77 protein-coding genes and 1 riboswitch (1 of these 78 cut by a window edge) are annotated in these 115,343 nt (G+C 55.9%); of the genes, 31 read left to right on the top strand and 46 right to left on the bottom strand.

The features are described 5' to 3' along the window. The 3 genes from ACGY09_RS25235 to ACGY09_RS25225 all read left to right on the top strand — a co-directional run. Positions 1-352, top strand: partial view of a thioredoxin family protein gene (locus ACGY09_RS25235; RefSeq protein WP_397569933.1) — the 3' end only. Its footprint begins 599 nt before the window's first position; the window shows 352 of its 951 coding nt (coding positions 600-951); the start codon falls outside the window, past its left edge; its stop codon occupies positions 350-352. Positions 353-904: 552 nt separating this feature from the next. Then, entirely contained in the window at positions 905-2,053 is a 1,149-nt protein-coding gene (locus ACGY09_RS25230) for a M20 family metallopeptidase (protein WP_397569932.1), read from the top strand. Next, positions 2,050-4,128 carry a hypothetical protein gene (locus tag ACGY09_RS25225; RefSeq protein ID WP_397569931.1) on the top strand — a complete coding sequence of 693 codons (2,079 nt, stop codon included), beginning with the start codon at positions 2,050-2,052 and terminating at the stop codon, positions 4,126-4,128. The genes ACGY09_RS25230 and ACGY09_RS25225 overlap by 4 nt, the downstream gene beginning before the upstream one ends. 187 nt (positions 4,129-4,315) lie before the next feature. Here the strand turns inward: ACGY09_RS25225 and ACGY09_RS25220 are convergent, their stop codons facing one another. The 7 genes from ACGY09_RS25220 to ACGY09_RS25190 form a co-directional block, all read right to left on the bottom strand. Further along, positions 4,316-4,777 (bottom strand): peroxiredoxin, encoded by a 462-nt coding sequence (locus tag ACGY09_RS25220; protein WP_397569930.1) that lies wholly within the window; start codon positions 4,775-4,777, stop codon positions 4,316-4,318. A 22-nt stretch (positions 4,778-4,799) separates the two neighbouring features. Then, positions 4,800-5,180: a DUF4404 family protein gene (locus ACGY09_RS25215; RefSeq protein WP_373652207.1), complete on the bottom strand. Its 381-nt coding sequence runs from the start codon at positions 5,178-5,180 to the stop codon at positions 4,800-4,802. A 252-nt stretch (positions 5,181-5,432) separates the two neighbouring features. Beyond that, the gene (locus ACGY09_RS25210; RefSeq protein ID WP_397569929.1) at positions 5,433-8,777 is read right to left on the bottom strand and encodes an SNF2-related protein; all 3,345 of its coding nucleotides are present in this window, start codon (positions 8,775-8,777) and stop codon (positions 5,433-5,435) included. A 374-nt stretch (positions 8,778-9,151) separates the two neighbouring features. Continuing rightward, positions 9,152-10,762, bottom strand: coding sequence for a DHA2 family efflux MFS transporter permease subunit (locus ACGY09_RS25205; RefSeq protein ID WP_397569928.1), 1,611 nt, complete (start codon positions 10,760-10,762; stop codon positions 9,152-9,154). Positions 10,763-10,802: 40 nt separating this feature from the next. Next, the gene (locus tag ACGY09_RS25200) at positions 10,803-12,380 is read right to left on the bottom strand and encodes an efflux RND transporter periplasmic adaptor subunit (RefSeq protein WP_397569927.1); all 1,578 of its coding nucleotides are present in this window, start codon (positions 12,378-12,380) and stop codon (positions 10,803-10,805) included. A 576-nt stretch (positions 12,381-12,956) separates the two neighbouring features. Beyond that, a complete protein-coding gene (locus ACGY09_RS25195; RefSeq protein ID WP_373652211.1) occupies positions 12,957-14,123 on the bottom strand; it encodes a cupin domain-containing protein in 1,167 nt (388 codons plus the stop codon). A 350-nt stretch (positions 14,124-14,473) separates the two neighbouring features. Next, positions 14,474-15,952, bottom strand: coding sequence for a sigma-54-dependent transcriptional regulator (locus ACGY09_RS25190; protein WP_397569926.1), 1,479 nt, complete (start codon positions 15,950-15,952; stop codon positions 14,474-14,476). 154 nt (positions 15,953-16,106) lie between these two features. Here ACGY09_RS25190 and ACGY09_RS25185 point away from each other — a divergent pair, with 154 nt between their 5' ends. Next, on the top strand, positions 16,107-19,805 hold the full coding sequence (locus tag ACGY09_RS25185) for a PAS domain S-box protein (RefSeq protein WP_397569925.1): 3,699 nt from the start codon (positions 16,107-16,109) through the stop codon (positions 19,803-19,805). A gap of 130 nt (positions 19,806-19,935) precedes the next feature. Here ACGY09_RS25185 and ACGY09_RS25180 read toward each other — a convergent pair whose 3' ends face one another. Both ACGY09_RS25180 and queC read right to left on the bottom strand, forming a co-directional pair. Beyond that, on the bottom strand, positions 19,936-21,012 hold the full coding sequence (locus ACGY09_RS25180) for a cytochrome-c peroxidase (protein ID WP_397569924.1): 1,077 nt from the start codon (positions 21,010-21,012) through the stop codon (positions 19,936-19,938). Positions 21,013-21,412: 400 nt separating this feature from the next. Further along, positions 21,413-22,108 carry a 7-cyano-7-deazaguanine synthase QueC gene (gene queC / locus ACGY09_RS25175; protein WP_373652215.1) on the bottom strand — a complete coding sequence of 232 codons (696 nt, stop codon included), beginning with the start codon at positions 22,106-22,108 and terminating at the stop codon, positions 21,413-21,415. 428 nt (positions 22,109-22,536) lie between these two features. Between queC and ACGY09_RS25170 the strand changes: the two genes are divergently transcribed. Next, a complete protein-coding gene (locus tag ACGY09_RS25170; RefSeq protein WP_373652216.1) occupies positions 22,537-23,718 on the top strand; it encodes an LptF/LptG family permease in 1,182 nt (393 codons plus the stop codon). A 97-nt stretch (positions 23,719-23,815) separates the two neighbouring features. On the opposite strand, the gene ACGY09_RS25165 is transcribed toward ACGY09_RS25170, so the two are convergent. The 6 genes from ACGY09_RS25165 to ACGY09_RS25140 all read right to left on the bottom strand — a co-directional run bounded on the left by ACGY09_RS25165 (position 23,816) and on the right by ACGY09_RS25140 (position 32,541). After that, complete coding sequence (locus ACGY09_RS25165) at positions 23,816-24,871, bottom strand: IS630 family transposase (RefSeq protein WP_397569923.1); 1,056 nt, start codon at positions 24,869-24,871, stop codon at positions 23,816-23,818. 182 nt (positions 24,872-25,053) lie between these two features. Continuing rightward, the gene (gene ald, locus ACGY09_RS25160) at positions 25,054-26,160 is read right to left on the bottom strand and encodes an alanine dehydrogenase (RefSeq protein ID WP_397569922.1); all 1,107 of its coding nucleotides are present in this window, start codon (positions 26,158-26,160) and stop codon (positions 25,054-25,056) included. A gap of 14 nt (positions 26,161-26,174) precedes the next feature. Next, entirely contained in the window at positions 26,175-28,541 is a 2,367-nt protein-coding gene (locus ACGY09_RS25155; RefSeq protein ID WP_397569921.1) for a hypothetical protein, read from the bottom strand. Positions 28,542-29,010: 469 nt separating this feature from the next. Then, complete coding sequence (gene hisD / locus ACGY09_RS25150) at positions 29,011-30,375, bottom strand: histidinol dehydrogenase (protein ID WP_373652219.1); 1,365 nt, start codon at positions 30,373-30,375, stop codon at positions 29,011-29,013. Between the two features lie 23 nt (positions 30,376-30,398). Beyond that, positions 30,399-30,956, bottom strand: coding sequence for a TlpA family protein disulfide reductase (locus ACGY09_RS25145; protein ID WP_373652220.1), 558 nt, complete (start codon positions 30,954-30,956; stop codon positions 30,399-30,401). 166 nt (positions 30,957-31,122) lie between these two features. Further along, complete coding sequence (locus ACGY09_RS25140; RefSeq protein WP_397569920.1) at positions 31,123-32,541, bottom strand: Gfo/Idh/MocA family protein; 1,419 nt, start codon at positions 32,539-32,541, stop codon at positions 31,123-31,125. Between the two features lie 248 nt (positions 32,542-32,789). Here ACGY09_RS25140 and ACGY09_RS25135 point away from each other — a divergent pair, with 248 nt between their 5' ends. Further along, positions 32,790-34,820: a serine/threonine-protein kinase gene (locus ACGY09_RS25135; RefSeq protein ID WP_397569919.1), complete on the top strand. Its 2,031-nt coding sequence runs from the start codon at positions 32,790-32,792 to the stop codon at positions 34,818-34,820. Positions 34,821-34,911: 91 nt separating this feature from the next. Here the strand turns inward: ACGY09_RS25135 and ACGY09_RS25130 are convergent, their stop codons facing one another. Next, positions 34,912-36,015, bottom strand: a complete 1,104-nt coding sequence (locus tag ACGY09_RS25130) for an HD domain-containing protein (RefSeq protein ID WP_397569918.1) — start codon at positions 36,013-36,015, stop codon at positions 34,912-34,914. A 456-nt stretch (positions 36,016-36,471) separates the two neighbouring features. Here ACGY09_RS25130 and ACGY09_RS25125 point away from each other — a divergent pair, with 456 nt between their 5' ends. The 5 genes from ACGY09_RS25125 to ACGY09_RS25105 all read left to right on the top strand — a co-directional run bounded on the left by ACGY09_RS25125 (position 36,472) and on the right by ACGY09_RS25105 (position 43,571). Then, positions 36,472-37,287 carry a DUF1573 domain-containing protein gene (locus tag ACGY09_RS25125; protein ID WP_373652224.1) on the top strand — a complete coding sequence of 272 codons (816 nt, stop codon included), beginning with the start codon at positions 36,472-36,474 and terminating at the stop codon, positions 37,285-37,287. 501 nt (positions 37,288-37,788) lie between these two features. Further along, a complete protein-coding gene (locus ACGY09_RS25120) occupies positions 37,789-38,445 on the top strand; it encodes a MotA/TolQ/ExbB proton channel family protein (RefSeq protein WP_373652225.1) in 657 nt (218 codons plus the stop codon). Between the two features lie 121 nt (positions 38,446-38,566). After that, positions 38,567-39,028, top strand: coding sequence for an ExbD/TolR family protein (locus ACGY09_RS25115; RefSeq protein WP_373652226.1), 462 nt, complete (start codon positions 38,567-38,569; stop codon positions 39,026-39,028). A gap of 182 nt (positions 39,029-39,210) precedes the next feature. Then, positions 39,211-40,065, top strand: a complete 855-nt coding sequence (locus tag ACGY09_RS25110) for an ExbD/TolR family protein (RefSeq protein ID WP_397569917.1) — start codon at positions 39,211-39,213, stop codon at positions 40,063-40,065. Between the two features lie 65 nt (positions 40,066-40,130). After that, positions 40,131-43,571 (top strand): PQQ-binding-like beta-propeller repeat protein, encoded by a 3,441-nt coding sequence (locus ACGY09_RS25105; RefSeq protein ID WP_397569916.1) that lies wholly within the window; start codon positions 40,131-40,133, stop codon positions 43,569-43,571. A gap of 45 nt (positions 43,572-43,616) precedes the next feature. On the opposite strand, the gene ACGY09_RS25100 is transcribed toward ACGY09_RS25105, so the two are convergent. Continuing rightward, positions 43,617-45,068, bottom strand: a complete 1,452-nt coding sequence (locus ACGY09_RS25100; RefSeq protein WP_397569915.1) for a DUF1501 domain-containing protein — start codon at positions 45,066-45,068, stop codon at positions 43,617-43,619. Between the two features lie 93 nt (positions 45,069-45,161). Between ACGY09_RS25100 and ACGY09_RS25095 the strand changes: the two genes are divergently transcribed. Further along, complete coding sequence (locus ACGY09_RS25095; protein ID WP_397569914.1) at positions 45,162-45,524, top strand: 4a-hydroxytetrahydrobiopterin dehydratase; 363 nt, start codon at positions 45,162-45,164, stop codon at positions 45,522-45,524. 136 nt (positions 45,525-45,660) lie between these two features. On the opposite strand, the gene ACGY09_RS25090 is transcribed toward ACGY09_RS25095, so the two are convergent. Continuing rightward, a complete protein-coding gene (locus tag ACGY09_RS25090; RefSeq protein WP_397569913.1) occupies positions 45,661-46,572 on the bottom strand; it encodes a helix-turn-helix domain-containing protein in 912 nt (303 codons plus the stop codon). Positions 46,573-46,655: 83 nt separating this feature from the next. On the opposite strand from ACGY09_RS25090, the gene ACGY09_RS25085 reads away from it, so the two are divergent. Together ACGY09_RS25085 and ACGY09_RS25080 are read left to right on the top strand one after the other, a co-directional pair. Continuing rightward, complete coding sequence (locus ACGY09_RS25085; RefSeq protein ID WP_397569912.1) at positions 46,656-49,643, top strand: DUF1549 domain-containing protein; 2,988 nt, start codon at positions 46,656-46,658, stop codon at positions 49,641-49,643. Positions 49,644-49,747: 104 nt separating this feature from the next. Beyond that, a complete protein-coding gene (locus ACGY09_RS25080) occupies positions 49,748-51,202 on the top strand; it encodes a DUF1501 domain-containing protein (RefSeq protein WP_397569911.1) in 1,455 nt (484 codons plus the stop codon). Between the two features lie 121 nt (positions 51,203-51,323). Here the strand turns inward: ACGY09_RS25080 and ACGY09_RS25075 are convergent, their stop codons facing one another. Then, positions 51,324-51,887, bottom strand: a complete 564-nt coding sequence (locus ACGY09_RS25075) for an FHA domain-containing protein (RefSeq protein ID WP_373652234.1) — start codon at positions 51,885-51,887, stop codon at positions 51,324-51,326. Positions 51,888-53,153: 1,266 nt separating this feature from the next. On the opposite strand from ACGY09_RS25075, the gene ACGY09_RS25070 reads away from it, so the two are divergent. Next, positions 53,154-53,975, top strand: coding sequence for a dimethylarginine dimethylaminohydrolase family protein (locus tag ACGY09_RS25070; RefSeq protein WP_397569910.1), 822 nt, complete (start codon positions 53,154-53,156; stop codon positions 53,973-53,975). A gap of 38 nt (positions 53,976-54,013) precedes the next feature. Here ACGY09_RS25070 and ACGY09_RS25065 read toward each other — a convergent pair whose 3' ends face one another. The 13 genes from ACGY09_RS25065 to ACGY09_RS25005 all read right to left on the bottom strand — a co-directional run bounded on the left by ACGY09_RS25065 (position 54,014) and on the right by ACGY09_RS25005 (position 70,361). Beyond that, positions 54,014-55,477 (bottom strand): cryptochrome/photolyase family protein, encoded by a 1,464-nt coding sequence (locus tag ACGY09_RS25065; protein WP_397569909.1) that lies wholly within the window; start codon positions 55,475-55,477, stop codon positions 54,014-54,016. After that, positions 55,474-56,373, bottom strand: coding sequence for a B12-binding domain-containing protein (locus ACGY09_RS25060; protein ID WP_373652237.1), 900 nt, complete (start codon positions 56,371-56,373; stop codon positions 55,474-55,476). The genes ACGY09_RS25065 and ACGY09_RS25060 overlap by 4 nt, the downstream gene beginning before the upstream one ends. Before the next feature lie 354 nt (positions 56,374-56,727). Continuing rightward, the gene (gene mgtE / locus ACGY09_RS25055) at positions 56,728-58,113 is read right to left on the bottom strand and encodes a magnesium transporter (protein ID WP_397569908.1); all 1,386 of its coding nucleotides are present in this window, start codon (positions 58,111-58,113) and stop codon (positions 56,728-56,730) included. Between the two features lie 147 nt (positions 58,114-58,260). Further along, on the bottom strand, positions 58,261-59,493 hold the full coding sequence (gene glp, locus ACGY09_RS25050) for a gephyrin-like molybdotransferase Glp (RefSeq protein WP_397569907.1): 1,233 nt from the start codon (positions 59,491-59,493) through the stop codon (positions 58,261-58,263). A gap of 204 nt (positions 59,494-59,697) precedes the next feature. Beyond that, entirely contained in the window at positions 59,698-61,446 is a 1,749-nt protein-coding gene (locus tag ACGY09_RS25045) for a hypothetical protein (RefSeq protein WP_397569906.1), read from the bottom strand. A gap of 446 nt (positions 61,447-61,892) precedes the next feature. After that, positions 61,893-63,167 carry a glycosyltransferase family 4 protein gene (locus tag ACGY09_RS25040; protein WP_397569905.1) on the bottom strand — a complete coding sequence of 425 codons (1,275 nt, stop codon included), beginning with the start codon at positions 63,165-63,167 and terminating at the stop codon, positions 61,893-61,895. Between the two features lie 335 nt (positions 63,168-63,502). Beyond that, positions 63,503-64,594, bottom strand: a complete 1,092-nt coding sequence (locus tag ACGY09_RS25035; RefSeq protein WP_397569904.1) for a DUF1559 domain-containing protein — start codon at positions 64,592-64,594, stop codon at positions 63,503-63,505. Positions 64,595-64,648: 54 nt separating this feature from the next. Then, positions 64,649-65,068: a hypothetical protein gene (locus ACGY09_RS25030; RefSeq protein ID WP_373652243.1), complete on the bottom strand. Its 420-nt coding sequence runs from the start codon at positions 65,066-65,068 to the stop codon at positions 64,649-64,651. Continuing rightward, entirely contained in the window at positions 65,065-65,658 is a 594-nt protein-coding gene (locus ACGY09_RS25025; RefSeq protein ID WP_373652244.1) for a hypothetical protein, read from the bottom strand. The genes ACGY09_RS25030 and ACGY09_RS25025 overlap by 4 nt, the downstream gene beginning before the upstream one ends. A 185-nt stretch (positions 65,659-65,843) precedes the next feature. Beyond that, positions 65,844-66,248, bottom strand: coding sequence for a hypothetical protein (locus ACGY09_RS25020; RefSeq protein WP_397569903.1), 405 nt, complete (start codon positions 66,246-66,248; stop codon positions 65,844-65,846). Between the two features lie 112 nt (positions 66,249-66,360). Beyond that, positions 66,361-67,665 carry a type II secretion system F family protein gene (locus ACGY09_RS25015; protein ID WP_373652246.1) on the bottom strand — a complete coding sequence of 435 codons (1,305 nt, stop codon included), beginning with the start codon at positions 67,663-67,665 and terminating at the stop codon, positions 66,361-66,363. Positions 67,666-67,677: 12 nt separating this feature from the next. Beyond that, positions 67,678-68,736 carry a type II secretion system F family protein gene (locus ACGY09_RS25010; RefSeq protein WP_397569902.1) on the bottom strand — a complete coding sequence of 353 codons (1,059 nt, stop codon included), beginning with the start codon at positions 68,734-68,736 and terminating at the stop codon, positions 67,678-67,680. Positions 68,737-68,873: 137 nt separating this feature from the next. Then, positions 68,874-70,361: a M81 family metallopeptidase gene (locus ACGY09_RS25005; protein ID WP_397569901.1), complete on the bottom strand. Its 1,488-nt coding sequence runs from the start codon at positions 70,359-70,361 to the stop codon at positions 68,874-68,876. A gap of 343 nt (positions 70,362-70,704) precedes the next feature. Here ACGY09_RS25005 and budA point away from each other — a divergent pair, with 343 nt between their 5' ends. Next, entirely contained in the window at positions 70,705-71,667 is a 963-nt protein-coding gene (gene budA / locus ACGY09_RS25000) for an acetolactate decarboxylase (protein WP_397569900.1), read from the top strand. A 15-nt stretch (positions 71,668-71,682) separates the two neighbouring features. Here budA and ACGY09_RS24995 read toward each other — a convergent pair whose 3' ends face one another. Both ACGY09_RS24995 and ACGY09_RS24990 read right to left on the bottom strand, forming a co-directional pair. Further along, on the bottom strand, positions 71,683-72,615 hold the full coding sequence (locus ACGY09_RS24995; RefSeq protein ID WP_397569899.1) for an SMC-Scp complex subunit ScpB: 933 nt from the start codon (positions 72,613-72,615) through the stop codon (positions 71,683-71,685). Positions 72,616-72,723: 108 nt separating this feature from the next. After that, entirely contained in the window at positions 72,724-73,854 is a 1,131-nt protein-coding gene (locus tag ACGY09_RS24990; protein WP_375314918.1) for a S1/P1 nuclease, read from the bottom strand. 672 nt (positions 73,855-74,526) lie between these two features. Here ACGY09_RS24990 and hisF point away from each other — a divergent pair. From hisF to ACGY09_RS24965, 5 genes are all read left to right on the top strand, one after another. Beyond that, positions 74,527-75,321, top strand: coding sequence for an imidazole glycerol phosphate synthase subunit HisF (gene hisF / locus ACGY09_RS24985; RefSeq protein WP_397569898.1), 795 nt, complete (start codon positions 74,527-74,529; stop codon positions 75,319-75,321). Between the two features lie 339 nt (positions 75,322-75,660). Then, positions 75,661-76,926, top strand: a complete 1,266-nt coding sequence (locus ACGY09_RS24980) for a PQQ-binding-like beta-propeller repeat protein (RefSeq protein WP_397569897.1) — start codon at positions 75,661-75,663, stop codon at positions 76,924-76,926. A 671-nt stretch (positions 76,927-77,597) separates the two neighbouring features. Next, a complete protein-coding gene (locus ACGY09_RS24975; RefSeq protein WP_397569896.1) occupies positions 77,598-79,202 on the top strand; it encodes a DUF1549 domain-containing protein in 1,605 nt (534 codons plus the stop codon). A gap of 11 nt (positions 79,203-79,213) precedes the next feature. Further along, the gene (locus tag ACGY09_RS24970; protein WP_397569895.1) at positions 79,214-80,476 is read left to right on the top strand and encodes a DUF1501 domain-containing protein; all 1,263 of its coding nucleotides are present in this window, start codon (positions 79,214-79,216) and stop codon (positions 80,474-80,476) included. Positions 80,477-80,725: 249 nt separating this feature from the next. Then, positions 80,726-81,481: a hypothetical protein gene (locus ACGY09_RS24965; protein ID WP_397569894.1), complete on the top strand. Its 756-nt coding sequence runs from the start codon at positions 80,726-80,728 to the stop codon at positions 81,479-81,481. 253 nt (positions 81,482-81,734) lie between these two features. Here ACGY09_RS24965 and ACGY09_RS24960 read toward each other — a convergent pair whose 3' ends face one another. The 6 genes from ACGY09_RS24960 to ACGY09_RS24935 form a co-directional block, all read right to left on the bottom strand. Then, positions 81,735-82,577, bottom strand: a complete 843-nt coding sequence (locus ACGY09_RS24960; protein WP_397569893.1) for a sugar phosphate isomerase/epimerase family protein — start codon at positions 82,575-82,577, stop codon at positions 81,735-81,737. A gap of 42 nt (positions 82,578-82,619) precedes the next feature. After that, positions 82,620-83,282, bottom strand: coding sequence for a hypothetical protein (locus ACGY09_RS24955; protein WP_373652258.1), 663 nt, complete (start codon positions 83,280-83,282; stop codon positions 82,620-82,622). A gap of 269 nt (positions 83,283-83,551) precedes the next feature. Continuing rightward, positions 83,552-84,535 carry a DUF4465 domain-containing protein gene (locus ACGY09_RS24950; RefSeq protein ID WP_397569892.1) on the bottom strand — a complete coding sequence of 328 codons (984 nt, stop codon included), beginning with the start codon at positions 84,533-84,535 and terminating at the stop codon, positions 83,552-83,554. Between the two features lie 367 nt (positions 84,536-84,902). After that, positions 84,903-85,889, bottom strand: coding sequence for a DUF1559 domain-containing protein (locus ACGY09_RS24945; RefSeq protein WP_397569891.1), 987 nt, complete (start codon positions 85,887-85,889; stop codon positions 84,903-84,905). A gap of 101 nt (positions 85,890-85,990) precedes the next feature. Further along, positions 85,991-86,183, bottom strand: a riboswitch (cobalamin riboswitch). 291 nt (positions 86,184-86,474) lie between these two features. Beyond that, positions 86,475-87,995 carry a threonine ammonia-lyase, biosynthetic gene (gene ilvA, locus ACGY09_RS24940; RefSeq protein WP_397569890.1) on the bottom strand — a complete coding sequence of 507 codons (1,521 nt, stop codon included), beginning with the start codon at positions 87,993-87,995 and terminating at the stop codon, positions 86,475-86,477. Positions 87,996-88,216: 221 nt separating this feature from the next. After that, entirely contained in the window at positions 88,217-89,812 is a 1,596-nt protein-coding gene (locus tag ACGY09_RS24935; protein ID WP_397569889.1) for a porin, read from the bottom strand. Positions 89,813-90,563: 751 nt separating this feature from the next. Here ACGY09_RS24935 and ACGY09_RS24930 point away from each other — a divergent pair. The 3 genes from ACGY09_RS24930 (at position 90,564) to ACGY09_RS24920 (ending at position 95,337) form a co-directional block, all read left to right on the top strand. Further along, entirely contained in the window at positions 90,564-92,924 is a 2,361-nt protein-coding gene (locus tag ACGY09_RS24930; RefSeq protein ID WP_397569888.1) for a PSD1 and planctomycete cytochrome C domain-containing protein, read from the top strand. Between the two features lie 47 nt (positions 92,925-92,971). Next, the gene (locus tag ACGY09_RS24925; protein WP_397569887.1) at positions 92,972-94,405 is read left to right on the top strand and encodes a DUF1501 domain-containing protein; all 1,434 of its coding nucleotides are present in this window, start codon (positions 92,972-92,974) and stop codon (positions 94,403-94,405) included. Positions 94,406-94,650: 245 nt separating this feature from the next. Continuing rightward, a complete protein-coding gene (locus ACGY09_RS24920) occupies positions 94,651-95,337 on the top strand; it encodes a class I SAM-dependent methyltransferase (RefSeq protein WP_397569886.1) in 687 nt (228 codons plus the stop codon). 16 nt (positions 95,338-95,353) lie between these two features. Here the strand turns inward: ACGY09_RS24920 and ACGY09_RS24915 are convergent, their stop codons facing one another. From ACGY09_RS24915 to ACGY09_RS24900, 4 genes are read right to left on the bottom strand one after another with little or no spacing between them, the layout of a single operon-like run. Next, entirely contained in the window at positions 95,354-96,109 is a 756-nt protein-coding gene (locus ACGY09_RS24915; RefSeq protein WP_397569885.1) for an SDR family NAD(P)-dependent oxidoreductase, read from the bottom strand. Next, positions 96,106-97,290: a methyltransferase domain-containing protein gene (locus tag ACGY09_RS24910; protein WP_397569884.1), complete on the bottom strand. Its 1,185-nt coding sequence runs from the start codon at positions 97,288-97,290 to the stop codon at positions 96,106-96,108. The genes ACGY09_RS24915 and ACGY09_RS24910 overlap by 4 nt, the downstream gene beginning before the upstream one ends. A 56-nt stretch (positions 97,291-97,346) precedes the next feature. After that, complete coding sequence (locus tag ACGY09_RS24905; protein ID WP_397569883.1) at positions 97,347-98,009, bottom strand: class I SAM-dependent methyltransferase; 663 nt, start codon at positions 98,007-98,009, stop codon at positions 97,347-97,349. A 24-nt stretch (positions 98,010-98,033) separates the two neighbouring features. Further along, positions 98,034-99,065: a GDP-mannose 4,6-dehydratase gene (locus tag ACGY09_RS24900; RefSeq protein ID WP_397569882.1), complete on the bottom strand. Its 1,032-nt coding sequence runs from the start codon at positions 99,063-99,065 to the stop codon at positions 98,034-98,036. Positions 99,066-99,235: 170 nt separating this feature from the next. Here ACGY09_RS24900 and kdpF point away from each other — a divergent pair, with 170 nt between their 5' ends. From kdpF to ACGY09_RS24870, 6 genes are all read left to right on the top strand, one after another. Continuing rightward, positions 99,236-99,466: a K(+)-transporting ATPase subunit F gene (kdpF, locus tag ACGY09_RS24895; protein WP_397569881.1), complete on the top strand. Its 231-nt coding sequence runs from the start codon at positions 99,236-99,238 to the stop codon at positions 99,464-99,466. Beyond that, positions 99,463-101,208, top strand: coding sequence for a potassium-transporting ATPase subunit KdpA (kdpA, locus tag ACGY09_RS24890; RefSeq protein ID WP_397569880.1), 1,746 nt, complete (start codon positions 99,463-99,465; stop codon positions 101,206-101,208). The genes kdpF and kdpA overlap by 4 nt, the downstream gene beginning before the upstream one ends. 53 nt (positions 101,209-101,261) lie before the next feature. Further along, positions 101,262-103,322, top strand: a complete 2,061-nt coding sequence (gene kdpB, locus ACGY09_RS24885; protein WP_397569879.1) for a potassium-transporting ATPase subunit KdpB — start codon at positions 101,262-101,264, stop codon at positions 103,320-103,322. A gap of 13 nt (positions 103,323-103,335) precedes the next feature. Further along, positions 103,336-104,016 (top strand): potassium-transporting ATPase subunit KdpC, encoded by a 681-nt coding sequence (kdpC, locus tag ACGY09_RS24880; RefSeq protein WP_397569878.1) that lies wholly within the window; start codon positions 103,336-103,338, stop codon positions 104,014-104,016. A 124-nt stretch (positions 104,017-104,140) separates the two neighbouring features. Beyond that, positions 104,141-106,822 (top strand): DUF4118 domain-containing protein, encoded by a 2,682-nt coding sequence (locus ACGY09_RS24875; RefSeq protein ID WP_397569877.1) that lies wholly within the window; start codon positions 104,141-104,143, stop codon positions 106,820-106,822. A 253-nt stretch (positions 106,823-107,075) separates the two neighbouring features. Continuing rightward, entirely contained in the window at positions 107,076-107,777 is a 702-nt protein-coding gene (locus ACGY09_RS24870) for a response regulator (RefSeq protein WP_397569876.1), read from the top strand. Positions 107,778-107,900: 123 nt separating this feature from the next. Here ACGY09_RS24870 and ACGY09_RS24865 read toward each other — a convergent pair whose 3' ends face one another. Then, complete coding sequence (locus ACGY09_RS24865; RefSeq protein ID WP_397569875.1) at positions 107,901-109,085, bottom strand: DUF1080 domain-containing protein; 1,185 nt, start codon at positions 109,083-109,085, stop codon at positions 107,901-107,903. A 398-nt stretch (positions 109,086-109,483) separates the two neighbouring features. Continuing rightward, positions 109,484-112,120, bottom strand: coding sequence for a type I DNA topoisomerase (gene topA / locus ACGY09_RS24860; protein ID WP_397569874.1), 2,637 nt, complete (start codon positions 112,118-112,120; stop codon positions 109,484-109,486). 427 nt (positions 112,121-112,547) lie between these two features. On the opposite strand from topA, the gene ACGY09_RS24855 reads away from it, so the two are divergent. Then, positions 112,548-115,175 (top strand): hypothetical protein, encoded by a 2,628-nt coding sequence (locus tag ACGY09_RS24855; protein ID WP_397569873.1) that lies wholly within the window; start codon positions 112,548-112,550, stop codon positions 115,173-115,175. Positions 115,176-115,343: the final 168 nt, after the last annotated feature.

Below are 115,343 nucleotides of genomic sequence, written 5' to 3'. Positions count from 1 at the left end.
TTTCAGTCCGGTGGCGATTGCCAAGAACCGCCAATGGAACCGCGGATCTCCCAAATTCGCCTGGGACTACAAAGAGGTGACGTACTATCTCTGCTCGCGGGAAGAACTCGTGGAATTCCGCAACGATCCAGAGGCCTTCGCACCAAAACTGTTGGGATGCGATCCTGTGATCCTGTGGGAATCAGATAAGGCTGTTTCCGGGGACATTAAGTACGCTGCCTTTTTTGATGATGAACTGTTTCTCTTCAAATCCGAAGAGCGACGACGCCAATTCAAGGCCAACCCGGAAAAGTACATCCGACTCCAGCACGCTTTGAAAGTCGACCAGATCGAACAAACGGTCGTCCGCTAAGCCTCTTGAATGGGCCGACACAACCGTCGGCCCATTCGTTTTTTCTCGCGAGCGACGAAGCTCCCAAGCGTTAGTTCGGTCAGTGTCATCTTACATCTGTGGGTATCCAGGCCACCTAAAGCCACCCGGTCTGATGCACGACGATTTTCTCAACGTTTCCAGATCAATGAGCAGTAACCATCGGCTACCGAACGGTTTCTTGCCATCGCGCTTTCACCCCGCGTTCCCCTCGACGTCTCAAGGCCCTGATTGAGATCGTAAAACCACGAGGCTGATTGCACGCCACGGTCCATCGACACTAGAATTCGACCCGCGTATCCGCTTAACAGAGAGCGTTGACAGGGGTTCGGCTCATCAATTGACCGCGACATGAAATGAGGCGATTCCCGCGCTGGGCTGTTCGCACACGAAGCGTCAGTTTCCGGGAATTCCCTCTGGTGTTTCTCCCTTGTGCGGTCAGTGAGCACCAATGAAAAGATCTCGAGTTTCTATGGCTCGATGTCCGCTCGCAGGAACTTGTTGCCTTATTCATTAGACAGAAATGAATTGCCAATGCTCAGTGCGTTGATGTCCGATCCCACCGAAAACGCCAGCCGCCTGGTTGCTGTTCCCTCTGTCAGTTCTCAATCGAATCTGCCCGTGAGCGACGTCGTGGAGTCGATGCTCAGTGAACTGGGCTTCACGGTTGAGCGGCAAGAATTCCTCGATCCGCATGGAGTCCGCAAGGCCAACGTGATTGGCAAGATCGGCCCCGGAACAGGGGGCGTTGCCTACTTTTCTCACACGGATGTCGTCCCGGTCGATTCATGGTCAGTGGCCCAGCATGGTCCTTTCGAACCCCGCGTGCGAGATGGCCGGCTGTATGGACGCGGAAGCTGCGATATGAAAGGTTCCATCGCCACCGCGATGGCCGCCGTGAGTCGCCTCGATCCGGATCAACTCGTCCAGCCCATCTACATCGTCTGCACCGCCGACGAAGAGGTGGGTTTTCACGGTGCCCGTCATATGGTGGAGAATTCCACCTTCTACCGGGAAATGGTTGCGAGCCAAAGCCGCGCCATCATCGGCGAGCCAACGGAACTCAATGTCGTTCACGCTCACAAGGGAATCTACGGGATTCGGGTCACCTCACATGGCAAGGCGGCCCATTCCAGTACACGGGACGGCGTCAATGCTAACCTCGCCATGATTCCTTTCCTGGCTGAGATGAAAGCAATTCACGACGAAACGCGAAACGAACCACGGTGGCAGAACGACCAGTTTGATCCCCCCTGGATTAATTGGAATATCGGTATTAACGACCTCAACTGTGCGGTTAACATCACCCCCCCGATCAGCATCTGCACCGTCTACTTCCGACCCATGCCGGGGCAGAACACGGAAGAACTCATTTCCCGCTGTCGCGCCGCGGCCGACAAACAGGGACTCGAATTCAAGCTGGAATGCGCGGGGGCTCCTCTCTCAGGCGATGCAAACTCCGAATTCGTCCGGGAAACTCTGAAGTTGTCCGGTGCGACTCGCTCGAAGACTGTCTGCTACGGTACGGATGGGGTGATGTTCGGTGAATTGAAACAGATCCTGGTCCTGGGTCCCGGCAGTATTGAGCAAGCTCACAGGGACGATGAATGGATTTCACTGGAGCAACTCAAAAAAGGAGCGAACATGTACGAACAGTTGTTCCGGCACTGGTGTGTCCAATGAGTGGTTTTCCTGCACCGAGCGAGAATATTTCGGACCAGCCGCAGACCCCCGGGGATGTTTCCCGCATCGCCCAGGTTCTGATCATCCTGCTGGCCGCAGTCCTGCACTACGTCGCGCTGGGAAATGCCAAGCCGCTGCAGAGCGCTAACGACCGTTCACGCTGGAGCACCGTATGGTCGCTGGTGGAACGGGGGACATTCCAGATCGATGAAATTCGGCAGCGTCCCGGTTGGGACACGATCGACCTGGTTCGGGTCGATGGGCATTACTACTCCACCAAGCCGCCACTTCTTACGTCAATCGTGGCAGGAATCACCTGGTGCGTACAGCGCATCACAGGCTGGAACTTGATTGATCATTTGCAGTCCCTCACCTTTGCGGTGCTGCTGATCGTCAACGTGATTCCATTCATCGTCTCCCTGCTTGTCTGGGTCGCGATTCTGAATCGAGTCTCTGACCAGAGTTGGACGCGGTTGATCGGCTTGACGATGGCTTCATTTGGTACGTTGCAATCACCATTCCTGATGACGTTGAACAACCACACCGTTGCCGCAACCTCACTGACATTTGCTCTCTATGCCCTGCTGAGAATCCTGGATGAGCAGGAGAATTGCCCCCGCTGGGTCTACGGCTTATGTGGGATCGCGTCTGCATGGGGGGTGGTCAACGAACTTCCTGCTGCTCTTTTCTTTGTGTTCGCACTGTTCCTGAGCTTTCGAAAATCGGCGCGGTTGACGCTCATTTACTTCGTTCCGGCCGCCGCCATACCGCTCGTCGGACTCCTCATCACCAATGTCATCGCCACGGGGAGCTGGAAACCGACATATGCAGATTACGGAACTGAAAAGTATCGATTCGTGGTCGACGGCATTCCCAGCTATTGGATGAACCCTCAGGGAATTGATCGCAACCTGGACTCGCCGTGGGCCTATTTCTGGCATTGCATCATCGGCCATCACGGAATTTTTTCGCTGTCTCCGATTGCATTGCTCGCTCTTGCCGGGTGGTGCCGGTTCGGGGCATCGAGCGTCGCTTCAAGTTCCCAGCCATCACAAGAGGCATCGAGCGATTCTCACAACGGGCCTCGCCGTGACCTCACGGCTCTTCGGACCCTCCTCTCGGTCGGGCTCTTGACGACCGTCGTCGTGATCGCCTTCTACATGACGCGGACTCAAAACTACAATTACGGCGGCGTCAGTTGCGGACTCCGCTGGGCGATCTGGCTGATTCCGCTCTGGATACTCGCCACGTCCCCGGTCCTTGATCTCTGGGGTCGAATTCGACCTCTTCGGTTCGTCACCCTCCTGTTGCTTTCAGTATCGATCTATTCCGCCTGGGAACCGATCGACAATCCCTGGCGACATCCCTGGCTGTTTCAGTGGATGGAAGCGCGCGGCTGGATCAACTACTCCGAACCTCGTGTGAAGCTGGAACGCCCCCTGTGGACCTGGTTTGAATCGATTCCCCAACTTGAGGCCGACGAGTCAGGATGGATCGAATTCACGTCCCTGCAACCCGGCTTACCCGCAAAGCGAATCCGGCTGACAAGCCGACTGGCATCCACATCCACCCCGAGTGGCATGAGGACTCTCGAGATTCGGGAATCGGGTGGAGTTCTCGGTTCAACCGAACGCGTCAGAAACCTGCTGATCAATCCAGAAAAGTTTCACCGTGGAGATTCCCCCGCGGAATTTCTTATGTGGACTGACCGAAAGGTCACCGCAGTAGAACAGCAGGAAGATCTCGCCTTCGTGCGAGGATTGCCACGGAAGGTGGGGTATGACGCTCGAGTTGTCCGGTACCTGAAAACACCACTTCGGCCAGAAGCACTCCGGTGCGTTCAGGCGGCGGCCCATGTTTCGTACTCTGAAACAGACCAGTCAGAACCGCTGATTTACCGCTGTGATACCTGGCTTAGTCGGGAGGTTCCGTTCGGTGTCGCACAAGTGGAGTTCCGCATCAGCGATACCCGAGGGGTGATCCTCTTTCAGGAACGGTGGACGGTCAGCAACTGCTACCCGAAAGTCCCACCATTTGATCCCGCGACCGTCATACAGCCAGAGATGACACGTTAATCGTTGGTGCAGTCGGATTCCGGGTGCGAGTGAGTTCACCGAGGATCTTGAGGGGACGCCGACTGCTCAGGCGACTCTCACCGCAGTAACCTCTGTCTGCTGCAGACCTGCTGCTATCAGGGCAACTTGCCTGCGCGGGAATGACCTGCCATCAGAGAATCCAGCCCCGGGAGGCAACGCCCCTTGATCAACTCGCGATTTCCCGGAGCGTCTGCAGAGCTTGTGTGACGTGTTCGGTTCCTGACAGTTGTGAGTTGAATTTGGAACGGACGATCCCGTCTCGATCGATCAGGTAAGTGATTCGTCGCGGAAACAGAAACATGACATTTGAGACACCGAACAACTTCCGTAAGGCGTTATCCTGATCGGCAATCATGAGAAATGGCAATTTCTTCTCGGCGGCGAACTTCTGATGCGTTTCGTTCGAATCCGCACTGACGGCGATGACGACCGCTCCCAGCTTCAAAAAATCTTCGTAGGCGTCCCGGAAGGAGCAAGCTTCCTTGGTGCAGATCGGTGTGTTGTCACCCGGATAGAAAAACAGGACGACGGACTGCTTTCCGCGAAACTCTGACAACCTGACCGTCTGACCGTTGGAGGCCACCACGGTGAAATCAGGAGCCACATCGCCGACATTGATTGGTTTCATGTCTGTCTCCGGCTGATAACGGTCAAATACCCATGTTTGCCAAGACGTCTAGAAATCGATTTACGACTCCGGTCGCGACTGGCGCATCGACTTCAGCACGCGCAGCGGCTTCTTTCAGTCGATCTCTTGCCGTTTCCATCAGTCCGGGAGGTTCCTGCCCATGCAGAGAACGAGCCACCTCGCTCACTGCACTCGCCAGATGTGACGCTTTTTCCGAGAGACTTCCGCCGGCGTTCAGTTCTTTGCCCAGTTCCTCCAGTAAGCTGGCGAGCGAGCTTTGCGTCTGTGGTTCCAGATGACCCGCATCGCGAATTTCCTGGGCCAATTGCTGGAGATCGGCTTGAATCCGCGCCGATGTCGGCTGTTCAGGAGTGATATCATCACGCGTCAATGACTCAGACATGATTGCAGTCTCTCTGAAGTGTCATGCGGTAGTCGTAGGGAGCGACGCCTGCCGCTTCCCAGTGTCAGCCAATCTTAGCAAGCCGGCGCCTCGGTCAATACGTCAGACACAGTTTTCACAGCACCTGACATCCGGATGCGGTCCCTTGTAGTGGGGTTCAATTGGATGAATGTTGACGAAAACACCTCAGCCCGAAAATCGAGCTGAGGTGGCGATGAAGACTTCACACAGGCCTGCCGATGCGAGCCGGTTTTACGACAAGAGCAAGCGAAGGTCGTCTGTGGTCAGAGACTGCATAATCGAGTTATTCTGTTCCAGAATTGCGTCGGCGAGTTCGCGTTTTGCTTTTTGCAGTTCCGCGATTTTTTCTTCGACGGTGTTCTTACAGATCAATCGATAAGCAAATACCTGGCGAGTTTGTCCCACGCGGTGGGCACGGTCGATTGCCTGAGTTTCGACGGCGGGATTCCACCATGGATCGAGAATGAAAACGTAGTCGGCCGAAGTCAGGTTCAGACCCAGCCCCCCCGCCTTCAAGCTGATCAGGAACACGCCGCAATTTTCGTCCGATTGGAATCGCTCGACGCGCTCTTTGCGGTCTCGCGTCTGGCCATCCAGGTACTCGTAGACAATTCCCTTCTTGTCCAGCGCCTGCCGAACAATCGACAACATGCTGGTGAACTGAGAGAAGACCAGCGTCTTGTGCTTTTCTTCCAGCAGTTCTTCCAGGTGAGGGATCAGCACGTCCAGCTTGGCACTCGAATCGTCCGGGGTTGAACGATTGAGCAAAGCGGGATGGCATGCTGCCTGCCGCAATCGCAACAGGGCTTCGAGCACGTGCATTCTCGTCTTGGCCATTCCCTGTTCGGCAACCAGGCCCAGCAACGAATCGCGATAGTGGTCTCGCAGCTCGTTGTACAGCCGCTGCTGGTCGTCTCCCATCTCGCAGAAAATAGTCTGTTCGAGTTTTTCGGGAAGCTCGCTCGCCACGCTCATCTTGGTACGACGCAGGATGAGGGGCCGAAGTCCGTCGGACAAGACTCGCCGCGTCTCCTGGTTGCTCGGATCTGCTGCATGCTGCTTGAAGGCAGAGCTTCGACCCAGCATACCTGGGTTCAGGAACTCAAAGATCGAACAGAGATCGCCAAGATGGTTCTCGATGGGCGTACCGCTGAGGCCGACGCGGTGCCGGGACTGCAGCAGCCGAACGGCCTTGGCAACTTGAGATGTCGAGTTCTTGATCGCCTGAGCTTCGTCGAGAATGATGTAATCGAACGACAGTTCCTTCAGAATCAGAATATCGCGACGCAACGTTCCATAAGTCGTGAGAATCAGGTCGTGCTTCGTGAAGTCGTCCCTCATCTTCGCTCGATCCAGACCCGCGTATTCCATGACACGCATGGCGGGAGTAAACCGTTCACACTCATGTTTCCAGTTGAACATCAGTGATTTGGGTACAACGATCAGAGTCGGATTACGTTTCTTGACTCTCAGGCGTCGATCCTCCAGGAAGGCCAGCATCTGGATCGTCTTACCGAGACCCATGTCGTCTGCGAGACATCCGCCGAAGTTGAATTCCTCGAGGAATTTCAACCAGCCAATCCCTTCTCGCTGATAAGGACGCAGTTCACCCTGGAACGTCGCAGGTTCCCGTTCAGTCTTGATCCCATCGAATGCGGCAAGACGCTCACGAGTTTCCAGAAACTTCGCGTCGAAATCAACGTTCTCCTTCGACGCCAGCAATGCATCGACGATGCTGACCTGAACAGCACTGAACCGCAGATGCTCGCCGTCCGCGACGCCCAGACCTGCCAGCAAGCCGTACTTGACGAGCCATTCTTCGGGAAGGATCCCCAGCGAACCGTCGTCCAGAACGATCGTTCCATCGCCACGTGCCAATGCGGCAAGCAGTTCCGGGAAGGTGACACGAGCACCGTCGAAATTGACGTCGCCGTGCAGTTCGAACCAGTCCACCCCTGACTTGACCTGGAACTTGAGGTCAACTGCCTGGCGAACTTGCTTCCCGTCGGCGCGGACTTGCCATCCTTCGGCCATCAGCTTGCGAACGGCGGGGGCCAGATCACGTGCGGCGATTTCCGCATCGTGCGCCCCTCGTTTCTGATCCAGCAATCGGCGGAATCCATAGTCCACGAGTTGAGACCAGGCGAACGCTTCCTTCGGTTTGTCTCGGACCAGGCAGCGGCTGGCTTCGCGCTGCACGATCGCCCATTGGCTGCTGGAAGCACGGATGGACAGACCGTCGTAGTCAAACAGCACTTCGGCCTTAAGGCGATCATTCTGCCAGCGGGATTTACCCGGTGCGTGCACGATGAGAATCGGCTTGGGTTCCAGCACGACTTCCATCAGCTTCAGCTCTTCTGGCAGTTCCAGACGGGGCAGGGCGGGCATGTCGAGCAGCCGGTCGACCAGCTCATGCTCTTCCCCGATCGGAACTTTCAGGTCGTCTGAACGGCGCAACAGGGTCACCCAGGGAAATGCGTCGAAATCCTGAAATGGACGAACCTGGGTATTGGTAATGGCCAAGCCACCGGGAACGACCAGAACCGGATCCTTCAGCGACATGTGCTCATCACCGCGACGGAGCGAGCCGCGCAGCTTCCAGGCCTGTTCAGCTTCTTCAAACTCAACCTTCAGGCAGAGTTCCCAGTTGCCGTCTTCGTCCCAGGCGAGAGTCTCGGTGACGCGTTCCTCGTCGCCCAGAATTCGGATGCGGCCCGTTGCGCAGATGGCAGGGAGCAGCAACTGACACAGATCGTGCGGCAGACGATAACGATGTGCGGCAAGACTGTCGGTCACCGGTCCCGTCATCGAACTTCGATCGGGCGTTCCCCCGACGAGGTGGGCCAGGATCCGTCGATCTTCGTCGTCGTCAATGTCTTCAAACTTGCCTGGCTTCAACTTGAGGGGTTTGAGCTTGCCCCACTCGCCGTTAGACCGGCGCTGCCGATGCGAAGTCTGGATGACGATCAATCCGGCTTCTTCGCTGGCGACGGCATCAATTTCATAAAAAATCTGACGTTCGCGACCAGCCGAAGCAGATCCCGAAGTGGCGTCTTCTCCCTGCATCGCTTTACGAAGTTCGCTCAGCTTGGATTCCCATTCGCGCAACCGCGGGGCTGCTGCCGCATCGAGTTCGGCGCGAATGGACTCCCGCTCGGCCCGTTTCTGGGACCGCGAGCTGCCCATCGGCATGTAAGCCGCCTCGTCGTCTTCGTCCCAGTCGTCGCCGCCGAAATCAAGCGGTTCTTCTTCCACGGCGAAGGGGGGAATATGCCCTTGTTTCGCACCATCACCAACATATTTGCCGGCATCCGCAGCCAGAATGGTAGCCCACAAGTGCTTGCAATGGGGGTTGCCACTCTTGTTGGCATCGGTGCCGATGCAATTGCATGACAACTTCAAAATACCGTTGTCACGGCTGAGTTGAGTCTGGTATTCGACGCCATCACGGACGATAGCAAACAGATGGTCTGGCGTGACGCGAATCACCGCAACACGCTCCGCCTGAATGTAGGCAGCCCCTCGGAAACGAATATCTCCGCGAAACTTGCTTTCCAGCAGTTCCGACAACGTCATGAACGTGTCCCTGTTCCGGTCTAAACAACGAGTCTTCGAAATGCGCGCGGCAACAGGCCGCATCAAATTGCGCGAGCCAAGTAAATTAACCGATCCGAACAATAGTGGGTAGTCTGGACGGCTCGGACTCAGAATCCGCACTTGACCCGCTTGAAATGAGGTGAAAAGCGGCGGTGATGCGGACTCGATTTGCGACTGATTCCGGGGATGGCGAGTATTTTTCAGCGACCTCCCGCCACCTCAGGTACCCGCAGCTCGTTGAGGGTTGGCAGATCGCGGGTGAATCCAGCGTCGTCAAACACCGGCAGGCGAGCAGAGTTGGCTCGCCTGTCAGGAGATTCAGGAAACCGCTCGACCGCTCGACAGATTACTCGTTACTCAGCTGCGATGTGAGCCCCTTTCTCAGCCACCGCTCGTTTCATCAGTGGGATCACCAGCAGCAGCGACAAAGCCAGGATGGCAAACAGCCAGAAATCGTCGAAGTACGCCAGTGACGCGGATTGCTGGTGACGAAGCTCTGAGAGAGCCTGCAGGGTCATCTGTTGGGCTCCGGCAGCGTCCCCGGTCTGCTGGACGAACAGTGAGTTGGTCTGATGAAGAAACTCATTGAAACTCGGGTTGAGCGGGTCGAGGAATTCCCCCGTACGTGCCGTGTGGAACTGGTCCCGTCGAATCTGGATTGTCTGTGCCAGCGAAGTCCCAACGCTGCCTCCTTCGTTCCGGAGCAGTGCAAACAAGCCGACCGCGGCTCCGCGAAGATGTCGCGGTACATACATGTAGGCCGCCACATTGATCGGAGCGAAAATCATCGACAAACCCGTGATTGTCCAGATGCGGGGCCAGATCAACCGCCAGGGACTTGCGTCCAGATTCATCATGGCCATCTGATAGCAGCCAATCGACATCACGACCAATCCCCCTGCAATCAGCCAGCGGGCATCCACGCCACGTCCCAGCATCATTCCGACGATCATCATCATCATGATCGAAGCGACACCCGAAGGTGACATGATGAGACCCGAGACGAACGCGTCATAACCGAACAGAGACTGAAGCAACCCAGGCAGAGAAGTGCTCGCTCCGTAGAGCACGGCGTAAGCACAAAAGATGATCAGACAACAAGCCGCAAAGTTCCGTTCCGCGAGCGGGCGAAAGTTGATCACCGGCTGTTCAATTCTCATTTCATGATAAATCAGGTAAGCCAGCGAGAAAAAGAACAGCACAACCAGTGTCTGAACGCGTCCGAACGGGTCGCCCAGCCAGTCCCATTCCTGACCTTTGCTGAGCAGAATTTCCCAGCACGACATCAGAATCGTCAGCAGCCCCAGTCCCATGTAGTCGAACGAAAATGGCTTGCTTCTGAGCGATGCCCTTTCCTGCTTGATGTATTCAGGATCGTCCACCAGAAAGTAGCACATCACGAAAGCCAGTGCTCCGACGGGCAGGTTGATGTAGAAAATCCAGCGCCAGTCGTAATTGACCGTCAGATAGCCCCCCAGAGTCGGACCGATTACTGGAGCGAGCAAAGCAGCCACACCAAACATCGTCATCGCCGCCCCCTGTTTCTCTCGGGGGAATGCGTCGAGCAGGACCCCCTGACTGGAGGGCTGAAGGCCTCCTCCCGCAAGACCTTGAAGAATGCGAAAACAGATGAGCTGTTCCAGGTTCGTCGCGATTCCACAGAGTCCGGATGCAATCGTGAAGACAGCAATCGACATCAGAAAGTAGTTGCGTCGGCCAAGGTGTTGCGACAACCATCCGGAGATCGGAAGCACAATCGCGTTGGCGGCAAGGTAACTGGTGATGACCCATTCGCTATCTGTCACTGCGGCCGATAGCCCTCCTGCGATGTAGCGTAAGGCCACGTTCGCAATCGTCGTATCAAGTACCTCCATGAAAGTGGGAATGACCACAGCAACAGCAACGACCCAGGGATTGATGGCCGGACGGCTGACAGCAGGCGAGGAGAGTGCGACCGTACTCACGATAAGACTCCTTATGATTTCTAATGCCGAGGTGAGGAAGTTATTTGGCAACCGAGAACGTCTGAGGCTCAGCAGATGCCATGGATTCTGCTGGCGGCAGTTCTGTTCGAGGTTGCAAGAACTTCCCGGCATTGGGTCCTGTCGCAGGTTCCTTGAAATAGACGTAAGGGACGACGGACAACCCGGTGAACAGCGGCAGCTTTTCGGGGTTGTAATCCGTCAATTCGATGCGAACCGGTAATCGTTGGACGATCTTCACGAAGTTGCCCGTGGCATTTTGTGGAGGCAGCAGTGCCAGTGTCTGCCCGGTCCCCATCGTGAAGCCCGTGATCCGTCCTGTGAATTCATTCCGTTTGCCATACATGTCGACTTCACATTTGACCCGTTGACCGATTCGCAGATCAGCCAGTTGCGTTTCCTTGAAATTGGCGTCAATCCAGATCTCATCAAGAGAACGAACCGTCAGCAGACTCTGGCCAGCCTGAACGTTGTTTCCGGGATTCACATTTCGACGAGCGACCACGCCATCGATCTCACTGACCACGTTGCAGTAACGCAGGTCCAGTTCCGCCTTATCCAGATCGCGGCGAGCCTGTTCCAGTTTTGCTTCCGCCTGTTTTATCGCAGGTGCTTCAGTAATCAGCTTGCTGAAGATGTGGTCGAGATTCCCCTCCGGATCTTGTCTCAGGAATTCATCGATCATTTGTTTGGGCGAAAGTGTCCACGATGAAGGGGTATAACCAAACTGAGCGGCCTCCTGCACCAGGGAACCGAGGGCCTGGCGTACCAGCGAGAAGTTCTGATCGAGTCCTCCGGGCACGTCGAGTGGGTTTTCATGATTGATCGGAAGCCCCAAGCCGACACGAGTCTGCTGGACAAGGTCTCGTGCGTTCGCAACCCGGTTCCGGGCGATGTCGACATGGGCCTTGTATGTGTCGAGATTCTGGGCTGCGATCGTCCCTTTCTCAGCCAGAGGTTTGTTCCGAGCGTAGTCCTTTTCCGCCAGCTCGAGATCGGCCTGCTCTGCCTTCAACTGGTCTACGTTTGCTCGAAGCTGTGCGATCTGGTTCTGAACATTCTCCATCGTGTGATCGAGGCTGAAGCGGTAAGAGCGGATCTGTCCGACTCGCCCTTTCACTTGTGCCATCGCGACCGCCAGGTCGGATTCCGCGACCTCAACGGCCGCTTTCCGGATGTTGACCTGAATCTGGTAGGGTTCGGGATCAAGCTGAACCAGCAGGTCACCTTTCTTGACACGGTAGTTGTCATCGACCAGAACGCGATTGACCTGCCCGGCAACCCGCGGCGTCACGAAAGTGACATGCCCGTTTACGTAAGCGTCGTCCGTCGAAACGGTATTCAGCGCGAGCTCAATGCGAGGCTTTGCCAGGTAACCGAGAACAGCAATTCCCATCAGGATCGCAAGGCGCGAGAACCAGGTCCGCAAACGACTGCTCTTTTTCGTTACTGTCGTCACCGGCGCTGTCGCATTACCAACACTCTGCTCTGATGTGACAGGCTGCTCAGTCTGCGAAACCGGCTGCGGAGGAGGATTGACCATTGCCGCAGGTGATTCAGGTGGTGTGGGGACAGTGGGAACAGGCGTAGATGTAGACATGACTTACTTCACCTCCGAGTCAGCAGGAAAGGGGACGATTGCGACCGCTGAAGGGGGGCAACGCAAGGCCGATGCCAAGCGCAACAATTACTGATATCACGCTATTGTCCGCGATAAATGACGAGAACGATCACGATATTGCAATCTTCTGATCTGGTTCGGGTCAGCCATTTGCCCGACGGACTAAAAACTGGCATATAGCGCTTTATGACTTGGCGATCAGCGTGAGGGACATGGTTAATTCAAGAACATGAGAACCAGGGATTTCTAAAAGGACAGGATTAATCCCCGGCCCGAGTCTGCCTTATTTGATGAGAGCGGGGGGGAATGCTGCGAACCCGCATAATTATGGACGGGTTGTTATGGATCAGACTTCAGTAAAGGACAGGGAATGCAGCCACGCTCACGTCCTACAGCGGAACGGAAGACGGTCGATATCCGCCACGCGGTCCATCAACGAAAAAAGGCTCCGTCAGTACAGATCTGATTAATCAGACCTGCGTTACGACGGAGCCAATTCGATTCAAACATATCGGGCAGGCCACAGACTGAGCGCTGTGACAGGACGTCACCATTTTATCTGGTGATAAAGACGTCACTGCGAGGAAACCGGTCGAAGAGAGAAGCGGGCTGGCTGAAATTCGTTGACAGTACGTCAACCGAGTTCGCACCGAACCAGCTCGTCAGGTCGATATCTTCGTAGATTCCGGAATTGAATCCGATCAGAACTCGACATGGCTTATTGCCCAAATTCTCGATCGAGTGGCCATATCCCTGGGGAATGTAGCCCACGTCACCTTTTTCCAGCTCTTCGGTCCGGAACCGGCCGTGCGACCCGAACATCGTGATGCTGACGTTTCCTTCCAGAACGTACTGCCATTCATCGGCAGTCGGATGCCAGTGCAGTTCCCTCAAGCCCCCGGGTTCCAGTTCCAGCACCGCCCCAGTCATCGTCGTTGAGATGGGGAACTTGGTCGAGTCGACTAACCACAGTCTACCGCCATTATTATCGATCTTGGGATCGTTCTTCAGGAGTTGCCATTTGTGCGTCAGAGGAGCAGGATTCTTCCCTCCGAGTGGCGTCTGAGCATGCGCGGGCGGAACGGCCCCTCTGGCGAAGTAGACCTCATCCTTAGGGAAGTTCGCGAACGTCGAGGCAGGGACCCCAAAATTCTTCCCCAGCAGTCGCGGGGGCGTGTGAGCTATCCAGTCCGAGATGCTGAATGTTCCAAACTCGGAAAAATAGCCGTTGTCAAAAATCAAGATGAAGTGGCAAGGTTCGTTTCCAAGACACTCGAGGACGTGGCCATGACCCCGAGGAAAGAACCAGACATCACCTTCCTCGAAGTCATTCGTCTCAGAGGCCCCGCCCGGAGTCACCACGGTTGTTCTAACGCGTCCCTTATTCACATAGGCCCATTCGGCTGCAGTTGCATGCCAGTGCAACTCGCGCATTGCACCCGGTTCCAGTGTCATTGAGACACCCGCAATTCCCTTGGAAATGGGGAATTCTTCGACAGTTGCCTCTTTGCCACTGCTCTTTCCGATCACCTTGCCTTTTGTTTTTTCCAATGCGAACTTGAATGAGGGGAGTTCTTTTCCGGACACGGCGGGATCAGGAACGTTATTCATGAAGCTGGTATCCCCTGCCGCAGCCTCTTTGCGACCCATCAATGCACCGGTTGCTGCAGCCGCAAATAAGGCGGCACCACTCATGAACTCACGGCGATCGAATCCAGACATCATAAACTCCTTCACAGCGTCAGACAGAAAACTGGAGCGGGGCCACCGAAGACAACGCGACTGGCGTTCCGACAAGCACTCCCGATCAGCCTGATCGACGGAGGGATCAGTTGCTGCGTCCCTTGAGAGGGGGGTGGCTTGCGTGGCCGATGGTGTCTAAAGCAAGGACCGCGCCAAATCGGTCAGCGACACGCTCTTTTTTGTTTTCCCCCTGATTTACTGAGGTATCCCAGGGAAGCCTCAGACGATGACTAAGTTGGACCGTCGCTGTCCGGCGGTAGCGGACCAGCTTTTGGTCGACCGGCCAAAACTTCATCCACATACGGGATGCGGTAAACCGAAGAAGCGGATCAATTGTCACCTACGGTCGACTGACCTGATGCTGCCTGATCGATCTCGACGGTGGAATTCACCTGAATCCCGAGCTCGCGAAGTCGCATGCGCAGTGTCTGTCGTGAGATCCCCAAAACTCTCGCTGCCGAATGCTGATTCCCCCCCGTGAACTCCAGAGTTCTCGTGAGAAGCAACAGATCGAGCTGCCGGTGGGTCTCGGCATAGAGATCGGTCGCGTCGGGTGTCAGTCTCTCGCGGATGAAGCCGTCAAAATCCGGACCCGCATTGAGTGATACGGTGCTCGGAGCGGGGAGATCCGTTTTGACTTCGCTCAGCCCCGGAAGAAACGAGGGCATCAGCACATGCCCCACAGAGTTAAGAAGCGCCTGCTTTAAGACGCTCTGAAACTCACGGATGTTACCTGGCCACGGATAAGTCTTCAGGATTTCCATCGCTTCCGGCGAGATGGCCGTCACCTCTCGTCCCAGTTCGCGGTTCATCCTCCGCAAGAAAAATTTGACGAGCAGCTCAATATCGTCAGCTCTCTCTCGCAATGGAGGAAGATGAATCGTGAACACGCTCAATCGGTAGTACAGGTCGGATCGATACCGACCGTCACCCGACCAGTTTTTCAAATCTCGGTGCGTCGCGGCAATGATGCGAACGTTTGTCTGGATCGTCTCGTTCCCACCGACACGCTCAAACTGCTGCTCTTGCAGCACCCGCAACAGCTTGGCCTGCAATGGCAGGGGCATATCCCCGATTTCGTCGAGGAAAAGCGTTCCGCCGTTCACCTGTTCGAACTTGCCAATGCGTCGGCGATCGGCACCTGTGAAGGCCCCTTTTTCGTGCCCGAACAGCTCGCTCTCGAGCAGTTGCTCGGGAATTGCGGCGCAGTTCAGAACTAGAAACGGAGCGTCCGCGCGCAATCCATGCTGATAGATGGCCCGCGCCACTAATTCTTTGCCGGTGCCGCTCTCACCCGTGATCAGGACGGGAACGTCCTGGGCGGTCACCCGGCCGATGGCTTTGTAGACATTTCGCATCTCGGGGCAGTTCCCGACAATCGATCCTTCAATGTCGGAGTCAGCAGCGACATCGGCGGCGACAACGGCTGGCTCGCGCATGCGGCGCGAAACTTCCATGGCTTCACCGACAATGTCTTTGAGTTGCACGACATCGAGTGGCTTGAAGAGATAGTCGTACGCGCCAAGTTTCATCGCTTCGATTGCGTCATCTGCCCCTTTAGTCATTGTGGCGAAAATCACCGGAATCCGCCGATCGATTTCGCGAATTTGGAGGTAGACCTCCAGCCCCGACTGATCGGGCAGCCGCAGATCGAGCAGGACCACATCAGGATTCACCCTCTTGAGAAGGTCGAGCCCTTCCGCCCCGGTGTGCGCAATATGCAGATCAAATTTTTCGGGAGGGAACGCGTGCCGGACCTGCATCGGTATCAGGGTCGTATCATCGTCGATTAATAATAATCGGGCCATGTTTCCAATCTATCGCTCGAGAATTTCCGCGCTCCCGGATTATCAACTCGGTCGAGACAACTTTCCAGTTGGAACGAACGTGGCGTGTTCCGCTGATTTGCGTAATATGACATCCCTTCGCCGAATCGCGAACCTCTACAGGATCATGAACTGAATGGGCAGCCAATTTCTTCGCGGGGCTAAGGGTCATTCTGATTCGTCGGGCGGAAGCGAACTCGACCAAGAGACCGAGCAGCTTCGCAGGCGCAAACTTTGGGCTTACGTCATCGCGCTGCCCGGAATTTTTCTTGCAGTGCTGATTCGCTGGCAGTGGATTTCGGTACTTGGTGAGCGGGGACTGTACAGCACTCTGTTTCCCGCCTTGATGATCGCGGCCTACCTGGGGGGATTCTGGCCAGGGATCGTCGCCACGATCGTCGGAGCGATAGCGACGAATTATTTTATCGTCAATCAGCTTGCGGAGGTCGAACTGAAATCGGTCGGTGACTCCGTCGCGATGCTGCTATTCCTGACCACAGGACTCGTTATCAGTCTGCTGAGCGAATCTTTACACCGGGCAAGACGGAGAATCATCCAGGATGAGCGTCGTCGTGCTGCGGTATCGCTTGAGCAGACTCACAAGCGATTCTCGCACCTGCTCGAAAACTCATCCGATATTATGACCCTGTTCTCGACTGACGGTACCATCCTTTATCAGACACCCTCAGTGACTCGGGTTCTCGGTCACCTGCCCGATGACCGAATCGGAAAAAACGTATTCCGCGATCCCATCGTTCATCCCGAGGATCTCGAGGCCAAGCGAGCCTTCTTTCAACAGATGATCGAGCGTCCCAGAACTCCCGTCATTGCCGAATTCCGGTTGCGTCATCGCGAGGGACAGTGGAGAAACATCGAAGCCATCGGCCAGAACCTCTCGGATGAACCGGGGATCGAAGGCCTGATCGTGAACTATCGCGATGTCACGGAACGGAAAATTGCCGATCAGGCGATCCGGGATCGCGAAGAGCGATGGCGCAGTCTCGTTCAACTTTTGCCGCAACTGATCTGGACCACAGACGGCTGCGGACAGAGCGAATACTTCAGTCCTCAGGTCGGAAGGTACACAGGGCTCTCTGACGAAAAATTGCTGGAAGGCGAATGGCTGAAGACAGTTCACCCCGACGATCTTCCCACTGTCGTCGATCGCTGGAACTCCGCAATTGGGAATCTGTCCCCATACGACCTTGAGCATCGCATTCGTAGAAGGGATGGGGGCTATGGCTGGTTTAAAGTGCGAGCAGTACCCGTCCGAAATAATGCGGGAGTGGTCGATCAGTGGATCGCGTCCTGCACCGACATCACGGAATTCAAGGAGCTTGAATCCGAACTGCGCCGGCTGAATCAGAGACTGGAATTGGCCGTTCGTGGCTCGAACACGGCAATCTGGGAAGTGGACGTCAGGAATGATCGACTCGACTTCGAGAACGGCAGTTACATTAACGTCTGGGAACAGTTGGGCTTCCATTCATCCGAGTCACGGGAAGGTCGGTCATCCCCGATGGACCTCGTCCACTCCGATGACAGGGCACGAGTGGAACAGGCTTTGCAATCGTTCGTCTGCAGGGACCATGAAGAATTTGAGTCTGAACATCGGTCCCGGCATCGAAGCGGAACCTACCGCTGGATGCTGATCCGCGGCATTATGATTCGAGATGAGGTCCGGCACGTGAAGCGTTTCACTGGCACGAGTATTGACGTCTCGAACCTGAAGGAAACAGAACAGGCGCTGCGCGAAGCGAAGGATGCCGCCGAATCAGCAAATCGTTCCAAAGACGAATTTCTGGCAAATGTCAGTCATGAGATTCGTACCCCTATGAATGCCATTCTGGGAATGACGGAACTCGTCCTGGAATCCTCCCTGACCGAGTCACAGCGCCGCCTTTTACAGACGGTCAAATCCGCCGGCGATAATCTGCTCGGTATCCTCAATGACCTGCTTGACTTTTCCAAGATCGAAGCTGGCAAGCTGCATCTCGACGCGACCTCATTCTCGTTACGGCAATCAATTGGCGATGTCGTCCGCTTGCTGGCGACGCGGGCACATTCTCAGGGGCTTGAATTCGTTTGTGATGTCGATGACGGAGTTCCGGACCACATCGTTGGTGACGCAGGGCGGCTTCGTCAGGTCCTGCTGAATTTGATCGGGAATGCGATCAAGTTCACTCCCGCTGGTGAAGTCGTGGTGAATATTACCAGTAATGAGGCTCCCCCCGCGCAGGGGAAGGTCCGAATCGAATTCTTCATCCGAGATACCGGCATTGGAATCTCGGCGTCAAAGCTCGAGGCCATCTTCCGCCCTTTCGAACAGGAAGACACTTCCACCACCCGCAAGTATGGCGGAACAGGTCTGGGACTCGCGATCACCACTTTTCTCGTGCACGAAATGGGAGGATCGGTCTCAGTCGACTCCGAACCGAGCCGAGGAAGTACTTTCCGCTTTGATGCTTGTTTCGATCTGTCAGACGAAGTGGCAACTGCGGACGACGTCTCGCCCGCAGAGATCGAAGGCCGACGAGTCCTTGTCGTCGACGATAACGAAACAAACCGAATTATTCTGGAAAATTGGCTGAAACGCTGGCGGCTCGATCCCTGTTGTGTGGCTGACGGAACATCGGCTCTTCAAAACCTGACCAGTGCCGCTGAATCGGAACGGCCATTCGAACTCGTGGTGCTCGATCGTCGCATGCCAGTCGTAGACGGTGTCGAAGTCGTTCGCCAGATTCGGAACACTGCCGCGATCGCACATCTTCCCGTCATCCTGCTGACCTCAGGAGACCCCGAAGAAAGTGAGCATGAGTCGAACCCCGTCCATGTCCAGGCACGACTCACAAAACCCTGCCAGCAGCCTGACCTGCTTCATGCGATCCAAGGGGCGTTTTGTCAGAGCACTCCACCCCCATCGGAACCACCCGCACCGAATGCACCTACCTTGGAACCGGTAACGGCATTGAACATCCTCGTCGCCGAGGACAATCAATTCAACGCGATGCTGCTCCAACAACTCCTCCTGCGGAATGGACACGCGGTGACGATCGTCCCCGACGGACGACAGGCACTGGACACCGCGCTAAGAGAGAATTTCTCGATACTACTGCTGGACATTCATATGCCGGAGCTCGATGGCTTCCAGGTCGCCCGGGCCATTCGGGAACACGAGCAGCTGTCCCGAGACCACCTGCCTATCCTCGCACTCACCGCCCGCTCGACACCACAAATCCAGGACCAGTGCCTGGCCGCTGGGATGGAAGGCATGATTTCGAAACCCATGAAGGCCGACGATCTCTGGGCAGCCCTCAAAGCCCACGCGCGAATACCAGCAAATGCTTCGGCGTCAGAGGCCAACGAGGTGCTTCCGGCGGAAACGCCAGTCTGTTTTGATGACCAACCGCCGTCGAGTCACATCCCTCACAGACCAGGCACATTCGACGTGTCAACTCAGCCCCACGGTCGCCCGTTCAACGTAAATCTGATTGACTCGGCCATGATTCTGTCAGTCTGTGGTGGAAGCCAGGAGATGCTCTCGGCACTGGTGCAGTCATTCCTGGAGAACTGCCCGCAACAGATGGAGCAGATCAAACGAGAAATGGCGGCGGGAAACTTGCTCGCTGTGCGAGAGGCCGCGCACCGACTCGCTGGCACGCTTCGTGCCTTCTCGCGTATCGCTGGCGACGAAGCAATTTCCCTTGAAGAAGCTGCGGAAGGGGGGGATCAGAAGGCTTCGCAAGTTCGGGTCCACACTCTCGCGGAACTCTTGGAACAGCTTAAAGTCCAGGTGACCACTCTGACAGTAGAGGCGTTAAACGCGGGAAGTTGATTTACATCGTCGCCTGTCGCATTTCAGGCTACCATAAAAAGAGGTTAATTCGATGCCCCTGCAAGTCTATGCCCCTTATCGACCGCGAGGAGCGCTAATCACTTCACGAGGCATCGCTAGCCGTTCGAATTCAGGGGAGTGTCAGGAACGCGGCCGGTGGCAACTGCGGGGCGGTGACGAAATTGGAAGGAAGGGTACCGGTCAGGCTATCCAAGAAGCTCACAATATCTTGCACTTCTTCTGACTTCAGCGTGGTTCCTGACTGCACCCTGGCCATAATCTGTACCGCCTCTGGCAGCGACCTGACGGATCCATCATGGAAATACGGAGGCGTCATCGCCACGTTCCGCAAAGGGGGGACCTTGAAAACGTAGAGGTCCTCTTCCTTGTTCGTCAGAGTAAAACGCCCCTTGTCGATGGCAGGGCTTTTTGTCTCGCTCCAGTAATCACTCGTGATCCCGAATTTTTCATATGAAGTTCCTCCCAGAAGTGCCCCTGAATGGCAGTCAGCGCAGCCAGACTTCTGGAACAATCGGAGACCTCGTAACTGGGGTGCATTCAGGGCGTTTTCGTCCCCTTTCAGGAAATCATCGAAACGAGCGGGGGTGACCAGCGTTCGTTCGTAGGCACCGATCGCGCGTCCCCAATTCGCTCTCGTAACGGGACTCTTGTCATCAGGGAACGCGTTGCGAAAGAGATCAATGTATCCCGGAATCGCGTCGAGTCGCGAAATGACAACCTCGTCGGAAGGGTTGTGAAAACCAGGCCCCAGCAGAGCGGCTCCGGCCTGCTCTTCAACGGACGGAAACCGCCCGTCCCAATGAATTCGAAATTGGAGGGCGCTGTTCAGCACCGTCGGTGCGTTTCGGACAAACGGTTTATTTTCGGCTCCTCGTGACACTGGCAGACCGTCCGTTCCGTACAACGCCGGCTGGTGACAAATCATGCAACTGCGAACGCCATCGGACGAAATCCGTGGGTCGAAGAACAACTTCTGTCCCAAGGCCACCTGCTCGGCCGCCACTCCTTCTAGGCGATTCGAATCGGATTTCGGCAACGGAGCGAAGACCTTCGAAGCTTCGTTCATGGTTTCCCTGGCCGAAACGGTTTCTTGAGCGGGCAGGATTCTCGCGATCCAGTCGGAGAGACCCCAGACAAGCACCGCGATTCCACACACGACTCGGATTGGACGCAGATGACGGAACATCAAACATCTCCTGAACGGGATTTATGAGAGAGCAGCTTCGCCGGGACCAACGGCGTCACCAGGACGACGTCGTTGCGAGCGATCTCGGTCCATGAAATTTCGGCCGGATCAACTTGAGAATCGCCGCAGCGGAAACGCAAACCGGATGCCGATGCCTGAACGCCGACGAACAATTCAGAAAGCCGCTCTTTACGAGAAACAACGTTTTCGTTTTCTGCTCAACGGGCTCATCCGCCAGGAAGTTTCAAGAGCGACCGACTAGAAATTGAGCCGGCGGGCAAGAAAATAGGCGTCCACCCGGGTCGTCGGTGATTTTGGAATGGCGCGTCAGGTAGCAGCAGCCAATAGTCGAAGGTCATTAGGCTAACGGATTGCACCACAGCCCCTTGGAACGGCATCCTCACTGATATCTCGCGGGATCTTTCAGACCGGCGTCCGCGAAACCTTTCAAACGCAGTTGGCACGAGTCGCAGTGCCCGCACGAGCGGCCCTGCGGATCCGGGTCATAACAACTGTGGGTGAGACTGTAGTCTACCCCCAGTTCAAGCCCCTTCCGAATGATATCGGCCTTGGTCAGAGTGAGAAGCGGCGCATGGACCGTCCATTTTCCGGTCCCTTCCACTCCCGATTTCGTCGCCAGGTTGGCAAGTGTTTCAAACGCAGCGATGAACTCAGGACGGCAATCGGGATAACCACTATAGTCGACCGCGTTGACTCCCACGAACAGATCGGAGGCCCCCAGAACCTCTGCCCAGCCGAGCGCCACAGAGAGGAAGATCGTGTTTCTGGCGGGAACGTAGGTAATCGGAATTCCATCCGACATCTCGTTGTCCGAGCGGTCTTTGGGGACCGCAATCTCGTCGGTAAGAGCGGATCCCCCGAACGCGCGCAGGTCCAGCGGAACTGTGATATGCCGTTTGACTCCGGCAGCAGAGCAGACCCGGTTGGCGGCTTCGAGCTCGAACCGGTGTCGCTGACCGTAATCGAAGCTCATCGCGTAAAGTTCAAATCCAGAGCTGGCAGCAATTGCCAGAATGGTCGCCGAATCCAGCCCACCACTCACCAGAACAACAGCTTTTCGCGGAACATCAACCATTTTATTTGTTACTCATTGTCAGCAGCGACCTCACTAAGCGGTGATTAAAGGAGTACAGAGTTGCTGCGCCAAGCGTACAAGAGCACCTCACCGAGCGAGCACCCGACGGGGAAGTGAATTCCTCGAGGACTTTCACCAGGAAGCAGTGAGTCCACTGCGAAGCCCGCCACCGCAACACGCCCAGACACCGCAGTCACCCCATCAGCACCATCCAACCCGCATTAACGAGCGCAAACGCCCGGGTTCAACCGAGTGGCGGTGTTGTTGACTCTCTCCTTTACGTCAGCAGTGAATTCGCCTGCCCAAGTGCTCCCAAGGGGGTGGGAACAGGATGCAGGATCAGGAACCCATCTTGACCTGAAGTTTGCGATTCGCATATACGACCGCCCGTTCCTGGTAAGATCATTCTGGAATAAAAAACGCTCCGTATGCGACAGGTTGAACGCTACGTTATGGTGGAATTGCTCCGCGTATTTGGCGGATTGATCACCATTTCGACGTTGCTGCTGGTCTTTGTGGGCGTTTTCGGCGAAGCGCGGAAGTTTGACTTGGGAATCTGGCAGGTCCTTCAGATCATGCCGTATGTCATTCCCAGCTTGATGCCTTACACCATTCCTGCGACGCTTTTGTTGTCGGTCTGCGTGGTCTACGGTCGCATGGCAGGTGACAACGAGATCATCGCGGTCCGCGCGGCGGGCATCCACATTATGCACCTGATGTGGCCATCGTTCTTTATTGCAGGTGTCCTCAGCATCGTCGCACTATTCCTTACGGATCAGATCATTCCGTGGGCCTTCGGAAACATTGAACGAATCGTCGCAATGGCGATCGAAGACATCATTTTCGACAAGCTCAGAACAGAGAATCAGATCAACGACAAGGACCATGGAATCTCGATCAACGTGACCGGTGTCCGTGGTCGTACGCTGATCCACCCCACGATCCGTTACACCCCGCCGGGTGGCGAATCACTCATCATGCAAGCCAAAGAGGCTCAAATCGAATTCGATGTGAAGAACAAGAAATTCTATTTGAGCCTGTGGGGGATGCAGGGGAATCTCGGCAGCAAAAACACCACGTTGTTCGTCTACCATGATCGAATTCCGCAGCAGCTCCCCAGTCGCGGGGAATCCGCCGGAAACCGCGTGCTGAGGACGCAGGATCTGGTGACGAAGATCGACGAAATGCACCGCCTGCGGAACGACACCCGCCGGATTCAGGCGATTGAGGTCGCCTTCGCTTATTCTCGTGGTGATTTTGACAGTCTGAACAGCATCAACTTTCAGCGTCATCAACGAAGATTAGATTCTGCAATGAACACGATTCATGGAATGCGAACCGAATACTATAACCGGTTCGCAATGTCCGTCAGCTGTCTGTTCTTCGTACTGCTGGGAAGCCCCTTCGCAATTCTGATGGCGAAAAAGCAGTTTCTTACCTGCTTCCTGTTCTGCTTCCTGCCCATTTTGACCGTCTATTATCCGATCTCGATGATGACGCAGAACATGGCGAAAAGCGGTCAGATCGACCCCATCTGGTCTGCCTGGATGGCCAACCTGACCTTGCTGCTGGCAGGGCTCTATTTCATTCGTCGGGTGATGATGAACTGACGTCGGACCAGTCTTTATCGGGTGGGGGCACAGACGCACCAAGTCTGTTTCACGGATCAGGTGGTCAATCTGCGCCTGCGAGCGTCTGATACGGATCCTAATTTGAAAGAGCGCGATCGAGCCAAGGTGCGGCGCAGACAGTTTTCATCAGTTCAGGATCAAGAACGCTTGCTCTCCAAGCCTCTTGGGACGCCTCTTCTAACGCCTGGTAGTCGGGATAGGCCCGATTGCTCCAGTGGTGTGACTTCAAATAGTGCCACAGGTTCTCAATCGGGTTCAGTTCAGGGCTGTAGGCCGGTAGCCGGATCAACGTGATATTTTGTGGAACCCGCAGGGTTCCACTGCGATGAAAACCGGCGCCGTCCCAGATCATCACAGCATGTTCTTCCTTCGGGATGCGTGCAGAAAACTGCTTCAGAAACACGTTGATGACAGCGGTGTTCAATCGCGGACTGAGCAATCCTTCCGCGTGCCCCGTCTGGGGACAGACGGTTCCCAGTACCCATAAATATTGGTACTCGGTCTGACGGACGACCTGAGGACGCGATCCAGTGGGAGCCCACACATTTGTCGTGGTCCCCTGTTGACCGAACCGCGCTTCATCCTGGAAATAAATACGCAACTGTTTGTCTGGCTGCGCCGCTTGAATCTGCTGTATCTGCTGCTTGAGACCCGCCTGAAACTCCTGCATCACCTGCGGGTTGGCTTTGTGGTGTTTTGGACGAGGACGTAAGTAGGAATACCCGAGCCGGTGCAGCAGCCAGTAGATGCTGGAGAGTGACCGCACGCAGCCAAATTCCTGCTGAAGGATTCGCTGCAGATCCTTTCCTCGGAGGGAACAGACCTGATCTTCGGGTTTCGGCCCCGCATCAAGTCGCTGTCGTAACTGTTGCTGTGCTTCCTCGCTGAGCGGGACACCCGGAGTCCGTCCGCGTCGATCATCCAGCCCCGGCAAGCCGAGTTCGTTGTACTGATAGACCCATCTCTGACAGACGCGCCGTGTGAAACCCACCGCCATGGCAATGGCGGGAGCAGTCCACCCCTGCATGGCAAGAGCCACAATCCGCAGTCGCTTGGCCCGGGCGGCATCCTTCTCCTGGCGTTCGAGGGACTGTAATTGCTCCAACGAATGATGTCTGCTGCTGACCTCCATTGAGACCTCCCTGTAAATGAGTGTCTCGATAGTATGATAGGCAGTCTGGGAGGGCGCAAGGGAATGCGCGCTATCTCACGTTGGGATCCGTATGAGCAGCGCAATTTTGCGGGCAAACAAACTTCCGTCCGGTCTTTCCCGCGGTGTGAGGACCCTGGGACTTCAGTTTACGCCACCACTGGTCAAGGCTGATACGGCGAAAATGGCATGTTGAAGGTCTCTGCGACCGGACGATAGGTGACTTTGCCTGCATGGAGATTGATCGCGTTAGCGAATCCCGGATCAGCGGCCGCCGCCCCAGCAAGCCCTAGTTTGGCAAGACGTTCAACGTAGGGAAGCGTCACATTGCACAACGCGTGGGTGCTGGTCCTTCCGACGGCCCCCGGCATGTTCGTGACACAGTAATGGACGATGCCATCGACCACATACGTTGGCTCGGAATGCGTGGTGGGGCGGGAGGTCTCGACACAGCCTCCCTGGTCGACGGCGACGTCAATGATGACCGCACCGGGCTTCATCAATTTCAGGTCTTCACGAGTGACCAGTCGTGGAGCACGGGCACCTTCCACCAGCACGGCACCAATCACCAGGTCAGCCAGTTGCAGTTGCTCACGAATGTTATGATGGTCACTGAAGACGGTATTCACATTTGAGGGCATGATGTCTTCGAGATAGCGAAGTCGATCGACGTTCACGTCCAGGATGACGACATCTGCCTGAAACCCGGCGGCAATGCGGGCCGCATTCTTACCCACGACCCCACCGCCGAGAATCGCGATATGCGCAGGAGCCACTCCCGGAACCCCCGCCAGCAAAATGCCGCGGCCTAACTGCGGGCGCTCGAGATACTTCGCCCCCTCCTGGATACTCATTCGACCAGCGACTTCGCTCATCGGAGTCAGGCAGGGGAGATCCCCCCTGGGACCGCGTAGCGTCTCGTAGGCAATGGCCGTTACTCCACGAGCCAGCACATTCCTCGTCAATTCCTCACTGGCCGCAAAGTGGAAATAGGTGAAGACAAGTTGCCCAGAGCGCAACAGAGGCCATTCCTGAGGCTGCGGCTCTTTGACCTTCACGACCAGTTCTGAAGATCCCCACACCTCGGCGGCTGTCGCCACGATGCGTGCGCCGTTGGCGGCGTACATTTCGTCAGTCAACCCACTTCCGGATCCCGCTCCGGTTTCGATCAGAACCTCGTGCCCGGCTTTCGTCAGCTCCTCAACTCCCACCGGGAGCATTGCGACACGATATTCATCCAGCTTGACTTCTCGCGGAACGCCAATTCGCATCGCCATGACTCCACTTAAGCGGGATTAACTCGAAGCGTCGCCCTGATCAACCACAGTCCACCGATCATCATGACAACGCCGACAATCCCCATGGTTGAGGCCGCAGTTTTTTGGGGAAGATTGAACATCTGAGCGAATCGCTGTACGGGCCCATTTGCCATCACCGATCGACTAATCGCCGCCTGATCATCCTCAAAGGTGGTTACCTGCCTTTTGAGGGCCGTCTTGCCAGACGCCTTCGCAACGACTGCGGCTGTTTTTCCTCCGGTCTTCACGGTTGCCGGAACTGCACTCTTTGATATCGAATCACGACTCGATTGCATACCCACCTTCGTAGCTTTGACGGGCACAGATCGACTTTGTGATGTCGGTTCCGTTTGATCAATTCCGGGAGGCAGAGGAGCAACACTTGCCGCCGACTCTACCCGTTCTGGCTGCGTCAGGGACGCCGACGGAGATGCACTGGCGCTTTCGTTCCCCTTCGTCACCTTTTTGCGAAGCCGAAGCGGAGGCTGGTCTGCGGGGAATTTCGCGCTGTCAGTGTCGGGAGCGTTCGGCAAGTCGATGATCGAGGGCGACGGTCCCGACGGGATCATGTCCGCATCGTCGTCAGAATTCTTGTAAGCCTCACCCTTCGGATCTTTCGAAGTTGCCGTTTCAATCAATGGCTTTGCTTCCACTTCTGACGAAACAGGAATCACATCTGCGGCACGATCGTAGGACTTGCGCAGCTTGAGCGAAGTACGAGGAGTCGATACTGGAGAACGGGCCAGTTCCACGACCGCAGGAGCAGTTGCGCGTTCCATCGCGGCTGACTCACCGGTCTCGTGTGACGTCGTTACGGGTTCTCCGGGATTGAACTTCGATTTGGCCTCCAGACGTCGTCGCAGCTCGTAGACCTGTTCGACCGGGAATCCGTTTGCCGGCAGCTCTTTTGCAGATGGGTACTGCTGGGCCGACTCCGAACTTGAGTGCGAGGCATCCGACACTTGCGCCGTTTTTTCCAGATAGCGTGATCTCAGTTTCAGCCCGGCAGAATGCTTTGGATTGTCAACGTCCTGGGGTTCCTCAACGGACAACTGCTCAGGAGCAAACGCTACTGACTCATCTGAAGTTGGCATGTCCAGACCCGCAGGATCCTCATCTGCCGCCGAACTCTCCTGCGAACTTGTCACGGCAGGAGTTTGACTCGAAGGCGCCTGGTACCGCGAGCGGAGTTTCAGTCCACCCGTACTTGCCTCCGTTGGGAGTGAACTCAACGAAGCGGCTAAAGCATCCTCCTCAATATCAACTTGATCCGTGTCGAAGTTTACGCCCGCATCTTGGGAGGGAGCGACGATCGGCCGCTCCTTGCTTGACGTGACTTCCGCAAGATCCTCGACAGATTCAGAGAGGGTGTCCGTGCTGATGTCGCGTTGTCGTTCTCGCAGTTTTAGAGGAGGTCCACTGACTTCTGGCATTCCGGTCAAGTTGCCTGTGTCCAGCGAACCGTCCGTGCGATCGCCCGAGAAGCTTGACGCAATCGGGCCTGCGGCTTGGGCAGCCTCTCCAACGGATGCCACGTCCAAAGCAGGATCGTCAACGCTCGGCGGAGCCTCAGTTGGGGGTCCTTCCGGTGAGAACGTGCTGGAAGCGACATCGAACACGGGATCCCATGCCGCGTTCTCACCGTGTCCTGTTGAGGTATTTGCCGTAGCAGGATTAGCCAGCTCGGAAGATTCGGACCGCCCTGTGAAGGAATCCGTTGTGTCAGCCCCCTTCAAGGCACGTACGGGTTGCTCGAGATTCGCAACAGAGGAGGGAATCCCGGACTTCCTGGCAACGGATTGAGTTTTCTCCGCAGTGGAAAGAGCGGTCTGCGAGCCAGCCTTGCGTTTCGTTTCTGCGACTTCGCCTGGGGCGCTGCCGCCCCCCACTTTGGCATGTTGACCGTTCTTTCCGCCTGGCGGGGTGGCGGGCAGCGATTTAGCGAGCATCTCAGGAGTCGTCCCCTGTCGCTTCAGCCTTTCGCTGCGGAGCGAGCGAAGTTCGCTGACGTAATTCGCCGTTGCCGTGGGGGAAACATCAGGAGCACACTGAACCAGCTTCGCGGAAGATTCCGAAATGCTCGCGGCCCGGTCTGCCATGTAGATCGCGCGGTCGATTTCACCACGATCGGCATGCGCCTTCGCTTCGGCCAGCAACTTGCGAATCGCATTGTTGAAGTCACGAGCCTGTCTCGTCTCCGCCGTTTCGACGGTCTTCTTACGACTCGAGAGTGGCCAGTCGGCTCGCAGGTCCATCGATTCGGCCGCAACCAGGGAAATCGATGTCAGACCTGCGATCGCTCCGCATCGAAGACGGCGAGCCCACAACACATACTTTGAATGATGTTCAACCATTCGCGCATCCTTTGGTGAACGCGAACACACGGAAGACCTGGAATGTGTCTCACACCCCAGCACATCTTTCGGATCGGTTACACCAAACGAAACGCTTCACCCGGTTGAGGTGACTTTGGGGACTTTGGCAATAAGTCCGGCGCCGAATCATACATGAATCCCCCAGCTTAACTCTGGCTCATTCGGTAAATCTCCAATAGCGTCGGGCCAACGGCAGAAGTTTCCTGTACGGCACACCTCTGGTGAGTCGCAGAACTCATCCGTGACTGCAGCCTCGTCCCATGCCATACAGCCTGCGTGCGTCGCAGAGCTCTTGCCATTCCGCAAAAACCGCTCGGGCTGGACACGCGCCTGGGGGGCGCGCCCCGGTAGTACTCATGAGAGAGATCACGCCCGTGTGCAGTAGTTGCCGAAGGACTTGCCGAATTCCCTTCGACAAGTCTCCTCCGATTGTAGCGGACCTGCTGCTTCAGTCTTCCAGTCGAACGTCCACACTGGCACTGTGGGCGGTGAGACCTTCCACTTCCGCCAGTCGCCGGATGTCGTCAGCCGCATCTTCCAGCGCGTCACGGTTGAATGAAATCACACTCGAGCGCTTCAGGAAGTCATTGGCACAAAGTCCATTCGCGAATCGGGCAGTTCCCCCTGTCGGCAGGACGTGCGAGGGGCCGGCAAAGTAGTCCCCCACCGCAACGGGTGTTGAATGTCCGACGAAGATTGCCCCCGCATTCTGGATCCGTCCCAGAATTCTTTCGGCCTCGTTTGTCGAAATATGCAGATGTTCGGGAGCTAGCCAATCCGCCAAAGCAACGGCCTGGTCTTCGTCACGCGCCACCACAAGTGCCCCGTAGTCGTTGAGGCTGGCTCGCGCCAAATCACCGCGAGGAAGCTTCTCCAACTGCCGGACCAGTTCAGCCTGGACTTCGGCGATGAGTGGAGCGTGCCAGGTAATCAGGACTCCGGAACCTGGACTATGCTCTGCCTGCGAAATCAGATCTGCAGCCACATATCGTGCGTCAGCAGATTCGTCTGCCAGCAGGACGACTTCGCTCGGACCAGCAATGCTGTCGATATCGACTTCACCAAACACGTGTTGTTTCGCGAGTGCGACGAACAGGTTGCCGGGGCCGACGATCTTATCGACGCGTGGCAATCCTTCTACGCCGTAGGCCATTGCCGCCACCGCCTGGGCTCCCCCAATCCGGTAAATTTCCGTCACGCCGACTTCAGCACAGGTAGCCAGTAGGAACGGGTTATATCCACCAAATTCGGTCGGGGGGACAACGACGGCAATCTCTTTCACACCCGCAGTTCTGGCAGGAACGGCCGTCATCAGCACAGTCGATGGATAGGCCGCGGCTCCACCGGGAACACAGATACCGACTCGTCGAAGTGGCAGGTACCGCTGACGCAACTCGACCCGGCTGGTGCCGTCCTGACGAACCAGATTCACATCCTCGTGCAGAATTCGCGTCTGAAATTCGGTGATGTTCTCTTTAATCCGCCGGATTGCCGCCAGGAAACGCTTATCACAGGCCGAGTGGGCAGCCGCGATTTCGTCATCGCTGACCCGGATTGACTCCGCGGACAGTTCTTTATTGTCCAGCTTTGCTGTGTAGTGCAGGACTGCTTCAAGTCCGCGTTCCCGCACGTCTTTACAGATTCGCTGCACGACCTGACGAGGAGCGAGCGGTTCGCCGAACAGTGCAATCGTGCGATTGCGCCCCGCGTCGGAGACAATGTCCCCTTGCGGACTCAGCTTCTGCCGCAGCTCGGCGAGGGCTTCGAATGGATCCTGAACAGAACAGTCAATGGTCGGAATTGTGAGAGTCAAAATAGGTTGCGCTTCAACGAGACTTAATTTTGTTTGACCTGAATCGCCGCTTTTACCGCTGCTTCAATGTCTTCGTGTTTGAACTCTTTGTCATCGCCGCTCTCGAAAACCTTGAACAGCTTGCCATCTTTGCCGTAGATCTTGAAATGGGGCAATGCGCCGTCCGCGATTTCGAAGACGTCAGATCCCTCACCGGAAATATCCAGCGAACTGACCAGGTTCTCGAAGTGAGCATCGTTGAGAGCCAAAAACTGCTTGACCTTTTCAGGAACCTTCCCTTTGACGGGGTCATCGAAGCAGAGCGACACCACGACAAGCCCCTGGTCAGCAAATTTCTGACTCATTTCCACCGTCTTGGGAAATGCCTTCCGGCAGGGGACGCACCAGGTCGCCCAGCAGTCGACAACGATCACCTTACCCTTGTTGGCAGCGATGACCTTGTCGTATCCCTCTTTGTCGACAACACGAACATTGATCGACTTGGACGATTGTGCCTGAGCGATCACGGAAACGGCCGCGATGAATGCCATTCCCAGCAGGGGTGTAATCCATCGGCGGCAGCAAGACTGGACGTCGTCCATGATGGTCCTCGTTGGAGTCGAAACAGGGGCAGTTGCCGGCCTAACATCTGGCCAGCCCGTCACATCAAAAAGCTTACCGACTCGCCTCACGATGTCTAGCGCTGGCTGGAAATGCGCCGACATCATGAGGATCGGTCGATAGTCGGCTTCCGGAAAGACGGCCAGTTCAGATCAGTTTCCAGCCTGGTCGATATTCGCGGCGAATGTACTGATCTGCTTCCGGCGCGTTGGGGCATTTCAGCTTCTGAGCGTCCCATTCCAGCTTCTTGCCGACTCGGTAGGCGACGTTTCCAAGATGGTTCGCTTCGGTCAGCCACCCGGAATACTCGAAGTTGCACGTCGTCTTCAGGTCCGTTTTGCAAGCCCGTACCCACTCTGCCTGCTGCCCGGGAGACTCGGGAATGAATGGATCCGGACGTTTGAAGTCATTGAACTGGGTTTCGGGAAGCAGGATGTGCTGGCCGTAGTCTGACAGCAGCATTCCCTTATCTCCGATAAACAGATGACCATTCTCCCACTGGGGAATTCCCTTTTCCGTCCAGATTTTTGGCTTATGCGTCCCCTGATACCACGTGAGACGAACGGGAGGCATGTCGCCCCGCGCGCCATATTCGTAGCTCGCATGCATCGAGGCGGGTGCCAGGTCCGGGTGCGGCGGAGGGCCGCTCGCTTCAATCGTCAGTGGCGCCTGCAGTTTGAGCGCCCAGAAGGGGAGGTCATTAAAGTGACTTCCGAGGTCTGACATCGTCCCGCTGCCCCATTCCCACCACCGATACCACTTAGGCCCGGGGAAGTAGACGTTGTTGAACTTACGTGCGGGTGCGGGACCGAGCCAGAGGTCCCAGTCCAAGCCTTGAGGAATCGGATCTTCCTCTTTTGGACGCTCTGTCACCGACACGATGTCACCAAACCGTTGGGCATCTTCAGCGGACTGCAGTCCCCAGGATCGCGAGGTCCAGACGTGGGCTTCACGCACGGGTCCAATCGCTCCACTTTGAATCAATTCCACGACGCGGCGGTAGTTACTTCCAGAGTGGATCTGAATTCCCATTTGCGTCGCAACATTTGCCTTCGCAGCCGCTTCGCGAATCACGCGTGCCTCCCAGATGCTGTGAGTCAGCGGCTTCTCGCAATAAACGTGTTTGCCGAGTTGCAAAGCAGCGAGTGTGGCGAATGCGTGAGTGTGTTCGCAGGTGCTGACAATCACAGCGTCGAATTCGTGCGGATTATCGAAGACCTTCCGGAAGTCGACGACCTTCCGAGCCCGGGGATGTGCGGCAGCAGCACGGTTGAGATTATTTTCATTGACATCGCACAAGGTGACGATGTTCTCTGTCCCGGCGACGGCCTCAAGATTTCCCGCGCCACGGCCACCGGAACCGATCACGGCGATATTCAACTTATCGATGACACCTCGAGCGCGAAGAATGGCGGGCGCAGCAAATGTACTGGCAGCAACTGCCGTCGTCGTTGCGAGAAATCCACGGCGTGTGATTGACGGTTGATTGTCCTGCCCATTGGAGAAGTTGGCGCTCTTCAATCGGGAGGGTCTCACACTTCGAGAGGCGTCCGGCACGTTTTTCATGAGCACTGTCCCTGTTGTCGGTTTTCGTTTACTGGATTCATTCTCGATCGCTGCCGTCAATTCGCGATGCGCCTGTCCTGCGTCGTTCGCCACCTGCATAGTTTGCCAGATGAATTGGCATCTGTTTTCGTTTATGGTAACTATCGCGTTCCCCTTACGCAGTGTCCACTGACTCGTCATTTCTGCGGTTTGTCCGACAGTAGAAAGCACAGTTAGTCGTCGATTGTGCTTCTATGAGAGTAACTTGAATGGACGAACTCGAAATCTCGTTCGCAGCCCTCACCATATCGGATCTGACACTGCGCCAGGAATATATTGACCGAGTTTGCCACGAAGACACTGCTCTGCGAAGACGAATCTGCACTCGCATCGATGCCCTTCAACAGGAAAAGCATGCTCCGCCTTCGGACGATCTGGTGACGATTGATCTGGCGAAGCGGACAGAGCAGGGGGGCACGGGTGGTGATTCCAATGCCGCTGCAGAAAAGACCTTGGCGGTGCAACAGCAACATGCGCCAGTAACCGAAGTCATCCGAACGGTATCGGACGAAGCAGCCCTGTCTGCCATTCTGCAGAAATCCGACGAGAAGAATTCAATCGGTCGACTCTTGAACTATGAAATCCGGCGAGTCATCGGTCGAGGAGCCTTTGGAATTGTGCTGGAGGGGTTCGACACCAGGCTGCGCCGAGTTGTCGCGATTAAGTTATTGGCTCCGATGTCCACCGCCCGACGCGAAACGGGTCAGCATTTTCTTTCGGAAGCGCAAGCAGTCGCTGCCATCCGCCATAGCAATGTCGTGGACATCTACTCGATCCACGATGAACCGATTCCATTTCTCGTGATGGAATACATTCCCGGAAAAACACTCCAGCGTCTGGTCGAAGTGACGGGTCCACTGCCACTCAGTTCCGTCCTCGAGATTGGTCATCAGATCGCCAGGGGATTGGCTTCCGCTCATCAGAAGGGCTTGGTCCATCGGGATATCAAGCCGTCTAATATTCTGCTGGAAGAAGCCAATGGTCATTGTGTCAAGATCACGGATTTCGGATTGGCGAGTGACATTCAGAAGATCAACTTCACTCAAGGTGGACTGATCGCCGGAACGCCGATGTATATGGCGCCGGAACAGGCCGAAGGAAAGGATGTCGATCAACGATCGGACTTATTCAGCCTGGGCAGCGTGCTGTACTTTATGATCACGGGGAGGGCACCGTTCGAAGGAAAGTCGACAACCGCGATTTTAAATCAGGTCATCCAGGACTTTCCCCCATCAATTCAGTCGACCGTGCCGTCAGTCCCCACGTCATTGTGTGAGATCGTGGCAACATTGCACTCAAAAAAGCCTGAGAGTCGCTATCGCTCTGCAGAAGAGGTGGCCGATCTCTTGTCAAAATCACTAGCAGACATGAAGTTTCAGCAGTTTCCTGAGTTCGACGATCTTGTCACTCCACCTGCCGAAGCACGCGCAGGTGCAGAAATTTCGAGCAAAAACATGCGTGCGCAGCCGGTCGCCGAGCCTCTCTCCAGACTGAAGAAGCATCATTGGTTTGCCACGACAATCGTCTCACTGGTCGTCCTGGCGGGGTACTTGACGTTTCCCAAAGGGGAGACAAAGCGATCTTCGTCCAATGACTCAGAATCGGTCAGTGCAGCGACCTCGGATGCCGAATCGGCCACTGGCGACTCAACGGCAAAGTTCTCTTTCAAGCAGCTCAAGGGTCTGCTGAACGAAACGGCCATCGGAGCAGGAAATCCGGACGATGTCAAAGTTACGGACGAGTACTTTGAATTCGATGCCACTGCTGCATCCCCCACAGTTTGGGTCAATTTTTTCGCGATCGACAGTCCTGAATGGACATTCACCACGAGTTTTCGCAACCTCACACGGGACCGATATGGCTGTATCAAGGTGGTCTTTATGCCGAATGAGGAACAGGAAACCAGCGGCATCATCTGCAACTGGACAAATAAGTCGACGGGATATATCGAGGTTCTGGAAGCACCCGAAGATGAAGTTGAGCCAATCCCGTTGCCCTTGATCGATACGGGGGAATGGACGGAAATCAAACTGGTCGTCAATCCAGAAGAAATCCAGTTTCACGTGGCTGGCAACTTGGTTACGCGCGCACGCCGAAGGAACCAAAAATCGGGCCATCTGGCACTTTGCGTTTGCAACTGGAGATGTCAGTTCAAAAATCCACAGGTCGTGATGACATACGCTCCTCGCCCCGCACCTGAAGGCATAGGCGAGGAAGCGCACGACGGCTCGGGACAGTAAGTCGTTTACGAGACCTTCAATCCCACGGGTTCAAGAGAGCGACAACGTGAAGCTCTGACATCTCAGACAGGGATTGCTGCCCCCCGTTTGATCACCCATACGTTCGGGCAAGATCCCGCAGTTCATCGAGCGCATCTTCAACGTCGGGAACAATCGCACCGCAAACGCGTGCTCCGCGGTCACAGGCTCCCAATCGCAAAAGGTCTTCGAAATCGGGCGACTCCCGCAGCCGCTGATAGGCTCGATGTCCAATGGTTCGGTCACGAATCTTGTGAACGTCCATGTGATGTTCAATCAGCCAGGCGGTTCGGGGGGTGATGTGCCCCTCAAGAGCTTCGAGACCCGCTTCGACGTGATTGTTTTTGTCGAGCCCCTTACCGATGTCATGCAAGAGTGCTGCGAGTTGGAACTCTTCGTCGTAAGGCAGCTCGTCACGCGCCAGGACATAGCATTGTAGCAGATGATAGAGAACGTCCCCTTCGGGATGGTAGTACTCATCCTGCATCACAGTTTCCAGAGGAATCAGCAACGAGCGATAAACCTGGAAGCGATCAATCGCTTCATCTGCGGTTGCCAGTTCGACTTCGAGGTCGGCATCGGGATATTCGCTGCGTAGAAATTGCTCGAATTCCGGTAGTGTCGCACGCTCCATTGCCTTGCCGGTAATCGAGCTTTTGAACACGAAACTCGATTTATCCGGTGAATACACCGTCAATTCGATTGGAAACCGTTCACGGATATGAACGTGAGTGAAGAGCTGTTCCTCGCCGTTTTTCCGGACCCGCTTTCTCTCAACCTCGTAGTCCATTCCCTCCGCATCCAGACTGCCCGTCACGGTGTCGATGCTGCTGGCGAAGACATGGATATCAATGTCGGACCCCTGCCGGACGTGTCCGGTCAAAGTGCTACCGATCACTTTAGGGCGACAATGGGACAACAGCCGCATGATTCTGAGGGCTTCGACTCTCATTTCCCTCAGTCGTTCAAACCTTCCGTTCCCTTCGAACAGCGTGGCCATTCGCTGAATTTCGTCGCGAATCTCCGCGTTCGTGGGGAGTTCTGAGGGTTTGACCCAGCCCCGACAGATTCGTCGGGCCGCTTTGAGCTTCGCCCTGTAGTACTCGGATTCGTTCCGCGAGTACATCAAACGGGCCGCTTCAACGATGATACCCCGTCTCAGCTTTTCGTCAGTCATTTGAAGATGTGCCGGATATATCAGCCGATCAGATCAGTCACCGACGACGAAATGTCGCATGCGTGGCCGATCTTAGCGCAAGAGAGACGAGCCCATCAAAGCCGACACCAGGCTCGTCCAGCTGGTCTGAATTCTAAACCTCACCGCAGAGCCGTCAAGATGGATTCAGATTCACGTTGACCCTGAAAACCGACTGCTGCTACAAGCCACACAATTACAGATCATCTTCGCGTCAAGCGTTGATTCGGCAAGCAAATCTGGTGGCCCATCCCCTGGAAACGGCTGAGTGAAGCGTTTCGAGAATGGCCAGCAGATTTGCCTCGACCGCCGCATCATCGACATCGGCGATCTGTGAAGGATTTGCACGTAGTACAGGAACTGCTCGCGGAAGCCGAGGGCTTCAGCACATGCCGGGCGATCATCCGAATCATTCATCGTCAATTGCGGACTTTCTCTATGAATAAAACCAATACCGTGACGGTGCACTTGATGGCCTGGGCCATGGCGATCACCCCTGCCAGTTTGGGCATTCTGTTTCACACGGGGGTGCGATCGATTCCGTTGTCGATCGAAGTTCCCTCCCAGCCCGCTTTAGCCTTCCATCAGTACGCCGTCGACTTGCGGAAGATTCATCCCACCGCAGAAGTCCCTGCGACATTCGTCTTTCAGAATCGGGGAACGGAGCCGGTACGAATCACCGCGATGGAACCGAGTTGCGGGTGCCTTACGCCGTTGCTGCAGGGTGATTCCGACAAGGTCATTCCCCCCGGGGAACAGGGACGGATCATTGTCAGGATGCAACCCGCGAATACCACTGTCGGTCCGCACGAATACACGGTCGATGTGAAATATACCGATCCCGAGCCAAGGGAAACGCGGTTGACGCTGAAACTGGAGATTCCTCCTGCGACACTGACAGTCTCGCCTCCGGCTCTGATCGTCTATCACCCCAAGGGGTCAGAGCCCACGACCTATGACTTCACTGTGACCGACGGACGTGGCTCGATGTTCGACATTGAGGAACTCATCGTGAACAGTGATCTCGTCGAAGCTGCGATTGGCGAGACTTCACGAACACCGACGGGCAAATTTCAGCACACAGTCCGCGTTTCGATTGCTGGCGAACTGCCACCAGCCCGGACCCAGATCCTCCTGAGAATTAGAACCACGGACCCGGACTTTCCGGAACTGCGCGTTCCGCTCATGCTTCAGGGGCCCCCCCAGTCGACAGCCGACGCCAGCGCATCGGGGCTTGACCACGATCATCAGTGAGACCTGACGGTCAGCTTCTGAATACAATCGGAGGTTCCCTGGCAACGCACGCTCGGAAACATTCCCTGCGATCGTTTGACCTCGGGCCTTTCGATTCGCAATTTGATCTCGGTCAGTAGTGCTTCGCGACATCTCGCGGGGGCAAGCGTGCAGGAGCCCCCGTTACTACCCTTGAAATCTAAGCAAAACTCTGTCGAGGATCTTCCGACAGTTCCGCTACGACGCAGCCCCGCGCGGTGAGGCACGATGAACCTTTCCGTCCCGCCCGACTCTGGGCACCCATCCTCAATCCTGAACGGCAGGGCGAATCGAAGTCCGTCGTCGTGACTGGGTCGATCGATTTATTCCTGGTCGCGGCCAGTAACGTTATTCATCTTGGAATCTCACGAACCTGCGATCGGTTTCGAACGGATGGCGTTTAGGGTATCTTCGTCGCCCATCCAGGTGCCTCTCTCTTTTGGGCCATTTCGAACCTCTGTCATCGTAAATTGGAGAGTCCTTATGGACATGACCGCGCTCGTCGACCTGATGAGCAACCTGATCTATCCGATGCAGGGTATCGCGGCCGTATATGGAATCTTTCTGGTTGTGCTGATCTTTCGTCGGATCAATCAGAAGAAATTCCGCTCCGAGGCAATAGCAGACGAATTCCTGAATCAGGTGAATGAACATCTCAAAAATCGAGAGTTCGATGAAGTTGTGACCTTGTGCGACTCGCCGCCCTACTGGTCCAAGGCTGTTCCGCAACTCATTCTCATTGCGATGGCAAACCGGCAGTGGCACCCCGCCAAACTGCGGCAGGCAATGAGTGAAACATTCGAACGCGAAGTGCTGACAGAACTGGACTATCAGATGTCCTGGGTCAATACCGTGGTAAAGACCGCTCCCATGCTCGGATTGCAGGGAACCGTGCTGGGGATGATCGCGGCATTCGGAAAGATTGCCGGTAAACAGGCGACAGGTGTGAATCCGGCCAGCCTCGCGAACGACATCAGCTTTGCACTGATTACCACGGCCGTCGGTCTGATGATCGCAATTCCCCTCGTGATGTGTATGGCGTCCATGCAGGTTCGGATTGGCCGATTGACAGACAGCGTTCAACACCAGATTGGCAAATTCCTTGACCAACTTGAACTCGTCTCATCCAGACGGAAGTAAATTCGTCGCACGGGATGCAGCTTCGGAAAAGACCTCTTTCGTGGCTGCAGGAGTCAATCCCCGTGTGGAAATCTGCCCGTCGATCGCTCTCTTCACGTGAATCTCCAGCAAGGTGTCCGACATGGCAAAGCGCAGCCTGTTTACGAATGGAGGATCGTTCGGCGGAGGGCGCAAAATTGCCGACGGGGAAATGGACATCACTCCCATGATCGACGTGACGTTCCTCCTGCTCATCTTTTTCATGGTCGCCTCCACCATGCAGGGGACGCCCGATATTGATGTACCACCCGCGGAACATACCGTGGGCGTCGATTCGTCGGGCACCGCGGTGCTCACGATTTTTGCTCCATCGAGTTCCGCCGATTCGCCCCGCATCGTCCTTGGCGATGGACAGGGACCGGAAGCAGATCTGAATGAAGTGCGCCGATACGTCGAAGAGAACATGCGGGACGGGAAAAAGAAGTTTGTCCTCAAAGCGGAAGGAGACGTTCTGCACGGACTCGTCGACGAGGTGGCTCAAACAATCAAAGGAGTCGAAGGGGCCGAACTCTACATGGGTGTGGGAGACAAACCAGATGAGTGACCCGGTCAGTTCGCCGAAACCTACCGGACACGAAATACGATTCGCTCATCGGTGCGAACGTGAAGTCGAATGCGAACCGCTACCCGAAACTGCTAACTTATTGAACGGCACCTTTTCCTAACGCTCTTCTACCGGTCGCTTCTATGCCGATTCGTTTCCGATGCACGCACTGTCAGGGATTGATGGCGATTTCCAGCCGGAAGGCCGGTGCGGTTGTGGAATGCCCGACATGCGGCGAGCAGACCCAGGTCCCCGAGCAGGACATCTTCACTCCAGCCGCGCCGAAACAAATTCCGCAGGCCGACAACGAGCCCGACGTAGTTCCCGCTACCAACAAACCCGAGCACGCGGCACGAAAGTCAGACGAACCGGTCTCAAACGATCGGAACGGAGAGGAGCTTGAGAGCGAGGAAGAAGAATGGACAGGTCCGTCGGATCTCCCCTTGGACGCGAATCCGGAACTGGTTTCGGAGACGCCGATACCTGCGCAGTCTTCCGATCCTCCGTTCTCGTTCGACAAAAGCCATGATGCCCCCAAAGAGGACCAGGTTTACGACGAGTATGATGAAGACGAGGAAGACGAAGAGCAGCGATACGCGCCGCTGTCGATCCGTCGGCGTAGTCGAGGTGATGAGGAAATGGACCTGACACCGATGGTCGATGTCACGTTTCAATTGCTGATCTTCTTCATGGTTTCAGCGTCGTTCAGTCTGCAAAAAAGCATCGAAGTCCCGCTCCCTGACCCCGACCAGCAGGGTGCAAGCCAGCAGGTTCAGATCATGGAAGACCTGTTGGGGACATCGATCATCGTCAAAATCGATGACAGCAATACGATCTGGATCGATGACGAACCGCTGGGGGACGCAGCGCAACTGGCAGAAACCCTGCGCGACAAAATGCGCAAGGAACAAAAAACCGAACTCCTGGTGACGGCCGATTCCCAATCCCAGCATCGTCACGTGATCGCGGTCATTGACGCAGCAAATGAAGTCGGAATGCAGAAAATCAGAATGACATCGCGAAAGAAAGCAGACTGAGGGTATTCAGCCCCTGTTACGCTGAAACCCGAACGCCAACCCCTATTTCCTTGATGAATGTCAAAATGGCTTCACTGAAACTTCAACGGAACGATGGTTCGACAGAGTCATTCGAGTTGTCTCGTTCGCAGCCTTTGACAATCGGGCGTCAGCCATTCAACGACATCTGTATCTCCGATGCCGATATTGCCGCGATGCATTGCAGGGTCAGTTGGAACAAGACCGGTTTTGAAGTGACCGCAGCCACCGGGAACGGGGTCGAAGTCAACTCGAAGAAGGTGGCGCATCTGACTCTCAAGTCGGGCGATGTCATACAGTTGGGTGAGAGTCGTATCGTTTACGATGATCCACATTCGGCGCAGGTTCCTGCCCCCGAACTCCCACCGCCGCCACCACCCGCAACCAGTCGCAAGCGTGACCGAAAGACGCAGCGCGAGGAGCCACCGGAGGATCTTTCCCTGTTCGAGGGGCCGGTGATCACTGAATCACAGGCCATGATCGATTCGCTCTTTGGCGACGAGGATGAGAATGAGGATGATTTCCTTGACGTTCCCCGGGAAAAATCAAAAAAGCAGGCTAAGTCCGCGGGGACGCTGTTTGATCGGCCGCCCGTCCGCCCAGGAGAACAGGAGGTACTCAAATCTCCGCTGGTCCTGGCTCTGGCCGGGGGAGGACTGGCGCTGCTGCTCATCACAGGAATCTTCTGGTTCCTGATGGCCCGGGAACAGACCAATCGCATGTATGACCGTGCCGTTGCTGAAATGAACGACGGTCAGTATTCGCAGGCGATCGCCAGTTTTGAGCGGTTTATTGAGAAGCACCCTCGACATGCACTGCGACGGCAGGCCGAGCGCGGATTGGCAAAGTCTCAAATCCAGAAAGAGATCTCTGGCGCGGTCCCTTCGTGGGAAAAGGGCCTTGCGCGTTTAAACGAGATGATCAGAGCACATCGGAATGATTCCGACTTCTCGACGCTGCATTCCACACTGTTTCAGTATGCAGAACAGATTGCACTGGGATCCGCTAAGACGGCAGAGACGAGCCACAATCCGGACCTGCTAGTGCTGTCTAAAGATGCGCAGGATCTGCTTGAGCGGTATTCCGATCCGGCAGCGCCACCCACCGGAACAGTGGCGCGCATCGTCGAGCAACGGGGCAGGGCCAAGAATGCGATTGAAAAGCAGCGAACGTTCGACACAGCCATGGCTGCGATCGACGCCGCGATTGCAGATAAAAAGCCGATGGTCGCACTTTCGGAACGCGAACGGCTCGTCAGGTCCTTCCCTGATTTCAAGAACGTCAGACGAGTCAAGGATGCACAGCAGAAGGCGCTCGATCTGGAGAAATCATTGATCGCCACCGATGAGACAGAACGCGCCGCAGAAACCACGGACGAGCCGCGCTGGTCTCCTGAACCCGTGCTCGCCGTGTCACACTCCCGGTCCCGGATGGATGACCAGACGACCGGAAGAATCGTGTTTGTCACGGCCAAGGATTCTTGCTACGCCATCGACCCGGCGACCGGAGAATTAGTCTGGCGGCGAGTCGTCGGTTTCCTGACCCCGTTCTTTCCGATCGTCTCGCAGGGATCGCAATCACTTGTCGTCCTGTTTGATACTCGCAGCAACACTCTGCAGGCATGTCAAATTGCAACCGGTGAACTGGTGTGGAAACAGCCGCTGAATGCCCCGATGATTGGAAAGCCTTTGATCCATGAGGGACAGCTCTACTGTTCCCTCCGCGGTAACAAACTGGTGAGGATCGAAGTCGAAACAGGACGCCTCTCCGCGACCGTCTCGTTCTCGCAAAACCTGGCAACTCCTCCCGTGCTGTCAAGAGACGGTAACCACCTGCTCGTACCGGGCGAGATTGCGATGATCTATTCGCTTTCGGTGCACACGACCTCGTCCAAACCCGCGCTGTCAGCCACAGCAACCACCTTCACCGATCACTCAGGCGGCTCTGTAACAGCCCCTCCGTTAATGATGGGGGACTTATTACTGATCTGTGAGAACGACCGCGCGGAAAGCACGAGGCTGAGATTATGGAACGCAAGCCAGCCGGGCGACTCTCTCGTCGAACTCAACTCGACCCGAATCAATGGCCAGGTCAGGGATACTCCGGTGCTTCGCGGTAATCAGCTCGTCGTTCCCTCTTCGGGAGAACAGTTCGCCGCGTTCGCCGTTTCTGATGAACCGGGTCATCAGGGAATTGTGTCTGTCGGTGAATACCGGGCGGACACCAGTGCGAAATCCCATCAGGTTGCTTCCCCCCTGTTTGTGGCATTGGGCCCCGACAATCAATTCTGGTCTGCGGGGTCGGCATTTCGCCGATTTGAAATCACCGGCAACGCAATCCGCATGGATTCCAACTTCGCAGCACCAGGGATCGCTTCACAACCTCTGCAAGCAATTGGGGAACAGTTCTTCGTCGCACGAAAGTCTCGCTACAGCGAAGCAGTCACCTTTTCCGCGTTCGAACGGGAACGTCTGACAAGCCCCTGGCGATGCATCCTGGGGGACGGCCCTTTGACGATGGTGTCAACTCGCGATGGCGGCCTGATCTCTGTCGGAGAAAGCGGGACTGTTTACAACATCGGGAAAACGAGGCTGGCGCAGGGGGGAATTGAACTGAAGTCCGGAACGGACCTGAATCTGCCCGCGAACATCAGCCATCCCCTACGAGCAACGGTCCTGCACGACCAGCGCATCGCCATCATCGCTGCAGGCGAAACTGTCCAGATGCACGTTCTCAACGCATCGGGCCAGTTAGTCGAAAGCCACAAACTGGATGAGATTCCTCAGACAGATCCCGTTCAATTAAACGACGGAATCGTGGTCCCACTTCCTTCCCGCCTGAAGCTGCTGTCCGGTAACCGCAAGGCCGCGCAGGATCTAATTCTGCCCGTCGGGGAATCGGACGAACATCGGTGGACTCATCTCGTTCGGATCAGCGATACCGAACTCATCGCGATTGACGGGAAGGGGCGCCTGACGAGGGTTCAGTTTCGAACAGGTGACATTCCTCATCTTGCAAGCGCCGCGGAACTCCAACTGGATCATCCTGTGGACGTCATGCCCCTTGTGCGAGGTGAGTCACTGTACGTGGCTGATGCACAAGGCAGCCTCAAGCAACTCAGTACGCGTTCGTTCGATGTCGACAGTCAGATCAGTCTTCCGGCACCGATCCGACAACTTTGGGAAGTGGGACAGTCAATTGTCGTGCGTGCAGGAGACCAGACACTACGGTCACTGTCCCAGGGGAAGACACTCACCCCAGAATGGACGTATCCACTGGAACATCTTGAGCCGGTCGGTCCCGCATTGCTCGTGGGCGACCAACTATGGCTTGGCTGTCGTAACGGGACCGTCCTCGTGCTTGATCCCCGGACCGGCACCGAACTGCGACGATTCGATCTGCCCCAAGGCCTGTCGATTGGACTGCGTCAGGTACAGGAGACGCTCTACGCCGTCGCTGCAGACGGAACACTTTACCGCCTCAACTAGCACGGGCCCACGTTTACTCGCTCCCAGTCACCGGCCGCCAGTTCTTCATGCGAGCAGTTTGTCGACGACCTGGCCATGCACGTCAGTCAATCGATAATTCCGCCCTTGGAACTTGTATGTCAGGTTGAGGTGATTGATCCCTAACAGATGCAGCATTGTTGCATGCAGGTCGTGCACGTGGATCTTGTCTTCGGTGACGTAATATCCAATCTCGTCGGTGGCACCGATCGTCTGACCGGTCTTAATACCTCCCCCCGCGAGCCACATGGTAAAAGCTTCCACATGGTGGTCACGCCCCTTCAGATCCCGTGGTTCTCCCTGGGGCGTTCGACCGAACTCTCCTCCCCATACCACGATTGTTTCATCAAGCAAACCACGCCGCTTCAGGTCATAGACGAGAGCTGCGGATGCTTGATCAACTTCCTTGCATCGCTCATCGAGCGACGTTCCGAGTTCCGTTCCCACGTTACCGTGGTGATCCCAGTCAGTATGGTAAAGCTGGACGAACCGAACGCCGCGCTCGACCAGGCGCCGTGCCAGCAGACAGTTATTGGCGAAGGAGTGTTTCCCCGGTTCCGCCCCATACCGCTCCAGGGTCTCTTTCGTCTCTCCGGAAAGATCCATCAAATCAGGGGCACTGGTTTGCATGCGATACGCCATCTCATACGAGGCAATGCGTGTGGCGATTTCCGAATCCTGCGTAAACTCGTGGCGAATTCCGTTGAGATCGTTCACCGCACTAATGAAATCGCGCTGCTGAACGGAACTCATTCCGGGCGGATTGCCCAGATTCAAGATCGGCTCTTTCCCGGAGCGCAGGGGAACGCCCTGGTACTTGGTGGGAAGGAATCCGCTGGACCACAGGGGAGCCCCGCCGCGAGGTCCGCGAGGTCCCGACTGTAACACCATGAAGCCCGGAAGATTTTGCGATTCGCTTCCGATTCCGTAGGTCACCCACGCACCCATGCTGGGTCGGCCCATGAACTGGGGCGATCCCGTGTTCATGAAGAGCTTTGCGGGGCCATGATTAAAGACGTCCGTCGACATTGAGCGGACGATGCAAATATCGTCTGAGACGGTCGCGAGATGGGGAAGGCAATCACTGATGACGGCCCCTGACTCTCCATATCGACCGAATTTGCGATCGGTCCCCAAGAGTGCCGCGTCTGGCTTGATGAAGGCAAATCGCTTCCCTTTGACGTATGACTCGGGAATGACCTGCCCATTGAGCTCCTGCAATTTGGGCTTGGGATCAAACAGTTCTAGCTGACTGGGACCACCTGCCATAAACAGGAAAATGACGGACTTTGCTTTTGCCGGGTGATGTCGATCGCGACCGCCATATCCCGATGGTTGGGGCTCTGCAGAGGCTTCGCGACCAGAGCCCATCAAACCGCTCAGTGCCATCCCCCCCAGTCCCACCCGACAGTCTCGAAAGAAGTGACGGCGAGTCGATTCTCGCAGCAGCAGTTCTTCGAAGTGCATTGCGTCCGCCATCTGGATTTCTCCTCAACTCGTCATGCGGGATCACGGGAAATGTTATAATACGTTATTCAGCCCACAATTCACGACACTTCTGGAAGAAAAATCATGACGACTCAAAGTGCAGAACAACTCCGAGCAAAACGCTGCCTGCCGTGCGAAGGAGGCGTTCCCAAGCTGACAAACGTTGAAGCGCAAGCACAACTCACCCGGCTCTCGGGCTGGTCGCTCACGGCCGACGGCAAACGAATTCGCAAGGCCTGGACCGTGAAGAACTTTCTGGCGGGCATGCGCTTCTTCAACAAGGTTGCAGAGATCGCAGAAGCAGAAGGGCATCATCCCGATCTGCATATTGCCGGTTATCGGAATGTGACCATCGAGATCTGGACTCACGCCATCGACGGCCTGTCAGAGAACGATTTTATTCTGGCAGCAAAGATTGACGAGTTGCCTGTCGAACTTAAGTCCTGACGACTCACACTGCTGGTGATGCCGGAACCGGAACTCACATGGAATCATCCATTCAGAAAACCCATCCGATCGCGTTTGTAAACTGGCACCGCGGCACATTGTTTCCGTGTCCGTCAGTTCTGTGAAAGCATCTTCATCACTTGCGATGAGGATAATTGGAGGGGGACCAGCCCATAACCCGTTTGAAGATGGAGGAAAATACGAAGGGGTTCTTGTAGCCAACGCGAACGGCGATGGATTCGACCGTAGAACTTCGTTCTGACAGCAACTCCGCCGCTTTCCGCATTCGCAACCAGATCAGTTGTTGCCGCGGAGTGCGACCGAGTTCCCTGAGGCACAGACGCTGTAGTTGCTTCTCGCTGAGATGCACGATTTCTGCCATCTGTGTGACGGTCCACGATTGGTCCAGTGATGCTGCGACCTGTTCCCAGAGTTGCCAGATTCGGGCGTCCAGTCGCGTTGGAACTGCAAACCGCAGAACGTAGTGGTTCACCAGATCGATCCATCGTCCAACGACAGTCTGATCCGAGGGTGGAGTGTTGCTATCCGATAAGGTAATGCTCTGTCGCGACAGGCACTCGTGATAGAGTCCCAGAATCGCCAGACGCAACCCTTCCGGATCGAACTCGGTCAAGACGGGTGAGTGTGCCGAGATCAATGGCTGTTGACCGGCACGTTCCTGATAACGAACCCAGCAAAAGTCCCACACTCGGCCTGGTGTCGTGTGAAACGCCTGAAGCGTGCCAGGTGGCAGCAGTACTGCCTGCCCCGGCCCGCAATCCGTCCAACGACCGTCGACGAGAACTCGACCTTCCCCGCCAAAACAGGCAAGGAAATAACTTCCGGACAACCGTGTCCTCACGATTTGAAACGGAGAAGCCATTTTGGCCACGGCTAAATGTCGGATTCGATATCGCTGCAGCTCAGGACATATGGGCGATTCTGACAGCCATTCCCGAGAATCGTCGGTATCTGCCCGAACGACGTAAACCAAGGCACCCGCAGGCCGAATGTCGGTTTCCGATAGCTTTTGGTCGGATCGACTCATGGCGATTTGACTTGAAAACGGTATGATAGAGCGTCGACCAATGTCGATGCGATTCGAGCGCAAATGAGACAGAAAGCGGAAGGATGAACGTGGTTTGCAAACGACAATTACAGTGGCTGATGGCTGTCATCCTGATCAGCAGCATCTTTGTTGCTCCCTCTGGACTATTCGCGCAATCGCCTGACCGAATCGATTTCGGACGCCAGATTCAGCCGATTCTGGCAAAACGGTGCTTCGCTTGCCATGGACCGGATACTGCCGAGGCGGACCTGAGACTAAACGACAAACACGCGGTCTTCAAAAAGTTGCCTTCTGGAGCTCAGCCGATCGTCGCTGGACAGCCGGACGAGAGTGAAATTCTTCGGAGAATCACTGCCACGGATGATTCGCTCCGCATGCCCCCCGAAGGTCCACCGCTGACTGTCGAACAGATTGAACTGCTGACCGCCTGGATCGCCCAAGGTGCTGACTGGAAAGAGCACTGGGCCTTTCTTCCCCTGCAGTCGACGCCCCCTCCCGAAGTGAAAAACTCGGAATGGGTCAAGAACCCGATTGATGCGTTCATACTCCATAAACTCGAGCAGGCAGGACTGAAGCCCGCTCCGGAAGCCGAAAAATTCGCGATGATCCGTCGTTTGACATACGACTTGACCGGGCTTCCTCCAACGGGAGAAGAAATTCAGTCATTCATTTCAGACAAGTCCGCGAACGCCTACGAAAAGCTCGTCGATCGACTGCTCGCATCAGAGCGTTATGGCGAGCACTGGGCCAGGCACTGGCTGGATGTCGTCCGCTATGCCGACACCAACAGCTTCGAGCGAGACGGGCCCAAGCCCAATGCCTGGCGTTATCGCGACTACGTCATTCGCGCATTCAATAGCGATAAACCATACGACCAGTTCGTACGTGAACAACTGGCGGGAGACGAGTTGCCCGACGCAGGATCCGATGGCTTGATCGCTACGGGTTTCTACCGGCTCGGCCAATGGGACGACGAACCGGCCGATCGACTTCTGGCAGTCTTCGATGGATTCGATGACATCATCACCACGACCGCGCAAGGCTTCCTCGGCTTGACGGTGAACTGCGCTCGCTGTCACGACCACAAGATCGACCCGATTCCGCAGCAGGACTATTACAGCTTCCTCTCGTTCTTCCAGGGGATCGCGCCCAACGGCTATCCCAATCCCAATGTCGAGCGGCCAATCTTCCGCGACGAGGCCGCAAAGCAGGATTATCTGGCAGCGGTGAAAGAGCACCAGGCACAACTCGACCAGATCCAGGCGTCAATCACAAAGATCGAACAAGAGTTTCGGGGGAAGCTGAATTCGCAGACGACTGGCCAGCAATCACCCGATCTCGATGATCTGGAGTACCGCTTTTACCGTGACACGTGGGAGAAATTGCCCGACTTTGATTTGCTGAAACCTGAAACGACTGGCAAGCTGGAGCAGGGCTTCTTCGACATTACGCCAGCGTCACGTGAATTCTCGTTCGGATTCGTGTTTAAAGGGATTTTGAAGGTCCCCGCAGACGGCGAGTATACTTTCACTCTGGATTCCGACGACGGTTCACGCCTTTCGATCCAGGGGCAGGAAGTTCTGCTGCATGATGGGATCCACGGTACAGGAAATCCCCAGAAGCGAACGATCGAACTCAAGAAAGGACGTACTCCGGTTCGCCTGGACTATTTCCAGGGACCGACCGGCGCCAAAGAGCTGATTGTAAAGTGGTCAGGTCCTGGCTTTACCAACCGTTACCTGTCGGCGATCAGCAATGATGCTTCACTCGGGGAAACGGCTCCGACGAAGCAGCGAGACTTCAAGAGCTTGATCACGAGTCAGGGACCGACCCTCCTGGGTGAAAAACGCTACTTGGAATATACGGAACTCTTGAAGCAGTTGGAACAGAAGAAGAATCAAAAGGTCAACGTGGACATGGCGCTTTGTGTGACCGAAGTCGGTCCCACGCCACCTGAGACGATGCTGCTGAAGCGGGGAAACCCGCAGTCTCCCGGGGACAAAGTGGTTCCGGCCTATCTTTCCGCCCTTGGTGGCGGCGATGCTCGGATCCCCGAGCCTTCTGCCGGTGCGACGAGTTCCGGACGAAGACTCGCTCTGGCAAACTGGATCACTGCACCGGACAACCGTCTGGCAGCCCGCGTGATGGTCAATCGGATCTGGCAGCATCTGTTCGGACGCGGCATCGTCCGCTCACCGAACAATTTTGGATTGCTCGGCGATCCCCCGACTCACCCCGAATTGCTCGACTGGCTCGCGATCGAATTCACGCGCGGTGCCGATGCCGATGGAGCAGGGGCCACTCGCACGATTCCCGGCGCACCCTGGTCGATCAAGCGATTGCAGAAGTTGATCGTCATGTCGAACACTTATCGCATGTCGTCACGAGCACCACATCGCTCTGCAGAGACATCGTCACAGGAGAGTGCAACCAACGGCCCCAATCCGCTGGAGGTCGACCCACTGAACAATCTCTTCTGGCGGCACGATATGCGGCGCCTGGGTGCAGAAGAAATCCGCGATACGATCCTCGCCGTGAGCGGGAAACTCAATCTCAAGATGTACGGACCGGGAGTTTTTCCCAAAATCAGCGACGAAGTCAAAGCGGGACAGTCCGTCCCGGGAGCAGGGTGGAACGAATCATCAGAGGAAGACCAATCCCGCAGAAGCGTCTACGTCCAGGTGAAACGCTCACTGATTCTCCCCATCCTCTCTGACTTCGACGTAGCCGATACGGACACCAGTTGCGCAGCGCGATTCACCACAACCCAGCCGACGCAGGCACTCGGGATGCTGAATGGGGAATTCCTGAATCAACAGGCGGTCGTGTTTGCGGCGCGATTGAAGGATGAGAAAGGGACCGAACTGAAGCAACAGGTGATCCAGGCCTATCGCATCGCGCTCAATCGAGAGCCCGACCCGGTTATGGTTGACCGCGGTATCCAACTGATCCATGACCTTAAGACCAAACACGGATTGTCTGCGGACAAGGCACTGGAACAGTTTTGTCTGATGACACTGAATCTGAACGAGTCGATCTACCTCGACTGATGTTGAAATCCATGTTGACGAGTCGCTGACCTGGCTTCATGAGCTTCAGTCAGATTCGTCCGCCTCAAACCGGCATACAGCTCTAGATGATCAGGAAGAAAACGATGTCCAACTCTAACTTCTGCGGACGAACGCGGCGCGAGTTTCTCTGGCAGTCCGGTGCAGGTTTCGCGGGAACCGCCCTCTCTGGGATGCTTCAGTGTGATCGCTTCGGACTGTCTCAGGTGCATGCGGCTGGCATCACCGGGCACCAGAATCCGTTAGCGCCTAAGGATCCCCACTTCGCCCCCAAAGCGAAGAATGTGATCTTTCTTTTCATGTATGGTGGTCCGAGCCACATTGACACGTTTGATTACAAACCGGCCATGAAGGGCCGTGACAACCAGACCATTGAAGTGAAAACTTTCGGACGCGGTGGTCACAAAAATCAGGGCCGCATCGTCGAACCACGCTGGGATTTCCACCAGTACGGCCAGTGCGGCAAATGGGTCAGTGATCTGTTCCCTCATCTGGCCACCTGCGTCGACGACATCGCGTTTCTGCACTCCATGACTGCGGACTCGCCCATCCACGGTTCCGCCATGCTCATGATGAATTCAGGAAAGATTACCTCCGGTAGTCCGTGCCTGGGCTCCTGGGTCAACTACGGGCTGGGCAGCGTCAATGAGAACCTGCCGGGATTCGTCGTTATGCTCGATCCGTCCGGGGGTCCAATCAGCGGAGCAAAGAACTGGTCGAGCGGATATATGCCCGCGACCTATCAGGGAACAATTCTTCGCTCAAAGGGGTCACCCATCATCGACCTCAACACCCCCGCAGGCACAACACGGGCGATGCAGCGGGAACTTCTGGACACGTTAAAAGATCTCAACACGGAACACGCAGCGACGCGTTCAGACAATTCCGAATTGGCCGCGCGCATCAACAGCTATGAGTTGGCCTTTAAGATGCAACAGCACGCGCCGGAGGCTGTCGACTTCTCACAGGAGACCGAAGAAACGCAGCGAATGTATGGAATCGACAAGCCGCGAACGCAGGATTTCGGCCGACGTTGCCTGCTGGCGCGTCGACTGGTTGAGCGGGGTGTCCGGTTCATCCAGTTGTATTCCGGCGGTAGCCATAACGACGCGAACTGGGATGCCCACAGCGATATGGAAAAGAACCACAATTTCCACGCGGGCAATACGGATCAACCTATCGCAGCGCTGCTTAAAGACCTGAAGCAGCGTGGAATGCTGAAGGACACCCTGGTGATCTGGGGTGGAGAGTTCGGTCGGCAACCAACAGCAGAGTACGCGATGGGAACAGGGCGCGACCACAACGCGTATGGATTCACGATGTGGATGGCCGGGGGAGGTGTCAAAGGAGGAGTCAGCGTCGGCACGACCGATGAACTTGGCTCGGCTGCGGTGGAATCGCCGATGCACGTGAAGCGGCTTCACGCCACCGTGCTGCATCAGATGGGTCTCGATCCGAACGGCCTGTCCTACTACTTCGGCGGACTCGACCAGAAGCTCGTTGGTGTGGAGCATGTCGAACCGATCAAGGAAATTATCTGATCCGTCGAGATGAGAAGACGTCCTGGACCATCTAACAGGAAAGGGCAGGGCAAAGGCGATATGAGCCTCTGATCCTGCCCTTTTTGATGGCGCCTCACTTGCGCCGGTTGGCAAGTCGAGCTTATTTGGTTTTCTGTTTTGCCTTCACGGCTTCCCAGTGTTTGCGAATAATTTCGGCGGCCTCATCAGTGGCTGAGAGCTTCTTTTGAAGTTCAGAGTTCGTCATCGGCTTGTCTGCTGGCATCGCAGGTGCCCCGTCGGGGACGGGGGGAGTATACGACGGTAACACCGCCGTATCAGCGCTGGAATAGTGCGAGCCGACGTCAGCCAGCCAGTCTGCGATCTCCGTTTCAGAGATCTTTTCTTCAAACTTCCTGACAGATTGCTTCGCCTTCGGCTTCACAGGGACTTGCAGCAACGTCGAACCGATCCTGAGAACATCTCCCTCTCGAAGCAGGGTCGGCCCTTTGATTGGCGCGTCGTTAACAAGCGTTCCGTTCTGACTTCCCAGATCTGTCACCAGAATTCCTTCAGGTGTATTTTTCAGGACGCAGTGTTTGCGGCTGACGAGTGCAGAACCGATACGCAAGTCGCAGTCGTCGTCCCGTCCCACCACCATTTGCTTGGAAGGCAGGACAAGGCGCTTCCCCTGGAGCTTGCCCGACTGAATGACGAGTTCTGACATTCTTCTCAACCTCTCTCAGATATCGAGGGCGATTCAGCACCTCGAGCATTGGCAGGCAATCGACAGCAGGGGCCTTGGCGAAATTTTATTCTGGTACCGTTGTCGGTTCGCTAAATTGTGGCATCCCGTGTTTCGCCCCTTCTGGAGGGAATTCAAACGAAAATAGTTGCCACAGTCACAGACAAGCAGAATCGAATCAGCCCCCTTTGTGTCTTGAAGCCCGGATTTTGTCCAGATGGCTTTTAAAACCGGGGATCCGAAGGTGGTAAGCGCGTAAGATTCAATTGGATTTAACGGGTCATTGTACGAACCGGCCCGATGACTCAGGTGACGCGATATTCGCACATTGTTCGACATCAGAATGACGACAAGACATCGAACATCAGAAGGTTGGACGCGTCCACCGATCTCGAGGCTCACCTCGCCAGCGAACCTTAACTGGAAAGATTGAGCTATCGCCTTTCGTCGGTTTAATGACGACTGCGTCCGGGTTTCTTCTATTACCGGGACACCAGCGCGGTCGTGAAGTTCCGAGGGCTGATTCATCGCTATTGCATCGCAACGATCGGCTTCATCAATCAAGACAGGATTGATTGCGACATCGAGGTTCGGCAACTGAGACCAGCGATCAGAAATCACGTTTTCACTCGTCAGTTTTCCAGGCCTGCATCGAGAACGAAGCGAAGGGAGGTGGCTTGGCCTTAACGGTAGTCTATCACGTACTTAGAGATTCCATTGTGGAATCGGCAACGCTGAGTTGTCTTCCTGATTCCAGTATTCCGTCGCTCATCAGGGATGACAAGCTGACTTGATAAGTGAACATCAATCAACTGATACCCCAAATCTTCTTATAACGCAACGTCGTGCTCTCCGTGATCACGTTCCTTCGGCGATGCGAACAGAGTGAATCAAAGACCAGTCACGGCCGTACTACTCATTCAGAAAAGTCGCACCATCAGTTTCGGAATAGAAATCTGCCGGCGACCTGGGACGATACTCGGGGAGGATGCGAGCACAGTTAATCTTTCGCCCGCAATCCCGTCGCTCGCGCGACACCTGTCAACATTTCGTGTTTTCTTCGACCGGCTTTTACGAAGCCACACGAAGGACTGCTCCCCCCGGGCACAGCAGATCCATTTGCGACGGGCCCATTCTTCAGGTCGTCCCCTCGTCAGAAAGGTGTCGTCACGTTGCGCACTGAGACAGATTGGTGACACTTGCGTACGATTCCAGAAAGTCACACCGTTCTGAATCGTGGGGTCTATCATGCGAGAAATCATTCGGCCAACGATCCTGATGTGCCCACCCGACTACTACGGGATTGAGTACGAGATCAATCCATGGATGAATCGAGACACGCCCAGCGACTCAGCCCGCTCCATGCAGCAGTGGCAGACGTTGCACGATCTGCTGCGCGAACTCAACGTGAAGATCTGTCTGATGGATCCAGTCAAGGGCCTTCCCGACCTGGTTTTTACCGCGAATGCGGGTCTGGTCTGGAAGAACAAGATATTCCTTGCAACCTTTCGACATCCCGCACGTCAGGGCGAAACACCGATCGACAACGCCTGGTTCACCGCGAATGGATTCGAGACCATCACGTTGCCGGTTGGGCTGAACTTTGAAGGAGCAGGCGACGCTCTTTTCTGCGGAGACACGTTGTACGGCGGATACCTTGTTCGCAGTGATGCTTCTTCCATCCAGTGGCTGGGATCGGAATTGAATTGCCGCGCCATCCCGCTGCAACTGGTCGATGATCGCTTCTATCATCTGGATACGTGTTTTTGTCCCCTCGATGCGACGTCTGCGATTTACTTTCCTCACGCATTCGATGACTACGCCCGCCGTGCACTTCAGCAGATCCCACTCCTGATTGAAGTCAACGAAAAGGAAGCCGCGAGGTTCGCCTGTAATGCCGTCGTCGTTGGAAGGCATGTCGTTCTGAATGAGGGTTGCCCTCTGTTGGAGGCCAGCCTGTCAAAGCACGGCTTCATTCCCCATAGCACACCGCTGGACGAGTTTCTCAAAGCGGGTGGAAGCGCAAAATGTTTGACACTGCGACTGGATGGAGAAGAGGCCGCGACCTAGCCCTGACGTATGCGTCGCCCGGCAAAGCTATTCCGTGCTTACGGGGCGTCTTTCATCTGGCGCAGTCCGTCGAGGGCTCGCTCACGCGCAACGCCATGATCGATGATTGGTTTCGGATAGTTCTTTCCCAGAACAACATTGGCCCTTGCAAGAATTCCAGCAGGAGCCGTCCACGGGGCATGCAGCCAGGGGAGTGGAAGGTCTTTCAGTTCTGGTATCCAGCGACGGAGATAGGATCCTTGAGGATCAAATTTTTCCGATTGCAGTTGCGGATTGAGAATTCGAAAGTACGGAGCCGCGTCGGCCCCACAGCCCGCAATCCATTGCCACCCCAATGTGTTATTGGCGAGGTCTGCATCAACCAGAGTGTCATAGAACCACGCGGCGCCGTACTTCCACGAGATCATCAAGTCCTTAACAAGAAAAGAACCGACAATCATCCGCACCCGGTTGTGCATCCACCCGGTCGCCCACAATTCGCGCATTCCGGCATCCACTATCGGGTAGCCAGTTTCTCCCTTTTGCCAGGCAACCAGACCCGAAGGATCCTCTCGCCACGGGAATCTCTCGAAATCCGCCCGTAGCGGCCGTTCCACTGTCGACGGAAAGTGATAGATCAAATGGTGTGCGAATTCGCGCCAGCCCACTTCTTTAAGAAACGTGTCAGGCCCTGCCGTTTCTGTCGCGGTGGCGACACTCTTGCCCGACATTTTTTCGATCAGTTTTGAAGTCTGGTGCCAGACCGTGCGTGGACTGATCTCGCCGAAATGCAGGTAGGGAGAAAGTCGTGAAGTACCGCGTGTCGCTGGAAAGTCTCGTTGTGTGTCGTATTCAAACGCGGCCGACTTCAGAAATCGATCCAGCACATCTGCGGCGGAATTTTGTGGTGTCTCCCAGAACTGATGAAAACCGTCGTCCCAGCGAATCGTGGGAAGTAGCTTGAGGTCGTCGACCGTCAACGAATTGGGCCATTGATCTGGCGGCCGAATCTGCTCGGGAGCGGGAAGTGGTTCGTCGGGGGGCGAAGCCTTGAGACATGCCTTCCAGAAGGGGGTGAAGACCTGATACGGACGACCCTCTTTGGTTTGAATGTCCCACGGTTCAAAGAGAAGATTGCCGCCGAAGCTCTCGGCCTCAATTCCGCGAGAATTGAGCTCACGCTTCGTGATTTCGTCTCGCTTGCGTAACGCCGGTTCGTAGCCCCGAGTCCAGTAGACGGCAACCGCGTCCAACTCGTCAACCAGTTCCAGCAGTATGGCCAACGGTTCCCCGGTTCGAAGGATCAAGCGGGAACCGCGAGATTGTAACTCGCGATTCAGTCGCATCAGCGATTGATGCAACCACCAGCGACTTGCGGCACCTGGAGCGGTTTCATCGTTAACGGGACGTGAATGGATGTAGAGTGGGACGACCGGTTCACCTCGCTCGATGGCCGACTGCAAGGCGGGATGATCTTCAATCCGTAGATCGCGTTGAAACCAGATGATATGGGGACGATTCACGACTCTGTTTCTAACCCCGCGTTTGTTGCCCCCGCACGCCGCATAGATCTGGCCAGATTCTCGAGTTGTTGGAGCGACTCACAGACCTGACACGACAATCCCGCGAGTCTCCGACGCAAATCTTCGTCGACCGCTCTACCACCCACCAGGAAGGCAACGCCATTTGCTTCGGCGATTTGCGACAATGATTCAACCTGCTTGACGAATCGATCAATATCAGAAATGCGTGTTGCGGTGAGCCAGAACAGTCGCGGCTTCATGTCGCTGAGCGCATTCACCATGGAGTCAAAGGGAATTGACGTACCCAGCGAGGTGGCATTCCAGAGGCAGTCGCGCAGAACCAGTTCCGCCATTGCGTTCGGAAGGCTGTTGGTATCGTCTTCCAAAGTTCCACCGCAGGCATCCCATTCCTTGTCGGGCGCCTTCAGGGTCGATCGGAGATTGAACAAGACTCTTTGAAGGAACTCACAACTTCGACGTTCCTGGTAGACTTCGATTGACGACGACGCCCATCGTTCACGAATCTCGCGGAAAGCAGGGATCATCAGCCGGTCGCAAATTGTGCTGATGGAATGCCGGGCCAAATAAAGATCATAAACGACTTGCCAGACGGATTCTTCATTTCCTTTGATCAAGGCATCTACAAGGATTCTAACCCCTCGCTCCAGCCCAATCTCGGAACGCTGCGATCGGGTTGGCAACCCGAGAGCGCCGGGCACGACAATCACGTGTTCGCGTTCTTTGACAAACCTCAACACGTCACTCAGAGGCAATTTGCGATGCCCGCCGAGCGTACGCACAAAGTGAATTGCACCCTGGTCACAGTATCTTTTGATCGACGATTCGCTGAGTCCGATCGCTCTTGCCACTTGCTTTGGGGAAAGTAAATCATTCATTTCTTTTTCCCTGGCACGATTTCGTTTTGTTTTTAGACAGCTCACCGTCGCGTCCGCAACGATTACAATACAGTCTCCATCTCAAGGCCCGCCGGCTGATGATCGCCGTCGCATGCTACAAATCCATTTCATGAAGTAATACGCACTTTGTGTCCAAAACTCCATACATGAATGTCGTTTTTTTTCGACACCAGAGCGTCCGAAAAATCAATTCGCGCTGTTTTGAAGCAGCGCCATTCAAAAAGAAGCAAAAAACGATTTAAGAACGCACCGCGAAAAGTGGTCACCATCCGTTTCAAATCGCGCGTCAGGATTTCGAGAAGCCAGGTCCGCGCAACCGAATAGCGACGACGGCTAATTCTTCAGAAGTGTCCCGCCCAGAACAACGATTGAGATCGAAAAATAGATTAACAATCCCGTCACGTCGACGAACGTGGCGACGAACGGCGCAGAGGAGGTCGCAGGATCAAGCCCGAGGCGTTTGAGAGCGAACGGCAACATCGAACCGATCAGAGACCCCCATAGCACGATCGCTACCAGGGACAGACTGACTGCCATTCCGACCAACGCCCAATGTTCGCCATAAACGTCGGAAAACAAACTCCATGTCGCAATTCGTAAGAAGCCAATCGATCCCAGCAACAATCCCAAAATTGATCCCGAGATGACCTCGCGGCGAAAGACTTTCATCCAGTCGACAAGCCGAATCTCTCCCACAGCGAGGGCCCTCACGATCAACGTCGCGGCCTGTGAACCGGAATTTCCTCCACTCGAAATGATCAGCGGGATGAACAGCGCGAGCACCACCGCCTGGTCGAGCTGGTGTTCGAAGTATCCCATGACCGTGGCGGTTAAAAGTTCCCCGAGGAACAGAATGACGAGCCAGGTTGCTCGTTTATGCACCATCGTAAAGAGGGGCGTGCTCGCATAGGGCTCGCTCAGGGCCTCCAGTCCACCGAACTTCTGTGCGTCTTCGGTTGCCGCCTGTTCAGCGACATCCAGCACGTCGTCGATGGTGACGATCCCAACCAGTTTGTGATGTTCATCCAACACCGGAAGTGCCGTTCGATCGTACCGGCGGAAGACTTCAATTGCGGAGCGTTTCAGATCAGTCGCCTGCAGCGCAACGTAATTGGAGTCCATCAACCGCTCAATGGTGATGTGGACCGGTGCAATCAGAATCTGTCGAATTCTCAAGTCATCGATCAGGTGCATGTCATGGTCGACGACATAGACGACATTGAGAGACTCGCTGTCCTGCCCGTGACGACGGACATGCTCGAGCACGTGTTCAACGGTCCAATTCGGGCGGACCGCGACAAAATCGGGCGTCATCAATCGGCCGACACTGTCCTCAGGATAATGGAGCAGGGACCGTGCAATCGCCTGCTGCTGTGCTGAAAGTGTTTGAAGATGTTTCTCGCGGTCCGCTTCGTCGAGCTCTTCCAGCAAAGCGGTCCGGTCGTCTGCCGACATGTCATTGAACAGCGCACCCGCGTCGGCGGGCTCAAGACTTTCCAACAGCATATGTTGTGTTGGCCGGTCGAGATATTCAAAGATCAATGTGCGCTGGGGCCCGTGCAGCAAACGAAATGCCGCCTTCTGGTCAGCGTCGCTGAGATCAGCAAACAATTCAGCAATGTCCGCCGGCTGCCACATATCCAGCGCTTCGCTCAGCGTTGTGCCATCGCGGTTTTCGATCAGCTCACGAATCTCTGGCAGCATCAACTTGCAAAGCATTTGTCTTGAATCCTCTCAGACTCGTCAGCTCGACCCGAGCATCCGTGTTCCGCTGTTCCTGCTGGTCTCTCAGCCGACTTCCCGAGATGTCATGAAAGCCAGCGTCAGACAGCGATTCCTGCGCCGATGAGCGACTGCTGACACCCTCTACCAAGCATACGACGGAAGGCAATCACCCACCTGAAACTGGCGAGCTTCGCCCGAGAGAAACACCATACCGTTCGCAGAAACGGTGCCGCACAGGTCAGACGATCCGTGCCAGGGAACCAACCGGACACTGAGTCCCTCTTTCGTCCACGTCAGACACGCGGGATGATACGTTGGACGATCAGCCCGAGTCGAGTATGCGTGCTCGAGTTTCGCAAAGATCGGACTGGGTGTTGCAGGATCGACCCCCATCAGACGGCGAATCGCCGTCCGGACAAAGATCTCGCAGCAGACCATGCTGCTGACAGGATTGCCCGGCAAACCGAACACATAGGCAGAGTGGCTCGCCGAACTGACAGACGCTGATCGATCAACGCCGCGGAACTGACCGAACCAGAGAGGTTTACCCGGCTTCATTTCGACCTTGTGGAAGGCCTGCTCCACCCCCGCTTCCGCCAGCGTTGCCGGGACCAGATCCAGTGTTCCGGCCGAGACGCCCCCCGACAGGACCAGTAGATCTGATTGCAACCCCTCTCGAATCTTCGACAGCAGGTCGTCTCGATTATCTCGAGCGATTCCCAGAGACATTGCCTCGGCACCCGCTGCTGTAACCTGGGCCGCGAGCATGGCAACATTGGAGTTGCGAATCTGGCCGGGGCCGGGAGCGGATTCGATCGGAACGAGTTCGTCGCCTGTTGCCAGAATGGACACCTTCGGGGGTCTCCGGGCCGTGACGTGTGCGCACCCCAGTTCTGCAAGCGCCCCGATGCGGGCACCGTTCAGTGTCAGGCCCCGACTCAGAACACATGCACCTGACCGAACTGACGTCCCTCGTCGAATCAGGTTTGCACCGATAGTTGGTGGACCGCACTGCACTACAACGCGATCGCCGTCTCGCCGGGTGTCCTCAACCTTGATCACCACATCGGCTCCTTCGGGAAGAGGAGCCCCCGTCATAATCTGTGTGGCTTCACCCGGACCGACTCGCATCGATGGGACGCGCCCAGCAGTGACCGTTTCGATCACTTTCAGCGACGTGCCCACGGCGGTGACATCTTCTGCCCGGACGGCGTAACCATCCATCAGCGATTTGTCGAAAGGGGGAGAATCCGAGTGGCTAATGACGTCCGCCCCCAGTGTCAGTCCAAGAGCCTCACTGAGAGGTACCTGGGAAACACCAAGGGGCGTAATAGTTGCGACCAGTTTCTGGAGGGCGTCGTCCACAGTCCACATATTGTCTTCTTTGCGTGGTCTATGAACTGGGCAAGGCCGGCTCGACTCGTCTACGTCAAAGCGGATTGCTTACTTTGCACGAGGCACTGGCATTCAACTCGACCGGCCAGTGGCCTAATTCATATCGGTTCACGGTATTCAGCTCAGAGGCGGCCACTCGTGCCGCCTCTACTCGATCCAGGATCCGTCTGACAGTCTGGAATCCTAGTATTCCCACTCAACACCCAGATTGAAGTTCGAATTGAAGAAGTCCGACTTCTGACCGTTCAATTGCGGTGTCTTGGGGAACTGGTTCCAGATGATTGTATTGTGCGGTCTGTAGACTTGTCCAACATACAGGAAGGTGTATCCCGCTTGCAGTTGGGCCTTCTCGAAGACCTCCAGGCGGTTCAGATAGGGTACCAGATTGAAGACCGGGAACTTGACGTTGATCGATTGCTCGAACATTGGCGAAAAGTTGGTTGTCGTCTGGCTCGTGCTGAACGCCGTAAGGGTCGGGTCGTTCGGCATCTGAGGTACCGTATTGGGAGAAATGATATTGAAGGCATTCCCGATCCCATACCCCGTGATCTGACGTGAGGTCACGTTTGCCAGGGCTCCGAACTTCGTATTTCCCCACATCTGGAACTTGGCATTTTGAGGTCCCAGATCAAACCGCAACCCGATTTCAGGACCTGCCATCTGTGACAGAGTGGAGGAGACCAGATTCGAGTGAAGCACGTTCGGGTTCGAGAAGATTGCGTCCAGTGCAGATGGCGTCAGATATCCCGTCCCTGTCGTGGTTCCCCCGCCACCGCCGCCGTTATTACCACCTCCACCACCAGTTCCGCCGGATGACGGATCGTTGACTGTGTAACCCAGTCCACTGTCAGAGCCGTCAAAGCTGAAGCTTTCCCGCAAGTGCAAGTACCGGGCACCGAGCAAGGGGCGAAGCTTGACAGCGCGACGCTCATAGATGGAATTGAAGTAATAGTCCGAGTTGGCCCCCATCAATTGCGAGTTAAACCGCAGGTACACACCCATGTCGTAGGGCTGGACCGCACCGTACTTGCCATCACCATCGGTATCTCCATCAGGACCTGTGCCGGTCGAAATGGTTCCGGTGGAGTTAGTAATCGTGCTGTTCGTTCCCGAACTGCCCAGAGGCAAACCAAACCAGGCATGCAGGTGCAACAGAGGATTGTAGTTACCACTGAACTCATTGATATCGAGCAGGGGATCAACCAGATTCCAGCTGGAGGTCGCTCGCCCCTGGACAAAGCCCGAGACCACGAACCCGGTGTCATCCGGATTGAACCAACCCCACGTGCCCCGGAACCCGCCCGAGGTCATCACGTTCGCGAGGTTGCCCGTATCCTGTGCGGCAAAAATATTAACGACAGCCGCTCCACCTGTCCCGTTGCCTCCGCCGCCGTTGCCACCGCCGCCATTGGCGTTGACGTTGCGTGAAGGACCAGTGGTAAAGACTGCCTGATTGAATTGGGTCGTCCCAAAGATCAGGTTGCCTGTCGTAGTCGTACCCGTTCCATTTTGCCCTTGAAGAGCGTCAATCGACACGGGATTGACGCCGGGGGCACCAATCAGAGTCGAGTCTCCCCCACGTGTGTGGGCAAGCAACGCTTCTGCAGAGAAATAGTAGCGACGATTTCCCTGCAGGATTCTGTTGAACCAGAACCCATCTTCATAGGCCGTGGAATCCACGGGAGGCCCCGCGAATGGCGACACATTCGGCCATGCATTCGCATTCGGAGGATACCCCGCAGGCTGTATCCCGGAGTAGGTTTGTGGCACCTGACCATACGCTCCCGCGAATGGCGATGGCATCATTCCCATTCCCACCTGATCCGGATTCCCATTGGTCGGCATTCCCGGTGGTTGGGCCGTAGCCGTACCAACGCCCGCCAAGGCCAAACATCCACCCATCATTACAGCAAACCAGTGCCGTGTCCGCATCAGTCGTTCCCTGACTATGAACGCCGTGAACTCGGAACGTTCGCGAGTCTCGTCTCAGCTCCGAGAAGCCCGTTCTCCGCTCCCCAACGCAACGATAACTCAACGGGCGCAGCATTCTGCGCCTAGCGGAAGTATCGGCGCAGTCGTGTGGTAAACTGTACCGAACATTCGGATCGTATTGAAAATTCCACTTTTTCGGCTCTGGATCGACCCCATCGGCAGAACCCGCCGAACCTCCGGCTCCTCCACGTCCCGCCGCGGCAGCGAAACGGACTTACTTGAGAAGCGGGATAAGGAGACCGATCGCGGTCGCGAAATCACGCTGCGAGCAGAGGCAAGCAGCCTTTCAGCAAGGGAATTCCGAACCCATTTGATCAATCTGCGGACGAATCCTGCACAGCAGCCCCCGGCATTCACTGAGAGCTCCGTACAAACGGGCCTGCTTCCTATCGCAGGTGGCTGAAGAGCGTTCCGGTGGCATTTGCCAGCGAAGTCAGATCATGCTTCGAACGGACACCCTCATACCCGGCCCGCGCGAGACGCTGCCGCAAGCTGGAATCTCGCAAAATCTGCTGAAGCAGTTCGGCAAGCGATTCGGTGCTGCCATTACGGGACAAGAGTCCCCCCCCAGTGGAATCAATCAGTTCGGGAAACGCAGCATGATCTGGCAGAACGACGGGAATTCCGTTCGCCCAGGCCTCCAGCACGTAAAGCCCCTTTGGTTCCTGGAAGCGTGCTGGCACGCTGAAGACATCCACCGATTTCATGAATTCGACTTTTTCCGCATGAGTCGCGGGACTCCCCACATACTCGAAGGCCTCCCCGAGGGGTCTGGCCATTTCGACGACGGAGTCAAAGTAGGACTGGTTTTGCGCCCCGAGATAGCCACCCGCTTTTAGCCGAATGCCGGGGACCTTCTGTTTCAGCCGAAGCACGCTTTCCACCAGCAGATCGAGTCCTTTTTCAGGACAAATACGGGCGAAATAGCCAACTGTGGGTGCGGTCCCCACAACCTCTTTGGGCCGTCCATCGTGCTTGGCACAGTCAATTGCCAGAGGAAATTCCAGAAACTTGCCGGGGGCCAGCGACAAATAGCGAGACATGTAGTCTCGATAGAACTTGCTGTGGACAATGTAGCCGTCGAACTCGGCCGCGCGTTCCGTCAAACGCTTCATGACCGTTGTCCGGTAGGGTTCGACTAATCCATCGAGAAAAACGTCGTCACCTTGCAACACACAGTAGACCGGGCCCGCATACCGTTTGCGCAATTCGCGCAAGGCACCTGAAAGCAATGCGTTGCTGAAACAGACGACATCCGGCTTCAGCGCCGCCACGAAATCGGCCAGCTCTTCCCCCGACTTGCGATGCGGTCCCAGTTCACCATGAACCATTGATGCCGTCAGACTGCCCAATTTGGCGGCGTCAGTCTCGACTGCACCGCGAGTCGCCCTGCGGATGATCGCGGGGGAATCGAGCCAGCGTGTCAGAAAGCGGGGTAGCCTTCGCCAGAATCCAAACTGATCGTTGAGGTAAGTGTTAATCCCGCCGAAAAAGATAGGGGACGACGTCTGGTCCTCTTCATCGACGCGAATCGGCGTGTAAAGCGGGATCAGCGAAACCTCGATACCGGCCTGGTGCAACGCGCGAGCCCATGTGTTGTCGTGCATGCACGAGCCGCAGAACATTCCCGCGCCGCCCGCGGTGATTATCGCCAAATGCATTTCAGACGTTACTCGACAAGTCCCATGGTGCTTTCAAGACTTGAACGAGATTAAGTTGTCTTCGGTCAAAAAACCACCCGGTGTGCTCTGGTTTCAGAAACCGCTGAGAATCCGCTCCATGGCGACGGATCGATGGGCTCTCGGCCGTTTCTGTCGCTGTTCTCGCACTGCCCCAGATTCAGTCTGAATTCAGCGTGATGTGAAGAAGAGCTTTGACTCAGATTGATCCGCCAGAACTCCGACGCAACTTTGTTCCCCGTTCGTTCCGAGGTGGCGACAAGTCGAGTGCAATAACTACGAGAAGTCTGTCTGATCAATTCCTACAGCACGTCGTATCAAAATTCTTTCAGCATTTCTCCGTCGGCACGATGTGCGAGATTGCGCAACAGGTCCGGCGAGATATTCTGACTGATGAAACGGACGGAGCCGTCCCCCAGTACAAAGTGACCCCCACCTGTATGGAAGCTGCTCGGCCCCCCCACAGTTTCCCGTCCCCTTTCCAGATCGCGCAACTCCTGCCGGATATCCCCCCCGTTGACATTGCTTTGTGTAACAGGGTGAAGTTCGAACAAAACGCCCGGCCCTGGAATCGTCTCGGCAGCAACCGTCCCCTCGGGATCTGCGTCTGACTCGTCTTCCTTGGCGTCTTCGGGATTGACGGGTCCGCCAGCACCGGCGCTAGTCGGAGCGATTCGTACCGCATTCCGTAAAGAAGACTTTGTGCCGGAAATCCATCCCAGGTCACTTCCTGAATTCAAACGAGTCTCCATCACGAAGATCGTATTCGAACTCCCGTCGCGAATTTGCTCATAGCGAATGGAGCTATTCAAAAACAGGACGCCGTTTTGGTTGACATCGATGGGAGTCTCAAAATCGTTATGAACACCGCAGTAGCTGGTCAGCGCCGTTGTCGCCCCCCCGCCGGTGCCAGGATCCGAAGGGCAGATAAAAGTGCTGATCCGCTGCTGCCGTACGGGAACATTGGCCGGGTCATAAACCGATTTGGTGAAGTCGATGTGACCATAGACATTCTGCTGCTCGATGTACGGAAGAATCTGAGTCATCCAACTCATGTGATACCCCCCATTCTCCTTCGACATGATCGGCCCCGAGTCATTCTGTGTTCCGGGAGGGAGAACATCATGAGCCATCATGTAGTTCGTCAAGGCGAGACCGATCTGCATCATGTTGTTCTTACACTGCGTCCGCCGAGCTGCTTCCCGGGCCTGCTGGACTGCCGGCAGGAGAAGCGCGATGAGTACCGCGATGATGGCGATCACCACCAGCAGTTCGATGAGTGTAAAGCCTCGGCCTCGCGCTGTCCGAGCCTGAGGCCTCCGCGAAAGAGGGGGTCTCGACGCCTGGGAAGACGTGACATGCTTGTCGCCTGAATGAGCTGCTTTCTGGTGCACGTGTATGCCGTTCATCGTGTTGATTTCCTGATGAGAGATGACAATCGCGGACGAAATATCGCTAATGAATCAAGGAATGTTTCGCTTTCTGACGATGCGGACTCGATCGGGGTGATCCACTGGGTAATCTGCCGTGGCCGTCACGGCACGCAGTCCGGATTCCTCGGAATCGGCTGCCACAGTGATTCTCACCATGGCGGTTCGTCCTGGCGCGAGTTGCTTTTCTTGGAGGGCCCATTCTTCCCCCGTCCATTCCGGATTGTTCTGCAACTGCAAGAGAGCCCGTTGATAGCCCGCATCGGCCAGAAGGCTCGCCTGAATCCGGTATTCCTCCCGTTTCAGTTGTCGATGAGATAACGCCGCCGTTCGTAACAGCGCGGCGATGATGAGTGACGAAAGGAGCAGCGCCATCAACGCGATTAACATGGCCGCGCCGCGACGGGCCCGCCCCCCTGGCGGGGCACTCTGACGTGAAGGCTTTCGTATCATTCCTGTTCCTCCTTCACTGACGCGTCGGCGTCGGAATCCCCTGACCGCGCAGGTGGTTCATCGCCCGTCGTCGCTGCCTCATCAGAAGCTCGCTGCCCGCTCAAATCCTGAGCTGGCGATGGCTTCGAGAGATAGGCCTCGATATTCAGTTGACGCAGTGGAGCGTACTCGTGGCGTTTCCCCAGTGGACTCGCAGCGGGACGCCGTATCGAAAGCACTCGTCGCTGCGCCTCATCACCCTCGCCAGAAACAAAAGTGATCTCACAGTCGGGCAGTACGAAATCGTCTCGGGCGACAACGGCACCTTGATCCCGCGTGAGCCGTGTTACCCCTTGATCCGTCACGACGTACCGGACCGATACGCCTGCATCCCGGCCCATCGATCGAGGCTGAAGTGTCAGTTCCGTCTCTTCCACAACGATCCCTTCGGTTGCCTGATGAATGTCATCCCGAAACAGGATCGCCAGTCGAGATATGGTTCGCTCTGTGACAAACCCCTGCAAGACCGCTTTGTCCATTCTCAGCAGAAGATTGAAGGTGACCCCCATGATCCCGAACAGCGTCGTCAACATGCTGATCACAACAACCATCTCAATGAGCGTATATCCACATCGCCGGCTGTGCTTCGCTGTTGATCGTCCAAACCGGGACTGTCTCTTTCGAACAGGGCAGCGCTGCGTCGATAAAAGGGGGGGACTTAAGTCTCTGCGGCTTCCCTGGCGCTCGCGGCAAGTGAAACCCGACTGATCTGACTCCATAAGAGTGTCATGCAACATCACCGCACCTCATCGATCTGGTAACGCCAGGTAGAGAGTTTTAACGGTTGGACATATTCCCCGGCCTTATTCTTCCAGCGAACTGACGCAACGATCCGACGTGCTTGAGCTTCTCCGACCACCTCATGAACCGAAACTTGTTGCTCCAGTCCCGGCAGGATGAGACGAAGTTCTTCTTCAGCATCCTGTAGAGATACTTCGCCTAGTGTGAGCTTTAACCATTCCTGCTGAGTGGTTCGTTCGAGCAAGTTCGCCGCATGTTGCAGGGCGAATTGGCGTTGTTCCGTCGACCGACGCTCGTGTGCGACCACCTGCAGCATCGGTATGGTGGTCGTAAACACCAATACCATCAAGAGGCTCGTCCCGGCCATTTCGGTCAAGGTGAATCCCTTGCGCTCAGACACGGGAATACACCATCGACTCGGTGGGCCGCTTTGGAAACAGGAAGTTGTGTGTGTCTTTTGAAACATTCCAAACGGACTTTCATGACGCGGGAACTGTGCAAAGCCGCTTCGACTAGCTCAGATCATTGAGAAGCTTGATCAAAGGAAGGAAGATGCAGATCACGACCATCGCTACGCTCAACGCGACAGCCAGCAGGACAATGGGCCGTAATATTTCGGTCAATGCTGCCAGGCGAAACGCCGTACGCTGTTCCATCTGACTCGCCACCATGTCCATGGCCCAGGAAAGATTCCCCGAGTTCTCGGCGGTTTCGAGAACAACAGCTTCTGAGTAGGTGACGATTCCTGCCCTCTGCAGGGTCTGCCACTGGGGAGCTCCCTCCTGGAGGGTATCGATTGCCCACGCCAGTCTCTGACGAAGTCGCAGCGGTCCCGGATGCTTGGCAATGGAGTGCAAGGCTTTATCGAGGGGGGTTCCCTGATTCACGCACAGGGCGGCCGCGCGTAAGACATCGGGGCTATGCCATCTGATAAACCAATGCCCGAGAAGTGATTGGAGGACAACTCGCCAACCGTAATACTGTCCCACACAGGACAAGATGAGAATTCCAAGTGGAACATAAAACAAAGGCGCCAGATACAGATACCAGTAATCGCTGACCGTACGCGAGATCTGGATGAGCAGCACGGTCGGCGTCGGAAGTTCTGTTCCAAAATCCGCGAAAATTCTCCCGAACTTTGGAATGACCTGGTACATCAGGAAGGCCACAATCAGACAGGTAATCGGCACAATCAGAGAGGGATAAATCATGGCACTGGCGATATTCCCTGCTTCGTCCTCATCGTCAGTCAATTCTTTTGTGACTCGCACAGCGGTCGCACGCAACGTGTCGTGCAAGGTCGCCGAAGTCACTCCACAGTGAATCTGCAATGCGGCCGACCGTGGCAACAGACCTTGGGGAACTGCCAGTTCCGTAAGCGGAATTCCTTCGCGCAGCCGATTCGTCAGATCCATCAGAATTCGATGGCGACGTCCGTCGGTCCCCTTGGCATAAGCCTCGATCTCGTCGGCGAGGGGGCGGCCAGACCGCACGGCAAGAGCCAGCAACCACAGAAACTCAACCTGATTGGCTCGCGCCCTTGCACTCGCCACACGGAGGTCAGTCGTGATCAGCGACACGCAAACGACCAGGCCAATCAGCAGACCGAAGAAACCAATTGCGTACCCAGCGAAGGTGAGGAAGACCAGACCGCCGATGGCGATCGCCATCAAAACATAACTCAACTGGTTCAGCATGCTGCGGCGGGCCGCACTGGCGCGGCCCTCGGGCTGAACGGCTGAGATGACGCGTACGACGATACTGGCGAACAGCAAAGCAAATGGCCCGCTTATCAGCCCTATTTGTGTGCCGTCCATCGTTGCCTCCTGCTAAGCGAGAGCATTCAAGAGTTTGATCAAGGGGATAAAGATGGCGGCGACGGTCATTCCTGCCAGTCCCAGCACCGACAGCACCACGACGGGCTCAAAGATGGAATTCAGCGTGCGGCAAGCGACCCTGCACCTCACGGCAAATAAATCGGACAGGCTGTGGAGCGCATCAACGACGGTCCGCTGCGAGCCCACATGCCGAAAGACCTGACTCAATGCATTGGGAAGTCCTGCCGCCAGAGCTGCGTCGTCTGGTGAGACGCCGTCTTCAATATCGACTGCGACCAGCCGCGCTCGTCTCGAGACCCATTCGTCATTATTGGCATCTGCCGCGTGGCGAAGTGCACTCGAGAAAGGCAGGTTCGCTTCGACCAGAATTCCCATGACCCGGCAAAACTCTGACAGTGCTGCAAGCCTGAAAACGCTCCCCAGCAGCGGAATCGAAGTCAGCCAGTTTCTTGAAAACCAGCGTCTCCCCGTTGCCGAAATCACAGCGAGAGCAAATAAGATCAATGGAACCGCGCTAGCGACCAGAACCCAACCTGCTCTCCTCATGAATTTGGAGAAGTTCAGCAGAGCAACGGTCAAGCCGGGCAACTCAATACCGAAGTCACCAAAGATTCCCTCAAACGCGGGAATGACCGATAAGAGAATGAACGCACTCACGCAGCAGGCAAAACAGATCAGGAATGCGGGGTACGCCAGCGAAGCCCAGATCTCTTGCCGTAGCCACATTGCCTGCTGTGATTGATCAACACTGTATTGCATCACGGCGTCCAGCCGGCCCGACTTCATTCCCGCTTCGACCAGAGCCGTCATTGTGCGTGGCAAGCGCCCGGTCGAGTGCCGCATCGCGTCCGCCAGGGGGACTCCCCTTTCCAGTTGCTCGCTCAAATCGACCAGTGCTCGTCGCGTTGACCGCGATCGCGTCTGTTCCGCCAAAGCACGCAGTCCTGACTCAAGGGGCAGGCCCGCATGAATCGTGTGATTCACATGAGCGGCCACGGGAATTGATTCCAGTCGCCCCTGCGGATTGGGGAGAGTGCCGTGATTCGCCATGGGAGTACTCAACGTAAAAGTCCCCACAAGACCGATCACGAGCTGGCCGTCTGTCAGCGTGATCGGTCGTACTGATAAGCCGGAACGCTTGAGTCACAGTTTTGTCGCGGGGGGTCCTTAGGATCCGCTGCAAGCATTCATGGAATGGACCAGGTTGTCTCGACCTCGAACGGGAACACTGGCTTCCGCCGATGCTGATAGGGAAGCTGCGTCATGTTGGCCATCGTAACCCCGCGCGTATTGACACGCAGAACACTGGGACAGACCGGACGGTAAGCAGCCAGTGGGGCATTCACCCCTTTCGCCACGATGATCTGAAACTGATCGGGTTGCAGGCCGAAAGCCGTCAGTTGCTTGAGACTGAACGGAAGCGTCCGCTTGGTTGTGACCATGATTGTCAGGCCGCGATCGGTCTTGAGGATTGCAGTGCGTCCCTGGTCGAATTCGGTGAATCCGCCATGCCGTACCTCCGACTCCTTGAACCGACCGTCGGTCAGTTGCTCGACGCGAAACGTCCCTACGAGCGGAGCACCGTGCAGGTCATCTGTCCTGCCACCAATTGTGAACGTCGCCGTGTTTCCCACCCCCGTCGCTTCCGCTGTGCGGACAGCGTCAGCATCATCGATACAGACAAACGCAGGGCCAACTCCTGTACGATAAAGTTCCCAGGCAATCCATGTTCCGTCGCCTGGCGATCCCCCCCCCACATTGTCACCCATGTCCAGCATGCAAACGGGTCCGGGAAGTTTCACGGCCTGAGCAACAGCTTCTTCGACGGTCAGGAATGTTCCGGCCAACCCGTGCCGCTGATTCCACATTTCCTGTCCGAGTCCATTGGCCACTTGCTGAGCCAATTCAGGCTGACCGTCTGCAATGACCAATGCAGACGAGCCCATTTCTGAGACGTCAGCGTAGGGGAAACCGAACATCAGGCTGGCCCCCAGCACACCGGGACGATGTCTCGCTTCATCGAAGCGGGCACACAACTCCAGACAGGGGGATTCCGAAGTACATTGCCGTTCGATGTTGATGGCCATGGGTGGATAGCAGGCCGCCTGGACCGGGCGAATCTCTCCTTTTAATGTGCGCACCATGAGGATCGCGGCTTCGAGCCCGCGTTGTTCCTGGTCGACGTGCGGGTTCGTGCGATAGGCAACGAGCGCATTCGTCGCAGCGACCATTTCCGGAGAAAGATTCCCGTGTGGATCAAGTGTTCCGATGATGGGAAGATCAGGCCCCACGGCTTGGCGAACCCGGGTCAGCCATTCACCGTCGGCATCAGGATAGTCTTTGGAAACCGTTGCACCGTGCGGTGCAACCAGCAACCCGTCTAAAGGCCCGGCCTTGCGGAGTTCACTGAGCATCACATCCAGCAAATGGTTGAACGCTTCTGGTTCAATCGTCCCGAAGGGAAGGGCTCGCGCTGCGAACAACGGTACGGCTTCGATTCCTGCCGCTGCGAGTCCATCAAAAAATCCACGAACTTCGTGGTGAGCCGTTGCAAACGCCTGACGGACGTCTTCGCCTACAAGCAGCAATTCCTGACGGAAATGATCCAATGTCGTCGCCCCAGGCAGGAACGTGTTCGACTCTTGAATCAAAGCAAGAATTCCAACTCGCGGCATGATGGTTACTCTCCCCGTCTCAGGTTATTGGCCAAGGTGTCAGGACGTTTTCACATGAGCGACAAGTACCATGATAAACTAAAGACAGCATGCCTGAAACTGTCCTTGCAAGAATCTGACGAAAATTCCTAAAAGTCGGAGCGTCGCTGCCGGGTGTAGTGGCCGTGCCGACGCTGAAACAAACAGCTCGCCCCATTCATTTGGACGGCTGCCGAATGCGCGAGGGTGCAGTAAAGTCGTGAGACTACGGACTCGACAATGCCGTGAAACATGGTGGGGGACATGCTACAGTCGCGCTGCGAAAGTTTCGTCGAACCGACAGGTCCCCCAAGGAACAGCCCCATTGGCCATTACAGACTTCGACCTACCTGAAGCGACTTCCCGGATGACAACCTCTGGCCTCGTGTTGCGATGGATGCAATGCCTGGTCACGAGTTTGCTGCTGCTGGCTCTTGGCGCAGGTTGCTCTCAGGCACCTGCGGTCGCTACACAGCCCGCTGCGAACGGATCGAATGCACCGGCAGAAAATGGCGCCCAGACGGCCACATCCTCGGTTTCCGTCCCCCGTGACCAGATCACTCAGATCTCTGTCATCAATGCGCTCATGCTGGGGCACTACGATGGCATCACCACATTTGAGGAATTGCTGCGGTATGGTGACTTCGGAGTCGGAACACTCAACCAACTCGACGGCGAGTTAATCATTCTGGATGGGCAGGGCTATCAGGTCCATGGCGACGGTACGATCGATCGCGTAGCCCCGTCCGCGAAAACGCCATTTGCCGTCGTCACTCCATTTGATCGAGCGGAGCAGCAAAAGCTCCCGCAGATCGAGAGTCTGGAGTGGCTCGATGACCATCTGGACGAAGCGATCGGCCATCCGAATAAATTCATCGCCGTTCGCATTCACGCCAACTTCGCCACAATTACGCTTCGCAGTGTGAAAGTGCAGTCGCCCCCATATCGTCCCCTGGGGGTCGTGGCAAAGGAACAGTCAGTCTGGACTCGCGAGAATGTCACAGGAACATTGATCGGTATCCGTTGTCCCAAGTGGGTCCAGGGTCTGAATGTTCCCGGCTACCACTGGCACTTCCTGGCCGATGACCTCTCGTTAGGAGGGCACGTCCTGAAGTGTGCGGCGGGATCCGCAATCGCCGAATATGACGTCTGTCAGGAATGGCTCGTGCGTCTCGTGGATGCACCGGGATTCGATACGGTCAATCTGAACCAGGACCTTAATCGGGAACTCCGCCGAGTCGAGAGTGCCCGAGATGATGAAGAATCCGGAGCTCACCCGAACAAATAGAATTTGCGGTCGCCATTACTTGTACGACACCTGCTCGGGACGTGGTAATTCATCGAGATTCCGGATCCCAAACAGCGACAGGAACCGGGGTGTGGTCACGTAGTGAACTTCTTTGGGGTTTTGAGGGTCCCGCGCCACCGCAACCAATTCGCGGCGCACGAGCTGCCTGACGACCGCTCCACGTCCTGGTTTACCAAGCTCTTCAATCCGTGCCTGCGTCATTGGCTGATGATAGGCGATGACCGCCAGTACCTCCAGGGCCTCTTGTGACAGCCGAACCTCTTTTGGCCCCAGTCCGTAAACTTTATGGCGAATCCGTTCAAACTCTTCGCGGAGCGTCAGGCGGTACCCCCCCTCACCAAGGCGGATTTCGTAGGGTCGCCCCTCAGCCGCATAAAGCCGGTTCAGTTCGTCTATCTCGCGGTCAACGTAGTCCGATCTGAAATCGCCGCGCAAGACACTGGCCAGCCGACTTGCCGTCAGCGATGTTCCCCCCACAAACAGGCACGCCTCGATAATCTGACGAGGAACAGGCCGAAATTCGGGTGCCGGTACAGCGTCTGATTTAGCGAGCGGCTCCGGACTCTCATCCGCAGTCCCGCCGTCGGGTATTGGCTCCAGCAACTCATTGGGTTCGCCTGCCGCGGGTGCTTGCCCGGCATTCAGAACAGGGTCTTCAGAGGCTTCCACGGCTTCTGTAGCGTCTTCGAGTCCTTCCTGCAGTTCCTCGAGTGTCGAGGATTCCGGTACGGGAGGCGCAAACTCGATTTCCGATGCTTCCAGCGCCGAGAGTGCCTTGAGGTAGGCGGCCTCCAGTTCTCCTCCCCCCCAGTCATCGACAGGATCGCTTAAGAGTTCATCATCCTCCTGCAGATCGTCGTCGTAGGGATCGAAGTCCGATTCATCGTCGCTGAGATCAGGCTGATCGTCTGAAAAAGAACTGGTCATACGACGGAATCCAGAGACGAAGACATTCTCGGACAATTGAATCCAACCATCGCCGATCATTGCAAGTGGACCATTCGCCCCTTCCAGACACGCGGATCGGGACAGAAGTCAACGGAACGTGCGACCGCGGTAGGAACTGCGGTAAGCGGGCATCTCGTATTCTCGAATTGATTCGCGACTGGCCGGATCGTGTGCGATCAGGTATTTCAACCGGGCTGCCAGCCGATATCCTGCCAGGACGACTCGACGCTCGGCGATCGTATGTGCCTGAGAGATCCACTGCGGGGAAACGGCCGGGACCGACTCCGGCGCCACTTCATGAGATTCCACTTTGGACCAGGGGGTGTAGGGGAGCCGCCCGTTCATGTAAATGGCCTCGACAGCAATCTGGTAACTCTCTTCTGCGAATTCGGTCGACAGACGGTTCTGTGCGTATTCCGGCAGTCGCGACACAGACAAGCGTGGGTCGTGCGAAAGTCTTTCAGACAGATTCACAACATCCTGATAACGGGAATGGGTCCCCAGCATATCGTCCCAGACGGTGTGGAGTTTCCGGGGCTTCGAAGCATGGTTAATTCGAATCCCCAGCTTGTTCCCCCCTTCATCACCATGCTTCAGGAATGGAAGCTGTGGATCGACAAACGCCACCACGTGCAAGGGTTGGTGAATGTCGCCGATCAGGTGAAACAGCCAGCACATCCGGATTGCCCGGATCTCGTGTTGAGTCAGCTCGATTTCAGGATGCGATGTTTCCTGAGCCTTACCGCGCAAAATGAGGTAGGACTGGTCCAATTGATCGATCAGGTTGGTTTGTTCCGACGGATTCGACGGCTTGGGGAACTGCGGCATCGGTTGTGCCGGTAGCTCTGTGTCCAGTTGGCCCGGTCGAATACGGTAGTTGACGTAGTGCCAGTGAGGATGGTGATATCGGTAGATGGAATGAGAGGAAATCGGGGCGCGAGTCTGTTCTCGTGGCGGACGAATGTGGTCCGGCCAGGTTGCTGCGCGCAGGAAAATCCATTCGCTGGCCGTCACCTGACTCGGTCGATCCTTCAGAATGACGTCGTGCAGGTGAGGATGATGCCGCAAAATCGAGATCACCGCCGCCCGTTCGCCATCAGTCAACTGGTCGTAGGCGATTCGGGCAATCGTCATGTGCCCAAGATCATTCCACGCGAATACGGATGTGCTGCAAAATAAAATTAAGCACAGCGAAGTGATGAACTGACTGCGTCGCATGACAGAATCCTTTCCGTCGTGTCGTTTTCTCTGTGCTTCTGTATCTCTGTCACAGCCTTGAGTCTACGCCAGGATGCGTAGACTCAGACCGTCGATTACCTGATCAGTGACACCAGCCCTCGGAAAGATCTGTGGCAGTTCACACCAGCGCGTCGAAATCGTGAAGCGCCCATCGACCAACCACAACAGCATCGCCGCCGTATTTGATTGCCAATGCACACGTTCCGTAAATCGTTTCCCTGCTCAGACTCTTCCAGAACGGCTTTGATATGCCTTCTCTTTAGACCCAGATTAGCGGAAAGCAGAGCAATTCATTGCAATTTCGACAAGATGAGATTGTCCTGATCTCCTGGTTTTCCATTTGCCCACTGGATAAATGGTCAGAGCCGACATCGATTCCGCTCAGTTACCACGCCAGTGTGGCCAGTCGGTCGCCCCGGTAACAGAGGAAACGTGAGGATCACCGACCCCAGCGATCTGGGCAAATCAAGACTGGATTCGAAAACTGGCGAACCTGGGTTAGACCGTCGGACTCACGCTGGGGGCAGCGAATCATTTCACAAAGTCCCCAACTTTCCTGGATGAAACGAGACGGTTTGACGTTAGCAGGGAATCTCATTTAGAGTTTCCCTGACTGGCACCCGGAACTCACTTTTTTTGAAAACACAACTGATGCTCGCTAAACGCATTATTCCATGTCTCGACGTCCACGGCGGACGGGTCGTGAAAGGGGTGAACTTCCTGAATCTGCGCGACGCGGGTGATCCAGTCCAGGTTGCTGCCCGCTATGAAGAAGATGGTGCCGACGAACTGGTGTTCCTCGACATTACCGCCAGCCACGAGGAACGAGGAATCATTCTGGACGTGGTCCGACGTACGTCCGAAGTCTGCTTTATGCCTCTGACAGTGGGGGGCGGGATTCGGACGCTTGACGACATCCGCATGCTGCTGAATGCCGGTTGCGACAAGGTCTCGATCAACTCGGCTGCGGTCAAAGATCCAGACTTCATCCGCCAGGCCGCTTTGAAATTTGGAAGCCAGTGCATTGTCGTCAACATTGACCCCAAGCGAGTCCAGCGGGACGGCAAAGAAGTCTGGGAGGTCCATGTGAACGGTGGACGTGTTCCAACAGGGCTGGAAGCAGTCGCCTGGGCCAAAGAAGTCGAGCGACTTGGTGCGGGGGAAATCGTCCTCACATCGATGGACGCGGACGGAACACAGGACGGCTATGATGTGGAAATGACTCGGGCCGTCGCGGACGCAGTGCAAATTCCCGTTGTTGCCAGCGGTGGCGCCGGAAACCCTGAACACCTGCGCGAAGTCCTTACCGAAGGTCACGCCAGTGCAGCTCTGGCGGCCAGTATCTTCCACTATGGAACTCACCCCATCGGCGAGACCAAACAGTACCTCAAGGAGCATGGGGTGCCCATTCGCTTCAATTCCCTGACTGGCGCCGGCGCGAGTTGAGAATCGGCTGTCCGAAGGGCGAGTAAAGGCGGGGTAAGAAATGGCGAGAGGATGCAGAGACTCTGGTCCTCGCCGCTCGAATCGCACTCCCCGCCGAAGGATATTTCCTGAAATCGAGCTGACGACTGGCCGCTGTGTGTGAAATCCTCAGAACGTTTTCGACATAACACTTTTGCCAAGCTTGTTTAAGTGTCCTGTTGCCACCAAAGTCCGTGTGTGTGGTGTCGAGCCTTGGTCGGAGCGGAATCGACTCCAAAGCCTCACCGTTTTGTCGTAGAATCCTGCACCGTGGTATGTTAACGAGGTCAGAGCCCCCGGGGCGTCCTGTCAGGAATTCCTATGCGAAAATCCACTGTTTCTGCCATCGTGGCAATTCTCTGCTTCAGTTCGGTTGTTCACGCAGAGAACTGGGGACACTGGCGCGGTCCCACGGGAAATGGAACCGCACCCTCAGCGAACCCGCCGCTTGAATGGACCACGACGCAGAATGTCAAATGGAAATACAAGATTCCAGGACTCGGCTCGTCGTCTCCTGTAATCTGGGGTCATCGCGTCTTCGTCACCACAGCAGCTCCCGCCGTGGGAAAGAGTGCGGGTGACGGTGCCCTCGATTTTAAGGTCATCTGCCTCGATCGCGCAATGGGCAAACTGGTCTGGGAGAAATCGGCCGTCATCGCCAAGCCACACCAGCAGACCCATTCCACGAATGGGTTCTGTTCGGCCTCTCCTTGCACGGACGGCGAAAGACTCTATGCCCACTTCGGTTCACGCGGACTGTACTGCTACACGCTCGATGGCGAACTCGTCTGGAAACGTGACGACTTTGGAAAGATGGACATCCGCAACAGTTTCGGCGAAGGAAGCTCGCCGACTCTGGCAGACAACAAAATTCTGGTCCCCTGGGATCACGAAGGAAAATCCGCCATCTTCGCACTCGATAAGCTAACGGGCAAAACTGTCTGGAAGACGGATCGAGATGAAACAACGTGCTGGGCCACGCCACTCGTGGTTGACAACGAAGGACGCAAACAAGTCGTGCTGAATGGTCAGAAGTTTGCGCGCAGCTACGATCTGGATTCCGGTAAGGAACTCTGGCGGTGTGGTGGTCAGACCGAGCGACCAGTCGCTTCTCCTGTCGCGGAAAACGGAGTCGTCTACGTTACGAGCGGTCACCGCGGCTCGTTCATGGGTGCCTTTCGCCTGAATGGCAAAGGCGACATCAAAGGGACCAACCAGGTAGCCTGGACCGTTGATCGGGACACTCCTGACATTGCCTCTCCGCTCCTCTCTTCGGGGAGAATTTACTTTCACAAGGGGAAATCGGGACAGTTCTCCTGCGTCGATGCCGCAACCGGAAAACCTTATTACATGGGCAACCGCATCCCCGGACTCGACAGCATCTATGCTTCACCGGTCGCCGCAGGGGGATACGTTTTCTTGACGGGACGCAACGGAACGACGGTCGTCATCAAAGATGCTCCGAAACTCGAAATCGTGGGAACAAACTCGGTCGAAGAAACCGTCGACGCCACTCCGGCTCCTGTCGACAACGAACTCTTCATTCGTGGCGAGCACCACCTGTTCTGCATTGCGAATGAAAAGTAGCCGAATTGCCCAAGTGGCCGTCTCGGACCGGGATAAGCGAGCCTTCCCATGAGTTTCCAGAAGGAAAACGCAACGGAGGGCGCTTCGGGCGGCCACCTCCGAGCATGGCGGACAATTGCAAAATCCACACCTGCGTAATGCGGTACCCCACTGACCGAACGGCTCCGTAAAGTTCCGGTCCCATCCGAATTCGAGCAACGCGACTCACCGGGAATCGGTCTGCTGACTGGTGTCTTCAAGGAAACCCAGCGAGTTCGCGCCCACCGTGCCCAAGCGTGATTGAACGTGACTGAAACAGTCGCTCAGACGAGTCATCGATACCGGGTGGCGTAGCCGCACCCGTCGTATCATCGCCTCCAGGGGACCGAGCAAACTCGCTTGCTCCCCGCCTGAGTCGGTTACCATCGGCGACGCAACTCGCTCGATTCTCCGTACGGGTGCCCAAATTCGTCAGCCCGATCCCCATCGAGAATGGTGCGGGAATTTTTCCAAGAGAAATTTGACTTTTTTTTGTAACGCTGCTGGTGGTCCAGCGAATTAAACTGCACAGCGGTTTCACCTCGCGTCCGTCTTCAGACATAATGTCGACTATCGGTGGTCGCATCAGGCAGACAGGGATGATTAATCGCCCGGTCCCTCGAAAGCGATCTGTGTTTCGTAGGATGTTACTGATGAGAAGTCAGACTATGGACCGAGTCCGCTGCGGAAGTGCCGTTCTGTGGTGCGTCGCCATTTTGATCTCAGGGGTCGCGGTTTGCCTCTCTGCCGAACACGTGGAGCAGGTTGAAAGTCGAACCCGAATCGATGAGGTCGTGGAAACGGGATGTCACGCTGAAGGCATCTCACCCCTTCCCACATGTAGTGACACAGAGTTCCTCCGCCGCGTCTGGCTCGATCTGGCGGGACGAACTCCGCCCTTAGAGGAAGTCTTGAAAGTGACTTCTTCGTCCCTTCTGGATCGTGGCGACGTCATCGAACGACTGGTCAAATCACCGGAATTTGCCCGCCACTGGGGTCGAATCTGGGCAGAGTATCTGACTGAGCAGCGCCCATTCGAGACAGAAGGGTATGACGGTCGCCGCCTGCTGCAGTTTCTGACAAAGGCCTTTCACGAGGACCAGCCCTACACAGAAATCGTCAGCGAATTGATTCTTGGTGAGGGAACAAGCGATGTCAGCGGGGCAACGAATTTTCTGATGCGCTACAATGCGGAACCGATACCGCTGGCGGGTGCAGTCAGCCAGAAGTTTCTGGGACTTTCCATGCACTGTGCCGAGTGCCACGATCATCCGCATGCGCGCTGGAATCAAAAGGACTTCCTCGGTCTGGCTGCTCATTTCGCTCGACTGCGAAAGATGACGCCGACCAATCCACAGGAAGGGGAATCGTTCTTCGTAATCATCGAGCGGCCGCGCGGCGAGCTACGTGTTGCCGATCGAAAGGCGAGTCCAAACGAGAATGGACAACAGCCGCTGCGAACGATTTTCCCTCAACTTCCTGACAGCCCACGAACGGACTCGACAAGAGCGCGACGAGCCGTACTTGTCGAATGGCTTACCGAGAATTCCAATCCCTACCTCGGTCGGCACATGGTGAATCTGGTCTGGGAACGGTTGCTGGGCGAACGGCTGGTTCCCAATCTGGATGATTGGCCCACCCAAAATCTGTCTCCGAATACCGAGTTGCTCAATCTGCTGGCTGCCGATTTCTGCGATAGCGGCTGGAGCATCCAGCAACTGGTAACCACGATCGCGAAGTCCAGGACGTACCAGCGGTCGAGTCACACCGACGTATCGGCGGACTCCCGATTCGATCCCGAGAAGGCGCACACGGAATGGGCGAACTGGTCACGAGCGAGGATTCGGCCGCTGTCGGCCGATCAGATTCATCTCTCGATCGGTCAGGCGTTCGGATATCACTTCGACGAGAATGACCACCGTCTGGCACACGTGACTGGCGAGGAATTTTCCCAGGACATCCCCAACAATAACCTGGGGGCGATCCCTCTGTCATTGAGTCGATCTCTCGCGCTGTACAACAGCGACTACGTCCGCGGAGCAGTCGAACTGGGAAGCGAGGTCGCGATTCGACTGTATGGCCCCCATGTCAGTTCCGAGCATATCGAGCGGATGTTTCTGGTACTTCTCTCACGACGGCCAACGATCGAAGAAATTGAGTTCTTTCAGGATCAAAGCAGCGAGGACGATCCACGCACGGGCCTGCAGGACATTCTGTGGGTACTGCTGAACTCGTCCGAATTTGTCACCAATCACTAGGAATACAGTGTATGTTTACTTCATTGTTTTCACGTCGATCGGTCCTGAAGTCCGCCACCGCTGCGGGGATCTCGTTCTTCAATACGTCCCTCTGGACGGCGCTGCTATCCGCACAGACGAAAGCGGCCGGCGCGAAAGCATGCATCTTGATCTTCCTCGAAGGTGGCCCCAGTCAGATCGACACGTTCGATCCCAAGCCAAGCACACCGACCGGCGGACCGTTCGAGGCGATTGATACCAAGCTATCGGGCATTCAGTTTTCCCAGCATGTTCCTCGTCTGGCTGCGATGGCCGATCAACTGGCGGTGGTCCGAACGCTGAGCAGCGAAGAAGGGGACCACGACAGGGCTCAAGTTTTGATGCTGTCAGGGTATCAGCCCAACCCTCGCATTCAGTACCCGGTATTCGGATCAACAGTCGCCTGGCAACAGTCTGATCCTGCGGCTGATGTTCCCGCATTCGTCTCGATCGGCAGGCGATTCGGCACCAGTATCCTTGGGCCTCAGTTCGGCCCCTTTGTGATCGAAGACATCGGCAACCCGGCTCCAAACCTGGCCCTCCCGGAAGATTTGACAGACGCGAGGCTCAAGCGTCGACTCGCTGCACTGGAAAGATTCAACGCGCAGTTCGGTCAGAAGTTTCAAACACCGCTGGGCACGGATCTCACAGAACTGGCTCGGCGCGCCGATCGGATGCGGCACAGCGAGGTGTTCCAGCCTTACGACGCGGCCGCCAGCGAGCCGGAACTCTTCGAACGGTACGGCAGCGGGATTAACGATGGGTATCTCGCCCGAGCCTGCCTCATGGCGCGGCGGCTCGTCGAATCGGGAGTCAAATTCGTCGAAGTGAACTTCGGTGGCTGGGACACGCACGACAACAATTTCAACCAGGTCCAGGATCTGTCCGCGTCACTCGACGCAGGTCTGGCAACCCTGATCGAAGACCTTCAGGAACGGGGTCTGCTTGATCAGACTCTCGTCTGCTGCGTCGGCGAATTCGGTCGCACACCCAAAATCAATGGAGACAACGGCCGCGACCATTTCCCCAACGTCTTTTCCGCCGTTCTCGCTGGCGGCGGTATCAAGGCCGGCCAGGCGCTGGGGGAATCCACAGAGGATGGTACCGAAGTCAAAGATAGAGCCGTCACGATCCCTGACTTCCATGCAACGCTGTTCACCGCCCTCGGTCTGGACGTTACTAAAGACTACTTTGCTCCGGACGGCCGATTATTGAAGTTGACCGACGGAGGCAAACCGGTCGCGGAATTGATCTGAGATCCGGCCCGCTCGGTTCACGTTACGAGCCCTCCAGCTGCAAAATACGCCCCTTTGCTTTACGCAACGAGCTGCGATACGCCCAATGGTACTCATGTCAGACTGGGCAATCTGCATGAACATCTCTCAGGGTATCAATTAATCTCTCCGCACACTCTGAACTGCATGAGTGCATCAGGCTGAGCCGAATGAAAATGAGATTACGAGAAAGGATTCTCGCGTCTGCCTTGGGTGAGAGGATAAGCGAACATGACAGGACCTGCCCGACTCGCCAGCCTTCGAAAGCTGCTTTGCTGCGTGCTGGGTAGTTCCGCGTTCGTGGTCGGGTACGCGGGGTACGGAGCCGATCCACTCCCCGAGTTTGAGCCATTCATCGAAATCGTGGGTGGGGATGATCTAGTTGCTGAGTCGTCTGAGATCGGTGACGCACTTGACCGACTTGCCGATATCCCGTCACCGTTCGGCGAGACCGATTCGAAGTCGAGTTCGGAATCCTCTGCTTTCGTGGGACGGCCTGTCCATCGCCCCCTGTCTGACGTGAAGGCGACGATCGCCCCTCCGGCGGGGCTGTTGCCAAAGTCCAAACCCGTTCGCGATCTCGACGAATCCGTGGACCTCATCTTCGACGGCACAGACCGCCCCTGGGCCTACACCTGCTTTCATTGGGAGGCTCCTGCCACCCGCAGCCTTCCGCTGCTCTTCGAAGAGCCGAATCTTGAGCGACTCGGCTACGCGTACGGGTTCTGTGACTATGGCATCTGCGAAGAGGAACCCCGCCGAGGACAGCGGCTGCAGGCGCTTGTCTCATTCGTGCACTTCTTCGGCCGCGTCCCCTTCATTCCGTACATGGCGGGAGTTCATCCACTTACCGAGCCCTATTACACACTCGGGGTCGACCGACCGGGTAGTCCTGTTCCCTACCGTAAGCACGTCATTCCGCAGAGTCTGCGGGGTACGCTGTATCAGGCGGGCGCCGCAGTCGGCGCCGTCTTCATTATCCCTTAGTCAGCCAGGGAACGATCGACTGCCGCGCCGCGTCGACAGCAGTTTGGGATTGTTAACTGACATTCTCGGGGAAACCACATGAGGCACCCCAAATCATGTGCGGCAGCCTTTCCAAGAATCTGAGTGGGGTCAACGAATCACCCACCGCAGCCAGGCTTGCAGGCCATGGCGCAGTGGGGACATATCTACGGCGAATCGTCGATGACGTCCGCCTGATCGAGAAGGCTGACCCGGCGAGCGAAACGAGCGGCCCTCAGTCTGCCATTCCCTTCTTCATGAACGCCAGTGCGTTCTGAGCCAGATATTCTTCGGTCGGAAACATGCGACGCCAGATCTTCGTCGCGGCGGCCAGTGCCGGCAGCGCCAGACCAAAAGCTTCAACGGTCAACCAGCCATCATACTTCAGTTCTTTCAACGTCTTGAACGTGGTTTCCCAGTCGACGTGTCCTTCACCCGGAGTCGAACGATCGTTTTCTGAAATATGCACATGGACGACCTGGTCCCAGCACCCCTTCATCGCGGCCGCGAGATCTTTCTCTTCGATGTTCGCGTGGAAGGTATCATACATCATCTTCAAATTCGGATGATTAGCTTCGCGACAGAATCGGGCATCGTCCGCCGCGCTGGTCAGGAAGTAACATTCGAATCGATTGAGGTATTCACAGACCAGGGTGACGTTGTTTTTTGCCGCGTGGTCGGCGGCTTTCGTCAGTGAATCAAGGCCCCACTTCCATTCATCTGCAGTCGGACCGGTCCCACTGAACGTCCCTAATGCCGAATGCAGAGGACCGCAAAGCAGGTTTGCTCCCGCTGCCGCCACAGTGTCGATCGCCTTTTTCAATCGCTCCACCCCGGCAGAGCGAATTGCGGGATCGGCGGATATCGGATTGTCAGCATCGGAACAGACAGTCACGGCTGTTCGCTCAAGACCGATCGCATCAAGCATCTTGCCAAGTCTGGCGAACTTCGCGGGATCGAGATCAAAGACGGGAAGTTCGACGCCGTCGTATCCCCACTTCTTCAGCTTCTCGAGGATTCCGGCATGCTCTTCCGTCACGTCGGACGCCCAGAGCAGCATATTCATTCCGTATTTCATGCGGTTCACCCTAAAAGTTCGCGAATCAGGTCATGGATGTGATCATGGTAACGTGAAGCGATCTGCGGGAAGCAGATCCCGCAAACGCAGACGAACGAGATCTCTACCCGCCGTGATGACTTCACTGGCGTCGGTCGGAATCGGGGACAGTTTGACTCGCATCAGCACTTGATTCAAGAGAAGCAGTAATGTCAGATCACTCTCGTACCCACGCAGAAACTGCTCACGCCGATAGACTTCGATAAACCAAGCCAGTCGTTCTGTCGGTGTACGGGCCATCCGGTTCACCGCCACTTCGATCTGTGCGGGGTCAACATCATCCAGCAACCGCCAGTAGTCCTCAAACTGAACGTTGTACTGGTCCATCAGCACTCCATCCAGAATCAGTTCCATGCCGACATGCCCCAAAAAGTTACAGTGATACTTTTCATCAGGGCCGAGATTCTCGCGAAACATCCGTGTCAGTTCAGACGTCACCTCAACAAACCCGCGCGTGGCATGAAACCAGTCGTCATCGTGTAGATGCTGCAGCACTCCCGCAGCCACGGCGGATTGCACGTCGTCATTTGACGCCAGCCAGGGCTCAACATGACGCGGCCTCAGACGCACCTTCCGATCCGCCGCGGACAACCAGTCCGGGACCCCCGTCGCAGCCATCAGATAAGGCTCGTGAAGATGGTTCAGCGCGTGAGCGAAATAATTCATCCGGGCCACGCCTTCCTCAGGAATTCAATTCGACGATTGTACCATCATCCAGATTTGACCTGATTCATCAAGGCGTGGCCCAGACGTATGGAGCCGAGGAACTTTGATTCGGCTGGGCAACTATGAGGAAGTAACTCAAGAGGCGTCACTGCTGCGACGAACCTCGTCACGACACGAGAATACTCTGCTGATACGTCATCTGTCGGCCAATCGACGCGAACATCTGCGTACGAATGGTACGGTCAGGAGTATTCGAGAAAAGTCGCTCCCTACGATTCCACAGATGACCTTTCCGCACCCTCACCAAGCCGCCTGTTCCGTGCGATGAACAAGCCGGCTCCCCCTGACAATAGCAATATCAGCGAGCACGGCTCAGGGACGGCCGCGGGGTTGACAGCATATGTGATGTTGTCAATCGCAAAATAGGCGGGAGTATTCATCCCATAGGGCCCCGTATCGGATGAAGAAAGATTGAAGTAAATCGTCGATGCACCCGCCAGCGACGACAGATCGAAGAGAGTCCAGTCGGCAATGACATAATCCAGGGTTTGATCGGCAAATCGATAATCCGCAAGAAAGAACTCCGCAGAAATTGCAGCCACCGACTGCCCACCCGAGGTGCTCAGCACATTTCCGTCCGCATCAGTGCCATACGCTGAAAGCATCAGAAAGTCAGGATCATTTCCTGACGCACCTCCGAAAGCTTTCGCAAACGAATCTCCCCAGAGCATAGAGAGTGCCGCGTACGTGGTGTTGGCGACTTGGGCGCTCAGAATGGTCGCCCCCGTCGGCAGAGAAAAGTGGGGGAGATCTCTTAAGGCGCTCACATCCATCGGGTTGAAAGGAACTGGATCAAGAACGTTCGGAGAGACATCATCGTATCCGAATGCCACTCCGAATTGATTGGAACTGCTATCTCCGGGTGCGAAGACACTGAATTGATTCAGATACCCGCCATCGACTGTGTTGTGTTCGTTCGAGTATGCAAAACCATGCCAGAAACCGGATCCCCCTTGGTCCTGGAAGTTCGACAAAGTGACACCCGACGTCACGAAATCGGTCCGGATTTCAGGAGAATACCCGCCAGGCACGACCACTCCACCCGCATCAAACGGAGGCCCGTGAGAACCTGCGGAGAGCGGCAGATCCTGGAATGTGGCGACAATTTCTCCGCCGCTCACCGCGGACATCATTGCCGACACAATAGCGGCTGACAGCACCAATTTCGAAAAACACGCAGTCAATGACATCATAAACCCGACCTTTCAACCAAAACTTCGACGACGACGCTTCAAGGGCCACTGGACACACCGGTGCTGCACGCTGAGACAGAACAGACTCTCAGTGCAACACGAGAGCGATGAGGTTCAGACCAGGTCGTAATCGACGGACAAAAAACGCAGCGTCCGCATCGCGGACTTCTGCAGAAAAGCTCTCATAGGAATGCGACTTCGAGTCGTTTCCGTTGCCACCTCAGCGAAATGAACGGGCTGGAGGGGGCGGTCACAGCGACGTGCACAGCCTCAAAGAGAAGCTGTCGCAACACCACAGTGGTATCGCTGATTCGATACCACTTCTAAGAATTAGAGTAAGAATTTCTGAGGCGAATAATCGTTGCGATTAATAGTCGCCGACGATCTCTCCCCCCTTGTAGGATAGCAGAGCAGCAAAGACCTTGAGGTCAATCGTCTCGCTGATGAAACGGGCAGAGCCATCCCCCAGCAGAAAATTTGCTCCCCCGATGTGATAGCTATGAAATTCCTGACCGAAGTCGCAACCAATCCGCCCTAATGTGCTGCTACTGGCGGTCGTAACACAAGATTGCCATTTCGTCTGTGACGAAAGGCTATAGCGCGCGTTAATGGGGGCTGACTGGTCGAAGAAATTTTTGTGACCGGCCCAGATCCCGTGCAAAGCTTCAGGTGCTTCACCGACAAAGATGGTCTGCGTTAGTCCGTCAATAACATCTCTGGACGAAACGTTGTTTTGATAACCTGTGGAGACGACGGTAAACGGCCCGCGGGAATCATAAGAATTGCTTCCATAATTGTTCTGGGCCTGGCATCCGACCGGTTCGCCAAAGCAGCGAATTGCGCGTTCTCCGTAGTTAGCCCCGTAGTCACTCCGTCCAAATCGGACTCCAGGAAAATTGGCATTATCCCCTTGCAGCTTTCTTCGATCCGAAGAGCGACTGGAAGGACATAGATAAACGGGCAGGACCTCTTCGGCGACGGACCAGTTCTCTGGTTCCAGATAAAAACGGTTCATGTCCCATTCGTTGAACAGGGCTGCCTGATCCAGACAGGGAAGGATGGCGACGCCCCAACTGATCGTTCGAGTTCGGATCAGATTGACATTTTTGAGCTGGGCAGAAGAGGAAAACCCTGCTGCAAATCCGGCCTTGGGAAACATACTATAGATGTCATGGTAGTTATGGAGTGCGATCCCGATCTGCTTGAGATGGTTTCGACAGTCCATTCTGCGGGCCGCCTCACGCGCCTGTTGGACTGCGGGAAGCAGTAAGCCCATCAGGACAGAGATGACGGCAATGACGACCAGAAGTTCAATTAACGTAAAGGCGCGCCGGCGGAGGAAGAGAGATTGCATGTGAGGGTCTTTCTCGCCATGCAGCTTCGGCAGCGGAAAGACACGAGCGCAGCACCGTGCGCAAGGACATGCCTTCCAGGGACGCTTGAGGCCGGAGCATCACACATGGCGTCTCACCGGGCCGTATTCTGACTCACGAGTCGAACGAACCTCGAACGCCTTCCCATCAGCCTGAGCCGACAGTGGCACAATGTCCGAAGTTCTCCTCGTATACAGCGGCGGTCCCGTGCCGGGTTCTAACCGGCTTCCTGTCCTGATCGTTTCTGATCGGACGCCCAATGAGACGGGCCGATTCTAACTAACATTGACAGATTGGCAATCCCTGTGGGCTCCGAGAAAATCGCTATTCTGATGGAGATCTTTATTGGTCACCAAAAACTGATTTCGTCGTCCGGCGGTCACCACTCGAAGGGAAGCGAGGCCCCAGTGCTTGGTCGTCGAGCCCCATTGCAGGGCCTAAAGTGATCCTTGCCGCAGGCCTTGCCCATGACGCGATACCGATCGCAACAGGGTTCGCAGTTTACGGCTCACCTGAAACGAGGCTGACTTTGTAACTTCCCTCCGCCCTCGATCCGGATCTCCCTGTTACCGCAGAAACAAACGGTAGACGCGGTTATGAGTCTCGTCGATACAGGGGTAGCCGAGTGTCTGGACGAACTGCTGAAACAACGGTTGGTCCCGATCTGGAACCTGAATCCCGACCAGAATACGTCCATAGTCCGCACCCTGATTCCGGTAATGGAACAGGCTGATATTCCAATCGGGATGCATACAGGACAGAAACCGCATCAACGCCCCGGGCCGTTCGGGAAACTGAAAACGATACAGGCGTTCGTCAGTGGCGTTTCGGCTTCTCCCTCCCACCATATGCCTGACGTGTTCCTTGGACAGTTCATCATCGACCAGATCGATCGCATTGAATCCCGCCTCGATGAATGCGTCTGCGATGCTGGCGGCTTCCGCCCGGTCGGTCGTCACCAGGCCAACGAAGACATGGGCCTCACGATCATCCGAGATACGGTAGCTGAACTCAGTGACGCTTCGCTGTCCGATGACTTCACACATCCGTTTGAAGCTGCCTCGCTCTTCCGGGATCGAAACCGCAAACAACGCTTCTCGCGCTTCCCCTGCTTCTGCCCGTTCCGCCACAAAGCGCAGACGATCGAAGTTCATATTGGCGCCGCACGTAATCGCGACCAATGTCTTACCTGTCAGATTCCTCTTCGCGATGTACTGTTTCATCCCCGCAATACCGAGGGCTCCGGCCGGTTCCAGGACGCTTCGTGTATCTTCAAATGCGTCCTTAATCGCGGCACACACCGCATCGGTATCGACGGTGATGAAATCATCTACCAGTTCGGACGTCAGCCTGAAAGTTTCTTCTCCCACCAGTTTGACGGCAGTCCCATCAGAAAAGAGTCCCACATCCGGAAGCTGAATTCTCTTGCCCGCACGGACGGATTGAATCATGGCATCCGAGTCTGTCGTCTGCACTCCGATGATCTTGATCTCGGGCCTGACAGCCTTGATATAGGCGGCGACTCCTGAAATCAGCCCACCCCCCCCGATCGCCACAAAAACGGCATCAATGGCGTGCTGGTGCTGTCGTAGAATCTCCATCCCGATCGTTCCCTGTCCTGCAATCACTGCCGGGTCATCGAAGGGATGAACGAAGACCAGCCCCTCACTCAATTCAAGTTGAAGCGCATGCCCATATGCGTCGGAGTAACTGTCTCCATGCAGGACAACTTCACCCCCCAGTGCTCGGACCGCGTCGGACTTCAGTCGCGGCGTCGTCACAGGCATGACAATCGTCGCGCGGCACCCAAGTCGTCGCGCACTGAGGGCGACTCCTTGCGCGTGATTACCGGCCGACGCACAGACGACGCCTCGCGCCAGTTCGGCAGGCGTCAGGTTTGCCATCTTGTTGTACGCCCCCCGAAGTTTAAAACTGAAGACGGGCTGGGTGTCTTCCCGTTTCAGCCAGACCTGATTCTTCAATCGGGACGAAAGCCGCGATGCCAGTTCCAGCGGGGACTCGACAGCCACATCGTAGACACGCGCGGTTAAGATTCGCCGCAGATATTCGACCAGACTCGGATTCATGACGCCGCTTTCTTGGGCCCTCGGTTTCAAGGGACAGGGTTCCTTTTGGTTCAGACGGCGATCCTAACCGGGCGTCGCGTCCGAAGAACAGGGATACCCCGCTTTCGCCCATCCCTGTGTCGCAGTCGCTTCCGGACCACGCAGCTTTGTGACGAAATCACCCTTTGCAGAAGTCCTTCGACAGCGACAGATCTGCATCCTCTGCCAGTGCTAAGTGCCGCTCAAAAAGCGGCACTTAGCTGTGTCCTCAGCAACAAACCCGACTGCCCGGCCACAAACCCGGTACGGTTTTGCTGTGCGGGTGAGTCCTCCAGCCAGGCTGCGTCGATGGTAAATCGCAAGTTGTTTTGTCCCTTCAGAGGAAACCAGTTGAATCCACATCCCACTTCGGTCCCCGTTCCATAACCGCCAGTCACGAGCGACCCACGGGAATAGATCTCGACTTCCTGCGGTCGTACGAAATATCCCCCCTGTACGAATCCACCGTAGGCCGAGACCGAATCCACCGGCAACTGTCCTGTTCCACGAAGTGACGAAAGTTGCTGCAGATAAATTTCCGTCGCCAGACTGCATCCACGATACTTAAAAGAAGCATCGAATGCAGCGAGGGAAATATCGTACTCCCGCACCATCGCGCCAGGTGCCAGTGCCCCCATTTGTGTGATCAACGTTCCGTCCGACAACCGCACCAATGAGTTTTCGGGTGCTCCTCCGTCTGCTGCCTCCGCCTGCGCCGGAGCAAAGGTGTAGCTCGAACCAATCCGAATTGCGGGTTGCTGATGATTCTGGAGATCGGGGTAGCCGCGGCCAAAATCGCCCCACGGTTCCCACCACACGGATTCCGAGATACAGAACTGATGCGTGAACTGGCTTGGGCGTAGATTGAGCGTATTGAAGCCATTGGCCAACATGGCGTGATATCGGACGGTCTCGAAGACTTGACCCGTCACCCACACCCCCTGACTCAGACTGGGACGAAAGAATGTCGTTGCCATCGAGCGATCAGGACCTTCCTGAGCGACGGAAGCACTTCCCATCCACTCGCGACTTCCGGGAACCTTGTTCTGGCCGACCGAAATCGTCAGGGCTTTATTGAATTGATAACTCAGTACATAGGCGCGAAAGCCAATCGGATTACTGCTGACGGTGTTGTAATCGATGTTAAGCAGGTAAGACATTTTTGGCAGGAATGCCATTCCGGAGAAGATCAATCGGCCTCGCGGAATCAAAAAATAACTGCTGTTATTGATGGGAAAAGATTCACCTGAACTGTCGATCCATTCTGATTCGCTTCGCTCAAAAGCGTTAAAGCGAAACTGTGTTTGATTGTTGATTCGCAGTGAAAAGGGAGAGGATTCCGGATCTCTCGTCCGAATCTCAAATCCGTTGTAATAACGGGAAAAATGAGATGACGAACCATCGGCATCCCTGACCAGCGGTGAATCCACAACAAGATCCTCATCAACCGGATCTCGTTCCGTGGGGGGACGGAAGATTGAGTTCTCTTTCAGAATGCGAACTTCTTCCGAGAGCCGCCGGTTCTCTTCTACGACGGATTGTAGAGCTTGTTCGAAGCGTTCCAGCCTTGAATCGTCTGCGACAGGCAATTCGGGCAGGGAAGGGGACGACAGGATTTCCGACAGTCCTACGTCGTCCAGGGCGTGCACTCTGGACAGAAAAGGAGGCGACCCAAGAAGGACTGCAAGTAGCAGCCATACGGATATCAGACCTCGCGCAAGCGGCCCTGGCACACCAGACAGCCAGAGATCTGACCGGGCCTGCTCAAGGATGTCGCCAGATCGCCTTGAGTACCGCACGTGGACATCATTTCCTGCTAGGGCCGCAGTCGGTCGAGCGAATGCGCAAGCGATTTCGATCCGTCAATTCAATGATGCTGGTCGCGAACGGTCATATCGATCTGGCTCATCACTCCAAGACTTGCCCAGGAGCGCGGACACCTGAGGTGCCCGATCTCATCGCAAGCTCAGAGACGCATTTCCAGGAGTCTCAGATTCATACATCGGCAAAATTTAACGATAAAATCAGCGGATCTGGTTAGAGAAACACTCCTGTCCCGGCTACACCATCTTGAGCCGACGCTCTTCGGCAGTTTTTGACATCTATGCTCTAGAGACAACGAGACTCACCTCAAGTCACCACCGCCTCGTGAGGATTGCCTCAAGTGAGACGCCTACTGCTCACCTGGACCGCGTTCTCCCCGAGATAGTCCATCGTCCCGGGGAAGGGACTGATCCCGGCAGGGGGAATGCCTTTTCGCCGCTGCGTCAGTCGGGACTTCACCATCAGGCCCCATCAGGGATACGTTTCTGAGGGTTCTAAACGTCAGTGGTGACACAGGAGAACTGGCATCTCACGATAGACTTCACGCTGTAACAGCGTCACAATTTACTGGCTTGAGCTGCCTGTCGTTCATGACCTCCACAGCAGGACAGCAGAATGAATTGGCAACCTGGATCAAGGATGGCGGGGACTCTCACTGAGAAAAATGTTCTCCGGCCATTCTGGTTGTCGACGGGACAATGCCTTCGATGGATAGGACATCGAACGATGAAGCGTTTGTTTCTTCTCGGTCTGACGCTTTTCCAGGCGCCATGGGCAACCGCTGCTGAGGACCACCTTCAGTTTGATCGGGATATTCGACCGATCCTGTCGGATAAGTGCTTCCGTTGTCATGGCCCCGATGCAGCCACCCGTGAAGCCAATTTGCGACTGGATCGGGAAGACGATGCCAAGGCCAACAGAGACGGGCATTCCGCAATCATTCCGGGCCGATTAGACGAGAGCGAGCTCATTCGACGTATTGAGACCGAAATCGTCGAACAACGGATGCCCCCCACCGCGAGCGGCAAGTCGCTTTCCGTAGAAGAAATCGACCGTCTCCGCCGCTGGGTCGCTCAGGGTGCAGAGTGGTCGCAGCCGTGGTCTGCGGTCCCACCGGTCTCGCATCCCGCTCCCGTGGTGCAAGACCACGCGTGGGGACTTAACTGGATCGACGGTTTCGTGATGGCGAAACTCGAAGAAAACGAACTTCGTCCCGCGCTAGACGCCGATCGCACAACACTGATTCGGCGGCTCTCAATCGATTTAACCGGGCTCCCCCCGACACACTCCGAAGTCGTCGCGTTCCTTCAGGATGATTCGCCGAACGCCTACGAGAAATGTATTGATCGACTGCTGGATTCGCCCCGATTTGGCGAGCGAATGGCCAGCTATTGGTTTGATCTGGTCCGATACGCCAGCACCGTCGGCTATCATGGTGACCAGGTCCACTCCATCACGCCCTATCGCGATTACGTGATCGCTGCGTTCAACGCCAATCTGCCGTTTGACCAGTTTACCCGTGAACAGCTCGCGGGTGATCTCATTCCTGACGCGACACTCATGCAGAGGATTGCCAGTGGATACAACCGGTTGCTGCAGACCTCTCACGAAGGGGGAGTCCAGCCAAAAGAATATCTTGCCATCTACGGCGCGGACCGCGTTCGCAATCTTTCAGGTGTCTGGATGGCAGCCACCATGGGCTGCTGCCAGTGCCATGACCATAAGTTCGATCCTTACTCGATCAAAGACTTCTACTCCATCCAGGCCTTTTTCGCCGATCTCGACGAAGCTGAGCATTTGACGAAGGGGGACAACAACAGCCCGACAAAGCGCAGACCGGAAATTGAAGTCCTGAGTGACAGCCAGCAAAAAGACCTGGAAGAACTGGCGGCACGCAGAAGCAGTCTGACGACCGATGAGACTTCGACAGCGGCCAACGCGGAAGCCCTCAAGCAAATCGAAGAACAAATCACGTTGATTAAGAAGGGGGCTCGCCTGTCGATGGTAAGTCGCTCGATCGCCCCTCGCACGATTCGGATTCTGCCGCGAGGAAACTGGTTGGATGACAGTGGAGAGATCGTGCAACCGGCCGTACCTGAGCGGTTCGGAAAGCTCGATATCGGTGATCGCCGCGCGACTCGACTGGACCTGGCGAACTGGCTAACGGACGACAGACAGGGGGTGGGGGGATTGACTGCCCGCGTGATGGTCAACCGTTTCTGGTATCTCCTGTTCGGGCGCGGATTGGCCCCCGTGCTGGACGATTTCGGCAGTCAGGGTGAAGTCCCCAGCCATCCCGAGCTACTCGACAATCTGGCGATCGAGTTCATTAATCGGCGCTGGGACGTCAAGGCGATGCTGAAGGAAATCGCCATGAGTCGAACCTACCGTCAGTCATCTTATGAAAACCGCCAGACGCGTGCCCTTGATCCGCTCAACTCGCTGCTTTCACATCAGGGTCGTTTTCGGTTTCCGGCAGAGACCGTGCGGGACAGTACATTGTCGATCAGTGGTCTGCTGGTGAATCAACTGGAAGGCCCCAACGCCCATCCCTATCAGCCTGAAGGCTACTACCGTCACCTGAACTTTCCCGAACGAAAGTACATTTCGGACACCGGCGCGGGGCAGTGGCGACGCGGTGTCTATCTGCATTGGCAACGACAGTTCCTGCATCCCATGCTCAAGGCGTTTGATGCCCCCAGCCGCGAAGAATGTACAGCCCAGCGGCAACGGTCAAATACACCCTTGTCGGCGCTCGTGCTGCTCAATGACCCGACGTTTCTTGAAGCGTCTCGTGCTTTCGCTGCTCGAATCCTGACGGAATCGGGCGAGTCTCCAGAAGAGCGACTTCGATTCGCATTCAACGAAGCCGTCTCACGATCCCCTTCTCCGAAGGAAATGGAAGTCTTTAAGCATCTCATCGAACAGAGCCTCAAAGAATTTTCCGAGGACCGCAAGGCAGCTCGGGAACTCTTGTCGGTTGGCCTTAAACCGTTACCTGAAGGTACCGACCAGTCTCAATTGGCGGCCTGGGCTGTCATCGCACGGGCGGTGCTGTCGCTTAACGAAGCAATGACGAGGTTCTAATGTCACCGATTTCTTCTACGCGACGCACCGACCAATTGGACAGACTGATGAGCGACAGATTACGTCGACGGGCGTTCCTCTCACGCTCGGGGCTGGGCATCGGCTCCGTCGCACTATCGAGCCTGCTGAGCGTTCCGACTGCACGGGCGAATCCCTCGCCTCAATTAGAGCGATACCCCGGGCTCCCGGGATTGCCTCACCTTCCACCGAAGATCAAGCGAGTCATTTTCCTTTGCATGGCGGGCGGACCATCACACCTCGAGACGTTCGACTACAAACCTCAGCTGGCTGCTCTACATGGACAGCCGATGCCCGAGTCGTTCACCAAGGGACAACCGATCGCGCAGTTGCAGAATGCCCAGCTTCAGGCTCATGGGCCCATGTTTAAGTTCGGACAGTATGGCGGGGGAGGGCAGTGGATCAGTGAAGTCCTTCCCTGGCACCAGAAGATGGCCGATGACATCTGCATCATCAATTCGATGACCACCGAGCAGATCAATCACGACCCTGCTCATACATTCATGAATTGCGGCACGGCGATCAGCGGTCGCCCGTCGATGGGGGCCTGGATCAATTATGGGCTCGGCTCGGAAACCAGCGATCTCCCCGGTTTCGTGGTCCTGACCAGTGTCGGAGGCCGCTTAAGCTGTCAGCCAATCGCCTCGCGACAATGGAGTTCCGGTTTCCTTCCAAGTCGTTTTCAGGGTGTCGAGTTCGCTTCCTCGGGCGAACCCGTGCACTACGTGCAGAACCCACCAGGAATCTCGGCCCGGCTGCAACGTGCGAGCGTCGATACGATCCAGCAAATTGACCGTCTCGCCGATCCCCTTTTTGAGAACGATGAAATCGATGCGCGAGTTTCCGCCTTTGAAACCGCGTTTCGAATGCAGACCGCCGTCCCGGAACTCATGGACACCCGCGACGAACCGAGCCACGTTTTCGAGCTCTACGGTGCAACGCCGGGTGACGGTTCGTTCGGTTCCAATTGCATTCTCGCTCGTCGCCTGGCTGAACGAGGTGTTCGCTTCATTCACCTGTACCACCGCGGCTGGGATCATCATGGGGATCTACAGCGGGATATCGTTGAATGCGCTCGGCACACCGATCGAGCCAGTTATGCGCTGATCACTGATCTGAAGCAGCGCGGGATGCTCGACGAAACACTTGTCGTCTGGGGAGGTGAGTTCGGTCGGACACCAATGGTGCAGAATAAAGGGAAAACTGCGGGACGCGATCACCACATCAAGGGCTTTTCCATCTGGCTGGCAGGTGGTGGAATACGTACGGGTGGCAGCTACGGAGCGACGGACGAACTGGGGTACCACGCCGTCGAAAAACCCGTGCAAGTCCGTGACCTGCACGCGACCATGCTGCATCTGCTCGGTATCGACCATAGTCAGTTTTCTTATCGGTTCCAGGGTCTGGATCTCAAACTGACAGGTGTCGAAGAAGCGCACATTTTGCGAGAAATTCTCGGCTAAGGTGCCGAACGTCAACATGTTCGGTGCACCACACCTGCAACGGGGGATGTTGCCGGCGCCTCACGAATTTCTCCGACTGGAACCGAGATCCCGGGAACCGGAAGTGAGCTCAACAATTCTCCAGCCTGTTTGTTTCCGGTCGTGCATCGCTTGGCCGTGACCGACGAGGCATCGACATTTCCAGAACGATCACCGAAGATGCCGACCTCACTCGTACGACTCTGCAGCGTCATGGAATCTCGCAAATGAATCTTGATGAACGTCAGACAAAAGAAGCGCAGTACTCGGAACTTCTTGACGTTAAGAACCAGGTTGGGATCGCTTCGTTCGGACTCATGTCGAATCAGGTCTGGTATGACGATCCCCGCCGACTGACTTTCCTCTTGTCGCGTTATAAGTTCGTTTCCAAGATGCTGTCAGGAAAAGCGAAGGTGGCCGAGGTTGGATGCGGCGATGCCTTCGGAGCGAGAATCGTCCAGCAGGAAGTCAAGGAACTGCACGTCTATGACTTTGACCCGATTTTCATCGACGATATCAATTCCCGACAGGTCGAACGATGGAAACTGCACGCTCACCTGCATGACATTCTGACCGGCCCGTTAGAGCATGGGCCGTTCGATGCCATCTACAGCGTGGACGTCATGGAACACATCGAGCCTCAAGTCGAGCACATTTACCTGAACCATCTGAAGAGCTCACTCACGGAGCAGGGAGTCTTGATTGTGGGGATGCCGTCGCTGGAGTCTCAGACTTACGCATCCCGGCAGAGCAGGATTGGACATGTCAACTGCAAGTCGGGCCCCGCGCTCAAAGCCACCCTCGAACAACAGTTCCACAATGTGTTCCTGTTCTCGATGAATGATGAAGTGGTCCACACGGGCTTTTCGCCAATGGCACATTACCTGTTCGCCATCTGCTGCGGAAAGAAATAAAAGCTGCCCCGAATGCTCAGATTGTCCGAAAGGAAGGTCTCACCCCGAGGGAATGCTGCAGCAAAACCGTCAGTCCTCCGTCGACGACCAGTGTCTGACCGGTAATGTGACCAGCCCGGTCGCTGCACAGAAAATCAATCGCATTCGCAACATCGCGAGGGGTTCCCATTTGTCCCAGTGGGATAACAGTCTCGTAGTGACTCTGGAGTTCCGGGTTTTGGCGATAGAACTCGCGGCCCTCGTCCTTCAGGATCAGATTCGGCGCAACCCCGTTGACACGGATCCCTTTCGAGGCCAACTGGACAGCATAGAAGCGAACCAGGTGATCCAGCGCTGCCTTGGTCACGTGATATCCGAGAGGTTGTTCGGCGGCAATGAATTGGCCACAGACCGAACTCACCACAACAATTGCAGCGCGGGGAGCAAAGGAATCCGTTTCGACCAGATGCTCAATGACCTGCTGCGTCGCCTGGACCCCGACTTTCAACTCACCCTCCAGTGTATCGCCCGTCCCCCGATTGCGCTGCGAAAATGCGAGTCGTGTGACTGGACCAGACTGCTTAACGATCTCATCAAGTGCGGGAAGCAAACTTTCGGGGGCCGTCAGATCAGCGGCAAAATGCCGGATTTCCGCTTTTGAAGCCGAGGTCTCATGATTCGGCAAACGCCGTGCGATGACCGAAATGACCCCTTCGCTCTCTGACCAGAGTTGAACGAGTCCCCGGCCAAGCCCTTTCGTCCCTCCGACGACAATCGAATGGTGCGTGTTCATGACAGCCTCAGTGCGCGCGGGCTGCGCGGAGAGAGTGAGACAAATTGCCCGCCCCTGGCCACATACTCGGCGTTTCGATTCACGATCTTCTCTTCCGCTCCGGGATTCACGACCAGCAGACAATACGAAATCTGTCGTTCGACCAGGGCATCAGATCCCCGAATCGGAAGGCCTCCCGCAGGAAACCGAAGTTTCTGTTTTTCGGGAGAGTCATCAATAACACAGTCGAGAAATTCCGCCAGCTTCATGATATCGATCAGCGTGCTTGCGCGATGCCCCGCGCCAAAGACTGCCAGTCTGGCTCCATCGCTTCCAATTTCCTGCGCCCACCTCCTGAGCGCCTCTTTCCGGCGCGGCCAGATGTTTGCGAAAGACTGAACAGCCGGTTCAAGGGAACTGCGCTGGGGCGCTGCAGATTGGGGGGTGCTCGCCAGTCCCATCCAGACCAGGCGATCTTCCATCGGATCAGGAACACGCCGAAAATAGACCGTTTCAAATCCGGCGCGCTGAAGTCCCTGCTGGAGGGTCAGCTCGGTAAAGTACAGTGTGTGCTCCTCCCAGACTGCGGTCACGTCCACGTCAGCTAAGGCAGCCTGGCTGTTGGGAACCTCGATGAGCAGATATCCCTCTGGCGTCAGAAGCTCCCTGCATGCCGCAAGAAATTCCGCCGCATCGTGACAATGTTCCAGAGCATACCGGGCTACCACGAGATCCGCTGGACCGTACTTTTCGACCACTTGACGGGCTCTTGGCACTGTCCATGCGGCCTGAACCGATTCCATGCCGACATTCTCTGACGTCAGACCGAGATCGATGACGGAATCAAGCAGACAGGCCTGGCCAAACTCCAGCCGCCGCAACAAGGCACCGTCATCCCGGGTGAAGCCGACGATTCGTTCTGCGCCGCCAAACTTGGTCACGATTGCCAAGTCTCGAGCGGTCTCGTCGAGATGTCCTTCCGGTTCCGCATACTTGATCCACGGAAAACGGGGCTGAATCTGCTCGATCGGTGGAACGTCCGATAGCTGCACAACGCCACACGTCTGGCATTCCTGCCACGAGAGGGCCTGTCGATAAGCCGGGGAATGACCTTCCTCAAAGAATTGATTCGAGATCGAAACCAGACCGAAGTCAGTGACAGGATTCACCGACGGCGACCGACAAACACGACAACTGGGCATCCACCCACTCCTGAAGGACCATCGGCTGAGACAACCGTGATGCGGGGCGGGGCCCCTCATTCGAACGTGATGTATCCGTAGTCGCCCGTGTACCCTGCCTGTTGGTAGAGCCATTCCCATTCCTGTGGAGTGTGGAAGGCTCGACACGTCAATTGCCAGTAGAGGAGGTTCGCTTTCTCTCGTTCGTTCCGGTAGGTCTCGACGACGATGTACTTTCCGCCTCGACTGACGCGTTCAATCTCTTTCACAGCCGACCACAAGTCGAAGAGATAGAGATTGTGAAGCGCGTTCAGACTGTAAACGAGGTCAAATTCATTGTCCTTGAATGGGAGTTTGGTGGCGTTTCCCACGTGGAGAAACGGCCGAATCTCTTCCTTGGAGTTTTCGATCGCGTAGGTCGAAATATCCAGGCCTGCCACTTCGATTCCCGGGACCACCTGGGTGAACTCATACAGTAGAAATCCCTTTCCGCACCCTACGTCCAGAACCTTCGAGCCGGCCTTCAGTCCGTAATGCTGAGCCATCGCCTCAGCAACAGGACGCCAGCGACCGTCGTAACGGTAGCCGCCATAGCCAAGGTGACGTTCTCCGTCCCAGTAATCCTTGCCAAACTGCAAAGCAATCTCTGCACATTCCGCTTTATCGTGGTCGAGAACTCGCTGACGGTAGTCCCGCTTTGTGGACTTATGGACCGAAGCCAGGAAATCAAGGTGTGCCATGCAGAGACGCTTCTCAATGGGGAATCACGGACGGTGAATGTAGGAAAGTGGAAGCTGTTCAATGGCTTCCAGATTGGCCTGAACCCAGTCTACGACCTCGCGCAATCCCGTATCAAGGTCGATCTGGGGCTTCCAGTTGAGCTCGGTTCTCGCCCGGGAGGAATCAATCACATAGGCGGCGTCCTGACCCGGTCGTTCGTCAACCGACTTCGTTGACTCTTCAAATGAACGCCCCAAAGTCGCACACATCCGCTGGACCACCTCGCGTACGGAAATCCCCTGATCGGGCGAAAGATGATACATCTGCCCGATTTGACCATGTTCCAGAATCGCCAGCTCGCCGCGGGAGACGTCACGAATATGAATGTAAGACTTCACAGCTCGACCACCGCCGTGAAGCTCGATCGTTTTCCCTGTCAGCAGGTAAATGGCTGAGCGGGGAATGATCTTGAAGAGCTGCTGTCGGGCACCGTAAACGTTAGTCGCCCGAACCGTCAGCACCGGGAAGTCGAACTGTTTCCGGAACGTCGTCAGCAGCAGATCCGCAGCCGCTTTGGAAGCTGCATAGGGGGTACTGGGATTCATCGGCGCGTCTTCGGTAACCCGTCCGACGCAGCTCCCATACACCTCTGGCGAGGAAATGTGCAGATACCGCTGCAGGTAATTTTGACGCCGCAGGTGATTGACCAGCTCCGCCAGAGCGACACAGTTCGTCTGAAACCAGTCCTCAGGATAATCCCAACTGGGAGCGACCTCGCTTTGAGCAGCGAAATTCACAACCCACTCGGGGCGTTCGGCATCGAGCAAGTTCAGAATCGCTCGTGAGTCGTTATTCAGATCAAGGCGATGATAAGTGAAGTGCGATCGATTGGCCGACTGAAGGTACTTAAGGAACAGCGACGATCGTTCGGGCGAGCGACTGATCCCGATCACACGGTTTCTCGGATCGTCCAGCAGCAGGTCGATGAAGTCCTGACCTGAAAACGAGTTGGCACCAAGAACAACCACAGTCCGAGATCCGGACGGGTCCGTCTTGCGAGCAGATTCTGACGCCACAAACTTCTCCTGAACTTAATCCGCTGAAAATTGGAACCGGCAACAGGCACCTGGGCTGGAAACAGACGAATCACGGCCCCCGCTGACTTTGGGGCGTCTTTGCGCTTCCCTTATGCCCGGAGCCTCACTTCTTACACCCATTTTACAGGCTTGGTTCTACCATAGACCACATGGATCGTCATTCCGAACTGAATTTGCAAGGGAAGATCAAACGTGATGGACGCTGTTTTTCTGACTGCACCCGTCGGCTTTTTTCTCGTGAGTGGCCTGCTGGTGAAGTGCTGCCAGCATCTCCAGGGAACCAGGTGATGGACTCAATTCAATCAATGGCCGCACTTTTGACAGTGGGGATGTTCGTGTACCTGCTGTTTGCGATGTTGTTCCCGGAAAGGTTTTCATGAATACCACAGACTGGATCGAAATTGGCGTATTTTTCGGTGTACTGCTTGCGCTGGTCAAGCCGCTCGGCTGGTACATGGCACGCGTTTACGATGGTGGTTCGGCCAGTCTTAACCGCCTAATTCGCCCCTTGGAACGGACAATTTATCGCCTTTCCGGCGTCAGACCTGAAGAGGAAATGACCTGGCAGGCGTATGCGATCTGCCTGCTGGCTTTCAACGCAACCGGCACGATGGGTCTCTACGTCCTTCAACGTTGTCAGGGTTGGATGCCCCTGAATCCTCAGCAACTTCCTGCTGTCGCTCCCGATCTCGCCTTCAACACCGCCGTCAGCTTTGCCACGAACACGAACTGGCAGGCATACAGTGGTGAAAGCACGTTGAGTTATTTCACTCAAATGGCGGGCATGACGTCCCAGAACTTCCTGTCCGCGGCGTCAGGAATGGCGGTCCTTATCGCGCTGGTCCGCGGATTGACACGACGAGTGTCAGAAACGATCGGCAACTTCTGGGTTGATCTCACGCGAGGGACCATGTTCATTTTGCTCCCGCTCTCATTTTTACTCGCGATTCTCCTGGCTGGGCAGGGGGTGGTTCAATCCTTTTCTGCCGCTGCAGTCGTAACGGTCTTGGATCAGGTCTATGACGGAGAAGGGAAATCACCGGCAACGCAGGTAATCCCGCTCGGCCCTGCTGCTTCACAGATTGCGATCAAGCAACTCGGCACGAATGGGGGTGGATTCTTTGGAGTGAATTCCGCACACCCGCTTGAGAACTCGACACCGCTGAGCAACTTTTTGCAGGTTGTGTCCATTCTGCTGATTGCTGCGGCTCTGTGTTACACGTACGGAGATCTGGCAGGTGACACTCGACAGGGCTGGTCTCTGCTGGTCGCCATGCTGCTGATCTTCGCTCCAATGCTTTTGCTGTGTGTCTGGTCGGAACAACAGGGAAATCCTCGCCTCGGTGGACTGGGTCTCGATCAGTCATCGAGCGCCCTCCAGAGCGGCGGCAATCTGGAAGGAAAAGAAGTTCGTTTCGGAACAGCAGCGTCGGCTCTATGGGCGACGACGACCACAGCCGCGTCCAACGGCAGCGTGAATTCCATGCATGACTCGTTCACTCCACTGGGGGGACTCGTCCCATTGCTCTTGATGCAGTTAGGCGAGGTCGTTTTTGGTGGAGTTGGCAGCGGCCTTTATGGCCTGGTGATTTTTGCAATCCTTTCAGTGTTCATCGCGGGACTGATGGTAGGAAGGTCCCCGGAATACCTGGGAAAGAAGATCGAGGCGTTCGAAATGAAGATGGCTTCGCTCGTGATTCTGATCCCACCCCTGATCGTGCTGGGGGGAACAGCCGTTGCAGTTTCACTGAATGCAGGACGTGCCAGCGTCTCGAATCCCGGACCACACGGTTTTACCCAGATCCTGTACGCCCTTTCTTCAGCAGGTAACAACAACGGAAGTGCGTTCGCAGGACTGAGTGCGAACACTCTGTTCTACAACGGCTTGCTGGCTGCGGCGATGCTGGTCTCGCGCTATTGGCTGATGATCCCCGTTCTGGCTATTGCCGGTTCCCTGGCCAGAAAGAGGTACACCCCTGGTTCCTCGGGAACTCTCCCCACACATACTCCGTTATTCACCATTCTGGTCGCCGGCATGGTGGTTCTCGTGGGCGCATTGACGTTCGTACCGTCACTGGCATTAGGCCCGATCGTCGAGCATCTGCAATTGTCTGGATCCTGAATGCTCGCCTCGTTCTGTTTACAGGCGTTTCGATAAACGCAGGAGAATTCTTTATGTCATCGACTGCCACACAATTCCTGTTCGACAGGAACGTCGTCGGTGCAGCGCTTCGCGATTCGATATGGAAACTAAGTCCGCGCCACCAGTTTCGCAATCCGGTGATGTTCACTGTTCTGATGGGGAGCTTGCTGACCACGGCGTTGGCGATCCGCGCCATCGTGGTTCCGGGAACCGAATCCCCCGGTTTCGTCGGTGCCATTGCTGCCTGGCTCTGGTTCACCCTGATCTTTGCAAATTTCGCCGAGGCCATGGCCGAAGGGCGCGGTAAGGCACAGGCAGACGGCTTAAGGAAATCACGGAAAGAGGTCATGGCTTGTCGGCTATCAAGTTCGCGAGGCCGGGAGTCGGTACTTTCATCTCAACTGAAGAAAGGGGACGTCATTTTTGTCACTGCGGGCGAAGTCGTTCCCATTGATGGCGAAGTCATCGACGGCGCTGCTTCCGTGGATGAAAGCGCCATCACGGGGGAAAGTGCTCCGGTGATCCGTGAAAGTGGTGGCGATCGAAGTGCAGTGACGGGAGGAACGCGAGTCATTTCTGACTCGTTGACCATTCGCGCGACATCAAACCCTGGCGAAACATTTCTTGATCGGATGATCGGGATGGTAGAAGGGGCCAAACGTCAGAAGACCCCCAACGAGATTGCTCTCAGTATCCTGCTTGCGGCGATGACAATCGTTTTTCTGCTGGCCAGTGCAACACTGGTTCCGTTTTCAGAATACAGCGTGATACTGACTGGAAAAGGAACTCCCATCAGCCTGGCCGTCGTCGTTGCCCTGCTGGTCTGCCTGATCCCGACGACGATCGGCGGTCTTTTATCCGCAATCGGAATTGCGGGAATGGATCGAATGATCCAGGCGAATGTGATCGCGACATCAGGACGCGCCGTCGAGGCGGCAGGTGATGTCGATGTATTACTTCTCGACAAGACCGGCACGATTACGTTGGGAAACCGACAGGCCGTCGAGTTCATTCCCGCTCAGGGTGTCACACCCCAGGAATTCGCCGACGCCGCACAACTCGCGTCACTGTCCGATGAAACGCCCGAAGGACGGAGTATCGTCGTCCTCGCCAAATCCAACCATGGGTTGCGCGGCAGAAACGTCGAAGAACTGCGAGCCAGATTCATTCCGTTTTCGGCTCGGACACGGATGAGCGGCGTCGACCTCGATGGACGGGAGATCCGTAAAGGGGCCGTGGATGCAATTGAATGCTACCTCCGACAACAAAATGGCGAGCTCCCCCGGGCGTTGAAAGAGGATGTTCATCGAATTGCAAACCGGGGTGGGACGCCGCTGGTCGTCGCGGAAAATTCGCGCGCTTTGGGTGTCATTTACCTCAAGGATATTGTCAAAGGAGGGATCTGCGAGCGTTTCTCTCAACTGCGTCAGATGGGCATCAAGACTGTGATGATCACGGGTGACAACCCCATGACAGCCGCGGCCATCGCTGCAGAAGCAGGAGTGGACGACTACCTTGCTGAAGCAACCCCGGAGGCCAAACTGTCGCTCATTCGCGAGTATCAGCAAGGAGGAAGACTCGTCGCGATGACGGGAGACGGCACCAATGATTCTCCCGCACTGGCACAGGCAGATGTTGCCGTCGCAATGAATTCGGGAACGCAGGCCGCCAAGGAAGCGGGAAATATGGTCGACCTGGATTCCAACCCGACAAAGCTGATCGAGATTGTCGAAATCGGAAAACAACTTTTGATGACGCGGGGATCCTTGACAACTTTCAGCATCGCGAATGACGTCTCGAAGTACTTCGCGATCATTCCCGCAGCATTCGTCTCAACATATCCCGAACTGAATCGCTTGAACGTGATGCACCTGGCAACTCCCGCCAGCGCGATCCTGTCTGCGGTGATCTTCAACGCGTTGATCATTGTCTTTCTGATCCCGCTCGCGCTCCGCGGTGTCCGCTTACGTTCTGCGGGTGCAGCCGAGTTGTTACGCAACAACCTCTTGATCTACGGATTGGGAGGCTTCCTCGTCCCATTCGCCGGGATCAAGATGATCGATTTAGTTCTTGTCGCTCTTCAACTTGCTTGAGAATGGAATGACAATGTTTCAGACAATACGGACTGCCGCCACCTTACTAGGCGTTTTGACCATTGTGACGGGACTGATTTATCCAGTGCTGGTGACCGGTGTCGCGCAACTTGCCTTTCCCCGAGAGGCAAATGGAAGCCTGATCGCACATCCCCTAAACAAGAGTACATCAATTCGGAAGGGAACAGATCCGCCGACGGCCTCTCATAAAGACACTCGCCCCACCTGGGTTGGCTCTGAGTTGGTCGGACAGCACTTTGTCAGCGGGAAATACTTATGGGGTCGGCCCTCTGCAACGGCCCCCGCCGAATACAACGGGATGGCAGGAAGCGGATCAAACCTTGCAATGACAAACCCCACCTATTTCGACTCTGTGAGTGCGCGGATCGCCAAACTCCGGGCGGCCGATCCGGACAATCAGTCTCTGATTCCCATCGATCTGGTGACCGCTTCAGCGAGTGGGCTTGATCCCCACATCTCAGAAGCAGCGGCTCGCTACCAGGTCGCACGCATTGCGAAGGCCCGCCATTGCGAGCCTTCGGTTGTAACGCAGATTCTGCTGGAGTATGTCGAGAGACCGACAATCGGCGTATTCGGGCAATCTCGGGTGAACGTGCTGAAAGTGAATCTCGCGCTCGATTCGATGTCCGGGGACCGTCCGGACGAGGAAGGGAACTCTGCGGACGAGCACTGACCATAGTTGATTTATCATGCAGTTCTTGAACCTGCGGTTAAATCCGTTAATCGACGCTACGATGAAGCCTCGTTAGAAATTCTTCACTTGACTCATTTCACTGTTCCATCGGAATGCGACCCCCATGATGAGAGAGCGTCCTGATCCGGATGCACTGCTGGCCCGCGTTCAGGAGGAAGAGACTGAGCGAAAGCGGGGAAAGCTCAAGATTTTCTTCGGCATGGCTCCCGGTGTGGGCAAGACCTACGCCATGCTGGAATCCGCGCGGAATGCGGCTTCCGAGGGAACTGATGTCGTAGTCGGTTACATCGAGCCACATGTCCGGCCAGAGACGCTCGCCATGGTGCTGGGGTTGGACCTCTTGCCTCGTCGAGTCATCCGCGCGCGTGACAAGGGGTGGGAAGAGTTTGATCTGGAAGGCGCTCTGGCTCGGAAGCCGCAGCTCATTCTTGTTGACGAGCTGGCACATACGAATGCGGAAGGATCGATTCATCCAAAGCGCTGGCAGGATGTACAAGACTTGCTGGCGGCAGGGATCAACGTTTTTACCACGCTGAACGTACAACATCTTGAAAGTCTCAATGATGTCGTCGCCCAAGTGACCTCAATCCCCGTGCGTGAAACTGTACCCGACAGGGTGTTTGATCAGGCTGATGAAATCGAACTGATCGACCTAGCGCCAGATGATTTGATTGATCGCCTGAGAGCAGGGCGAGTTTATGTTTCTGCACAGGCATCTCGGGCCCTTGAGAATTTCTTTCGAAAGGGAAACCTCATCGCACTGCGCGAGCTCGCTCTGAGGAAGACCGCCGAGCGAGTGAATGTCCAGGCCATCGGATACCGGCAGCAGCATGAGGTATCTCGCATTTGGGCCACCTCAGAACGGATTCTCGTTTGTGTCGGCCCGAGTCCGATGTCAGCGCGACTGGTCAGATCCACCCGACGAATGGCTGCCAGTTTGCGAGCGCCGTGGGTCGCCTTACACGTCAACCTCGGACACGCTAAGCCCCTCAGTTCATCGGACCAGCAACGGTTGGAGAACAATTTACGTCTGGCTGAGGACCTCGGAGCGACCGTTGATGAAGAGAATGGAACTGATTTCGCTTCTGCAGTTCTGGCGTACTGCCAGCACCACAATATCACCCGCATCGTCGTGGGTAAGCCGCAGATGGCCTGGTGGCGCGAGTTATTGCAAGGCGGGTTTGTCGCGCAACTGATTCGTCGGTCGGGAGACATCGACGTCTATGTCATCAGCGGCGACGGAGAACCGGCTTCAAATCGGCACGTTTCAGGCGAGGTGAAGCCCGTTTATGGCCTCGCATACTGGGGGGCAACGGCAGCAGTTTCGGCATGTACTGTCGTCTGCATCGGCCTTTCTCGATATTTTCCGGTTACCAACCTTCCGATGATCTACCTGTCCTGCGTGGTAGGGGTATCTCTCATCTGGGGGCGTGGCCCCTCAGTCCTGGCGACAATTCTGAGCGTCGCGGCACTGGACTTCTTCCTGATTCCTCCGTATCGCACGTTCGTGGTGGGGGACTCGCAGTATCTTCTAATGTTTCTTGTCATGCTGGTAACGGGACTGGTCACGAGTGATCTGGCTTCCCGAGTACAGGTCTACAGTAAAGCGATACGACAGCGGGAACGGAGAACGGCCGCACTCTTTGCACTCAGTAAAGAGTTGGCTCCACTTCCTTATTACGAAAGCGTCGCCGCTGCCGCTCAGAGGATTATCTCCCAGGCGCTCGACGTTCACGTCTGGATCCTCCGTCAGCCAGAATTGCCGGACGAGGATGCAAAGCGGTTGGAAGGGGACACGCCACCCGCCAGACACGCAGGCGTGATTCGCTGGGTCTTCGATCACGGCCGCCCCGCAGGATACGGTACCGATACATTGCCGGGAACGGATGCAACCTACCTGCCTCTGCATGGATCCGAGGAACTGGTTGGCGTACTGGGGGTCCTGCCGAATCGTCAGACGTCCAAACTGACGATTTCCCAAATGAAGCTCCTCGATGCGTTCGCCAGTCAAATTGCTCTGGCGCTGGAACGCTGCAAATTGGCCTCGGAGGCCGAAAAAATTCGTTTGCAGATGGAAACAGAGCGACTACGTAATACGCTTCTCAGCGCAGTTTCACATGATTTGCGTACGCCACTCACCGGGATTACCGGCGCTGCCAGCCTGCTGGTAGATGGCAATGAAAAGCTGACATCTCCCGCCCGCCTCGAACTCGCCGAGTCGATTCTTGAAGAGTCAGACCGTTTGACTCGCCTCGTGGCCAACCTGCTCGACCTTTCCAAACTCGAAGCCGGAGCGATTTCACTTCAACTTGTGCTGCAACCAATCGAAGAGACCGTCGGAGTCGCACTGTCCCGACTCGAAAGGCGGCTCAAAGACCATCCCATCTCCACCGATCTTCCCGATGACTTGCCACCTCTGACGATGGACGGAATGCTGATTCAGCAAGTGTTGATCAACTTACTGGAGAATGCCGCGAATCTGTCATCTCCAGGGGTTCCCATCGAGTTGCGTGCGCGGGTCAGCGAAGGCGTGCTCACGGTTGAGGTTGCCGATCGGGGCCCGGGAATTCCGGAGGGCCAGGAGGAACTCATCTTCGACAAATTCTACCGCGTGGCCGGTCAGTCCCAGTCGGGTACGGGCATTGGTCTTACAATCAGTCGGAGCATCATCGAACTACACGGGGGAAAAATCTGGGCGGAAAACCGTGCGGGTGGGGGAGCGGTATTTCGGTTCTCCATTCCGGTCCAACAGCATGGGACTGCGGCTGGTAACATCCTCCGGTAATTTGAACGGGCAAGCACCGGCGTCTCCCCGGCGGCAGCATGATCGAGTGTGTTCCGAATTCCAGGAGGATGAATACTCAAGCCTTGGCTATCAAAGTAAGATTCGACTGGTACGCCATTAGACCGTGCCGAATCTGGTTTGGAGAGCAGCAGGTCCAAATGTGCCTCCACGACGCATTGCCAGGCCACGCAACTGAAGAGAGTGGAACGTCCGCCGAAATATTGGTCACAGCACTCCAAGTCAGGTTTTAACGATGGCAGTTGGGGATCGTCCAAAAATTCTGATCGTCGAAGATGAGCCTCAGATCCGCAAATTTCTACGGATCTCACTGGAAACATCTGGTTATTCGGTAATCGAAACCGCTAACGCGGCTGCCGGTATCGGCAACGCAATTACAGAGCCTCCTGACGCTGTAATTCTTGATCTGGGCCTGCCGGACCAGGATGGCATTGCTGTGATCATGCGACTCCGGGAATGGTCAAAGGTTCCCATCATCGTCGTTTCAGCACGCGGCCGCGAAGCCGATAAGGTGCTGGCATTGGACGCCGGAGCGGACGACTACCTGACCAAACCCTTCAGCGTCGGTGAGTTGATGGCGCGGGTCCGCGTGGCCCTTCGACATTCCACCGCCGCAACCAGTCCGACCGCCGAACCCGTGTTTAAGGTCGGCGATCTCCATGTGGATCTGGCTCGACGTGAGGTGACGGTCGCGCAGCAGTTAGTCCATCTGACACCTACGGAGTATCGCCTGTTGGTTGTTCTCGTCACACACGCCGGAAAAGTCGTCACCCACCGACAACTCCTCAAGGAAGTCTGGGGCCCCGGCAGCGTTTATGAGAATCAGTACCTGCGTGTTTACATGGGTCAGCTACGTCGAAAAATCGAAACAGATTCAATGCGCCCCCGCTATCTGAAAACAGAGCCGGGCGTCGGCTATCGTCTGATGGATGATTGACGGTCACTGGAATCAATCCGCTTCACCTCTCTTTCCCCTTACAAGCTGCCGACCTGATAAGGAGAGCTCCCACGTTGTGGGCTCCCTCTGGAAATTGCCACCGCAACGTGCAGCACCTGAGAATCAACGGGATTCCGCAGCCTTCGGAACATTTACCGCGGGGCCAATCCGAACGTGTCTCAGTCCAACAACCGTACTATGGTTCTGCAGACCAAGAAATCCTTTCACGGATCGCAATGCGAGATGAGGCAATTCTTCGGCCGAAATGTTCGTCACTTGCACTCCATTGTGCCAGGTGGTGATCTTTTGACCGAGGCAATTGATCTCGAGCGAATTCCATTCACCGAGCGGTCGAGAGTTACGCGGGTCCGCACCAACGAAGTCATAGATCGACGCCGAGTACTGGAAGTCTTTCAGTGCGGCGTGCTCCGGGGCGGTGTCATCCAGGATCTGAACCTCGAAGCCCGCAGCAGGTTGGGTATCGTTGTCCCGATGGTGATTTCCGTCTGCTGGAACCCGCACGTACACTCCACTGTTTCCCCCCTTGGAGACGAGGTAGTCGAGACGCAGATTGAAATCGCCGTACTCGTCAGCAGAGCGTAACCAGGGACCTTTTTTTCCCGAGCACGTCAGAACGCCGTCAATTACCGACCAGCATGCCTCACGATCGCCACCCACGCCCTCCCAACCTGAGAGATCACGACCGTTGAACAGCGACTGGTAACCAATCTCTGCGACTGTCATATTCCGCAGCAGGAACTGGCCTCCGTTCGGTACTTCGATCTGGAAGCCGATCCATCCATCGACCTGCATCAGTCCCGAGACTTTCCAGGCGTCCGTTCCGTTAATTTTCAACTCCGCAGATTCACCGACAACTCGCAGGTCGAACGCGTTCCACTCACCGGCTGGATTGACCAGTCCCGTACTTTCCGTTCCAGCTACGGTGGGGATACTGCCTTCTTTGCCCTTCTGAAGATTGACCTGATAACCGGTCAATGGAAATGGCTTTCCCGCGAGTGAGGACCGAATAAAGATTCCCGCATCGTAGTGTTCAGAACTCAATGCCTGCCATTCGACGTGCAGTTCAAAGTCACGTAAGCGATGATCACTCCGCAACCAGCCATGACCTGCTTTCAGGCGCAGGCTTCCGTCAACGACATCGACTTCTGCCTCGTTTTCGACCGACCAGCCGTTGAGCGACTTGCCGTCAAATAGCGGTCGCCGATAGATCGGAATCTCTTCACCCCGAACCGGGCAAACGGAAGAAATAAGGACCAGGACTAACATGAATACCGAGAAGGGCTGCATCAATGACATTCCTTGAATCAGCAATCAAACCGCCTGCGCATTGGAGAACGCCTAACCCATCCGTATGAATCGATGGATTCCTGCGAGCAGCGTAATCTTGTGGTTTTGTTTTATACAGGCACCAGTTGCCAACGAATTTCGAATTCTTCGGGAAAGAGATTTCAATGGATGTGTCCGGCGAAGGGAGATCGAAACGGGTGACCAGTTGCTCCCGGCGATATTGATTCCGTTGAGCCGATGAAACCCGCTGAAACTGGATTGCCAGTCGTCACATCTGCATCGACATCAGGACGATAATCTACCGAAGCGAAAAAGGAGCCAGGTGGCGAGCACCCGACTCCTTTTCTTTTACGCTGCTCAAAATCACGGGCTGCGAGAGCGAACCCATGGTTTGAGGTTCAGTTATCCGCTTTTTTCTTCTTTTTCGCGGCCTTCTTCACGGCTTTTTTGGTAGCTTTTGCGGCACCCTCCGTCGTGGATCGACCCCGCGACTTTTTCGTGGCAGGACCGCGTGCGGCCCGCTCTGCAAGCAGCGGCAGCGCCTCTTGCAGCGTGAACCCCTGGGGATCTGTCCCCTTGGGCAGCGTCGCGTTGACTTTCCCGTGCTTCACGTAGGCACCATAGCGCCCATCGAAAATCTGCACAGGCTCTTTGTCATCCGGATGCGGTCCAAGTTCCTTCAGCGGGACCGGTGCCGCCTTCGTCTTCGCCTGAGCAAGCAGTTCGAGCGCCCGCTCCATGGTGATGGACAGCACGTCATCGGTCTTGTCCAGTGACTTGAAGGTCTTCTCATGTTTCACATAGGGGCCATACATACCGATCCCGGCGTTGACCACATGCCCCGTCACCGGGTGCTTTCCAAGCTGTCGCGGAAGCGACAGATAATCAAGCGCGTCTTTCAGTGTGATTGAATTCGGATCGCGTGTCTTGGGAAGGGAGACCCGCTTGGGCTTGGTTCCGTCTTCCCCCACCTCACCGAGCTGCAGATAGGGTCCGAAAGGCCCGACCAGCAGGAAGATCGGCAGTCCCGTCTCAGGATGCTCACCCAGCGACTGGGGGCCCCGCTGCTTAAGATCAATCAGATTCTCTGCAATCTCATTGTTGATGTCCGCCGGTGCCAGACTGTCAGGAATCGACGCAGTAACGGTCTCTCCGTTGCGTTCGGTTTCCACGTAGGGGCCGAATTTTCCAACTCGAATTCGCGACGACAAACCATTGAATGTCAAGGTGCAGGCAAGACGCGGATCGATTGCCTCTTCATTTGCCTTGACCTGGGCATCGAGTCCGTCCGATCCGCTGTAGAAATGCTGGAGGTAGGGAAGTCGGTCCCCCTGGCCGTTAGCGATATCGTCGAGGTCCTGCTCCATCTTGGCAGTGAACCCGAAGTCGACCAGCTTGGGGAAATAGGTTTCCAGCAATTGTGTTACTGCGAAAGCTGTGAACGTCGGTACAAGCTGCGTTCCCTGTTTGACGACGTAGTCACGATTAATAATCGTGTCAATAATCGTCGCATAGGTACTCGGTCGGCCGATTCCATCTGCTTCCAGTGCCTTCACCAGCGTGGCTTCCGTGTAGCGTGCGGGTGGCTTGGTTTCATGACCGATGGGATCGAGCAGAGCACAGTTCAGTCGATCTTTCTCGGCCAGTGGCGGCAAGGATGCCTCCTGATCGTCGAGTGCGGCTTCCGGATCATCGACCCCTTCAACGTAGGCACGGAAGAAGCCGGGAAATTCGACGTGGCGGCCCGTTGCTTTGAATTCGGCATCTTCAACAGCAACCGTCACCGTCTGGAATCGCAGCTGTGCTTCTGCCATTTGCGTCGCGACGGTCCGTTTCCAGATGAGCGCGTAGAGCGCCGCTTCACGCCCAGACAGACCGTGCTCTTCGGCCGTTTTCATTTCCGTTCCGGCGGGCCGAATGGCTTCGTGAGCTTCCTGCGCGTTCTTGGTTTTCGTCGTGTACTGACGCGGTTCAGGGCTGAGGTATTCTTTTCCGTAGCGATCCTGCACCGATTTTCTCGCGGCATTGAGTGCCTCTTGAGAAAGATTGACACTGTCGGTTCGCATGTAAGTGATATAGCCGTCTTCGTACAGGCTTTGTGCGATCCGCATCGTGTCACGGGCAGTCAATCCGAGCTTGCGGTTAGACTCCTGCTGTAACGTGCTGGTCGTGAAAGGAGCATACGGCTTACGGGTTTGCAGTCGTGTTTCAACCGACGACACCACCCAGGGCTGGTCCTGCAAACGGGCTTGAAGTTCCCGCGCTGCTGCTTCGTCAAGCAGCTTGACCTTGGCATCAACCTTGAGCTTGCCCGTCTGCTCGTCAAAGTCTTTGCCCGTGGCGACTCGTTCGCCGCCAACCGTCGCCAGCGTTGCCTCGAATTCTGCCCCGGTTTCCGTTTTTAGTGTTGACTTCAAGTCCCAGTATGAACCCGACTTGAAGGCCAGTCGCTCGAGTTCCCGTTTCACGAGCACGCGCACCGCCACTGACTGTACACGCCCCGCCGACAGCTTGGGCCTGACCTTCTTCCACAAGAGTGGGCTGAGGCGGTAACCGTAGAGGCGATCGATGATTCGGCGCGCCTCCTGGGCAGCGACGAGATTCATGTCGAGATCGCGCGTCTTCTTGACGGCTTCCTGAATGGCTTCCTTGGTGATTTCCGAGAAGACCATGCGCTTCACGGGGACTTTCGGCGCAAGAACTTCCGCGAGATGCCAGCCAATGCTCTCTCCTTCGCGGTCTTCGTCGGTTGCGAGTAACAGTTCGCCGGCGCCTTTCAGCGCGTCCTTCAGTTCCTTCACCAGTTTCTTGCGTCGATCGCTAACGATGTAGAGCGGTTCAAACTCGTTGTCGACGTCAACACCGTATTTGGCGAGATTCGACTTCGTCTTCTTAATCTCTTCGGGGATATCTTTAGCACTCTCGGGGAGGTCGCGCACATGCCCCATACTGGCCATGACCGTATAGTCATTACCGAGATAGCTGCCGATTTTTTTGGCTTTTGCGGGTGATTCGACGATCACCAATCGTTTCATAGACTTTTCTGTCACCGGAAAACTTTCCGTTTGCAATCACCAATTGACTCAGGACGACCCCGATGGCCCGAACGACACACACTTCCCACCCACCAGCATTCGTGGATGTGGCGCAACTGCCGACAGCAGAATAGACTGGGTAATGGTTGTGTTCAGCAAATCCCTTGTGTGCCGAGCATGTCTGGCTACAATGCCGACGTTCGCACGGGGAATTCCAATAAGGAATCGTAACAGGGTCTGTCAAGCGTCGAGCTTTACAGGCTCTCTCACGAAGTCTGTCATTAACATCACATGAGTCAGCCTGATTGTCATTTCATTTCGCGATCATCACCGTCGCGGATGACAGTTTCAACAGCGCTGACTTTGCGGCGTTCGGTGCAGCCAAACTCGTGCGGGAGAAGCCGCAACCAGGAAAAGGATTCCGTTGATGAGTAGCACATTCTTCGCATCGATCCGTCGAAATCAAAGACAGTGGATGGTCGTCCTCACCGTCCTCGCAATGATTTCGTTCTTATTCCTCGACTATGTCGGTCGAGGGACTGGACCGATGTCGCCCGTCGGTGGCGCCATTCTCATCGGCATCCTGTGTGCCGCCGGGATGTGCGTCGTGGGCTACCCTCGTCAGAAAGCGACCGAATTCGGCCTGGGCGGATTACTCGTCGGTGCGCTCGTCGGCTTCATCGGGTTTGCGGCAATGGCACAAAGTAAGCCCGTCGTCCGAACCGCGATCGGAAGCTTCACACGCTACGATCTAGAGCAACTGGCCCAAAATCGGATGCGAGCAAATCAGTTCCTTTACGCTGTCGCCCGAAGGGTGCAAAGCGGAATGCCGTCTGGTTTCGGCGGAATCGATGATCCTTCACTGGTGCAATACAAGATCCTGCTGACCGACGCTCAGAAAATGGGTATCCGAATCTCAGACGAGGGTGTGAACGATTTCCTGAAAGAGATCGGGAATAACCGGATGACTCAGCAGGACTTCCGCGAAAGTCTGCGGGAAGCGCGGCTCGGCGAAAGCGAATTGTTCGACATCCTGAAAGAAGAACTCGCCGCCCGGCTGGCAGTCAAGCTGACCTATCCGCCTGCAACGGTCGTCCAGGTCAGACCCGAGTTCGCACAGTACACTCAGACTAGAGAACCACTTCGCTACATGGAGCAGACCCCGGAACAGCTCTGGGACGCCTATCAGAAGATGAATCTGAAGCAGTCTCTTCAGGCAGTTGCGATTCCCGTCCAGGATTTCGTCAGCGAAACAGCTCAGCCCTCCGATGCAGAGCTGGCTCTGTTCTTTGAAAAATACAAGACGAACCGTTGGATCGACGAAGCACGCCCTGGCTTTCTCCAGATGCCGAAAGTCCAGTTGGCCTACCTGACAGCCGACTTTGAAGAATTCGAGAAACGCGTCAATCCGACAGACGAAGAAGTGAAGGAATACTTCGAACGAAATAAGGATCGGTACCGCGCCCCAGAGACCAAAGAATCAACCGCACCGAAATTGCCGGAAGGTGAATCCACGAGTTCTGACGCGAGCGCACCTTCTTCCGAAGAACCGAAATCGGAACAACCTGTAGCCCCCACAGAAGAAAAGTCTGAAGCCGAGCCCGTAAAAGAAGAACCGAAGGCAGAAGAGCCCAAAGCAGAAGAGGCTCAGCCTGAGGCTCCTCAGTCCGAGCAACCAGAGGCTCAGCCTGAAGAGAAGAAAGAAATCGACGCAACCGAGCCCAAGTCGGAATCGTCCTGCGGAGAAGAGCCAACCAATCCCGAGCCGACTGCGAAGGACGAAGTTGCTCCCGAAACTCCAGCCGCTGAGGCAGTCCCCGCCGAGCCCGTGGCTGCCGAAAAAACGGACGAAGTGAAAGAGCCAGAAGCTGCAACTGCTCCGGAAACGGCTCCTGCATCTCCTGAAGCCACCACAGAAAAACCAGAGCAACCTGCTGCCGAAAGCAGCGAAATCGAAGTTCCAAAACTGAGTGAATCCCCAGAGTCGCTCCCCACACCGAAGCTGCGGGAACTCGATGATGAGCTGAAACTGGAAATTCGAGAAGCCATTGCACGTGAGCGGGCATTCGACCTGATCGCAACGGCCTTGGACGCGGCGTACGAGTTCATGGTCCCATTGGGCTTGGACTATGACACCACCACTGACCTGACCGAGAAGGCAGAAAAAGCGAAAACCATCGCCGAGAAGTTGAAGAAGTACGCTGAGCAGCACAATCTCCAGTATGTTGAAACCCCGGAATGGGAGTATGAACAACTGCTGGCAGAACCGATCGGGATGGCATTCGAGTCCCAGAAGCGCTCACCTGTGGCCAGCGATGTTCTGATGCGCGGGGACAATGGTGAGTCCCGCATGCCGCTGTATTCTCCTCGTCGTGCAGACCTGAGAACCCGACGTGGCTCATTCGCTTACTGGAAGATTAACGATCTTCCAGCCCGGGTGACCGAACTCAAGGAAGAAGCTGTCCACGAAAGGGTTGTTCGTGCATGGAAATTCGATCAGGCGCGAACCCTGGCAGAAAAACGAGCAAAAGCATTGGCCGAAATCGCCAAGACGGAAGGGAACAATCTCGCCTCCGCAGTTTCGGGTGAATCTGCCACGGGACAAAAGGGTGATCCCGCACTGAGCCTCATCGAGACTCCCGAGTTCACGTGGCTCTCTCGACCACAAAGCCTCCCTTCTGCGCAGCAGGAACCGACACTGACAGACATCCCGCTCATCCCGGAGGTGGATGGTAATTTCATGAAGACCGTCTTCGAAGAACTTAAGGTCGGTGAAGTTGGTGTAGCACCAAACGCCAATCGATCGATTTACTATGTCTTCAAAGTAAAGGATCGTGATAACGCGATTGAAGACGGTGGAGTTGCCGAACAGGAACGCCGAAAGCAGTTCCTTGCCGAGCGATTCACAGGTCTTTATCCGATCATCAAATCCCCTTACGAATCCTTGGCGCAAGGCCCTCAACGCGTCATCGATCAATCGTGGGTACGTAACTTCGAGAGCCGTAACGAAGTCGAATGGACCGAGTCAGAAGCGACACGTCGCTCGCGCCGCTGACATGCCATACGGTCTACAATGAACTTTTGATTGCAATTGACCGGAAGGTCGTCTGTTCCTGTGGGGCAGACGACCTTTTTTTTATTGGCAATCGGATCGGCGGTGCAGGCCGTGGGCCCGATACCCCTGACACTGAGCCTATCTCCTGAGGCTATCGCACCCTTCGGA

The sequence above is a fragment of the Schlesneria sphaerica genome (assembly GCF_044336245.1).
In the GTDB taxonomy this organism is placed as follows: domain Bacteria; phylum Planctomycetota; class Planctomycetia; order Planctomycetales; family Planctomycetaceae; genus Schlesneria; species Schlesneria sphaerica.
Note: the sequence above shows the minus strand (reverse complement) of the source record. Positions and strands in the feature narration are given on the sequence as shown.

Coding starts and splice junctions, on each gene's coding strand:
- ACGY09_RS25230 (WP_397569932.1), top strand. CDS start 905: ATGCTCAGTGCGTTGATGTCCGATCCCACCGAAAACGCCAGCCGCCTG.
- ACGY09_RS25225 (WP_397569931.1), top strand. CDS start 2,050: ATGAGTGGTTTTCCTGCACCGAGCGAGAATATTTCGGACCAGCCGCAG.
- ACGY09_RS25220 (WP_397569930.1), bottom strand. CDS start 4,777: ATGAAACCAATCAATGTCGGCGATGTGGCTCCTGATTTCACCGTGGTG.
- ACGY09_RS25215 (WP_373652207.1), bottom strand. CDS start 5,180: ATGTCTGAGTCATTGACGCGTGATGATATCACTCCTGAACAGCCGACA.
- ACGY09_RS25210 (WP_397569929.1), bottom strand. CDS start 8,777: ATGACGTTGTCGGAACTGCTGGAAAGCAAGTTTCGCGGAGATATTCGT.
- ACGY09_RS25200 (WP_397569927.1), bottom strand. CDS start 12,380: ATGTCTACATCTACGCCTGTTCCCACTGTCCCCACACCACCTGAATCA.
- ACGY09_RS25195 (WP_373652211.1), bottom strand. CDS start 14,123: ATGTCTGGATTCGATCGCCGTGAGTTCATGAGTGGTGCCGCCTTATTT.
- ACGY09_RS25190 (WP_397569926.1), bottom strand. CDS start 15,952: ATGGCCCGATTATTATTAATCGACGATGATACGACCCTGATACCGATG.
- ACGY09_RS25185 (WP_397569925.1), top strand. CDS start 16,107: ATGGGCAGCCAATTTCTTCGCGGGGCTAAGGGTCATTCTGATTCGTCG.
- ACGY09_RS25180 (WP_397569924.1), bottom strand. CDS start 21,012: ATGTTCCGTCATCTGCGTCCAATCCGAGTCGTGTGTGGAATCGCGGTG.
- queC (WP_373652215.1), bottom strand. CDS start 22,108: ATGGTTGATGTTCCGCGAAAAGCTGTTGTTCTGGTGAGTGGTGGGCTG.
- ACGY09_RS25170 (WP_373652216.1), top strand. CDS start 22,537: ATGCGACAGGTTGAACGCTACGTTATGGTGGAATTGCTCCGCGTATTT.
- ACGY09_RS25165 (WP_397569923.1), bottom strand. CDS start 24,871: ATGGAGGTCAGCAGCAGACATCATTCGTTGGAGCAATTACAGTCCCTC.
- ald (WP_397569922.1), bottom strand. CDS start 26,160: ATGCGAATTGGCGTTCCGCGAGAAGTCAAGCTGGATGAATATCGTGTC.
- ACGY09_RS25155 (WP_397569921.1), bottom strand. CDS start 28,541: ATGGTTGAACATCATTCAAAGTATGTGTTGTGGGCTCGCCGTCTTCGA.
- ACGY09_RS25145 (WP_373652220.1), bottom strand. CDS start 30,956: ATGGACGACGTCCAGTCTTGCTGCCGCCGATGGATTACACCCCTGCTG.
- ACGY09_RS25140 (WP_397569920.1), bottom strand. CDS start 32,541: ATGAAAAACGTGCCGGACGCCTCTCGAAGTGTGAGACCCTCCCGATTG.
- ACGY09_RS25135 (WP_397569919.1), top strand. CDS start 32,790: ATGGACGAACTCGAAATCTCGTTCGCAGCCCTCACCATATCGGATCTG.
- ACGY09_RS25130 (WP_397569918.1), bottom strand. CDS start 36,015: ATGACTGACGAAAAGCTGAGACGGGGTATCATCGTTGAAGCGGCCCGT.
- ACGY09_RS25125 (WP_373652224.1), top strand. CDS start 36,472: ATGAATAAAACCAATACCGTGACGGTGCACTTGATGGCCTGGGCCATG.
- ACGY09_RS25120 (WP_373652225.1), top strand. CDS start 37,789: ATGGACATGACCGCGCTCGTCGACCTGATGAGCAACCTGATCTATCCG.
- ACGY09_RS25115 (WP_373652226.1), top strand. CDS start 38,567: ATGGCAAAGCGCAGCCTGTTTACGAATGGAGGATCGTTCGGCGGAGGG.
- ACGY09_RS25110 (WP_397569917.1), top strand. CDS start 39,211: ATGGCGATTTCCAGCCGGAAGGCCGGTGCGGTTGTGGAATGCCCGACA.
- ACGY09_RS25105 (WP_397569916.1), top strand. CDS start 40,131: ATGGCTTCACTGAAACTTCAACGGAACGATGGTTCGACAGAGTCATTC.
- ACGY09_RS25100 (WP_397569915.1), bottom strand. CDS start 45,068: ATGGCGGACGCAATGCACTTCGAAGAACTGCTGCTGCGAGAATCGACT.
- ACGY09_RS25095 (WP_397569914.1), top strand. CDS start 45,162: ATGACGACTCAAAGTGCAGAACAACTCCGAGCAAAACGCTGCCTGCCG.
- ACGY09_RS25090 (WP_397569913.1), bottom strand. CDS start 46,572: ATGAGTCGATCCGACCAAAAGCTATCGGAAACCGACATTCGGCCTGCG.
- ACGY09_RS25085 (WP_397569912.1), top strand. CDS start 46,656: ATGAACGTGGTTTGCAAACGACAATTACAGTGGCTGATGGCTGTCATC.
- ACGY09_RS25080 (WP_397569911.1), top strand. CDS start 49,748: ATGTCCAACTCTAACTTCTGCGGACGAACGCGGCGCGAGTTTCTCTGG.
- ACGY09_RS25075 (WP_373652234.1), bottom strand. CDS start 51,887: ATGTCAGAACTCGTCATTCAGTCGGGCAAGCTCCAGGGGAAGCGCCTT.
- ACGY09_RS25070 (WP_397569910.1), top strand. CDS start 53,154: ATGCGAGAAATCATTCGGCCAACGATCCTGATGTGCCCACCCGACTAC.
- ACGY09_RS25060 (WP_373652237.1), bottom strand. CDS start 56,373: ATGAATGATTTACTTTCCCCAAAGCAAGTGGCAAGAGCGATCGGACTC.
- mgtE (WP_397569908.1), bottom strand. CDS start 58,113: ATGCTTTGCAAGTTGATGCTGCCAGAGATTCGTGAGCTGATCGAAAAC.
- glp (WP_397569907.1), bottom strand. CDS start 59,493: ATGTGGACTGTGGACGACGCCCTCCAGAAACTGGTCGCAACTATTACG.
- ACGY09_RS25045 (WP_397569906.1), bottom strand. CDS start 61,446: ATGCGGACACGGCACTGGTTTGCTGTAATGATGGGTGGATGTTTGGCC.
- ACGY09_RS25040 (WP_397569905.1), bottom strand. CDS start 63,167: ATGCATTTGGCGATAATCACCGCGGGCGGCGCGGGAATGTTCTGCGGC.
- ACGY09_RS25035 (WP_397569904.1), bottom strand. CDS start 64,594: ATGAACGGCATACACGTGCACCAGAAAGCAGCTCATTCAGGCGACAAG.
- ACGY09_RS25030 (WP_373652243.1), bottom strand. CDS start 65,068: ATGATACGAAAGCCTTCACGTCAGAGTGCCCCGCCAGGGGGGCGGGCC.
- ACGY09_RS25025 (WP_373652244.1), bottom strand. CDS start 65,658: ATGGTTGTTGTGATCAGCATGTTGACGACGCTGTTCGGGATCATGGGG.
- ACGY09_RS25015 (WP_373652246.1), bottom strand. CDS start 67,665: ATGGACGGCACACAAATAGGGCTGATAAGCGGGCCATTTGCTTTGCTG.
- ACGY09_RS25010 (WP_397569902.1), bottom strand. CDS start 68,736: ATGGCGAATCACGGCACTCTCCCCAATCCGCAGGGGCGACTGGAATCA.
- ACGY09_RS25005 (WP_397569901.1), bottom strand. CDS start 70,361: ATGCCGCGAGTTGGAATTCTTGCTTTGATTCAAGAGTCGAACACGTTC.
- ACGY09_RS24995 (WP_397569899.1), bottom strand. CDS start 72,615: ATGACCAGTTCTTTTTCAGACGATCAGCCTGATCTCAGCGACGATGAA.
- ACGY09_RS24990 (WP_375314918.1), bottom strand. CDS start 73,854: ATGCGACGCAGTCAGTTCATCACTTCGCTGTGCTTAATTTTATTTTGC.
- hisF (WP_397569898.1), top strand. CDS start 74,527: ATGCTCGCTAAACGCATTATTCCATGTCTCGACGTCCACGGCGGACGG.
- ACGY09_RS24980 (WP_397569897.1), top strand. CDS start 75,661: ATGCGAAAATCCACTGTTTCTGCCATCGTGGCAATTCTCTGCTTCAGT.
- ACGY09_RS24975 (WP_397569896.1), top strand. CDS start 77,598: ATGAGAAGTCAGACTATGGACCGAGTCCGCTGCGGAAGTGCCGTTCTG.
- ACGY09_RS24970 (WP_397569895.1), top strand. CDS start 79,214: ATGTTTACTTCATTGTTTTCACGTCGATCGGTCCTGAAGTCCGCCACC.
- ACGY09_RS24965 (WP_397569894.1), top strand. CDS start 80,726: ATGACAGGACCTGCCCGACTCGCCAGCCTTCGAAAGCTGCTTTGCTGC.
- ACGY09_RS24960 (WP_397569893.1), bottom strand. CDS start 82,577: ATGAAATACGGAATGAATATGCTGCTCTGGGCGTCCGACGTGACGGAA.
- ACGY09_RS24955 (WP_373652258.1), bottom strand. CDS start 83,282: ATGAATTATTTCGCTCACGCGCTGAACCATCTTCACGAGCCTTATCTG.
- ACGY09_RS24950 (WP_397569892.1), bottom strand. CDS start 84,535: ATGATGTCATTGACTGCGTGTTTTTCGAAATTGGTGCTGTCAGCCGCT.
- ACGY09_RS24945 (WP_397569891.1), bottom strand. CDS start 85,889: ATGCAATCTCTCTTCCTCCGCCGGCGCGCCTTTACGTTAATTGAACTT.
- ilvA (WP_397569890.1), bottom strand. CDS start 87,995: ATGAATCCGAGTCTGGTCGAATATCTGCGGCGAATCTTAACCGCGCGT.
- ACGY09_RS24930 (WP_397569888.1), top strand. CDS start 90,564: ATGAAGCGTTTGTTTCTTCTCGGTCTGACGCTTTTCCAGGCGCCATGG.
- ACGY09_RS24925 (WP_397569887.1), top strand. CDS start 92,972: ATGAGCGACAGATTACGTCGACGGGCGTTCCTCTCACGCTCGGGGCTG.
- ACGY09_RS24920 (WP_397569886.1), top strand. CDS start 94,651: ATGAATCTTGATGAACGTCAGACAAAAGAAGCGCAGTACTCGGAACTT.
- ACGY09_RS24915 (WP_397569885.1), bottom strand. CDS start 96,109: ATGAACACGCACCATTCGATTGTCGTCGGAGGGACGAAAGGGCTTGGC.
- ACGY09_RS24910 (WP_397569884.1), bottom strand. CDS start 97,290: ATGCCCAGTTGTCGTGTTTGTCGGTCGCCGTCGGTGAATCCTGTCACT.
- ACGY09_RS24905 (WP_397569883.1), bottom strand. CDS start 98,009: ATGGCACACCTTGATTTCCTGGCTTCGGTCCATAAGTCCACAAAGCGG.
- kdpF (WP_397569881.1), top strand. CDS start 99,236: ATGGATCGTCATTCCGAACTGAATTTGCAAGGGAAGATCAAACGTGAT.
- kdpA (WP_397569880.1), top strand. CDS start 99,463: ATGAATACCACAGACTGGATCGAAATTGGCGTATTTTTCGGTGTACTG.
- kdpB (WP_397569879.1), top strand. CDS start 101,262: ATGTCATCGACTGCCACACAATTCCTGTTCGACAGGAACGTCGTCGGT.
- kdpC (WP_397569878.1), top strand. CDS start 103,336: ATGTTTCAGACAATACGGACTGCCGCCACCTTACTAGGCGTTTTGACC.
- ACGY09_RS24875 (WP_397569877.1), top strand. CDS start 104,141: ATGATGAGAGAGCGTCCTGATCCGGATGCACTGCTGGCCCGCGTTCAG.
- ACGY09_RS24870 (WP_397569876.1), top strand. CDS start 107,076: ATGGCAGTTGGGGATCGTCCAAAAATTCTGATCGTCGAAGATGAGCCT.
- ACGY09_RS24865 (WP_397569875.1), bottom strand. CDS start 109,085: ATGCAGCCCTTCTCGGTATTCATGTTAGTCCTGGTCCTTATTTCTTCC.
- topA (WP_397569874.1), bottom strand. CDS start 112,120: ATGAAACGATTGGTGATCGTCGAATCACCCGCAAAAGCCAAAAAAATC.
- ACGY09_RS24855 (WP_397569873.1), top strand. CDS start 112,548: ATGAGTAGCACATTCTTCGCATCGATCCGTCGAAATCAAAGACAGTGG.